This is a genomic window from Rhizobium sp. LEGMi-198b (assembly GCF_054114205.1).
Genome location: NZ_JBSYVH010000008.1, coordinates 56,115 through 168,644, shown reverse-complemented (window position 1 = coordinate 168,644; position 112,530 = coordinate 56,115). Strand labels below are relative to the sequence as shown.

The window sequence follows — 112,530 nt, the reverse complement described above, 5'->3', positions numbered from 1 at the left end:
CGGGCATCAGAAAGAGTGAACCATTCGGCACGATCGACTTCGGGAAACGACTGAAGGCGTCCGCTGCCAGGTGGCCATTCGATTTCGAACAGATTGCTGCGCAGGGTGGCCACGTCGAATTCGCCTTCGAGGGCGAAAGCGGTCACGCGTTTTCCGCCTTTCTGACGCAGGTCTCCCAGCGGCTGCAACTTGCCTTCGGGGAGATCGCCCATTTCCTCGGCGAATTCGCGTCGAGCGGCCGTTTCGGCTGCTTCGTCCTCCGGATATTCGCCTTTTGGAATGGACCAGGCGCCTTCGTCCTTTTTGCTCCAGAAGGGACCGCCGGGGTGAACGAGCAATACCAGCAGGTCGCTTTGCGTCCTTCTATACATCAGGATGCCGGCGCTTCTCTTCATTGACGATCGTTCCCGCAACTGGAGCCATAGCCGTCCTTTTACCGAACGCTACGACAGCTTCATCGCCATGTTGCCGAAGCAGCTTACCAGAGCTCTTGTTTGCCGGTCGGACCAGCCCGCCCGTGATTCAGGTCGCTGTCAGACGGCGGCTATAGGTTACCGCAGATAACTAGGTAGATCGATGAAAATGGCACACCAGATCGTCGACAGCTACGAGATGAAGACGATTGTCCTCGGACCGGATATGCGGACCATCTATGTCGTCAGCGGTGCCTTGCCGGAAGAAAGCGCAGTATTTCCGCACTGGGCGAATGAACGGGTCGTCATCGCGCAGGTGATGATAGCCTACATTCAAGGAGAGGCGCATCGTCTCGATATGGTCCAGGGTTATTTCGAGGATCTGGACGAGACCGGCAAGCTGAAAAACAATTCGCAACTCAACCTGTTCCACACGATCGCCAAACAATTTTTCTCTTCGATTTCGGCAAGAAGTCAGCGACCGGCAGCGATCGGCGACGTGCTGGAACAAGCGATGTGGCACTGCAATCCGCGAGAGAATGCAGAGATTTACGAGAGGCTGCTGGCCTATTTCGTTTATGGCCGAAAAGATCCCTTTATCAGGCAATTTCCTATCACAGGGTCCATCCAGCCAACACTTCACTGAGATGCAGGAAGAGAACCGCCAAGCAGGCGAATCGCGGCCGAAATCGGCGGTTGGTTCGCCAGGTGGTGCGGATGACGGCTCTTGAATTTTTGCGCGTCTTCCGCCACCTCTTCGGCGCGACTTTTAACATTCTCAGGAGACCAGACGCACCATGACGACGACCACCGCAGAACATCCCGCTGAGAGCCACGTCTTTGAGGCTGACGTCGCCCGCCTTCTGCACATGATGGTTCACTCCGTCTATTCGGATAAGGATGTTTTCTTACGGGAGCTGATTTCGAATGCGGCCGATGCCTGTGAAAAGCTTCGATATGAGGCCATCGCCACGCCGGCACTGGTGGCCAGCGATCCCGACAGCCGCATCGTATTGACGCTCGATGAGGAGGGCGGCAGGGCAGTCGTCGAGGATAACGGCATCGGCATGAGCCGCGACGAGATGATCGAAGCGCTCGGAACGATCGCTCGCTCCGGAACGCGGGCGTTCATGGAGCGCATCGAGGCAAACAGGCAGGGCGAGGGCGCGCAACTCATCGGACAGTTCGGCGTCGGCTTCTATTCCTGCTTCATGGTCGCCGATCGCGTCGATGTCGTATCGCGCCGTGCGGGCGCGGACAATGCCTGGCTCTGGTCTTCCGACGGCAAGGGCGGCTATAGCGTCAGCCCGATCGATGTTAGCGAGGCGCCGTCGCGCGGCACGCGCATTACCCTGCATCTGATGGACGACGCCAAGAGCTACACGTCCCGCTGGACCATCGAGCGGATTGTCAAGGAGCAGTCGGGCCATGTGCCGGTTCCGATCAGGATCGCGGAGAAGCCCGGTTCTGAAGCAACGCAGCTCACCGACGGCACCGCACTCTGGACCAAATCGAAGAACGAGATTACCAGCGAAGAGTACACGGACTTCTATCGCGGGATTTCCGGCCAATATGACGAACCGGCGCTCACGGTGCATTTCCGTGCCGAAGGGCGCCATGAATATTCCGCACTCGCCTTCGTGCCCAGCTCCCAGCCGTTCGATCTCTTCGACCCCGATCGGAAGGGCCGCATGAAGCTTTATGTGAAGCGGGTCTTCATTACCGACGAGGCGGAATTGCTGCCCCGTTATCTCCGCTTCGTGCGCGGCCTTGTCGATACCGCCGACCTGCCGCTGAATGTGTCGCGCGAAATGATCCAGGAAAGCGCAATCCTAGCCTCGATCCGCAAAGGCGTTGCCAACAGGATCATAACGGCCATAGAAAAGCTGTCCGAAAACGACAGCGACGCTTTCCTCAAGCTGTGGGAAGCGTTCGGAAGCCTGATCAAGGAAGGCATTTATGAAGACTTCGAGCGGCGCACCCAACTGATGGCGCTGTCCCGCTTTCGCACGACCGCGTCCGGCGAGGGGTATCGCTCGCTTGCCGATTACGTCAAAGACCTGAAAGATGGCCAGCAGGCGATTTATTATCTGGTCGGCGACAGCCTGGAGCAGTTGAAGGCATCGCCGCAGCTCGAGGGTTTTCGCGCCCGCGGCATCGAGGTTCTGCTGCTGACGGATTCCGTCGACAGCTTCTGGGTCACCAATGCTCCGGAATTCGAGGGTAAGACCTTCAAGTCGATCACGCAGGGGTCCGCCGATCTGGCGCAATTCAGCAAGGTCGAGCGGGGCGCGCCGGCAAGTGAGACGGCACCGGTTGAGGTTCAGGCATTCATCGATTTTGCGAAGGAGAAGCTCGCCGACCAGGTTTCGGACGTGCGTGCGTCGGACCGCTTGATCGAAAGTGCCGTCTGCCTGGTCGCTCCCGAACAGGGCTACGATCGCCAGCTCGAAAAAATTCTGCAGGGCGCCGGCCGTCTGCAGGCGGGCGCAAAGCCGATCCTGGAGATCAATGGGGATCATCCGGTCGTCAAGGCCATCGCCGCCAGAAGCGATCAACCATCCCTGCGCGACGACGCGGCATTCCTGCTGCTCGATCAAGCACGCGTTTTGGACGGCGACAAACCGGCCGATCCCCGTGCCTTCGCCGAACGGCTGGCGCGGCTCATGGAAAAAGCGCTGCAGTAGGCGGACGTTCAGCCTCTCTGCGGCATGTTGGCTGTTGGAGAGGATGGAGGATTTTTGCCTTCCAATGTTTCGCAGCGGATGGGTCGTTTCCCAGCCGCTGCGGATTGAATTCCGATTTCCTAAGCCGATTTCAGCCCGCCAAGAAGCGTCGGAATGAGTTCGGACACCGTGGGATGGATCGGCACGGCCCATTTGAGAACCGGATAGGGCGTGCGCGCATGCATCGCGTCGATGAAGCCGTGGATTGCCTCGTCGCCTTCCACGCCGAGGATTGCGGCGCCCAGGATCTGTCCGGTTTCCACGTCGGCGACGACCTTCATTAGGCCTTGTGTCTCCCCCTTTTCGATGGCGCGGCCCACTCGGCTCATCGGCATGGTCGACACCGTGATCGCCCGCCCGGTCGCTCGCGCTTCCCGCTCTGTCATGCCGACGCGTCCGAGTGGCGGGTCGATATAGAGCGCATGGGCCAGGATGCGTTCGCTCACCTTCCGGTCTTCACCGTCCAGGAGATTCGCCGCGACGATTTCGAAGTCATTGTACGAGGTGTGCGTGAAGGCGCCGCGGCCGTTGCAATCGCCAAGCGCCCATATGCCGTCGACGTTGGTGGAGAGATGATCGTCGACGACGATATAGCCCTTGCTGTCCAGCGCCACACCGGCCTCCGCGAGGCCAAGATCGTCGGTATTCGGCTGGCGTCCCGTGGCGATGAGGAGATGGCTTGCTTCGACATCCGGATTGCCGTTCGCCGTCGAGATGCGGATGTTTTGACCGCTCTTCGATAGTTTCATATCCTGCGCATTCGTATGAATCGATATGCCTTCGGCGCGAAGAACGTCACCGATCGCCTGGCAGATATCGTCATCCTCCCGCGGGGCCAATCGCGGGCCGCGTTCGACGATGCTGACGTCCGCGCCGAAGCGCCGGTACATCTGCGCGAATTCGAGGCCGATATAGCCGCCGCCGATGATGGCGAGATGGCGTGGCAGGGCCGTCAGATGGATGATGGAGGTACTGGTCAGGAACTCTACGTCTGAGAGGCCAGGCAGCGGAGGAATGGCCGGCCTTGCGCCGACGTTGAGAAAGATGCGCGGCGCGGTCAGCGTTTCATCCCCGACGCGGACGGTCTTTGCGCTCTCGAAGCGGGCGTGTCCCCATATCAAGGAAATTCCGTCCGTTGACGTGAGCCAGTTCGTGAGCGAATTTCTGGCGTTGTTTGTGACGGTAGCCGCGCGCTTCTCGACGGTCGCCATATCCGTCAGTAGCCCGCCATCCGTGCGGATGCCGTAGTCCGCGCTTCGCCGTATCACTTGGGCGGTCCGAGCGCTGGCAACCAGAGTTTTGGTCGGCATGCAGCCGGCATTGACGCAGGTCCCGCCAACGAATTTCCGCTCGATCAGAGCCACCGTCATGCCGGCAGCCGCAAGACGTCCGGCCAGGGATGGCCCTGCTTGCCCGGCACCGACGATAATCGCGTCGAAGGTCTTCATGCTTGTCCCTCCCGCAGTTGATGTCTGATTTTCATGCCCGGTCGAACTGAATGCCGACGCCCAGTCCATTCCAGTTTAACAGACTTGAGCAGACGGAGGTCGAAAACCTGAGGGAGCGACAGCAATGGATTTCGAAGAGGCTCCTGTCTGCGGCAAATCAACGCAATGTCCGCATCATGATCTCCGCTCAAGCGCTCTGCAGCCTTGACGACGAGCGCCGCTAGGCCATGTCTGACCGCATACCTGACGCAAGGGAACCATGTGTCGAAAGGAGACATAGTGCGAAACGCTAGGATGGGATTTACCGAGCTTGAAAGCGAGGCAAATTTGGACTTCGTAAAATGCGAAGGATGGTCGAAGCTTTGGTTTGAAGCAGTCGATTTCTAGACTGTAGGCTTAATCGCGACGGCGTAAGTGCCGTCGTTCTCATCGGAATGCTGCCCGGTTCGTCGCGCGCATTCCAAGCTTCGGACACCCGGCAAGAGAACAGCATTGAGAAGCTTCAGGGGCATCTCTGCCGCGTGCGACGATAAGTTAAGGATCTAAGCAACGTGCCTGCTGTCCCGAAAGAACCGCCGCAGAAATTCCTCTTGCTGATGCTGTCGTCCCTTCGAAAGGCGTTTTTCAGCATTGCCATTGCGAGCGCTGCGATCAACATGCTGGCGCTGACCGGCTCCTTTTTCATGTTGCAGGTTTACGATCGGGTCATTCCGGGCCGCAGCCTTCCAACGCTCGCCGGGCTTGCGATCATCGCCGCGACCCTCTTCATATTCCAGGGGGCGCTGGAATTGCTGCGCTCGATGCTGCTCGCACGCGTCGGCGTCTCTCTCGATCAACGGCTGAATCGGAAGGTCTTCGGTTCGCTCATTCTTCTGCCGACAAAAATGCAGGCGCCCGATGATGGGCTGCAGTCCGTCCGCGATTTGGAGCAGGTCCGATCGTTCTTGTCCGGCGGCGGGTCGACGGCATTGTTCGATCTGCCCTGGATGCCCTTTTATCTCATTCTGTGCTTTCTGTTTCATTTCTGGATCGGTTTTACCGCCCTATGCGGCGCCATCCTGCTCATTGTCCTGACAGCGCTGGCGGAGATCCTTTCACAAAAGCCAGCTCTCGAAGCCGCGAAATCTTCCGCGGCTCGTCTCAGCTTTGCGCAAGCCGCGCGACGAAACTGGGAGGCGGTGGTCGCAATGGGTTTCAGCGGCCGCCTGATCGAGAAATGGACGGCCATGAATGAGGATTATCTGGGAAATCAGCTCTCCGCCGGTAATATCGTCGGCACGCTGACCACGATCGCGAAGATCTGGCGGATGATGCTGCAATCCGCCGTGTTGGCCGTCGGCGCGATCCTTGTCATCAAGCAGGAGGCGACGGGCGGCATCATCATCGCCAGTTCGATCATGGTCACCCGCGCGCTTGCGCCGGTGGAGCTTGCAATCGGACAGTGGAAGGGTTTTGTCGCGGCCCGCCAAAGCTGGTCGCGCCTTGCCAAGCTGCTGGATCTGATCCCCACCGAGCATCGGGCCATGGCCCTGCCGGCACCGCAAAAGGACCTCAGCGTCGAAAACATAAGCCTTACCTCCCCCGGGAGCCGCGATTTCATCCTGCGCAATGTCTCGTTCCAGATATCGGCGGGCACTGTGCTAGGCGTGATCGGCCCCAGTGCCTCGGGAAAATCGTCGCTCGTCAGAGCGATCACCGGATTGTGGCCGGTCGTGATCGGCGCGATCAGGCTTGATCAGGCAGCCTTGTCGCAGTGGGAGCAAGGCGATCTGGGACGGCATATCGGATACCTGCCGCAGGATGTCGGTTTGTTCGACGGTTCGATAGCCGAGAATATTTCCCGCTTCGCGAATGACATGCAGCCAGGACCGATTATCGCGGCGGCAAAGGCGGCGGGTGTCTACGACATGATCGTCAAGCTGCCGGATGGCTTCGACACCGTCATCGGGGAGGGCGGCTCGCGACTTTCCGCCGGTCAGAGGCAGCGTATCGCCTTGGCGCGAGCCGTTTATGGTGACCCGTTCCTGGTGGTTCTTGATGAGCCGAACTCCAATCTGGATGCCGAAGGCGAGGCATCCTTGACCAAGGCCTTGCTGGGCATCCGGGCGCGGGGCGGCATAGTCATCGTCGTCGCTCATAGGCCGAGCGCTCTGGCCGCCGCGGATAAGGTCGCGATCATTGCCAACGGCCAGTTACAGGCATTCGGACCCAAGGATGAGATTCTTGGCACATCCGCGAGGCATTCGGGGCCGGGACCGGTGCGTTTGATGATAGCCGGCGAGGATGTGAGCGGATGAAAAACACAGGTCTGCCTTCCACCGAGCGCGCCATCCGCCGCCTTTCCATGTTTGTGCTCGCGACAATTCTGCTTCTTTTTGGCGTCCTGGGCGGTCTTGCGGCAGCAACGAAGATTTCGGGGGCGGTCATCGCCTCCGGCACCTTGGTCGTCGACAGCTATGTAAAGAGCGTTCAGCACCTCAAGGGCGGGATCGTTGGCGAAATCCGCGTGAAGAATGGCGATCATGTCGATGCCGACCAGATATTGGTCCGCCTGGACGACACGCAAGCCAGAGCCAATCTCGGCATCATCAGAAAGCGTTTGACTGAGCTTTCCGCCAGAACGGCGCGCCTGGCCGCGGAGCGCGACGATAAGAGTGCGATCAGCTTTCCGGCAAATCTGCTGTCCAGCGCCGGCGACGATGGCGTGGCAAGCATGCTTGCCGGCGAGCGGCAACTGTTCAGCGACCGGTTGGCATCGCGACAGGGCCAGAAGTCTCAGCTCCGCGAGCGAATCCAGCAGTTGAAACAGGAAGTGGATGGTCTCGTCGCGCAGGAGAAGGGGAAGCGGATCGAGATTGAGCTCGTCAACAAGGAGCTAAACAGCCTTCAGCGGCTGTTCGATCAAGGCATTGTTCCGGCGGCCAAGGTCTATTCGCTGCAAAGGGACAGCGCTCGCCTGACGGGAGAGCTTGGAAACCTTGTTTCCTCGATCGCCCAGACCAACGGCAAAATTACCGAAACCGAACTTCAGATCATTCAGATCGATGATGACCACAGCTCAGAGGTTTCCGACCAGCTACGGCAGGCCGAAAGCGATACCGGTCAGTTTTCGGAACGGCTGATCGCTGCCGAGGACGATCTCAAAAGAGTGGACATAAGGGCGCCACAGGCAGGCATTGTCGACCAGTTGAGTGTCCATACGGCCGGCGCCGTGATCGGGCCGAAAGAAACCATCATGCAGATCGTTCCCGACAAGGATGCGCTGGTCGCCGAACTTAAGCTTCCGCCGCAGGACATCGATCAGATCGCCGTCGGCCAGGTGGTCGCGTTGCGATTTTCCGCCTTCAACCAGCGCATCACACCCGAACTGAACGGGCATGTGGAAACCGTTTCGGCTGATCTGACGACCGACCAGCACTCGGGCCTCAGCTATTACATCGTTCGCGCAAAAGTGCCGAAGGAAGAATGGGATCGATTGGGAAAGCTGACGCCCCTTCCGGGCATGCCGGTGGAAGCATTCATGCAGACCGGCCAAAGAAGCGTTCTCGCCTATCTGACCAAGCCGATGACCGATCAGATAAAGCGCGCCTTCAGAGAGGACTAGGCGTTCTTCTGAGGCGTTGCATAAGCGAATGCGCCAAGTAGAAGCGCAGCCGTTATGAACGACTGCGCTGAGCTTAAAGTCCTATCAGATATGCCAGTCCGGAGTATGGGCAGCCGCCGCCGCGGCCGTCTGCGTGAGATGGTCGTTTAGCTGATAGGCCTTGATGTAATCGATTTTCATCTCCGAGTCGGTCAGGCTGGCCGTCGGAGTGCCGGCTGTGCCGCCAACGGCCTGGTCCACCAGCATATACATCGGGCTGTGCATATCGGCCGGTGTTGCGGTATGCGCGATGGCCACATCGTCGAAATACCAGACGATTTGATCCTGATCCCACAGCACACCGTAATTGTGGAAACCATCGGTGCTGGGAACTTGCACCGGAATGGATTGTATCGTGTGCTGGCCCGTTGCATTCGAGTGAACCGTGGCGTTGACCGTGTTCGGGTCCTGCCCGCGCATTTCCACGACATCGAGTTCCGGCGGCCAGGAACCGTCTTCCGGCAGAAGCCAGAAAGCCGGCCATGTGCCCTGATCATGCGGCATCTCGGCTCGCATCTCGAAATATCCATAGGTCTGGGCGAAGGTAGAATGGGTGGTCAGGATGCCGGACGTATAGTTATGCCCGTCCAGAAGTGATTTCAGCGCATCGGGCGTCGGTTGGGCTGAAATCGTCAATACACCGTTGGAAACGGAAAATGGGTTGACCGATGCGGTCGGGCCATAAGAGGGATTGATATACCACTGCAACTCGCCGGTCATGCTGCTGCCTTTGTCAGGCGCCCACCAGTATTTCGCATCCCAGGTGCCTTGCGTGCCCTGATGAAGCGAAAGCGTGTTGAAATCGTCCGAGAAGGTCTGCGTGAGCGCGGAGCGGTCGAGTCCGAGCTGGAACTGGTCCGCGCTCAGGTCGGCAGCAGTCTTGTTGGCAAAAACCAGGCTCTCGCCGTTGCCGAGATCGAGTTGCAGATTGGCGCCGTGCTGGCTGAGGTGACTGACGACCTGATCGAAGGACGTCAGCCCGTATTGGTTCAGGCGCACCTTGTCGTCACTGCTGAAGTCAGTGATGAGGTCGCTGCCATTGCCCTTGGTGAAGATGAAGGTATCGGCGCCGCCTCCGCCGGTCAGGACGTCATTGCCTGCACCGCCATCGATGGTCTGGCTGCCCGTACCGCCGGTGATGATGTTGTCGGCGCTATTGCCGAAGGCATGGCGGCCATTGCCGGTCACCGTGAGATTCTCGAAATTGTCAGGCAGAGTGTAGTCCATCCACGTATTGATGGTATCTACGCCCCCACCAGGCGCTTCGGACGCATGGTTGATGCTGGAATAGAGATAGTAGATATCATCTCCAGTGCCGCCCACCATCGTGACGTTGACGGAGGCGTCACCCCAGATCGAATCATTTCCAGCCGTGCCGTAAAGCGTCGGACCGGAGCCCGTGGCGGAAAACCAACTTGTCGAAGTTCCGCTGTAATAGAGCGGTTGGCCTAATGCATTGAGAACTGAATTGGGCATCGGAAACCTCTTCCGTTGTGCTCGGCTGTCTCCTCCAACAGAGCCAATATTCCTCCGTACTTACGTTAGAGGGATAACATTTTCCGCAGCGCAGCACAGCCCCTTGTGACGTTAATTTCAGCTTTTTATAAAGTTTGTCCGGCTAATGATCGCATTGCTCAATCACAAGCTGTTCGTTCCTGAGCATCATATGAACGGAGTTCGGTAGCAAATGCGATCATGACCGCTTTTAGGCGCGAAAGCTCTCCTTGGTGACTGGTCTACGGCCGCTATGGGCCGCAAGCAGACGAGAACATCGACATCTTTGCCATTTGCGGACGACGACCCCCGCCCATCCGGGTAATATCAATGTGATCAATCGCGGCGTAGTGTTCCTATTTGGCTTTGAGAGGAGGATGCTATGCCTGCCATATTGGCCTATCACGACGTCAAAGACGTCAAACACTGGCTCACTTCACCGCGCCGCAAAGAGGTTTTCGAACCCCTCGGCTGCACAAACATTCGTACGTTTGTTGATCCACAAGCGTCCAACCGAGTTGGCCTGGTCATGGACGTTCCCGACATGGGCCGCCTGGCGGAATTTATGAAGTCCAAGCAAGCGGCGGATGCGATGGAGTATGACGGAGTATTGCCGGAGACCTTGGTGATTCTAACTCAATCGTAGGCGGCCCAGCAGAGACGGGGCCTAACGATAGCGGTGACAGCCTTGACGCGGATAAAGGTTGGCGAATGAGGGGCTGCCCCGTGAAATCCGGCTGCGGCTTTCGTAAGAGCCGATAGCCGCGAACAAAAGCCCGCCGCAGACCGGGAGTCGGTAGTCGCGGCGGGCTCACGCTCCAGTGGCCGGCGTGGTGCACCGTGAGCTACGGGCAAGCAACCCGCAGGCATGAAACCAATATCAAGCGCTTAGGTTCCCGCGATTTCATGTCGTGCGACAATTCGTACAGCCGGACTGATGGCTGCATGCGACAGAGCAGGCCGCCCCACAAAATGAGGAGCGGCCCATGATCTCACTGCAATAGAGCTACCCCGGCTTCTTTCGCCGCCTTGATGAATGCTTCTCGCGCGGCTTCTACGCAAACCACACCCATCATCGCATCGAGGCATATTCGTACGGCGGTCACATACTCTTCGCCATCTTCAATCGGCCAGTGTTCCAGCAACGTCTCGGTCGCATCCTGTACCGAATTGACGCGCCGATAGCCCTCCGCGCCTCCCATCACGAGCGTCACGGCGGGGAAGGGCCGCAAGGTGTTTCGTTTCAAAACGCATTACCTCCGAAACATAAAGACTTCGGTAACCTTGCAAAAAACGTTCCGCGGAAGGCGGCCCGATCTAGTCGCCTCCCGATAGTGGCCAAAATAGCCGGAGCATGATGCCGGAGAATCGACTACGCCGACGCCCGATAACAGCGGCAGCGACATGGCGCGGCTCGGCCTAGTGCGGCCAAAGCTCACGCTATGAGGGAGAGATGTCGATGAGGCTTGAACAGGTTGCCGTGTCGTTGGCGGCGCGAGAGCGATCGGCAAATAGCCTCAGCGGCGAACCAGAAGTGCCTCGATCGAGGCCATTTCAAAGGCGTCACGCGCTTCGCTCGCCGTACATTCGTGCTCAAGCGCGGCGCTGCAGACCTTTTTGGCTTCCCTTAGAAACACGCCGTCGGCGATGGGCCATTCCCTTTCCAGGCACCCCACAGCTTCGGCCGGGCCTTTGACGGCCTTTTGTTTCCCACTGCTGACAATGACGGAGACGGGTGCCTCCCATGCGAGAGCGCTCATTCTGATCCTCCTTTGTCCTTCAGGTGAAGTTAGGCAAACGATGGTCGTGCCGCTCGGTTCCAAGAGTGAGACCAAAAAATTCCATCTCCGCACGAAAAAGCTAGGCAAGTCAGCAACGATTATAGATCGAGCTGCCTGCGACGACGCCACGTCAAAGAGCAACCATCGTCAGGCTGCGGGACTTACGGCTACTGGCGTTCACATTTTCTGCGCTGATGCTTGCGGGCACAATTCCGGTGCCGGCGGCGGGTCATATTACGCGCCGCCGGCCCATCTGTGAAGCTGTCAAAATTCCGCGACCTCGCCCCAGGACGAGCCATTCAGCCGATCCGGATGATATGGCTTTGGATCGACGATCGGTTTTGCGGCCGTGACAAGGTCCGCGACGAGATGGCCGGCGCCTGGGCCGATGCCGAAGCCGTGGCCGCTGAAGCCTGCTGCCAGGACCAGTCCGGGCAGTGCCCGGATTTCGCCGATCGCGGGAACTCCGTCGGGCGTACTGTCGATATAGCCGGCCCATGCGGCCGAGACGGGAATGTTGGCAAGCGCTGGAAGCAACGCTTGTGCTCGCTCAAGGGTCAATTCGATCTGCTTCCGATCCGGACGAGGATCGAGAATGCGGTTCCGCTCCATCGGGGTCGGTCGATCGAGCCGCCAGCGCGACAAAGTTTCGTGCCCACCCTTTACACCCTCAAAGCCGCCGGCAGCGAGGCTGCGCCAGCGTTTGGCGAACATTGGCACAAAATGGCGGGCGAAACGAAACTGTTGCAATGTCGGATCGACGCGGGCGCGGCCGCTGATCGCAAGCGTGTAACCGCCGTCGCCTCTGCGCGTGGCCGAAACCGCGGCCGTATGCAGCGCCGCCGGCAGTCCTCGGGCGCCGGGTGCGACCGAGAGGATCGAGGAACGGATCGAGGCTTGCGGAAAGCGGATGCCGAGCTGCCGGCAAAAGGACGATGCCCAGGCGCCGCCGGCCATCACCACCATCCGGGTTCGGATCGTGCCTTTCTCGGTGACGACGGCACTGACATGGCCGCTTTCGGTCTCAAGACCGCGGGCAGCGCACATCTGATGAACGCTGCTGCCGAGCGCCATGATGGCGCGGGCGACCACCGGGGCAGCGCGCGACGGATCGGCGGTGCCGTCGGTCGGGGAAAAGACGCCGCCCTTCCAGCGCCGGCCGGTCGCCGATCCGAATTCGCTTGCTTGCTTTTGATCAAGCATATGGGTGGTAACGCCGACGCCGCGGGCAAATTCACCCCAGCGCGCCCAGCCGGCAAGCTCCGTGTCGTCGTTGCTCAGATAGAGCAGGCCGCAGCGGCTGAAGCCGGTATCCTCGCCACTTTCCTTGCCGAAATCTTCCCAGAGAGCGAGGCTCTTCGTCGCCATCGGCAGTTCGCGGGCATCCCGGTTCTGCTGACGGCACCATCCCCAGTTTCGGCTGGATTGTTCGGCCCCGATCCGCCCCTTTTCGAGAAGCGCGACCTTCAAGCCCCGCCGCGCGAGATAGTAGGCGGCGAAGGTCCCGACGATCCCGCCGCCGATCACCACGACATCGGCCTTCTCGGGCAGCGCGGGGGTGGTTTCGATGTGCAGAAGCGGGGCGGGCATGGCACTCTCCAGGTTACAAGCGAGCATTCTAGTCGAGCTTTTCCCGCGCAAATGCTGCAGATCGCCAGCGGACAGCATTTCCTTCTGTCGCGTGCGGCTAAGGCGAATACTTGTGCTAAGCTCAGGATTTTTCGAGGTTATATTGATGCGGAGAAGCTCGATTTCCCTTGCTAAGTAAGGCTTTCCGCATAAGATGACAAAAGATTATTCCGCCAGGTGGTACCTGTCGCCGCGAAATTGGAGCGTGCCGATGAAACTCGACCGGATCGACATCAAGATCCTCTACGAATTGCAGAAAAACGGCCGCATCACCAATGTGGAACTTGCCGAACTCGTCAACCTCTCGCCGAGTCCCTGCCTGATGCGGGTCAAGAAACTGCAGGCGGAAGGCTACATTGTTGGCTATTCGGCGCAGATCAACATCGCCAAGCTCGGGCAGACGCTCACGGTGTTCACTGAGGTCACCCTCAAGAATCATCGCCAGATCGATTTCGCGCGCTTTCTTGCGGCGGTCGAGAAGGTGGATTCTGTGGTGGAATGCCATCTCGTTTCCGGAGGCTATGACTATCTGGTGAAGTTCGTGACCGCCGGGATTGCCGAATACCAGACGACCATGGAACGCCTGATCGACATGGAAATCGGCATCGACAAATATTTCAGCTTCGTCGTGCTGAAATCGCCGATTGTCAAAGCGCATATGCCGCTCACCAGCCTGTTTCCGGTTTGAGCCATCTCTCGGCGGTCGATGTGCCGAACCGCACCTCAGCGTTTTGCAAAGGCGTGCGCCAGCTCGGGATTTTCTTCCAGGCTATCCAGCCAGCCAGTGTCGAGCTTCGGCACGGAGGAGAAGAGCAGCTTGGAATAGGGGTGCTTGGCGCCGCCTGCTAGATCGGCGGATGCGAGTTGCTCGATCTTCTCGCCTGCATACATCACCGCAATCTCGTCGCAGATCGCTTGCACCGTCGACAGATCGTGACTGATGAAGATGTAGGAGAGCCCGAGTTCGCGTTGCAGTTCCTTCAGGAGGTCGAGGATTGCAGCGGCAACGACGGTATCGAGGGCTGATGTGATCTCGTCGCATAGGATGAGCTTCGGCTCGGCCGCAAGTGCCCGCGCAAGGTTGATGCGCTGCTTTTGGCCACCGGACAGTTCCGGCGGGCGCCGATGCTTGAGGGCTTTTGGCAGGTGGACCATGTCGAGGAGCTGGTCGATGCGGGCCTCGCGCTCGCTGCGGCCGAGATTGTGATAGAAGGTAAGCGGGCGCCCGAGTATTTCACCGATCGACTTGGCAGGATTGAGCGCCGTATCGGCAAATTGAAAGACGATCTGCAGCTTTTGCAGCTCTTCGCGCTTCCGGTGCCGGGCATCGGCGGCAAGCTGTTTTCCGTTGAAGGTGATATTTCCGGAAACCGGCGGCAGGATGCCGGCTATGGCGCGGGCAAGCGTCGATTTTCCGCAGCCGGATTCGCCGATGACGCCGAGATTGCGGCCGGCTTCGAGTCTGAGGCTCACGGATTTGAGAGCCGTCGCTGCCGGCAGACCGTTCGGTTGGATAGGACCATAACCCGCCACGACGTTGGTCACCTCCAGCAGGGCGGGTATCTTTTCCGGCTCTGTCGACACAGGGGAGGCATAGAGCTTGGGTTCGAAGGCCCCCAGCAACTGGCGCGTATAGGGATGTGCGGGTGCGGAGAGGATCTGCTCGGTCTCGCCGATTTCCTGAACTTCGCCACCCTTCAGAACGACGATCCGGTCGGCGACCTGCGCCACGACAGCGAGGTCGTGAGACACATAGACCCCGGCGATGCCGCCCTTTTTCATCACCGATTTGAACGCGCGGAGAACCTCGATCTGCGTCGTCACGTCGAGTGCCGTCGTCGGTTCGTCGAAAATCATGAGTTTCGGATTGCCGATCAGCGCCATCGCGGCTGAAAGGCGCTGCAACTGGCCTCCCGAAACCTGATGCGGGTAGCGCGCACCGATCGTCTCCGGGTTCGGCAGGCTCAGCGCCTTGAAGAGTTCGACGGCGCGCGTCCTTGCCTCTTCGGCCGGCATCAGATTGTGGATGCGGGTGATTTCGATCACCTGCTCCATGATCGTCTGCGCCGGATTGAAAGCTGCTGCGGCACTTTGCGGGATATAGGCGACTTCGGTTCCGCGGATGCGAGCCCTGGCTTTTTCGGGCAGGCTTGCCATGTCCTTGCCGGCGAGCAGGACCTGGCCGCCGCTGATCCGGCAGCCCTGCCGCGTGTAGCCCATCAGGGTCAGCGCGATCGTCGTCTTGCCGGAGCCGCTTTCGCCTATGAGGGCAACGATTTCCCCTTCTTGGATGTCGAAGCTGACGCCGCGGATGATATCGACCTGGCGGCCGGCATCCGTCTTGGCCTCGACCTTTAGGTCGCGAATGTCGACGAGCTTGGCCATTAATTGCTCCGGTCTCGGATCTTCTGGGGAAGGTTGTCAATCAGCAGGTTAACGCTGATCGTCAGGCTAGCGATCGCGATGCTCGGGAACATGACCGCGGGGGCGCCAAAGGGCAGGCCGCCGATGTTTTCGCGCACCAGCGCCCCCCAATCCGCGTTTGGCGGCTGCACGCCGAGGCCGAGGAAGGAGAGCCCCGACAGAAGCAACACAATGAAGACAAAGCGCAGCCCGAGATCGGCCATGACCGGCCCAAGGATGTTGGGCAGGATTTCGGAGCGGATGAGATAGAGCGCCCCTTCGCCGCGGGCGCGGGCGACCGTGATGAAATCCATGGTGTTGATATTGACCGAAAGCGCCCGCGAGAAGCGATAGGCGCCCGGCGTGTAGATGACGGCGAGCGTCATGATCAGGACCGGGATCGACGAGCCGACGCCGGCGACGACCACAAGGCCGAAGAGCTTGCTCGGGATGGAGTTCAGCGCATCGAGAAAGCGGCTGAGCACGCTATCGAACCAGCCGCCGATCACCGCTGCGATCATACCGAGCGCGACGCCGACGAAGCAGGCAATGCAGACGGCGGCAAGCGAGATGCCGACAGTGTAGCGCGCACCCATGAGAATACGCGAGAAAATATCACGGCCGAGATAATCGGTGCCGAGCCAGAACTTGGCAGACATGGGCCCGAAATAATCGAAATCAACGATGTCGCCGATCGGGTAGGGGATCAGCAGCGGCGCGAAGATAGCGACCAGCGCCCAGGCCAGGATGACGGCAAGGCCGAGCATGCCGACGATGTTAAATCGGAAGCCGAACCGGCGAGGGGTGAGTGCGGTAAGAGCCATGGTCAGCGCAGCCTCGGATTGGACATGATGGCGATGATGTCGGCGATGGTGATCAAAAGCAGATAGACGAGGCAGAAAATCATGGCGCAGGTCTGAATGAGCGGCAGATCCCGGGTGGCGACGGCATCCACCATCAGCTTGGCTATGCCGGGATAGTTGAAGATCGTTTCGACGATGATGACGCCGCCAAGCAGGTAGGACAGCGAAAGTGCCACCGCATTGACGATCGGGCCGAGCGCGTTCGGCAATGCGTGCTTCAGGACCATGCGCGGGCGCGAGGCGCCCTTCAGGAGCGCCATTTCCACATAGGGCGTATTCAGCGTCTCGATGACGGCTGCCCGGGTCATGCGGATCATCTGCGCCGATATCACGAAGCTCAGCGTGATGACCGGCATCGCGAAGACACGCAGCATTTGGGAAAAGGAGTGGATCTCATTGGCGAAGGCGAGCGCCGGCAGCCATTTGAGATAGACGGCAAAGATCAGCACAGCGGATGTCGCGACCATGAATTCGGGCACGGAAATCACGCCGATCGAGACCACCGTCACGATGCGGTCATAGAGGGAGCCGCGCAGCATGGCCGCGGTAATGCCAAGGGTCAGCGCGATCGGCACGGAAAACAGGGTGGTGGCTGCGGCAAGCTTCAGCGAGTTTCCGAGCCGGGCACCGATCAGATCGGCGATCGGCGTGTTGTTGGCGTAGGAAATGCCGAGATTGCCGGTGGCAAGGCCGGCAAGCCAGCGAATGAAACGCAGGATCGCCGGATCGTTGAGATGCATCGCGGCACGCAGGCCCGCGACCGCTTCCGGTGTTGCGGCTTGACCAAGGAGGATCTGCGCCACGTCGCCGGGCAGCATTTCCGTTGCCGCAAACACCGTGAACGACACGATGAGCAGCGTGATCACGGCTACGATCACACGGCCGAGCACGAGAGAAAGAACGTGGCGGTTCATGACAGATCCCCATCGCGAGAACGGATGTGCCGATTATACGGCACTGTACCCGACAAGCGGTGCCGTGGCACCACTGGTCGGGTACAAAGGCGAGGATCAGGCGTCGAGCCAGACATATTCCGCGAAGGCATAACCCATCATGCCACCGAGCGGATTGGCCTCCAGGCCATGCAGCTTCGAGGAGATCGCGTCGACGTTGGAGATATAGGCCGGGATGGCGGTGCCGGCCTCTTCCGCGATCATTGCCTGCATGTCACCGTAGATCGCCTTGCGCTTGGCCTGATCGAGCAGGCCGCGCGCTTCCACCAGCATGCTGTCGAATTTCTCCGACTTGTACTGGCTTTCGTTCCATGGAGCCTGGGAGGAATAGAGCAGCGAAAAGAGGATGTCCGGCGTCGGACGCGGGTTGATATTGCCGAAATGCATCGGCGCTTTCAGCCAGTAGTTCGACCAGTATCCGTCTGATGGCACGCGCTGGACGTCGAACTTCATGCCGATCTCGGCGCCGGCCTGCTGCAGCACCATCGCCATGTCGACGGAGGAGGTTGCAGCGTCGGAGGCGACGACGGGAATGGACTGGCCGAGCAGACCCGACTTCTGGAAGTGGAACTTGGCCTTCTCCGGATCGTAGGCCTTCGGCTTCAGATCGGCATTGTGGTAGATGTTGGAAGGCGGCACCGGCTGGTCGTTGCCGATCTCGGCAAGTCCGCGCAGCGCCGACTTCTGAATGACTTCCCGGTTCAGGAGATATTTGACGCCGGTCACGAAGTCCTTGCTGCTGCCTGGGTTCATATCCAGGCGCATGTTGAGGTCCGTATAGTTGCCGGATGTGGTTTTCGAGAGCGTCACGCCCTTCTGGCTGTCCAGAAGCCGCATGGAGCGCGGGTTGATGGATGCGGCGAGCTGGATATCGCCCGAAAGCAGCGCATTAACGCGCGCGGAATCGTCCTCGATGGCGAAGAACTCGAAGGAGTCCAGGTGCGCGCCACCTGACTTCCAATAGTTCTTGTTCTTGACGGCGACGGACCGTACGCCGGGTTCGAATCTTTCGCAGACGAATGCGCCGGTTCCGTTAGCTTTACTGAAATCCGTCGTGCCATCGGCAATGATCATGAAGTGATGCATGGCAAGGATGGTCGGAAGATCGGCGTTCGGATTGGCGAGGGTAATCTCAACGGTCTGCGGGTCGACAGCCTTGATGCCGGTCATCTGCTTGGCGATTGCATTGACCTTCGAGCCAACAGCCGGATCGAGATGGCGTTTCAGCGAATAGACGACGTCGGCGGACGAAAGGGTCTTGCCGTCGTGGAAGGTCACGCCCTTGCGAAGCTTGACGGTCCACACTTTGGCGTCGGAGCTTTCAATGCTTTCAGCGAGTTCCATCTGCGTGACGCCATCCTTATCGAGGAAGGATAGGCGGTTGTAGAAGGCGCAACAGCGGACATAGTCCGTCGAGAGCGACGCCTTGGCCGGATCGAGCGTGTCGGCCGTCGACGACGACCAGCCGGCTGCCTTGAGCGAGCCGCCCGAGACGGGGGTTGCGGCGAAAGCCGCCGAGGCGCGCCCAAAGATTGCGCCGCCGGCTGCGGCAGCGATGCCGCCTGCAAGCAGCATCTGCAGGAGATCGCGGCGGGTGGCGCCGCGGCGAATGGCATTTTCGACCATGGCATCGTCTGCGCTGGTCCAATTCGTGATCTTGTCGTTCATCTGCGTTCCCCTTGTTGTTAAGGTTTGATTGGCACGCCTCGTCTTTTTCCGCGAGGTCGATACCGGATAGTCGCTCAAGCGGCCCTGATTGCCTCCACTGCGTCGGCAAGTCCTGCCATGGAGGTGAAATGGAAATCGGGCCTGGTGAATTCCTTGGGTTCGATCGTGCCGCCGTAGCCCTTCTGGGCATGGCGTCGCTCGATCCAGCAATTGGTCATGCCGAGCCGCCGCGAAATGCCGATGTCATGATACTGGCTTTGCGCGACATGCAGAATGTCGTCTTTCGAGCAGCCGTCCTTGGCGACGAAGGCGAAGACCTGCTCGAAGAAGGCCGGATCGGGCTTTTCCGTGCCCGTATCGTCGGCGGTGAATGCGGCATAAAACGGATTGCCGAGTTCCCTGGAAAAGTGCTCGAACGCCCAGCGGCGGGCATTCGTCATGGCGATCAGCCTGTAGCGCTGCGAAAGGCGTTGGAGAGCAGCGGCGCTGTCCGGAAAGCCTTTCCAGCTCTTGGCGGAATCACGCAGGCGTTCGCCGTATGCCTGTTCGGCCGGCAATCCCAATGTCGGGGCAATGACGAGATAGACACGAACCAGATCATCGGGAAACAGCCCGGCATCTCCGGAATAGCGCGCGGCGCGATAGAGGGCGAGCGCTTCCTCGCCATCGATCGAGACGCCCGCTTCCTCGGCAATCCCGGCGAGGCAATCCTTGATACCGCCTTCGAAGTCGATCAGGGTTCCGACGACGTCAAAGGTGAAGTATTTGAAATCCGCTAGGCTCTTTGCCAAGTGTCTGCCCTCGCCAAATATCAGTTCTTGATCGAGCGCATCCAGTTCCGATCACCGGCTGAATGCAGAAGAAAATGCTGTCCTGTTCCTACCGAGGATTTTCTCGTATCTGCCGAAAATCCCCGTTTTTCGGGCATTGAGCGCCTTTAGTCAGTTCAGTTTCGCAGTAAAGGCTCGCCGGATTCTCTGAATGGGAGAGCTGTGGCGGCACAAAATTGCGAATATGAGGGCAAAGCGGTATTTCACCGATACCGCCAAGGCCCCGTTTTGCGCTCAGGCGAGCACCGCCCGTACGTCGGGATCTTCCAGTGTCTGGTCCAGAGTCCTGTGCGTACGCTCGATGATCGCATCGATCTCCCCATCGGTGCAGCAGAGCGGCGGCGCATAGCCGAGAACACCGTTGCCGAAGGCGCGGATGACAAGCCCATTATTCCAGGCGCGATCGAAGATCCGCCGCGCGGGCTCGGCAGTCGCAGGCAAGGGCGTCTTGCGCTCCTTGTCGACCACCAGTTCGACGGCAGCGAGCATGCCGCGCCCGCGCACGTCGCCGACCAGCGGATGGGAACGGAGATCGCGAAGGCCGGCCATCAGACGCGCGCCAGCCTTGACGCCGTTTTCCAACAGGCCGTTCTCGTAAAGGCGCAACACTTCGAGGCCAACGGCGGCGCTGACGGGGTGCGCGGAATAGGTATAACCATGGCCAATCGCGGAGGCGCCGGCGCCGTCGGCAATCGTGCCATAGACCTTCTCCGACATGAAGACGGCCCCCATCGGCACATAGCCGGACGTCAGCCCCTTCGCGGTCGTCATCAAATCAGGGACGATGCCGTCTTCAGAACAGGCAAACAGTGGGCCGGTACGGCCAAAGCCGGTGATCACCTCGTCGGCAACGAACAGAATGTCGAGTTCGCTGCATAGGTCGCGCATTGCCTTCATCCAGCCGGTCGGCGGAACCAGCACGCCGCCGGAACCCTGAATTGGCTCGGCGTAGAAGGCCGCCACACGCTCGGCGCCCAGCTCCTCGACCTTGGCGCGCAGTGCGGCGACCGAAGCGGCGATGATCGCCTGCGGATCGGTGCCGACGGGATTGCGATAGGCATAATGGGTGGGAATCTTGTGCTGCCAGTCGAGCGGCATGCCGAAGCCGGCATGGAAGACCGGAAGTGCCGTCAGGCCGGCGCCGACGGTGGACGAGCCGTGATAACCCTGTTCGAGCGAGATGAACTGATCCTTCGTGGGCTTGCCGAGTGCGTGATAGTAATAGCGGATGAAGCGGACCGTGCTGTCGACGGCATCGGAACCGCCGAGCGTAAAGTAGACATGGTTGAGGTCGCCGGGAGCGCGGTCGGCCAATTCGGCGGCGAGCCGAATGGCCGGTTCCGAGCCGAGGCTGAAATAGCCGGTGGCATAAGGCAGTTCCCGCATCTGCCGGGCGGCTGCCTCCACGATACTGTCATGGCCATAGCCGGCATTGACGCACCAGAGACCGGCAAAGCCGTCGATCATCTGATGGCCCGATGCATCGGTCACGGTAGCACCCTTGGCGGATTTCAACACCCGGACGCCGGCCTGTTCGTGACCGCGATAGGAGGCGACGGGGTGAACGAGGTGGGCGCGATCGAGTTCGATAAGGGAATTGCTCAGCATGATGTCTCTCTTCAGCCCAAGGCTTGGCTCGCCAGGGCAAATGTGTGAACGCTGGGAACGGATGACGGGGTAGACGAAGGTGCACGATGCATGGTGATGCCGCCGCCGACATGGGCGAGGCCATGTTCGAGGAGGAAGGGAGCAAGGCCAGTCTCGGCCCCGGTATCGACACGCATGAATGCGCCTGACCGGGCCGCGAACAGAAAGCTCAGAAGGTCCTGGGCCTCACCAGTGGTTCCTGCAGCGACCGGGCCGCAGAGTTCGCCACGGCCAAAGGACCGCAAGGCTGCGTAACCGCGAAGCGCGTCGGCTTCGCGTAGAACCGCCAGACGGCCGGCCTGGACCAGGGCTTGGATGAGCGGCCTCCGATCAGCCCCGAAAGCGATGCGATCGAGGGTGACGATCTGCTCGATATCGGCGGCTGTCGCCCAATCCACCGTCGGCGGCGTAATGCACGCGAGCAGCGGGCCTTGGTGCTGAACGATCTCGCCGGTCTTCTTGAACCCTAGACTTTCATAAAGAGGTAGGCCGTCGGCAGTCGCCACGAGCCGGCACTCACGATCACCAACGATATCGAGGGCCGCCTGCATGATCCGGCGGCCGATGCCACGCCCGCGCATCGATTCATCGACGATCACCATATTGATCGTTGCGACGTCATCGCCATAGGGAGTGACGAAGATCGTGGCGACGACCCGGTCGTTCTCGACGGCCACCAGGCCGCGGCTAAGCTCCAGCAGCATCTGCCACTCTTCCAGTCGGTGGGGCCAGCCTGCCTGACGGGACAGTGTCAGAGCCGATTGAAGGTGAGAGTGGTCGAGGGGGCGAAGATCGATCCCGGTTGCCTGCACAGGCTTTTTCTCCCGTCGTTGCTTTTCTTTTTGATAGACCCGTAGCGAAAGAAGATCGTCCCGACGAAAGGGCGGCAGCGGTATCTTCCACCGTCCGTCGGCATACCCGCCGCATCTTATGCCGGGGCGGTTGGCGTTGCGGGCTGCGATTGCGGATTTCGGTGGCAACGCGCTTGTGACGACGCGCAACTCTCTGCCAAAGCGGAGCGGCGATACAAAACTTTCTGCTTCGCGACGGCCTAAATGCGGTGAACCGATGGAAGAAGGCTGCCTATGATGTTCTCATTCATCAGCGCCTGCGCGGCATTCTGCAAGGATCCAAGACATGACGAAGTTCCGGCCGAAATACATCACCTTCGACTGCTACGGCACTCTGACGAATTTCCAGATGGCCGAGGCTGCTCAGAAGATCTATGGCGGCGAGCTCGACCAGCCGCGTATGGCGCAGTTCATCAAGAATTTCGCAGCCTACCGGCTGGACGAGATTCTGGGAGACTGGAAACCCTATAATGAAGTGCTCCACAATGCCGTCGAGCGGACCTGCCGCAAGAACGGCGTGACCTTCCGCGCGGAAGACGCTCGCTCCATCTACGAAACCGTGCCGAGTTGGGGGCCGCATCCGGACGTGCCGGTGGGGCTTGCCAAGGTCGCCAAGGAAATCCCGCTGGTCATCCTGTCGAACGCGATGAACGAGCAGATCATGTACAATGTCGAAAAGCTCGGAGCGCCGTTCCATGCCGTCTTCACGGCGCAGCAGGCCAATGCTTACAAGCCGCGCTTCAAGGCGTTCGAATATATGTTCGATATGCTCGGCTGCAATCCGGAAGACATCCTGCACTGCTCCTCATCGTTCCGCTACGACCTGATGTCGGCCTATGATCTCGGTATCAAGCACAAGGTTTGGGTTAATCGGGGTCACGAACCCGCCAATCCTTATTATGAATATACCGAGATCAAGGATATTTCCGGTCTGCCCGGCGTCGTCGGGCTCTGACGGGAGGCCGCCATGCAATTCAAGTCCTATTGGCACGACACAGCCCCGCGTTTCGCAAAGCAGAGCACGGCTCCGCTCGAAGGTCATTATGACGTCGCGGTCATCGGCGGCGGCTTTACCGGGCTGGGCGCGGCACGCCAACTTGCCAAGGCCGGCGCCAAAGTGGTCGTGCTGGAGGCGGGCACAGTCGGCTCCGGCGCATCGGGCCGCAATGGCGGTCATCTCAACAACGGCATCGCCCATAGTTTCATCGCGGCGAAGGAGGAACTCGGCGTCGAGCGGGCGAAGGCACTCTATCGCGCCTTCGATGATGCCGTCGACACAGTCGAGCGGATCGTCGCGGAGGAGGGGATCGACTGCAATTTCCGCCGTGCGGGCAAGCTGAAGCTTGCCTCCAAGCCAGCGCATTTCGACAGCATCGCCAAGAATTTCGAGGCGGTTCATCGCGAGATCGATCCGGATACGGCGCTGCTGACGGCAGATGACCTCAAGGCGGAGATCGGATCGACGTCGTTCCATGGCGCCATGCTCTCCAAGAAGAGCGCGATGATGCATATGGGGCGCTATGCGGTCGGTCTTGCCGAAGCCGCAGTCCGCAGCGGCGCGGTGATCTTCGAGAATGCCGCCGTGACCGACAGGAAGGTCAACGGTAGCCGGCATGAACTGATGACCACCCGCGGCAAACTCTCGGCAGATAATGTCTTCCTGGCAACCGGCGCTTATACGCCGGGCATCTTCAGCTATTTCCGCCGTCGCATCGTTGCTGTCGGCAGTTTCATCATTGCCACGCGTCCGCTGACCAAGGCGGAGGTCGCTGCGACCATGCCCGGCAACCGCACTTGCGTGACTTCACTCAACATCGGCAATTATTTCCGGCTCTCGCCGGACAATCGCCTCATATTCGGCGGCCGGGCGCGGTTTTCCGCGACGTCGGATCAGCAATCCGACGCCAAGAGCGGCGAGATCCTACGCGCCAGCCTCGCGGAAATCTTCCCGCACCTTGCCAAGATCGAGATCGACTATTGCTGGGGCGGTCTGGTCGACATGACCAAGGACCGTTTCCCGCGCGCGGGCTATGTGGACGGGCTTTGGTACGCGATGGGCTATTCCGGCCATGGCGCACAGATGGCGACGCATATGGGCATGATGATTGCCGATGCCATCCTGGGCAAAGCCGATCGCAATCCGGTCAAAGGCCTCGAGTGGCCGGCGGTGCCGGGGCATTTCGGCAAGCCCTGGTTCCTGCCGCTGGTCGGCATGTATTACAAGACGCTCGATCGGTTCCAATAGTCGGATCAAGTATCACGCCTTCGAAGGGATGCGGGCAATGACCTTGATCTCGAAGTCGAAGCTGGCAAGCCAGTTCACGCCGACGGCCGTCCAGTTCGGATAGGGCGGACCGCTGAAGATCTCCTGCTTGACGGCCATGATTGTTGCGAACTGGTTTTCCGGGTCTGTGTGGAACGTCGTTATGTCCACTATATCATCGAACGTGCACCCCGCGGCGTCCAGCGTTGCCTTGAGGTTTTCGAAAGCCAAACGGACCTGATGCCCGAAATCAGGTTCCGGCGTCCCGTCGGCACGGCTGCCGACTTGCCCGGACACGAACAGAAGGTCACCGGAGCGAATGGCGGCCGAATAGCCATGTTCCTCGTAAAGGGCATGTCTGTTGGCGGGAAAAATTGCCTCACGTTTGGTCATTCTCGATCCTTTCTTCATTATCGTTGGCGACAGCGGATGAGCAGGATGCATTCTGCTTCACACGCCGCCTCATCTCATATACGATGCGTATGTGAAATAACTGGCATACGCGCCGTATGTCAAGTCCACATACGCATCGTATATGAAATTTGAGGGCAGGATGGCGAAACGACGTATCGATACGATGGAGGAGAACCGTGCCAAACTGATCGCGGCGGCGCGAAAAGCCTTTGCTGAAAAAGGGTATTCGGCTGCATCAATGGACGAGCTGACGGCCGAGGTCGGCCTGACGCGTGGGGCGCTCTATCACAATTTCGGAGACAAGCGCGGGCTTCTCGCGGCAGTTGTCGATCAGATCGACTCGGAGATGGCATCGCAGGCCCAAGAGATCGGCGCGCGAGTGGGAGACGATTGGAAAGGCCTGCTTGCCGAAGGCGCCGCCTATATCGAGATGGCGCTGGTTCCGGAAGTTCAACGCATCGTTCTGCTCGACGGACCTGCCGTGTTGGGTGATCCATCAAAATGGCCCAGCCAGAGCAGTTGCTTTCAGGAAACCAAGCGGACGGTAGAGCGTCTTGTCGCCAAAGAGATTTTCAAGCCGCTCGACGCCGAGGCGGCCGCTCGGCTTCTTAGCGGCGCCGCGCTCAACGCTGCTCTTTGGGTCGCAGCCAGCGACGATCCGAAGCATGTACTGCCAAAGGCTATCGAGACCTTCCGTGCTTTGGCTGCTGGCCTTCTCGTGAAGCCCGAGTGAATTCCTGCCGGGCAGGAAAGCCGTCAGAATGTCTCTGCAGCATGTCGGTGGGGCGCCCCTTTTGGTGTCTTTGGCAGGCTCAGCCAAGCCCGCCGATGTGGAAGGTCTTCAGTTCGAGATATTCCTCGATGCCGACTTGCGAGCCTTCGCGGCCGAGGCCGGATTGCTTGACGCCGCCGAAGGGGGCGACTTCGGTTGAGATCGCGCCGGTGTTCAGCCCGACCATTCCGAATTCCAGTGCTTCGCCGACGGCCCAGGAGCGCTTGAGGCTTCCGGTATAGAAATAAGCCGCGAGCCCGAAAGGCGTGCCGTTGGCGATGGCGATCGCCTCCTCGTCGGTCTTGAAACGGAAGAGCGGGGCGACCGGCCCGAAAGTCTCCTCGCTGGCAAGCAGCATGTCGGTGGTAGCACCCGACAGGACGATGGGGGCTGCATATTGCCGGCCTTCCGGAAGGCTCGAAGCCCTTGCAACGATCGTCGCGCCTTTCTCGACGGCATCGGCAACGTGGCGCTCGATCTTCTCGATGGCGGCGGCATTGATCATCGGACCGATGTCGACGCCCGCTTGCGTGCCGGGGCCGACCTTCATGGCGGAAACGCGGGCGGCCAGTTTTTCGGCAAAGGCGTCGTAGACCTTATCCTGCACCAGAATGCGGTTGGAGCAGACGCAGGTCTGGCCGCCATTGCGGAATTTGGAGGCGATAGCGCCTTCGACGGCAAGGTCGAGGTCGGCATCGTCGAAGACAATGAAGGGCGCGTTGCCGCCGAGTTCGAGGCTGAGCCGCTTGATGCTGTCGGCGGCGCCGCGCATCAGCAGCGCGCCGACGCGGGTCGAGCCGGTGAACGAGATCTTGCGGACCGCTTCATTGCGCATCAGCTCGTTGCCAATCTCGGTCGGCAGGCCAGTGACGATGTTGATGACGCCCGAAGGGATGCCGGCGCGTTCGGCCAGAACACCAAGCGCCAGAGCTGAATAAGGCGTCAGGTCGGATGGCTTGATGACGACCGTACAGCCGGCCGCGAGCGCCGGGGCCACCTTGCGGGTGATCATTGCATTGGGGAAGTTCCAGGGCGTGATGATGCCGCAGACGCCGACCGGTTCCTTGAGGACCACGATGCGTCGGTCGCGGGTCGGCGAGGGTATGGTCGTGCCGCCGATCCGGCGTGCTTCCTCGGCGAACCATTTGACGAAGGAGGCGCCATAGCGGATTTCCCCACGCGCCTCGGCCAGCGGTTTTCCTTGCTCTGTCGTCAGGATCAAGCCGAGATCGTCGCAATGTTCGATCATCAGATCATGCCAAGCTTCCAGCAGTTGCGCCCGCTCGGCATGGGTCTTCGCCCGCCAGGCCGGGAAGGCGGCGCTGGCGGCTTCGATCGCGGCGCGCGTCTCCGTCCCATCCATGTCGGGAACCGTGCCCATTACTGTCTGCGTGGCCGGATCGATGACGTCGACGGTCTTGCCGGAGGCGGCATTGCGCCAGAGTCCATCGATTAGGCCCTGTTGGCGCAATAAGCTCCGGTCCTTGAGGTCGATCATTGTTGTTGTTTCCTTGTCGTTCAGGCGAGTGCGTTCAGCACGGCATGGGTGATGGCGTCAGTCTTGTCCTTACCAGGGAAGGTGCCGATGCCGGCTTCGGTTGTCGCGGCAATCGCACGCATGATTTCGGCTGCGGCTAGCTTTTCGCCGAGATGATCCAGCATCATGGCGGCCGACCAGATGGCGGCAATCGGATTGGCGATGCCGAGATGGGCGATATCGGGCGCGGAGCCGTGCACCGGTTCGAACATCGACGGTGCCGTGCGGTTCGGGTTGAGATTGGCAGAGGCGGCAAAGCCGAGCCCGCCCTGGATGGCGGCGCCGAGATCGGTCAGGATGTCGCCAAACAGATTGGAGGCGACGACGACATCGAGGCTTTCCGGCGCCATAACCATGCGGGCCGCCATGGCGTCTATGTGATAGTTCGTTACGGTGACATCCGGATAGTCGGCGGCGAGCCGCGCCGTGACCTCATCCCAGAACACCATGGAATATTTCTGCGCATTCGATTTGGTGACGGAGGCGAGCTTTCCGCGGCGTGCGCGGGCCTGTTCGAAGCCGAAGCGCAGGATGCGCTCCACGCCGGCTCTGGTGAAAATCGAAGTCTCGACGGCGACCTCGTTTGCCGTGCCCTGGTGCACGCGTCCGCCGGCCCCGGAATATTCGCCCTCAGTGTTCTCGCGAATGCAGAGAATATCGAAGTTGCGTGTCTTCAGCGGCCCTTCGACACCCGGCAGCAGCCGATGCGGCCGGATATTGGCATATTGCTCGAAGGCCTTGCGGATCGGCAGAAGCAGGCCGTGCAGCGAAACGGAATCGGGCACCTCGGCCGGCCAGCCGACCGCGCCGAGCAGGATGGCGTCGAATTTGCGCAGCGTCGCAATGCCATCGGCCGGCATCATCGTGCCCGTTTCCTTGTAGTAGGTGCAGGACCAGGGAAAGCTGGTCGGCTCCAGGCCGAAGCCCGCCTTCCCGGCCACTTTTTCCAATATCTGCCACGCTGCGGCGGTAACGTCCTTGCCGATGCCGTCGCCGGGGATGAGAGCGATCCTATAGGTCTTCATGTCAGCTCCTCAGATGTTGATCAGCACGGATTTGCTGCGACGATTGGCGAGATAGGCATCGCGGCCAAGGTCCTTGCCGATACCAGAGTTCTTGTATCCGCCAGTCGGCAGAATATGGTCGCGGGAACGCCCATAGCGATTGACCCAGACGGTTCCGGCCTGAAGGCGGCGCGTCACGCGGACGGCCCGAGAAAGATCGCGCGTGAATAAGCCCGCCGCAAGCCCATAGGTCGGATGATCGGCAAGCAAGAGCGCTTCCTCCTCCGTCTCGAAGGTTTGCAGCGTCAGCACCGGCCCGAAAATCTCTTCAGTGACCGCAGGCGAGGCCTGGTCGACCCCGGCGAGCAGCGTTGGGGCATAAAAATAGCCTGGTCGATCCAGCCGCGAGCCGCCGGTCAGGCATTCCGCGCCGGCGCCGATCGCGGCCTGAACGATGCTGTCTATGCGCCCGATCTGACGCTCCGAGATAACCGGCGAATAGAGGCTTTTCTCGTCCCAAGTGGGGCCTGGTTTGATTTGACGCATGTGCCCGAGGATCGCCTCGGTGAGAGGTTCGGCAATCGAGCGCTCGGCAATCAGCCGCGAACCCGCCACGCAGGCCTGGCCGGCATTGGCGAGGACGTTGCGGGCGATCGCCTCGGCGGCCAGATCGAGATCGGCATCGGCGAAGACGAGTTGCGGGCTTTTGCCGCCGAGTTCCAGCGTCATCGGCTTGACGCCGCTGCGAGCGATATTCTCCATGATCGCCGCACCGGCTGCCGTCGAACCGGTGAAACTGATCTTGCTGATACCGGGGTGGCTGGTGATCGCCGCGCCGGTGGTCGGGCCGTCGCCGAGAACGATGTTGATCAGACCGGCGGGAATGCCGGCGCGCACCGAGAGTTCCGCCATGTAGAGCGTCGAAAACGGTGTCATCTCGGAGGGTTTCAGCACCACGGCGTTGCCCGCTGCTAATGCGGGGCCGAGCTTCCAGCCGGCCATGGAAATCGGGAAGTTCCAGGGCGTGATCGCGCCGACGACCCCGTAGGGTTCGGTCATGATCATGCCGAGGCTGTGGTCGTCAGCCGGGACCAGATCGCCACCTTCCTTGTCAGCGAACTCCGCGAAGAAGCGGATCTGCTCGGCAGTAATGGCGATATCGCCGGCGACGAGCTGGCCGATCGGGCGGGTCGAGGATACGGCTTCTAGACGGGCGAGCGTCACGGCCTCTTCTTCCATCAGGTCAGCCCAACGAACCAGCGCCTTGGTTCGCTCGCGCGGCCGGAGGGAGGACCAGCCGCTGGTCTTCAGAGCCCGGTTCGCGGCCTCGACGGCGCGGTCGACCAGGTCCTTTCCGGCCACCGGACATTTCGCGAAAGCGACACCATCCGACGGTCGGTGCATGGTCATGCCGCCCATGGCTGCGACATAGCGGCCATCGATGAAATGTCCGCTTGGGAGGTCGAGCGAATTTGGATCGAAACTAAGGGTCATGGCCGTTCCTTACCGTCGGGTCGGGCAAGTCTATCGGCTGCACCCTGGCAGTTTCGATTGATGCTTCCGCCGTCGCGACGGAATATCCCGTTTGCCCTCAGTGTTTCAGCGCAAGATTCGGCGTTTCAGAGAACGTCACGCAATGTAGCCAGAAAGGGCCGTACAAATCGCGAGGCGGGCCGGGCGTCATTGGTGGCGGCCACCATCTGCATGGCAAGACGCGGTTCGAAGGGGCGGGTCACCAGACCCTCGAAGCCATGCCAGGCAACGAGCCCGTCGACCAGGGCGATGCCGAGCCCCTCGCGCACCAGCGGCACAGCGCCAACAGAGGAGGCAATCTGAATGGCAACCTCGCGCTGCAGGCCGCAGCTCGAAAAAGCTTCGTCCATCGCCGCGCCGATTTCCGCATGGGCGCCGTAGGAGATCAGCGGCAAACCGTCGAGATCGGCGGGGCCGATCCTTGCCTTGGATGCCAGGGGATCATCGGCCCGCATTACCGCGACGATCGGGACATCGCTGAGGATTTCGCTGCGAACGGTTGGGGCTTCGATCACAGACAAGGTGACGGCGAGGTCGATGTCGCCGAGAAGCAGCGCCTCGGCGATCTCGCGCTTCGGCAGGGCATGGAGATGAACCTTCACTTCCGGATGCTTCGCACGAAAGCGCAGGAGTGCCTTCGGCAGCACCGAATAGGTGACCGCCAGGCTGATCCCGAGCCTCAGCAAACCGATCTTCTGCGCACCGATATCCCGCGCCAGCGATTTCAGGGCTTCCATCTCACGAAACACCCTGTCGGCATCTGCAAACAGCAGGTTTGCCTCCATGGTCGGCACGAGCCGCCCGCCGATACGATCGAACAGCGTGTAGCCGAGCTGGCTTTCCAGGTGATGGAGAAACTTGCTGGCGGCGGGCTGCGATATCCCAAGCGAATTCGCGGCTGCGGTCAGCGTACCGTCGCGCATGATCGCCCGGAAGATTTCTAGCTGGCGTGCGTTCATGAGATCCGCCTTTAGGTTATGGATGTCATAACCAATCGCCGCAGACTGTCAAACGCCGTAGCGTTCGCGCATCTCGGCGAAGATGGCGCGCATCTCCTCGGCAACATCGCCCGACCTGTTCAAGCCGGAGGCGACCGCGTCGAAGATCCTGTGCTTCAAGAAGAATCGCCAGCCGACCGGCACACTGGCGAGAAAGCCGGTCAGCAGATCGTAGCGCTCTTCCGTCCATACCGATTCAAAGGCGATTCGCTCTGCGGCATAGGTGATGGGAGCGGTCTTTGGCGATCGGTCGGCGCGTAGGGCTGCGGTCGCCTCGCTGTCAACCGCGCCACGCGATATCGCCACGCCGTAGTCGCGTCGCGCACTTTCCATTGAGATAGCGCCGCGGCGCACATCCTGAATGACCTTTTCGACCGGCCGCTCGAACGGATCGCCGTAGCCACCGGCGCCGGGACCAATGACGCGGATCACGTCGCCGGGATTGCAGTGCACAATGTCCGTATTGCCGAGCGAAATCTCGTCGTCTCTGCCGGGGTTGCGGATAAAGCGTGAGATAGTGCCGGCATGGCCGCCTGCGAGACCCCACGAGGGCATGACCGAGCGATTGCGATTGCGTGCCGTCACAACGGTTTCCGGTGCAGAGACCTGAAATTCCATCACCGCCGACAGGCCGCCGCGATAGCGACCCGGCGCGCCCGTATCGGTCTCCAATCCGTAGCGCAGAAAGCGGATCGGCACTTCCGCCTCGCTGATCTCGATCGGCGTGTTGCGCAGGAAACCGGTGGCGCCGCCGGCGCCGTCGCTTCCGTCGCCGATCGGTGTTCCGCCACCACCGCCGCCGACTGGGCCGATCGAGGCCATGACCGGCCGGCCATTTCTGGCGCTGGTCTTGATGTTCATGATGGCATTGCCACCGGGAGAGGCGGCCGGCATCAACTCCGGAAGCGCCTTAGCGAAGGCACCGACCGTGACAATCTGGGTCATGGCGCAGGTCAGGGAGCGCATGCCGACGGCGGCGGGGCGCTGGCAGTTGACGATGCTCCCCTCGGGAAGGATCGCCCGTGCCGGCCTCAGCGTTCCGGCGTTGAGCAGCAGGGAATTGTCGAGGGTGTATAAGACATAGGTTAGGCCCACCATCACCAGCGGATGGCGTTCGCGCCCGCCGGTGGGCATATTGAGCGACGACCCCAATTGTGGATCGCTGCCGGTATAGTCGAGTTCGATCTCGTCACCGCGGATGCGCAGCGTCAGCGCCACACGGCAAGGTTTGCCGCCGACCGAATCCTCGTCGGCATAATCCGCGAAGAAATAGTCGCCATCCGGTATGCGCTTGAGAATGGCGCGCGTCTGTTCCTCGGCATAGTCGAGAATCTGGCCGACGCCGTCGATGAAATCGTCAAAGCCGAAGCGGGCAATGATCTCCTTCAGCTTGCGCTCGCCGATATTGACGGAAGCAATCTGGGCATTGAGGTCGCCGATGTTCTGATCTGGCAGGCGAACATTGGCTCTGACAGTGTGCAGCACGAAATCGTTCAGCACACCGTTCTCGACGAGCTTGACCGGCGGAATGCGCAAGCCTTCCTGCTCGATTTCGGTGAGCGAGCGCGACAGCGAGGCAGGGACTGCGCCGCCGACATCGGTATTGTGGATATGGCCGACGACGAAGCAGGCGATCTCGCTGCCGTGAAACACCGGTTTCCAGATATGGATATCGGGAGAATGGGTCGCGACGAAGCCGCTATAGGGATCGTTGGTGATGCAGATGTCACCCTCGGCATAGCTATCGAACATGTCGAGGAGCGGGCGGTAGTCGATGCCGCTATACCAAGGCGCTCCGAACTGACGCGGGCTTGCGAAGGCAAGCCCCTCGCGCGTCACCACCTGGCAGGAGAAGTCCTCCGTTTCCTTGACGAAAGCGGAGTGCGCCGTGCGCATCAGGGTGAAGGCCATGGCATCGGCGGCGGCGGCACAGAAGTTGGCGAGCACTTTCAGATTTCTGCGATCGATCGCCATCTCAGGCCTCCATGCGGGTGATGACAAGGTTGCCGAACCGGTCGACATCGACGACGAAATTCGGCGGCACCACCGTGGTGGTATCGTCCTGCGCGATGATTGCCGGCCCGGTCAGGCGATGTCCCGCCTTCAGATCGCTGCGGTGATAGACTGCAGTCATGGCAAGGCGGCCGTCGAACCAGGCTTCGGCCGAGAAGCGGGGCCGGACAGGCTCGTATGCGGGGCCGAGTTCGGCCAAATATGGTTTCGGCGTCGTGCCCGATATGGTCAGGCGGAGATTGATCATATGTACTGGCGAAGCCGATGCCGCATGGCCGAAAAGCCGTTCATGTTCGGCGTGGAAGGCGGTGCCAATAGCATCGGCATCGATCTCTTCGAGCCAATCGCCCTGAAGCGCGACTTCGATCTCGTAGGATTGGCCGAGATAGCGCATATCGGCAAAGGCCTGGATGAATGCAGGCCCGGCGAAGCCTTGCTTTTGCCGCAGCCAATGTTCGGCCTCAGCCTTCAGTTTCCGGTAGGGTGCGACGACAGTGGCCATCGCCTCCTTCGTGACGTCGCAATAGACAGTACGGATGAAGTCGTTCTTCAGGTCGGCGATCAGGCCGCCGAGGGCAGAGACGACGCCGGGAGTGGGCGGAACCACGACGCCCTTCATGTCGAGCTCGCGCGCCAGGAAGCAGGCCAGCATGGCGCCGGCGCCGCCGAACGCAAAGAGATGGAACTCCCGCGGGTCGATCCCGAAGCGGGAGATCAGGCCGCTGACCTCGGCATACATGCCCGAAACCGAGATGTTGAGGATGTCGCTTGCCGTCGCTTCGATCGTACCGCCGAGCGTCGTTGCAAGGGGAGCAATCGCCGCGCGGGCGGCAGCGCGGTCGACCTCAACCGCACCGTAGCCGAGCGGCATGTGGCCGATCAGATTGCAGGCCGCGACCGCATCGGTGACCGTCGGCCTCGTGCCGCCGCGTCCATAGCAGGCGGGACCTGGCGTCGAGCCGGCGCTGTCCGGGCCGACCTGAAGCATCCCGAAGGCATCCACCCAGGCAATGGACCCGCCACCCTGTCCGACGGAGCTGACCGATACGGAGGGGATGTGAATCTGGAAATCCCCGATCAGCTCGCCGACACCATATTGCGGCAGGCCGTCGAGGATGACAGCGACATCGGCACTGGTGCCGCCGATATCGAGGCTCAGAATGCGCTCGAAACCGCTGGCCTTGGCGAGATAACCTGCCCCGATCACCCCGGAAGCGGTGCCGGAGAGGATCATCTGCACGCAGTCGTTTCGCGCTTGGTCGATGCCCATCACGCCGCCGTTGCTCTTCGTGATCAGCAGCGGGCAAGCAAGCCCCTCCTGCCTCAGCACGCTTTCGAAACGGTCAAGGTAGCGGGAGACGCGCGGCTGCACATAGCCGCTGATGACAGCCGTAATGGTGCGCTCATATTCGCGGATGATCGGCCAGGTTTGCGCGGAGGAAAAGACCGGCAGGCTCGGCACAAACCTTTCGATCATTGCCTTGACGGCAAGTTCGTTGGCCGGATTGCGATAGGCGTTGAGGAAGGCGATGACGATACCTTTGCAGCCGGCCCGTTCGGCTGCACGCACGGCCCTCTCCACGTCGGCCTCATGCGGAGCCTCGAGTATATCGCCGGTAGCGGCGGTTCGCTCGTGGATGCCGAATACGCGATCGCGCCCAATCAGCGGCTCCGGCCGCACCGAATAGAGATTGTGGATCTGCGGGATCTTCAGGCGCGCGATCTGCAGCACGTCCTCGAAATTCCGTGTGGTGAACAAAGCCAGGTCGTGGCCGTTGCGCTGAATGACTGTGTTGACGCCGACCGTCGTGCCATGGGTGAAGTAATCGACCTCGGCAGGATCGAGGCCGTCGCGGGCCTTGAGCGTCGAAAGACCTGCGGTGATTTCCGCTCCCGGCTCATCCGGCCGCGAGAAGACCTTGAGGGTGGAGATGCGTCCGCTCGCCTCATCAAACACCGCAAAATCGGTGAAGGATCCCCCGACGTCGACCCCGATACGATAGCCCATGTGCTGTTTCCTTGTTCTGGCCGGAGCAGAATGGCGGGTGAGCCTCACGGTCGCCAGTAACAAGAGCAGCGCAATCCATAACCCTTGGTTATGGGCTCTCAGTGGGTTTTCGGATGCTCATGTAATATTCCGGGTGTGGGACTGGTGCGAAGCCGGCCTTTGCGTAGACCGCATGCGCATCACGCGTCGCCAGCATCCAGTTGCTCACCGTTTTCAGCTCTGGATGGCTTTGGATCACCGCCGTAAGAAACGTCGCCAAGCCCCGGCCGCGATGGTCCGGCAGGGTGAAGACATCGCGCAGATAGGCAAAGATAGCGAGATCCGTGACGACGCGTGCAAAAGCGGCAAAATCGCCGTTCGGCGCATAGATAGCGACCGGCAGCGAACCGGCGAGCGCCCGTTCGAGCAGAGCGCGATCGAGGCCACGCGCCCAGTAGGATTCTTCCGAGAGATAGCGATGGATCCGATCGACATCGAGGCGAGCGCGATCCGTGCTCAGCGTATAGCCCTCATGTTCGGCCTCAAAGACCGGCAAGTCCGCAAGGCTTATCATCAGCCAACCGTCACGTAGATCTTGCGGACCGTCTCTATCGTCCGCCATACGCCCTTGAATCCTGGCTTCATGACGAAGCTGTCGCCGGCGCGATAGGTTACGGATGTGCCGCCCTCATCGGTCAATTCGATGACGCCCTGAAGAATGTGGCAGAATTCGAAAGTCTCGCCCTTGATCGAGCGCGTTTCGCCCGGGGTTGCTTCCCATACGCCGGTGTTGATCATGCCGTCGCGCGCACTGTCTTGAGCCCAGGTCTTGAAGGACGGATCTCCGGAAATCAGCCGGTCCGGCATGGCCTTGGAGTGTTTCGGCTCGAAGGCCGGCTGCGGGTCGATGGTTTTCAAGAGAGACATGGGGTTCCTTTCCTATTGATGATCAGTAGCCGCGGCTGCGGTCGACAAGACCGATCGGGTCGAGCCCGGCCTCGTGGCGGCGAATATTGGCGATGACGGTGTTTGCGGCCGTCTCCGGCTGCGTGACGCTGGCAATGTGTGGCGTCAGAACGATCCTGGGATGGCGCCAGAGCGCATGTCCGTCCGGCAGCGGCTCCGGTTCGGTGACGTCGAGGACAGCGCTGCTGATATGGCCGCTGTCGAGCGCTTCGATGAGAGCCTCCGCGTCGAGCTGTTGACCGCGGCCGGCGTGCACGAGGCCGGCGCCTTTAGGCAGCGCGTTGAAGAGATCGGCGTTCAGGATGCCGCGCGTCTCGGGCGTCAGCGGCAAGAGGCAGACGAGAATATCGACGCCCGCCAGAAATTCCGGCAATTGATCCGTTCCGTCATAGCAGGCGACGCCCTCAATGCTGCGCGGCGAGCGGCTCCACCCGCGAAGCGGAAAACCGAAAGGCCGCAGCCGCTCGATGACGGCTAGGCCGAGATTGCCGAGGCCGAGTATGCCGACACAGCGGTCGGCTGCCTGCCGAACCGGGCGGGAGGCCCATTTGCCCGCCCGCTGCTGCTCGATATAGCCAGGCAGATCGCGATGCAGCGCTAGGACGCCGAGCGTCACATATTCCTGCATCATCCTGACAATGCCGTCCTCGATCATGCGGACCAGCTTGACCTTGTCGGGAAGTGCGGCCAGCGAGAACTGGTCGACGCCCGCGCCAATCGAAAACAGGATTTCGAGATTGCGATAGCGGTCGAGATCGGCGGGCGCTGTCCAGGTCAGCAGATACTTGATCGTTGCCGGATCGACGCTAGCCGAATCCGTGACGAAGGGGAGGGTCGGCAGTTCGCGCGCGAAAGCCGCGGCAAAGATCCTCGCCCGTTCGGCATCCGAATTGAAAAAAAAGGCCATGGGCTTCCTCTGGCTTGCTCCGGTATTCTGCTGATGGCGTCTCAACAGGATGCATTGAAGTAGGGTCGATCGACCGCATATCGATCCGTTTTTCGTGCCAACGACGTATGCCGCCAGGACATCAACGGACGAGACGATCTCCCAATGCTTCGATCATGCTGACACAGGCAGACAATTCGCTCTCCTCGATGAATTCGTTGGCTTTGTGCGCCCGGCCGATATCGCCCGGACCGCAGATGACCGCCTCCATTCCGGCCGCCTGATAAAGGCCTGCTTCCGTGCCGTAGCTGACGGCGGCGAGCGGTGGCCGCCCTGTCAGCTCCTCCATCAGCAGGGCAAGCGGCGCGTCGGCGGTAAGGGACAGGGCCGGATAGCTGCTTATGACCTCCCAGCGCGCCGTAAAGCCGCGCTGTTTCAAGGCGCCCAGGCGTCCTTCGATCCCCGCGAGCAGACTGGTTGGATCGACGCCGGCGATCGCGCGGGCTTCCAGCTCGATGGTACATTCTTCGGGAATGACGTTGACGGCCTGCCCGCCATGCATAGTGCCGACCTGCAGCGAGGAATAGGGCGGCTCGAAATTGTTGTCGAATGGCCCTTGGGTCAGACGCTCGGCGGTCGTGACTGCTTCGCCGAGAACGTCGGCCATGGCATGGATGGCATTGAGGCCGAGATCCGGCCGCGAGGAATGACCGGCGCGACCACTGATGACGACCCTTGCTGCTGCTTTTCCTTTATGGGCGCGGATGGCGCGCATGCCGCTGGGCTCGCCGATGATGCAGCCCTTCGGCTTGGCACAGAGATCGGGAAGCCGTGCGATCAGATGCGGAACGCCGCGGCAACCGGCCTCCTCGTCATAGGAGAAGGCAAGATGCAGCGGCCGGGCGAGCGAGCGTCCGGCAATGGGCGGCAGCGCAGCAAGCGCACAGGCGAGAAAGCCCTTCATGTCGCTCGTCCCGCGGCCTGCGAGCCGCGCGCCGTGACGCTGCAAGCGAAAGGGATCGCTTGTCCAACCTGGTTCTGCTGCCGCGACAACGTCCATGTGCCCAGAGAGCAGGTATCCAGGTCGGTCGGCCGGACCGACGGTCGCAAACAGGTTGGACCGGTCTCCTTCAGGCCCGGTAAGGACGACGACCTTTGCGCCGGCTCTCTCCAGATAATCGGCGATCCAGCCGACGATCTCATGGTTTGGCGTACCGACCACGGAGGGAAATTCGACCAGGTTTTCGAGGATCTGTGCTGCCGTCATCGCGATCATCACAGCATCCCCGGCTTTCCGAGATCAGTGCCGTCGATCATTCGCTCATACCGGTAGGGCTTGGGATCGACGCAGGGCCTTTCACCGCGAATGAGATCGGCGGCCAGCATGCCGGCGGCGGGTCCGATCCCGAAACCGTGACCACTGAAGCCTGAGGAGACAAAGAGGCCAGGCCGTGAAACGATCGGCGAGATCACCGGTATGGCATCCGGGGTGGAATCCACCATGCCGCCCCAGCACTCGGCCGGACGGATGCCGGCGAGTTCAGGATAGGTCGCTACCAGTCGGGCAATGCCGCGCTCGACAAGATGGGCATCCGGCTGCGGATCGAGCGTGCGGATGCGCTCGAAGGGAGAAACGCCGTCCGCTTTCCAGCGGGCAATTGCTTCCGGCCCTTCCATAAATTGGCGGCCAAGGGCAAAGGTCAGACCTTTCCGCCTCGTTTGAAACGTACGCCAGAAATCGCGGGCCTGCAGCAGGCCATAGGGCGTGATTTGCAACTGGCCGAGGCCGCTCAACCCCACCGTATAGCCGCCGTCCAGCCGGCGGCGGATGGTCACGTCCTCCATCGCGATCCCGCCATCGGTCACGGCCGGTGCAGCGACGGTATAGAAGGATGTGGATTTAACGCATGCCTGCAGGAAGCGGATCCCATGATGCCTCAGGAACATACCGCTCCAGGCGCCGCCGGCAACCAGAACGGCCGCGGCGCGGATTGCACCCTTTTCCGTGACGACGCCGCTGATCCGCCCCGCTTCCGTTTCGAGCTCGCGGGCGGCACAGTTCTGGACTATGACGGCGCCAAGCCGCTGGGCACCGCGCGCCAATGCCGGCACCGCAAGCTCAGGTTCCGCGCGTCCATCGGTCGGGGAATGGACGCCACCGTTCCAATGACGGCTATTGCCGGGAAGCATCGTGGCACATTCGGCTCCCGTCAGCATTCGTGTATCGACGCCGAACTCCTTGCCGATGTGGCTCCAACGCTCCCAAGCGTTCAGGTCTGCCTTGCGTGTCGTGGCATAGACAAGGCCGCTGCGGCGAAAGCCGGTTTCATCGCCGAGTTCCGTATTGAGATTGTCCCATCTGCGCAGGGCAAGCCGTGCGAGCGGTAGTTCTCTCGGATCACGGTTCTGCTGGCGACACCAACCCCAGTTGCGGCTCGATTGTTCGCCGGCGATCACGCCTTTTTCGATGAGGACGACGGAGGTTCCGCGCCGGGCGAGTTCGTAAGCGGTTGCGACACCGGCCATGCCGCCGCCGAGAATAACGACATCGGCGGATTTCGGGACATCCTGATTGCTGGCGACGCGACCGACGGGAGGGGACATCGATGGACCTCTGTTGTGTGTGGAGGGAGGTATCCGGAAACGGAAGGTTTCATTCAGAATAAGCCGCGGCCTATCCCCTGCCTGCCGAAAGCCCCGTGGCTTTGGTGGAATCTTTCGAATTCGCGGGGATCTCAAGCGTATTCTGTTGCGTGATCGCCGCTACAACCAAAGCGGGGTGGTCGACTGGTGGAAGCGTGAAAGTCCATCCTGCACGATAGGCCAAGCGTTCCGGCTGGTTCGGGAACGCGCATGTTGGGAGGGGAGATAGTCATGGCAAAATCCAGTTCGATCCAACTGGATTCCTTCGAGCTGACCCTCAGCGAGATGGAGAATGCCGATCTCGATGCCCTGCATGCGCTTTCGCTGTCGGTCGGCTGGCCGCATCGCGCCGAGGACTGGCAGATCGTTCGCGAGATGGGTCGCGGCGTCGTGGCACGCGACGCGATAGGCCGGGTGCTCGGCTCCGCCATGTGGTTCGATTTTGCTCCCGACTTCACGACCATCGGCATGGTTATCACGTCTCCGAGATTGCAGATGCTGGGAACCGGCCGCTGGATGATGGAGCATGTCCTTGCGCAAACCGGTTCCCGCGCGCTCGGCCTCAACGCCACCCGCGCGGCCAAGCGGCTTTATCAATCACTCGGCTTCCGTGCGGAAAAGCTCGACTATCAATGCAATGGCGAAGCGGTCTCTCCACCCGTCGTGCCGCTGCCGCCACACACACGGCTGCGGGCGCTCGATCTGGCCGATCTTGCAGAGATCGCGGCGCTGGATCTGGCCGCTTTTGGTGCGGATCGCATGCCTGTGCTTGCGCGCCTCCTAAATGTCTCGAAGGGTCTGGCCCTTATACGAGACGGCCGCATCGCCGCCTTCTCGCTTTGCCGCCGCTTCGGACGCGGTCATGTCATAGGTCCGGTCGTCGCAGCAAGCGACGAAGAGGCAATCGCTGTTATCAGACCGCATGTCGCTGACCATGCGGGCAGCTTCCTGCGAATCGATACCCGCCAGCAGACCGGCGCCTTTCCGCAATTCCTCGCGCAATCGGGGTTGCCGGTTTACGACACGGTGACGAGCATGTCGCTGAGGCGCGCCTGGCTCCCGGAGGACGGCAGCGAAGGACCGCGCGTTTACGGTTTGGCCAGCCAAGCCTTAGGGTAGCAGCCCTAAGACCTATGCGAGCAACAGCATTCGGCCGTCTTTGCATAGGATGATGCGGAACGTGATTCGAGCATGACGTTTCCGAGTTGAGCGACGTGGAAAACACCGCCAGGCAAATTCCAAGCAGTTTTCGATCGCAGGCAGAAGCCTTTGACTATTTCGACAGTCTCAGTGTGACGTCGGTCACCGAACTTGCCGGTCTTTGGCGAGGTCATGGCGTGGCGTGCGGCCACCCGCTGGATGGCATCTTGGAAAATCTCGGATGGTACGGCAAGCGCTTCACCACCGATCATAGAGCCGATGCTCTGTTGTTTGCGGTGGGACCTCATCGGCTCGTGGCCATCGACCCGGAAATGATCCCTCTGAAATTGGTCCTGCGCTTTCATCGCTTCGGGCGGACCAGGATAGCCCGTAGCTGGTTCTCGTATCTGCAGAAAATGTGGCGGGCAAACGGGCCGGTCGCCTCTCTCAGGCCCATGTTCTTCAGGGGCAAGACCAGCGCGGCAATGGTGTACGACAGGCAGCCGATTATCGACCATTTCCGAAGAATTGACGATAATCGACTCCTCGGCGTTATGGTCGTCGAGGGAGATAGCCGCCATTATTTTTTCGTTCTCACGCGTACGATCGCCGATGGCATCAGGTAAGGGTTTTACGACTCTCCTATCCGCTGGCGCGCTGCCTGCCACGATGCGCGATCGCAGTGACGGGCGTCATTATGACTGTTCTCCGCAAACGCCTGCGCTATTTAACCTACAAACAGGGTATAGAACGCCGCGTCCTGCGGACCCGGCTTGGCAGTAGATACAGGATACAAGGAGGCCCTTGATTCAGAGTAGCTATATGAATAGCTCGTTCGGGTGGCATTCAGGTTAGAGCTGTATGATCCCCCCATATCGCCGACATAGGAGGAAGCGAAAGATGTTTGGACGTTTGACAAGATTCTCTTGCATTGCGTTGGTCGGACTGGCCACGGTGCAATTGTTACCGTCGGCCGCCATGGCGCAATATTACGACGACGATCAGGATTACAGGCCGCCCCCGCGTTGGGATAATCGCCAAGATCAGGACTGGGGTCGCTCGCGAGGTGATTGGGACGGTGGCTGCGGCCGGCGCGAACTCATGCGAGCCGCTCGCGAAGAGGGTTTCCGGCGCATCGATTCCATCCAGTCGAACGGTCGGCGCATCATCGTCCGTGGCTGGAATGATGGCGGTCCCGACCGCATGGCCTTCGCCAACAGACGTGGTTGCCCGGCTCTCAACTAGCAGCGATGATACTTCATCGCCAGCCAATGTAACCGGCAGGCAGAGCATGCTTTCGCATGCTCTGCCGCGGTGGTCGAGTTCGGCGAAGAGCAGCCCCTCAGCCGATCATTTCCTGAGGCCTTGAGTTAGGGAGATGAAAAGGGTTTGGCGGGGGCATTTCGGTAATAGCAGGCTGGAACGGTTTCCCGACAGCCAGTTCAGTGCAAGCGACGCAGTCAAACTTTGGGGAGAAAGCCCCCGCATCGACGTGTTCATCCTGAGGCGATTTACTATGCGAAATCAATGAGGCCCGGCATGGGATGTCGGGCCTTAATTGTGGGTTAGTCGCAACGACGAATCGTCCTTGTTATCCGATCGCCATCTTCATTCACGCGGGTAACTGTCTTGGTGAAGCAGCGGTCGCTGTCGTAATAACGGTCGCGGTCCCGGACCCTGCCGATCGAAATGCCGTGATTGCTTATGATCACGCCAGCGCGATCACGATGGTGCCGCGGATAGTAGCCGTCATCATAAGAAGGACCGCCGATGATGACATCGTCCGCAAATGCAGGGACGGCAACGAAACCCATAGCGAGAGCTGCCATTGCGCAGCCAATGATTGTATTTCGCATGTGCTTATCCTCCTTGCTTGCATGTTTAAGCAACGAATAAGGAGGGACATGGTTCCAACATTTGACTGCCGTCGAACATCGCGCCGATACGCTTGGCAAGCCGTCCAACCATCAATTGGCGCCTTTTCCGCGCGGTTCAGCGCCAGCCGAGGGCAGGGGCAACGTGAGTCAGAATAGCTTCGATGACATGCGCGTTATAGTCCACGCCGAGCTGGTTCGGAACGGTTAGAAGCAACGTGTCGGCCTCGGCAATAGCCTCATCCTCGGCCAATTGCTTGATGAGTGCATCCGGCTCTGCGGCATAGCTGCGGCCGAAGATCGCCCGGGTTTTCTCGTCGATGAAGCCGATCTTGTCCTCATTCTGATTGCCGTATCCGAAGTAGGCGCGGTCGCGGTCGTCCACGAGTGCAAAGATGCTGCGGCTGACCGACACCCGCGGCTCGCGCTTATGGCCGGCCGCCTTCCATGCCTCGCGAAACACTCTGATCTGGTCCGCTTGCTGGATGTGGAAGGGAAGCCCGCTCTCGTCGTCCTTGAGCGTGGAGCTCTGTAGGTTCATCCCCAGCTTTGCCGCCCAGGCAGCAGTGGCGTTCGAGCTGGCGCCCCACCAGATCCGGTCGCGCAGGCCTTCGGAGTGCGGCTCGATGCGCAGGAGGCCCGGCGGGTTTGGAAACATCGGCCGCGGGTTGGGCTGCGCGAAGCCTTCGCCGCGCAACACATCGAACAGGACCTCGGCATGGCGCCGGGCCATCTGAGACTCACTTTCGCCTTCGGCCGGCGCATAGCCGAAATGGCGCCATCCATCGATAACCTGCTCCGGGGAGCCGCGGCTGATGCCGAGCTGCAGGCGCCCGCCGGCGATGATATCGGCAGCGCCGGCATCCTCGGCCATATAGAGCGGATTCTCGTAACGCATGTCGATGACCGCCGTGCCAATCTCGATGCGGCTGGTCTTCGCGCCAACGGCCGCCAGCAGCGGGAATGGCGAGCCAAGCTGGCGGGCGAAATGGTGCACTCGAAAATACGCTCCATCTGCGCCCAGTTCCTCGGCCGCGACGGCAAGGTCTATAGACTGCAGAAGCGCATCGGACGCCGAGCGCGTCTGCGATTGGGACGAGGGCGTCCAGTGCCCGAACGATAGGAAGCCGATTTTCTTCATCGTCATGTAGCCTCAAAATTGTGGCGCAGCGTACCTCTTGGCACAATTCCTGCTGGACATACAGTGTAATGACGCACCGAGCACAACTTCGCCGAACTCTGATATACTTGAGAGGCGTGTTCAGAATGTCAGGAGGCACTTATGTTGTTTCGACTTCTTCTCGCTGGCGCGCTAATTGCAGCGACAGTTGCGATTCAAGCCGTGTTTATGTCGGCCGGACTGAGCGTTTTTCGCCGGATGGAAGTAAGTCACCGGAATTTCCTGCTCCGCCAGCCTACCTTCGTAACCGTGGTATGGATTGTTTACTTGATCATTCCAATTATACTCGACGTTTGTATTTGGGCGTTGTTCTATTACATGTCGTCAGCCCTTCCGAATTTTGAAGATGCTGCCTACTTCTCCACTGTTACGTTCACAACCGTGGGGTACGGCGACATAGTTCTCGGAAAGGAATGGCGGCAGATCGCCACTTTCGAGGCAATCAACGGCTGGATCATATTTGGATGGGCAACGGCTCTCATGATGGCCGTCATTCAACGGCTATATTTTCGTCCCGATGGCCAGTCGCAGCAATGAGCCGTTTGTGCCGTACTATTTCCTTTTCCTTATGACGGCGCGCCGGGCGGCAGAAGAAACAATGTGAGTCCGAAAATGGCATAGACAGCCAGTGCCATGACACCCGCGTACCATGCGCCGCGCCCGCCATTTGACAGTAGAGTGGCGGCGAGCGTCGCGACCAGCATCATCGTGACCGCGCCCCTCCAAAATTCAAGAGACATCGGCGCCGGGCCGAGGAAATAGCTGACGAGCACCAGGACCGGAGCGACGAAGAGAGCAATCTGGGCCGCGCTTCCTAACGCGATGCTGACGCTGAGGTCCAATCTATTTGCGCGCGCCGCGGAAAATGCGGTCGTCATTTCTGCCGCTGCCCCCACGAGAGCGACGACGATAAAGCCTACGAACGCAGGTGTCATGCCGAGATGAGTGGCGGCGATCTGGACGGAACCGACGAAGATTTCACTGATCACCGCGACGAATAGAGTAACGATAACCAGAATGATGATGCTTACCGAAAGTGGCCATAGCTTTTCGCTTTCATGGCTCTCGCTCGCGCTCGCGAAAAGCTCGCGGTGCGTCCTCAGAGAGAAAAACATACCTAGTGCGTAGACGGCAATGAGGAGGAGAGCCAGCCCCAGGCTCAGGTTTTGGACAGTGGCGGTGTCCGGTGCGCGATCCGCTTCACTCACCAGGGAGGGGACCAGAATGGCGATCGTAGCGAGGAACAGAAGGCAGGCCTGAAAGCGCGCATTGACCCTGTTGAATTCCTGGACATGATGGCGGAGGCCGCCAAACAGAAAAGCGCCACCCAACATAAAGAGCGTATTGGTGACGATCGCACCGGCAAGTGAAGCCTTGACCAGCAGATATTGACCCGATTGCAACGCGGCAAGCGAGATCACCAGTTCCGTCAAATTTCCGAGAGTGGCGTTGAGCAGGCCACCAACCGCATCGCCAGTCTTGGCCGCGACAGCTTCCGTGGCGCGGCTCAACAGCGCCGCCAATGGCACGATCGCCACGATCGACATGAGAAACAGCAGCGTATGTGCTTCCGGCGTAACCTGCTCCAGAATGATGGCGACCGGCACGAAAACGACAAGCGCAAGAAGTGGCTGTTGGCTGACTTCGGTTTTAATGATTCCGCCGATAGTGAAGCCTGACGAAGCAATGGGGCTTCTTCCCTCAGAATCGCCCATGACCAACCCCCCAGGTTTTCGAAGCGCTCTGCAGCTAAATCTGCGATGGCTGATTTGATGTTTTCCATCGAGAGCGCGACTAGGTCTGCTATAACTTACCATAGGATCGCGGCTTGAGAAACAGGAGCCAGCTATGCGGCGCATCATCCTTCTTGCAGTCGTCGGCCTGATCACCTCTTCATGCGATCAGACGGGCACCAGCTCGTTGCAGCCAATACCGGGAAGCATCACCTATGGCGGCCAGCCGAGGATGAAGCTGACGAAATCCCCCATTGGCAGCCAGGTTCCGCACCGTTTCACCGACCAGTGGGGAGATGATGTCTTCGAAACCTATATCATCCAGCCGGATCGCAGCCTCAGACTGGTTGACCGGAAAATCATCGAGCGACCGTTTTAGGGTCGTACGCTTTATACTTCAGTGTAAGCTAATATTTTAGATGATTTTGCGACACTGGTAGTATTTGTCTTTCTACTGCAAGTCGAGTTCAAAACAAAATCAGCAAATGACAAATAATTAAGCATGTTTGTGTAGCCTCGTATTCGATCTTTACGGGGAGGCACCCATGGCGTCAATTCAGAATAAAATCATCATTGCAAGCGTCGCGATTTTCGCGTTGGCAGGGGGCGCGACGGGTGTTGGCGTATGGTCGACATCCATCCTATCCGGAAACAACGCCGAAGTTGCCCGATCGGCACAAGTGCTGCGAAACCACATGCAGGCCGACATGATGCATGACGCGCTTCGCGCTGACGTGCTTGCCGCTCTGCTGGCAACCAATCCGGCTGCCGGTTTGGCGGCGGACGCGGTGAAGGCTGATCTGGCGGAGCACGAGGCGTCGTTCCGGGAAATGATCGCGGCCAACAAGGCACTCGCGACCGATGCGGCCACGCAACATGTGCTTGGCGGTCTTGAGCCGCCGCTCCTTGCCTATATCGACAGCGCCAAGAAGATGGTCGACCTTGCAGGCAAAGATCAGTCCGCGGCCATGAAATCGCTACCAGAATTCATGAACCAGTTTTCCGCCTTGGAAACTGTGATGGAACAGACTGGAGATCAGATCAACGCGGTCTCCGAAGAGATCACAAAGCGCAGCGCTGATATGCAAGCTCTTGTCGACACGCTTTTGAAAGTGATTCTCGGGCTGACCGCGCTGTTCTCGGTCGGTCTCTATTGGCTGACCCGGAAGACGGTCACCAAGCCGATGCTCGCTCTTTCCGGCGACATGAAGAAACTTGCGAGCGGCGACACCAACATCACCTCCGCAAGTGCCGGTCGTTCGGATGAAATCGGCGCCATGGCATCGGCTGTCGAAGTCTTCCGACGGGCAGCAATTGCCAACAAGCAGCTCGAACACGACGCCGAGGCAGCTCGCGAGGAAGCCGAAGCGGACCGGATCGCGTCGCGAAAGCAGGCCGATGAAGATGCTAGTGCGCGCCTTCGTGCCGCCACATCGGGCCTCGGTGCTGGGTTGAAGAGGCTCGCTGCCGGCGATCTTGCATTTCAACTCGATGAGCCCTTCTCGCCGGACTTCGAGAGCCTTCGCCATGATTTCAACAGCTCGGTGAAGCAACTTGGAGATACGTTGAGCGCCATCTCAATGGCGATCACGGCGATCGACGACGGCACCAGGGAGATCGCATCGGGCGCCAACGATCTTTCCAGGCGAACCGAACAACAGGCAGCATCGCTTGAAGAGACGGCCGCGGCACTCGATCAGATTACGGTGAACGTGTCGAATTCGAGCAAGCGCACGGACGAAGCTCGCGCAGAGGCGACGAAAGCAAACCATAGCGCCGCAAAATCCGCCGAAGTCGTGTCGCATGCCGAAGAAGCAATGCGCCGTATCGAGGCCTCCGCAGAACAGATCTCCAGCATTATCGGCGTCATCGATGAAATCGCCTTCCAGACAAATCTTCTGGCGCTGAACGCGGGCGTCGAAGCTGCTCGCGCCGGCGAGGCCGGCAAGGGTTTTGCCGTCGTCGCGCAAGAGGTGCGTGAACTCGCACAAAGATCGGCTCAAGCCGCCAAGGAAATCAAAGGACATATCCAGAAGTCCTCGGACGAGGTCGAAAGCGGCGTGAAGCTGGTGCTCGATACCGGTCAGGCTCTGAAGACCATCAGCGGACAAATTGCCGGCATCAATCAGCATATGGACGCGATCGCCACCTCCGCCAAGGAGCAATCGACCGGGCTTGCCGAAGTCAACGTCGCCGTCAATTCCATGGATCAGACAACGCAGCAGAACGCGGCGATGGTCGAACAGTCCACGGCCGCATCGGCGAGTCTTGCTCAGGAAGCGGCCAAGCTTCGCGATCTCGTCTCGCAGTTCAAGCTGCAGGCGGCTGCGATGCAATCCGTTGCGCCGCGCCGCGTAAGGGGCGAGATGGCCGCGTAACGGCTCCATTGACTGAGCGCACTGTCACGGGTGCGCTCAGTCGCGTGCTTTTCGATTGCCAAGGCCGGCACTCCACGCCCGCACCGTCTCGGCCACCGTCCTCAGGTGGTCGGCGGCGGTGAAGCCCGAAACTGCCTTACGCGGCTTCAGATCATGATCGCCATCTTCGAGCCAGACTAATTCAATGGCGTCCGACAACACATAACGGGCCACTTCCTCACGAGTGCCGAATTCATCGCGTGTGCCCTGGCAGATCAAGGTCGGAGTCTTCAATTCGGCAAGGTGCGCCGTGCGCAGATTTTCGGGTTTTCCCGGCGGATGAAAGGGGTAGCCCAGGCAGAGCAGACCGGCGATCTTGCCGGCCGCGTAGAGTTCATCGGCGATCATGCTTGCTACGCGGCCGCCCATTGATTTGCCTCCGATAATGAGCGGACCGGTGGCGCCGAACTCCGTGATCGCTGCCAGATATTCGTCCTTCAGCGTTTCCGCCCGGGGCGGCGGTTTTCGTAAGCCGGAACTGCGCCGGCTGGCCATGTAGGCGAATTCGAAACGAGCAACACGAATATTGCGTTCGGCGAGGGCGCCAGCGGCAGCGTTCATCGAAGCGGAATCCATCGGCGCACCCGCGCCATGCGCGAGGAGAATGGTGATTCCAGCATCTTGCGGGCCTTGAAGAAGAAACTTGCCGTTTGCGATCGTCATGCGGCTAGTTTTCGCCCATGCCTTCCGGTTTGACAATCAGGCGCATGAAAAACCTGGATCAAACAATCGCAGGCCGAATGGCAGTTAAAGCCGTTGCTTTGTTCCGGCGCTTTTGCCATCGGAGCTTTTCGAACGTTCCTCGAAGCGCTCGGGACCTTTTGCAAGGCCCGAACCTTTTTTGGCTTCCACTTTCTTCTCTTCCTTCGCTGCGCTCTTCCTCAATCCACGCGCGGCTTGCCTACCTTTTTCTGTAGGTGCTTGCTCGATACCCATTGCCTTTTCCTCCGCGGCTGCTGATGAAACCCAACGGTTAAGTTCTAACTTCGTTCCGCCGAGGTTTTGAGCTGTGGGTATCGACTATACGGCAGCTTAGACGATGTCCTTGAGCCCATCCAATGGTCCGGTCAGGGCCGTTCGCGGCGGCACCAGATCCGGGCGGATAAGATGGATTTTCGGTGGTGTCCGCGTTTCCTCGATCAGTTCGAACGCCTTGGTAATCATGCCCTCCACATCCTGGCGCATCATGATAACCGGGAAGGGGAGGAAGGATCCGAACGGATCATAATCGTAGCAGCCGACGACCAGATCCGCGAAGGTTTCGTGCGGATGGGCCGACATGAAGCGCAGCAGCCCTTCGAAGTTGATCGACGAGTTGATGAAGAGTGCGCGCGGCAGACGGCCAGCCTTCTCGAAAAACGTCTCGAAGGCAATTCGGGCCGTGTTGGGGGAATAGCCGGTCGGTTGAATCGACACTTCGGGATCGGCTCCAAGAAGCGCGCGTTTGACTTCCCGGAAGCCGCGGATGCGTTCGCGGCTGGCGTGATCGTTTCGCCCGCCGAACAGGAAGAGTTCATCGGGGCTTAAGGGATCGTCGGGGGCAAAGTGATGGATGATCGCTTCCGTCAGGATGCGGCCGCCTTGGTAATTGTCGCTAATGACCGAATGGACCTTCGTGCCCGGAAGGTCGATGTTGATATGCTTCAGCCCTGCGGCTTCGCAGACTTCGTGCACGCCGTCCGGGTCCGTCGCGCCGCATATGAACAATTCGTCGATGGAATAGGAGATCAGGTTTTCGGCGGTCTCGCGCTCTTCCTGAGGGTCGCGGCTGGAACTGACCACGATCGGACATTGGCCGCGTTGCCGCACATGGGCTTCGAAAGTCTGAGCCATCGAGGAGAAGTAGCGATTGTCATAAACGGGCAGCATCAGCCCCACCAATCCCGAGCGGGATCTGCGCAACCCCTGCGCCTGCCGGTTTGTCGTATATTGATGCTTTTCCGCGAGATCGCGAATGAGGTCGGCGGTACTTTCCTTGATGCGGCGCTTGCGCCAGGTGCCGTTCAGGACCGCGCTGACGGTCGAGGGAGAAATTCCGGAGAGCACAGATAGGTCATAGATCGTGGCCTTCTTTCGACTGTCTTTCTTCATCAGCGTCTCCTCGGTTTCTCTTAGCGTCCGAGTCCTCTTGACGAAAGGATAGATCTCATCGATATTCATTGCACCATCGATTGTGCAAAAAAGAAAGATCGATTGTGCACAACAATGGTGCCGTTTGAGGAAGCGGCTGCCAAAGGGAGGCGGGGCACTTATTCGCCACCCACGCCGGGAGGAAGGCCGTCGGTCTAGGCGCGCCTGTTTGTTCCCCGAGGGGAACTGTGGAGGAGAAGATCATGAAGAGATTTATCGTGGCTGCGCTCGCAGCGTCGCTGTCGCTTGCGACCGCCACAATGGCCTTGGCGCAGGACACCGGCAAGGTCGGCATCGTCGTGAAGATCGGCGGCATCCCATGGTTCAATGCCATGGAAGCCGGCATCAAGGAGCAGGGAAAGAAACTCGGTGTCGATGCCTCGATGATCGGTCCGACAAGCGCCGATCCGGCGCTTCAAGTACGCGCCATCGAGGATCTGATCGCTCAGGGCGTTAAGGTCATCGGCGTCGTCCCCAACGATGCTAAGGTTCTCGAGCCCGTTCTCAGCAAGGCGAAGGAAAAGGGTATCATCGTCATTACGCATGAATCGCCGGGCCAGAAGGGTGCGGACTGGGACTTCGAGCTTGCCTCCTCGACCGGCTTCGGTGAAGCGCATGCCAAGCTTCTCGCCGAGAAAATGGGTGGCAAGGGCGAATATGCAGTCTTCGTCGGTTCGCTGACGGTGCCGCTGCACAATGCCTGGGCCGATGCGGCGATTGCCTATCTCAAGAAGAATTATCCGGATATGAAGCTCGTCGGCGATCGTTACGGCGTGGCAGAAGACGTCGACAAGAGCCGCAGCACGGCGCTCGATCTCATCTCCGCCCATCCGGATCTCAAGGGCTTCCTCGCCTTCGGCAGTCAGGGTCCGATCGGCGCAGGCCGCGCGATCGAAGAGCGTCGCAAGGTCGGCAAGATCTTCGTGCTTGGCCCGTTCTCCCCCGGACAAGGACAGAAACTCCTGAAATCGGACGCGATTTCCGGCGGCTTCATGTGGAACCCCAAGCAGGCGGGAGAGGTGTTCGTGACACTTTCGCAGAAGCTGATGAAGGGTGAGCAGATCAAGGACGGCGAGCAGATCGAAGGCTTGGGCACGATCCATCCGGATTTCGAAAAGCACAATATCATCGTGGACCAGCTCGTTCCTATCAACAAGAAGACGGTTGCCGATCTCGCGGCAATGGGCCTCTGAAACAAGACCGGTTCTCCCGGCAGGCTGGGCCGGCTTCGGCTGGCCCGGCATGTCCTCACCCATCCAAGGTATGACGGGCGGATCCGCATGTCTGAGATCGAAAGCGCGAATGCGAGCGGCGGAGCGCTGCTATCTCTTCGCGACATCAACATAACGTTCGGTGGCGTCAAAGCCTTGAAGAACGTGGCCTTCGAGGTCCATCCGGGCGAGGTTCACTGCCTTGCCGGCGAGAACGGCTCGGGCAAAAGCACGCTGATCAAGATCATCACCGGTGTCTATCGTCCGGCGCCCGGCGCCATCATCGAATATGACGGCCAGACCTATTCCCATATGTCGCCCGTGACCGCGCAGGCGAAGGGAATCCAGGTCATCTGGCAGGATCTCGCGCTGTTTCCAGAGATGAGCGTAGCCGAAAACATCGCGTTTCAGACGGTGCTCGGCCGCTGGCCCCGCCTCGTCAATTACGCGCAGATGCGGCAGCTTGCGATGAACGCGCTGAAACGGCTGGGCGTTGCGCTCGATGTCGATCTGCCGCTCAAGGAATTCGCAATCGCCCAACGGCAGATCGTGGCCATTGCCCGCGCCTTGGTCGGCGAAGCGAAGATCGTCTTCATGGACGAGCCGACCGCCTCGCTCACCCAGTCCGAAACCAACCACCTTCTCGAGATCGTCCGCAATCTCTCTGCCTCCGGCGTCGCTGTCGTCTTCGTCAGCCACCGGCTTGCGGAAGTGCTCGACATATCGAGCAGGTTGACGGTGCTTCGGGACGGTGCGCTTGTCGGCGTTTATCCGACCGAGGGCATGACACAATCCCGCATCACCGAACTGATGACGGGAAAGACCTTCGACACACATGTTCGGGCGACGCCGAAGGATCAGCAGCCCGTTGTCCTCGATGTCAGGTCGCTCAGCCGGCGCGGTCAGTTCGAGGATATTTCGCTGACGGTGCGGCGTGGCGAAACGCTTGGCATTACGGGCCTCCTTGGTGCCGGAAGGACGGAACTTGCCCTTGCTCTCTTCGGCATGACGAGACCGGATTCCGGTACGATCGCGCTTGATGGCAGGGCAGTGCGCTTCTCTTCCAATCGCGACGCGATCCAGGCGGGCATCGCCTATCTTTCCGAGGACCGCCTGTCGCTCGGCCTCATCCAACCGCAATCGATCGCCGACAATCTCGTGATCTCGTCGCTGCGCAAAATACTCTCCGGCGGCTTCCTCTCGGAGGATAGGAAGGAAAGCCTTGTCACCCGCTGGATCCGCCAACTCGGCATCAAGATCGGGTTGCCGGAGGATGCGATTTCGACCTTGTCAGGCGGCAATCAACAGCGCGTCGCCATTGCCAAATGGCTGGCGACCGACCCCAAGCTTTTGATCCTCGATGCGCCAACCGTCGGCGTTGACGTCGGCGCGCGGGCCGGCATCTTCGACATCGTCGCCAAGCTCGCAGAAACCGGGCTGGCGATCATCCTGATTTCCGACGAGGTGCCCGAGGTCTATTTCAATGCGGACCGCGTGCTGCACATGGCGCAGGGCAGGATCATCGGAGCGTTCGATCCACGGCAATGTTCCCTTCACGATATTGAGGCTGCCGTCTATGCGTAATTTCATCAGCACCCATGCGACGGAAATTTCCCTGCTGGCAGTGATGATCGTCATCTGCGCCTTCCTGTCTTTCGCCACGGATAATTTCTTCTCCCTCGGCAATGCCTTCGATCTCCTGAATATCAGCGCCGTCAACATCATCTTCGCCGTCGGCCTGCTGGTTGTTCTGATCGCCGGCGGCATCGATATCTCCTTCGCCGTCGGTGCGTCCGTCGTGCAATATGTGACGGCGATCGCGCTTGGTTGGATCGGCGGGGGAGGCTGGGTTTCGGGCCTCATCATCGCCGGATCGATCGGCATCCTGCTCGGAGCGATCAACGCTTTCCTGATCCATCGCTTCCGGATCATTTCGATCGTCGCGACCATCTCCACCTTCAACATCTATTTCGGGCTTCTCATGTTCTTCACTAAGGGCGTGTCGATCTACGACTTGCCCGACTGGCTCACGGACAAGGTCGTCCTGTTCGAGCATGAGATGCCCGACGGCACCTGGATCGAGATCACGCTTCCTGTCCTGGTCATGGTGATCTGTGTCGTCGCCACCTGGGCGCTGATCACCCGCACCACCATCGGCCGTCAGCTCTATGCCTTTGGCGACAATCCCGAAGGGGCGCGCCGTTTCGGCATCAATATCGGCGCGATGCAATTCATCGCTTTCGGCTGGCTGGGATTGATGGCCGGCATCGGCGGGCTGGTGCAGGCGCATTATGCGCAGGAAGTGGTCCCGAATGCGCTCTACGGTCGTGAGCTCGACGTGCTCGCCGCAGTAGTTCTCGGCGGCGCGCGTCTTGGCGGCGGCAAGGGATCGGTCCTCGGCTGCGTTCTCGGCGTGCTACTGATCTCCATCACGCAGAACGGCCTCAATTTGATGGGCGTCTCGCCCTTTGCGTTCAAGATGATCATCGGCGCCATCATTCTGGTCGCCATCACGCTATCGAATACGCGGATCGACAAGCTTGTGCCGCTCCTGCGCAGGGAGGGGCAGACACGATGACCATTCTCGTCGAAAGTTTCCAGAAACGCCTGGGCCCGGAGATGGCTGGTCCCTTCTTCGCCTTCATTGCGGTGATGATCTTTTTCGGGCTCGCTTCGCCGCAATTTCTGAGCCAGGCGACCTTCGGTTCGGTTGCTTTCCAACTGCCCGAGCTTGGCCTCCTGACGCTGGCGATGCTGCTGCCTATTCTAACGGGTGGGCTCAACCTGGCCATAACGTTCACGGCGAATATCGCCGGATTGACGGTTGCCTGGGTGCTGCAGGCAAATGGCGGGGTGGATGCCGGACCTTTGGCATTCGCCCTCGGATGTGTGCTGGCGCTCGCAGCCGGCGCGGCGAGCGGCGTGATAATGGGTTGCGTCATCGCCTATACGCGCGCCCATCCCATTCTCGTATCGCTTTCGATGATGATCTTCCTGCGCGGCCTTGGCGAATTTCTCACCCGGGGCGGTGACGTATCCGGTTTTCCGGATTTCATCCGGCCGTTGGGGCATGGGTCGCTGCTCGGCATCCCCGTGCCCCTGATCATCTTCATCGTCTGCGTTCTCGTCTGGCATCTGCTGCTGACGCGCATGAAGCTTGGCTTCAATACCTATATGATCGGCTCCAATATCGAGGCTGCGCGCTATTCCGGCGTCAACACGCGCAAGGTCGTCGTACTCGTTTACACGCTCTCCGGCGCCATGTGCGCGGTGGCCGGCATCATCATGCTGGCGCGTTTCAATTCCGTCCGCGTCGGCCACGGCGAATCCTATCTGCTGATCACGGTGCTCGCCTGCTTCCTGGGCGGCGTCAATCCGTTTGGCGGCTTCGGCCGCGTGATCCCCGTCTTCGTGGCGCTGGTCGTTCTGCAGCTTCTGTCTTCGGGGCTGAACCTGATGGGAGCCAACCAGCATCTGGCGACTGCTGTCTGGGGCCTGCTCCTCGTCGGCGTAATGTTCCTGCGCTGGGTCGCCTCCCACTACAAATTTCTCAACAATAGAAAAGGATGAGAGCTATGGAAGGCTTCGGTGTTCATACCAGCATGTGGACGATGAACTGGGACCGGGCAGGGGCCGAGCGGGCCGTCGCCGCCGCCGTCAAATACAAGGTGGATTTCATCGAAATCCCCATGCTCAATCCGCCCGCAGTCGATACGGCCCATACCAAGGCGTTGCTGGAAAAACATAAGCTTCGGGCCGTTTGTTCGCTCGGACTTCCCGAACGCGCCTGGGCGTCCGTTCGCCCCGAAGCGGCAATCGACCATCTTGCCATCGCGATCGACAAGACGGCTGATCTTGGCGGTGAGGCCCTGTCCGGCGTGATCTACGGCGGCATCGGTGAGCGCACGGGCGTACCCCCGACGCAAAGGGAGTATGACAACATCGCCCGGGTTTTGACAGCCGCAGCCAAGCATGCCAAGGGCCGCGGCATCGAGCTCGGTGTCGAGGCGGTCAATCGCTACGAGAACCATCTCATCAATACCGGCCGCCAGGCGGTCGAGATGATCGAGCGGGTAGGCGCCGACAACGTGTTCGTCCATCTCGATACCTACCACATGAACATCGAGGAAAAGGGCGTCGGCAACGGCATCCTGGCGGCGCGCGATCACCTGAAATACATCCATCTGTCGGAAAGCGACCGGGGCACGCCCGGCTATGGCACCTGCGATTGGGATGAGATCTACGCGACGCTCGCCGCTATCGGTTTCAAGGGCGGGCTTGCGATGGAAAGCTTCATCAACATGCCGCCGGAGTTGGCCTACGGACTGTCGGTCTGGCGCCCCGTCGCCAAGGATGAGGAGGAAGTCATGGGCAACGGCCTGCCGTTCCTGCGCAATAAGGCCAAGCAGTATGGCTTGATCTGACGACGATGGCGGGATGTCTTCCGTCTGGTTTGTGGCGAAAGATCACGCATTGGGAATGAATCTTGCGAACGAACTTCCGTCCGGTGCGTTGAGGGAGGTGCGAATGATCTAGGAGGAAACCTTATGAAAAAGCTTGCTCTTATTGTCACCGCAGTCTCGCTCGGGCTCGCCGTTCCTGCCGCCGACGCAGCGACGGTGCATCGGTCGCAAAAACACACCCACAAGGAACAGGTCGAGGCAGGGCCTAAGGAGCGCCTCGGCACACTTTCCTGCCAAGTTGCGGGAGGCGTCGGTATGATTATCGGCTCCAATAAATCCGTCGATTGCAGGTTCAAGCGAAGTTCAGGTCCGTCAGAACACTATGTTGGCTCCATCGGCAAGCTCGGTGTCGACATCGGCGTGACAGGCAAGTCCTATCTGAGCTGGGTCGTCTACAGCATCCATCCGACTCGCGCCGGCGAAGGCGCTTTGGCCGGCAGCTATGTCGGCGCATCCGCCGGCGCCGCAGTGGGCGTCGGTTTGGGAGCAAACGCGCTCGTTGGCGGCTCTTCGAAGAATTTCGGTCTGCAGCCGCTGAGTGGCGAAGCTGGTACGGGACTTAACGTTGCTGCTGGTGTGTCGAGGCTGCAATTGCGTCCTGCCAGATAAACGCTTCAAGGAACGTGTTCGCCGCGTGCCCACGGGATGGGCCAGCGGGTGAATGTAGGCTTGTAAGAGAGACATCCTAACCGCCGGGTTTCGCGCCCGGCGGTTCGCGACATCTATGCCATTGCAGGCAATGCGGCCCAATGTCGTCCTCTGCTCCGCCATGGCGCGCGGTCGCCAATATATTGCGCGGCAATCTTCCCGAACAGCATCCCTCAATCGCCCGCCGTGCCATCCGATTGGCCGACGTGCCGGCGATCACGCCTTCGTGACAATCTCGGCTGTAACGAATCTCCTCCTGCGAACGAGTACCTGACGTGCCCCCAAGACAGGGGCGTTAACGAACCCAAATGGAGATAGTTCATGCTGAAAGCTACTGTGAGTTCTGTCCTGCTCGCCGGCGCGGTTACGACGGCGCTTGCGTCCATGGCCGCCGCCGCACCGCTGACGAAGGCTGAAGCCAGTGCTGCCATCGCGGCTCACAAGGAGAAGTGCTACGGTGTTGCGCTGAAGGGCCAAAACGATTGCGCCGCCGGCCCGGGAACCACTTGCCAGGGCACGTCGACCGTCGATTTCCAGGGCAATTCCTGGAAGTTTGTTCAGGGTGGCACCTGCGCCTCGCTCGACATTCCCGGCGGTCGCCACGGCTCGCTAATGCCCCTCAAGCGCGACCTCTGATCGACCCGGCTATCGGAAAGCGGAGAAGACATGATGAACGCCCACAATCGAACCGTCGCTCCTGTCGTCGAAGCGGGTGCCGAGCTCCGCTTTCCCTCCTATTCTGTTCATGACTTGGCAGGCACGAGCTTCAAGCCGGAACATCTGCCTGCCATACTCGCGGAAACAGGACGGCAAGGATTTTTCGAAATTCATGCAGAGAACTATATGGGCGCCGGCGGCCCGCCCCATCACGCCCTTGAGCTTGTGCGTCGAGACCACCCGATCTCGCTCCATGGCGTCTGCATGTCCCTCGGTGGGCCACAACCCCTGAACAAGGACCATTTCCGGCGTTTTCGCGAGCTGGTGATCAGATATGAGCCAGCCCTCGTGTCCGAGCACCTGGCATGGTCGACCCACGAGAATACCTATCTGAATGATCTGCTGCCCCTGCCATATACGAGCGCCACGCTCATGCATGTCTGCGATCACATCGACGAAATGCAGACGGCGATCGGACGTCCCATTCTGCTGGAAAATCCATCGACTTACGTGCTTTTCGCCGAATCCTCCATGAGCGAAACGGATTTTCTCGGTGAGATTGCAAAGCGGACCGGCTGCGGTCTTTTGCTCGACGTCAACAACGTCTTTGTTTCGGCCACGAACCACGGCTATTCGGCGCTGGACTATCTTGCCGATTTCCCCCTGTCGAAAGTCGGTGAGATCCATCTCGCAGGTCATGCGGAGCAGACGGATGATGAAGGCGAGCTGCTGTTGATCGATAGTCACGACGGGCCTGTCGCGGATGCCGTCTGGCGTCTCTATGAGATCGTCATCGAGCGATGCGGTGCGATTCCCTCGCTGGTCGAATGGGACAGCAAAATTCCCGATTGGCCGGTCTTGAGGGCCGAGGCTGTCGCAGCGCAAGCGATCCTCGATCGGCAATCTCAAACCTTGGGCAAATCCCATGCGTTCCGCTGAAGTCCTGTCCATCGGGCGCGGCGACCCGTCATTCGCTTCGACGTTTTCCAAGTCGCTGTTGAACCCCGAACAACAAACGCCGGCTTCCCTTGTCGGCGCGCATGGGAAAGCTGCCGACAAGCGCTACAACGTCTACCGCAACAACGTCACCGTGAGCCTAATCGAGGCACTGGCCGCGATTTTCCCGGCGACCCAGCGCATAACGGGATCGGATTTCTTTCGTGCGATGGCGCGCTTCCACATTCGCGAGACGCCGCCGACCTCACCGCTTTTGTTCGAATATGGTCACCACTTTCCCGCTTTCATCGATGCCTACGAATACGCACAGCCGATGCCGTGGCTGGGCGATGTCGCGCGGCTGGAGCGGGCCTGGCTGGACGCCTATCACGCCGCCGATTGCCCGGTGATCTCGGCAGATGATTTGTCGGCCGTCGCGCCGCACGAGTTATCCGAGCTTCGATTTCGCGCCCATCCGGCGACAAGAATTCTGTCTTCCAAATTTCCGGCCGTGACGATCTTCGTCGCCAACCGAGGCTCCGAGCCGGTGGAGCGCATCGAGTGCGTCGTTCCCGAGGACGCGCTGATCACGCGGCCGGAACTCGACGTCGTGGTTCGGCTGCTGCAGCCGGGTGGGGCCTCGTTCCTCATATGCCTCGCCGACGGTGGTAGCCTGGGATCGGCTGCGGCAGCAGCTCTGAACGTCAATCCTGCGTTCGATCTCGCCGGCATGATCGCCGAGATGATCGAAGCCGGCGCTTTTACTGAGATTTACGTGGAGAATTCCGATGTCGAAAACACTTGACACTTCGGTTGCCGGCAAGCCGTTCGCACCGATCGTCGGATTGGTCGAAAAAGCAAGCCGGTTGATACATACGATCGCGCAGCCATCCCTGGTGCAACTCGTCCTGCGTGTCGGATTGGCCGTGCCATTTTGGCGTTCCGGTATCCTCAAATGGGACGGATTCCTGCAGTTGAGCGATACGGCCGTGGAGCTCTTTTCGGATGAGTTCATGCTCCATCTTCCGGGTGGACCATATCCCTATCCCGCACCGGCGGTGATGGCATTCCTATCGGGTTCGGGGGAGGTCGTATTTTCAACCCTCCTCGTGCTCGGCCTTGCCACACGTTTTGCCGCGACCGGTCTTCTCGCCATGACCGCCATCGTGGAGCTGACCGTTCCTGATGGATGGCCCGTTCATATCACTTGGGCGGCGATGGCGCTCGGCGTAATGGCCTGGGGGCCGGGACGTTTGTCCTTGGATTATCTCATCGGAAAGGTTTTTGGGTTTGACGCGCCGTTCCGGACGACGTTGCCTGCAACGCCGGGAGAAAGTCAGCCGTAAGGCTGGAGGTGTCAGGTCTTGCCGAAATGAAGCGCCGCTGCAGCTTTCACTTGACGCGAAAGGTGGCGCGACGTTCACTCCACTTCGGAGATAATGCTGATGACCGAACTTGCCTCATACAGTTTCAGGAACGACCCGGACGTGCCGCCTCACGATCATGAAAAGGGTCTTATCGTTTTCGACCATGAGTGCATTTTCTGTTCGTCGTTCATCCGTTTTGTCTTCGCTCACGACCCTTCCGGTCGTTTCCTGTTCACGGCCGCGCAGTCTCCGCTTGGACAGGCGCTTTATCGGCACTACGGCCTCGATCCGACGGATTTATCGACCAACTTGGTGATCGTTGACGGCATCCTGCACACGAAGATGGACGCCTTCGCCACCGCCATGCGGTGTCTCGGTTTTCCTTGGAGCCTGCTTGCGGTGGTGAACCTGATGCCTCGGCGGCTGGCCAACGCGGCCTACGATCTGATCGCCAGACATAGGTATCGCCTTTCCGGCAAATACGAGACCTGCCTCGTGCCATCCAGGGAATTGAGGGCGCGCGTCATCGAATAACGGTTTTGCTGCTGTCGGCGATAAGCCAAAGCATGCAAATTCCGCTGGCGGAGCGACCAGCCTTGCCGGCATGGAAGACTGCGAGAGATATTGCCGACGCACTCCCGGGACGGAGGCTACAAGGATGCGTGTCCGAATGGATTTCTGTCGATCGTTGTCGGCTGAGACGTTGCGGCTGGATAGCTCGGGTTCAAGGGGACGTCGGCACGGTGCGATGCTGAAGGGCAATGTTTCATTTCGATGGCGAGAAGCGTTACGGCTTCTGCCAATGCCTTCTCCGCATCGGTAAATGAGGGCGCCGAACCTGCCTGTCTCGCCTGGCCATATATTTCCGCAGATGCCATAACGCGCTCCGCGAGGTAATGACATTCAGGAGTCGCTTCGACAAAGTTCAGGGCGAATCGGAGATTGATCGCGACCTGGAGGACGAAAGCAGCGGCTGAGAAATCAACAATGGCGCCGGGCGGTTTCGTCTGATCCAGGTACGTCTTCCACTGTGTTGTCATTTTGATGCCTTTCGCACCCGGTCCCTTCGATATAAACCGGAAAAGCCGTCGGGAATTTCTGTGCTGGCGCCCGTCCGGGCGCCATGCGTGCTCCGCGCCGCATCTGCGACTGCGATCAAAACAAATGAGTTGTCGAGCGTGCCCCAGACAGATGGCCCCTTTCCCATCTGCCGCAGAGCGTGACGAAAGACATTCATCCCCACCCCTTCGTCAGTGTGGTCACTATCTTTCCAAGCAGTAGTAAGCGCAGGGCGGGCACCCTTTCAATCGCGCTGTTCCCCATTCAGGCTTCAGTCCAGCCTTCCTTCCGACCTTTGTCCGATAGCAAGCTGGGACCAAGGTCTTAGTCGAAATTGCAGAAGTCCGAGATTGGCGTTTTTGCCGAGACAAAGGTTGACGGCTCCGTCCGCAAAAACGATGTGATGTCGTGGCGGAAGGCTGTTTTCAATTTGGTGACTGCACGATCTTTTTCGCGCAGTGTGCGTTCATAAACGTGTGGGAGGCCAGCTATGTCTTTACGCGGAAAGTCGATCGCCGTTCTTCTCGGTGCATCCTTTACGCTTGTGCTTGTGGCAACGCCTTATACCGTCGAGATTCGTGGATCCTCCATCGGGCTTGTCGCGCAAACCGCGGATGCAAAAAGCGGAGGCAATGGTAACGGCGGCGGCAATGGTAATGGCGGCGGCAACGGCGGGGGTAATGGCAACGGCGGCGGCAATGGTAACGGCGGCGGTAATAGCGGAAACGGCGGCAGCAATGGAAATGCCGGTGGAAACGGCAATGGCAAAGCCAACGGAAAAAGCGCTACCTCGACCCAAACCGACGCGGACGACTCAAGCGATGATGACGCATCGATGACGGTGCGCCACGATGACGGCATGAGCGAAGAAATAGAAAATGGACGTTATGTCATGAAGGATTCGAAGGGTCGCACCATCATCAATCGTAACGCGACCGCAGCCGATCAGCGGAGACTGAAGTCCTTCCTTCACTAGAGCGGTTCAGCGTTTCACGGAAGCGCTTTTCCGCTCTATCTCTTTGTTTTTACGCATTCCGGACGGAAAATCGCTTCGCACTTTTCCTGGAATTGCTCTAACCCCGGTTTTCAAGCGCATCGCGAAAGGCCATCGCAGCCTCCGTTCGGTTTGCAACACCCAATTTGGCGAAAATCTGGGTCATATGATGCTTCACCGTCTTTTCGTGGAGGTCTAGCTTCAGCCCGATATGCTTATTGCTCAATCCTTCCGCAACGAGCTGAAGGACCTCGCTTTCCCGGCCTGTCAAGTCGCGCAGGAGATCCGCTTTTTTCGAGGAGGCGTTGCCGTCGCCGGAGATCAGGCGAGCGGAAAGAGTGGGGGCGACATAGCTTTCTCCCGAAGCCACGGTGCGGAGGATGTCAGCCAGCGCTCTCGATCCTACCCCCTTCAGCACATATCCCTTCGCCCCGCTCTTGAGAGCCGTCGTCACATCGTCGTTTGCTTCAGAAACCGTCAGCATCACGATCTTCTGACCCGGCACCCGCTCGAGGATCAGCGGAAGTGCGTTCAGGCCCCCGCCAGGCATGGAGATATCCAACAACAAAACGTCTGGACGTTCGTTCTCGGATATTCGGATCGCATCTTCCTTCGTGCTGCCTTCGCCAACGATCGCAAAGCCGTCGATCTCGCCAAGGCTGCGAATGACCCCTTCCCGGAACAGCGGATGATCATCGATCACCGCCAGACTGATTGCCGTCGTCATATCTGCTCCATTTCCATTGCGTTCAGCGACATTTGAACCACGGTGCCACTTTCGGAAGACTTTAATTCGAAAGTGCCTCCGAGGCTTTCTACCCGCTCTCTCAGACCTGCCAAACCGATACTGCTTGGCGGTATATAGGCCGGATCGAAGCCGGGTCCCTCATCCGATACTGCTATTGTGATCTGCCCGCCGTCGATTGTTTGTTTTACTTGCTGTGCTGCGCCCTTACCATGGCGATAGCCATTATTCAGCGCTTCTTGAACGAAGCGGTATATACATATCTTGGTGGATGTCGAAAGCTCTTGCGTCGTGCCGGAAATGGATAAGCCGACCGCAATGCCGGTTCGTTGCTCATGGGAGCGCACGGCACGCTGCAATAGTTCGGGCAGGTTTGCCGATTCGATATGCGGCAGCACCAGCCCGCTGCAGATGCTTCTAATATCTGCCATCGCATCGTCCAGGCTCGACTTAATTGCGGCAAGCGATCGCTCTCGCTCGCGCGCCGGAGTGCGTGAATTGATCAGGGCCTCGCTGTCCAATCTCAGCGATGCATAGGCAACGAGTTGGGCGGGGCCATCATGCAAATCGGCACCGATGCGCCTGAGGTAGCTTTCATTGAGGGAAGCAGCGCGTTGTGAGGCTCTTTGAACGCGGGCGTGCAAAATCTCGTTCTGCTGCAGAAGCGTCGATAGCTCGCCGATGCGTGCTTTCAAGGCGCTGCGCTGGCTTTCGATCGTTCGGCTTCCGCGAAGGACGATAACGGAAAGAATGAGAAAGAACGTCAGCGTGAACAGGGCGACAGCCACCCAGCTTCTGAAACGCGCCTGGTTCAGGCTGCGCTCGAAATCGTACGCCACCTCATAAAATTCGGAAACGGCCACGACTTTGCCCGACCAGGGCTGGAGGACCGGATTGTAGATCTCCAGAAGTGGCTTGCCACTGTTGCGCTCGGCAACGCTTTCGACGTCATCAAGCTGGTTGAACTGCGCCACCATCGTGCCGGCAAATGCCGTTTTCAGGTCATTGCTGAGCGGGAACTGTTTGCCCATGAGGTTTTTGTCGTTGGAATAAAGGATGGTGCCGTCGTTACGCCACAGGCGAAAGGACATGAGGCGACTGCCAAGCGCACCCTCGCCGAGTGTTTCGTCGAGAGCGTGAGTCACCGTATCGTCCAGAACCTCCGTCGTCTGCATATCGGGGAGCAAAGGCGCAATGACGCTGTCGACATAGAGAGCGGTGCTGGCGGCGGAGTTGCGCGTGACAGCCTCCTCGATAAGGTTGGTGACGAAAGCGCCGACGAGAAGCAGCGCGCAGGCGGAAACGAAACCGCCGATCAGCAGAAATTGTTTTGCCAGCGATTGAGAATTCCAGCTCGCGAGTAAACGAACCGGCGACAGCATTGATTTAAGGCTCGTCTGCATGTCTGGCTACTTTCAGCGATAACCACCCAATACGGCATACCTATCGTAGCCGGGCAGCGCGTCAAATGGCGAAAATTCATCTCACCGGCAAGTTTCGGAATTGACGTCCCCCGAGCCCCGTTGAATCGATGAGACTTTCGGCCATATCGGCGATCAGGCTAAGGTCCGATCACCGATGGCATTGGTCTGACCCATGTAGAAACTTTCTTTTCTAGCAATATTGTGGCGATCAACGCGGTTGCTCGTTGCTCGTCCCGCGTCGCGGTTGCGTGGGGCGAGCGGCGTGGTTGCTCGTCCCTCGTCCCTCATCACCGTTGCATAGCACCGGAAGGGCGCACGTTTGGAATGAAAGGAAGAAGCATATGAAATTCGGATCAGTCTTCGGAACGACCATTGTCGCCGTGACGCTCGCCGTTGTTCCGGCCGGTGGCGCCGTTGTGGGTCTCACAAGCCTCGCGTATGCCAAGGGCGGAAACGGAAACGGCAACGGCGGCGGCCATGGAAACGGCGGCGGTAATGGCAATAGCGGGAGCCACGGCAGCGCCAATTCGAGTCATGCTAAGTCCGATGACGCGGATTCAAGCGACACGGATGGGGATGTGGATACCAATGTGGGCCACGTCAAGCATGCGCCTCACGTCTCGAAGTCGGCTGTTGCCAATCAGAAGCTTGAGAAACATAACGTGACCAAGGTCAAAACGCAGGCGGCGGAGCTTGGTAGCCTCAATTCCCTCAAGCGGAATTATCATGCCTACATGAATTCCAAGGATCCGAAATTCGCAGCAATCGCGGCCTATGTCAGGGACTATGCCGAATTCGAAATGCAGTACGGAACCAATGCTATACCGACAGACCCAGCCCTCAGTGACGACGCGCTTCGTTCGGCGCTTGCTCAGGCTTCGAAAAATGGCGTCGTGACAGATAGAACGCTGGCGGAGGCCAAGGATGTCCTGGGTGTCGGCCCCGCCGTCGGAAAGATAGATCAGGTTCGCGATGCGTTGGAAGCATCGACACCGGCGCCATCGGACGACGTAACAGATCCGGATGATTGAACAACCGCTGCGGCGGGTGCGAAAAGGCCCCCCAACCGGAAGCACCCGTCGCTACGCAGAGCGACCAACACGCCGCCCAATCGTGTTGGTCGCTCTTTCGTTATATGATGTCGCCTATATCGCCAGACCTCGGCGGTGCGTCACTTGCCTGTCATTTTTTTAAGACACATCTTGTTCGGCATGCTTCTATGCTGCTTCGCGGTAAGCGGGTTTCAGCGCCCGGCTTCTTGCGAGGAGTGGAATGCGGTTTAGCCATGGGCTGGCCGCTCTGTCTCGGCCTTGAAGCGGCCTGCACATGAGGGCGAATCCCGCTCATATGCAGATATTAAAGTGCTTTCGCTTCTTTGCGCGTTCTCAATCAAACGGCGACAGAGGCACGTGAATCGTTTCTGCCTGTAGAGAATGAAGAAGAATCTTATGACGAATCTTCGCAGTCAATGCAGCGAGCAAGCCACATGAGGCGCTCTCTCTCGCGAAAACCAAATGCGATCGCTTATTATACGGATTTTGTCGTCTACCCGATCATCACTGCCGGACTGATCGCTGCCTATTTTGCTTGGGGCTATGATGGCCGGCCTTTGATCTGGCTCGCCGCGATCGTGATCGGCTCAGCCGCATGGACGCTGGTCGAGTATCTTATCCACCGCTTCGTGCTGCATCACGTCGTTTATGTGCGCGATATGCACATCCAACATCACCACGCGCCGACCGAGCTGATCGACACGCCGATCTGGCTAAGCCTGTCTTTCATGGCCGCGGGCGTGTTGTTGCCATCGTGGTGGGCTTTCGGCTTCGGCGTGGCGTCAGGCTTCACCGTCGGCATGACGCTTGGCTATCTCACGTATGGCACGATGCATCACGCCATGCATCACTGGCGGATTCCGCACGGCACCTATCTCTACCGCGCCAAGCGCTGGCACGCGCAGCATCATGCCTCTACCGACGAGGGGAATTATGGTGTCTCGTCGCTTTTCTGGGATCACGTGTTCGGCACGGTGCTGCCGGATCCGGCCGTGAAGAGCAGGGAGAGGCGGGGCGGTGGCTGAGTGCGTTCTCGAACCCACTCATCGCATAAGCGCATGATCTTCCATATACAAGTTGATCGGCATTTTTATTCCTCGAACATCTTGCCGCTGCGTGCTTCGAGCCGGTACCGGTGTCCGGGATAGACGAGGCGGGCGATGGAGACCACTTGTCGCGCTGACCAAGTGCGCCGGCGGATCGCCAGGCACGGCTCGGTTTTCAGGACGGTCAGGAGCTTGCATTCCCAGGGTTGCGGCATCGCGGCCTCGACGATGTGTTCTGAACCGCTGAGCGGGGCGGCAGCCGTCAGATAGGCATTCGGCGTCAGCGTCGTGAAATCCTGATCGAGATATTCGGGCGCTGCTTCCGGGTGGACGAAACGGTCCTCAATCTGCACCGGAACGCCATTTTCGCTGTGGACGATCAGCGAGTGAAAAACCGCCGCCCCGATCTCCAGCTCCAGCGCGTCCGCAACCTCGGGAGAGGCGGTTTCCCGGGCCAAAACGACGACGGAGGCCTCGTGGACATGGCCGCGCTCGGCGATCTCATCGGCTATGTTGCGCACCTCGAATAATGCCGAATACCCTTTGCGCTCGGCGACGAAGGAGCCCACGCCCTGGATGCGAACGAGTTCGCCTTCATTGGCAAGCTCCCGCAGCGCCCGGTTGGCAGTCATCTTGCTGACGCCTAGTTCGACGACCAGCTCGTTTTCAGAGGGTACGCGATGCTTCGGCGGCCATTCGCCGCTGTGGATTCGATCCAGGATCATCTGCTTGACGCCGGCGTAAAGCGGACCGGAGTCGTTTTCGGCCAGCTCACGTTTCCGATCGGTAGCGCGTTTCATTGCCTAATCCTTGTGCAGTCGCGAAATTCGCATTGTAAATCGACTTGGCACTTGCATAACACAAAATATCACATATGGTACCCTATACAACCATCCGATCGATGTGACCAGCAAATGAGGTCCGCGACCGGCAAGCCGGCGAAGACTGGCGTAAAAAGAAATTGGCTATTTCGATCTCAAGAGGAGAACATCGATGAAGATTAGACATGCCCTTCTTTCCAGCGCTCTGGCGCTCACCGTTCTCTCCGGCCCTGCGGCCCAGGCAAAGGACTGGAAGACCGTTACCATCACGCTCGAAGGCGCTTATGCGCCGTGGAACCTGACCAACTCCGACGGCACGCTCGGCGGCTTCGAACCGGAGCTGGCCAAGGTGCTGTGCGAGCGGGCGAAGGTTGAATGCAAGCTCGTGGCCTCCGATTGGGACGGCATGATACCGGCTTTGAACGCCGGCAAGTTCGATGTGATCATGGATGCGCTATCGATCACCGACGAGCGCAAGCAGGTCATCGACTTCACCGTTCCCTATGCCGCGACACCGGCCGCTTTCGCGACCGCAAAGGACAGCCCGCTGGCCAATGCTGCCGGCACCGGCGCAACCGTCAAGATGACGCCCGGCCAGACCGGCGTTAAGGAGATCGACGCGCTGAAGGCGGCCTTTAAGGGCAAGACCATCGGCATTCAAGCCGCTACCGTTTACGCCAAGTTCATCTACGACAATTTCGGCGACGTCGCGACGATCCGCGAATACAAGACCGGCGCCGACCGTGACCTCGATCTGCAGAACGGCCGAATCGATCTCGGCTTCGACGATGCCGTCTATTTCCAGACCGCTTTCGATGCCGCCAACGGCGCACTCGCCTTCACCGGCCCGCAAGTCGCCGGCCCGATCTGGGGCGTCGGCGAAGGCCTCGGCGTCCGCAAGTCCGACACGGACCTGCGCGACATGTTCAGCGCGGCAATCAAGTCGGCACTTGCCGACGGCACTGTGAAGAACCTCTCCATGAAGTGGTTCAAGACGGACGTCTCTCCGCAGGAATGATCGTTCGCCGGCGCTTCCGGATGACGGAGGCGCCGGCTCTCGGCTTCAATGCCGCTTCCCGCATGTTATGTTTGGCTAATCAAGAAAACAGACCGCTCGGTACGGGGAACGAACGAGATGGCGATATTGCAATTGATCGGTTTCGGCTCGACCGGATGGGGCGCTCTGCTTCTGCTCGGGGCGCTGATGACGCTATGCGTTACCGCGGTCGCATTGGCGATCGGCGCTGTCTTCGGCGCCATCATCGCGGCGGCGAAGCTTTCCGGCAATCTCATCCTGAAGACGCTTGGAAACGTCTATACAACCGTTTTCCGCGGCGTGCCGGAACTGCTCATCATCTATCTTATCTATTTCGGCGGCTCGAGCGCCATAACCAGCATCGGCAAATCCCTCGGCTATGAAGGGTTTCTGGGGATGCCGTCCTTTGCTGCCGGTGCGCTCGCCGTCGGCATCATCTCCGGCGCCTATCAGGCGGAAGTGTTCCGCGGCGCCTATCTCGCTATTTCCAAGGGCGAGCTTGAAGCCGCCTCGGCGATCGGGATGCATAAAGGCTTGAGATTTCGGCGCATCATCATGCCGCAAGTGCTGCGCTACGCTATTCCCGGCATGGGCAATGTCTGGCAGTTGAGCCTCAAGGATTCGGCGCTGATTTCCGTCACAGGCCTTGCCGAGCTGATGCGCACCAGCCAGGTCGCCGCCGGTTCGACGCGGCAATATTTCCTGTTCTTCATCGTGGGCGGCGCGCTCTATCTCATTTTGACGAGCCTGTCGGATCGCATCTTCAACGGCGCCGAACGGCGCGCCAATCGCAGCATGCCCTCCGCAATGGGCCAGGCCTGAGGATCGATCATGGATTTCGCTTTTCTCGGACAGACCATGCTCACGCTGCTCGAAGCTCTGCCGACGACGCTGGCGTTGTTTTTCCTGTCGATCGCCATCGGCGGCGTCCTCGCAATCCTGATCGTCTGGATGCGGGTCGGCGGCAATCCGATCTTCACCGCGATCGCTAAGGGCTACATCTTCATCTTCCGCGGCTCGCCGCTGCTCATCCAGATGTTCCTCATCTTTTACGGGCTCGCCCAGTTCGGCTTCATCCGTTACGGGCCCCTCTGGCCGCTGCTGCGCGAGCCTTTCGTCTGTGCCGTGCTGTCGCTGGCGCTCTGCACCGCCGGTTACACGGCGGAGATCTTCCGGGGCGGCATTCGCGCCGTCTCGCCGCGTGAAATCGAGGCGGCGCGTTCGATCGGCATGTCCGGCTTCCTGCTGGTGCGGCGTGTCCTGGCGCCGATCGCCTTCCGCCACGCGTTGCCTGCCTATTCGACCGAAATCGTACTGATGATGAAGTCGACGGCGCTCGCAAGTCTCGTCACAGTCTGGGAAGTGACCGGCGTTGCCCAGCGACTGATCTCGCATACCTACCGCACGATGGAGGTCTTCCTCTGCGCGGCGGCCATCTATCTCATCTTGAATTTCATCATTCTGCAGGCGCTCGGCCTGCTGGAATATCGTCTGTCCCGCCATCGTCGCGCCGTTCCGGCGGCGCTGAAGGCGTGAGGCAACTGGCCTAGATCTGGATTGGAGAGATCATGCCCGGCGTCACCCGACTTTCGGTCCGTAATATCCGCAAGAGCTTCGGCACGCACGAGGTTTTGCGCGGCATTTCCCTCGATGCGCAGGACGGCGACGTCATCTCGCTGCTAGGCGCCTCCGGCTCGGGCAAATCCACCTTCCTGCGCTGCATCAATCTTTTGGAGACCGCCACCGACGGCGAAATCTGGGTCGATGGTGAGCAGATCCGCATGGTGCACAAGGGCGGCAAAACCAAGCCGGCGAGCCAGAAACAAGTGGATCATATCCGCTCCGAGCTAGGCATGGTGTTCCAGTCCTTCAATCTCTGGTCCCACATGACGATCCTGCAGAACGTCATTGAGGGGCCGGTGCATGTGCTGAAGCGGCCGCGGGCCGAGTGCATCGCCGAAGCTGAAGCGTTGTTGGAAAAGGTCGGCATCGCCGACAAGCGTCATGCCTATCCGGCGCTCCTCTCCGGCGGCCAGCAGCAGCGCGCGGCGATCGCCCGCTCGCTCGCCATGAAGCCGAAGGTCATGCTCTTCGACGAGCCGACCTCGGCGCTCGATCCCGAGCTGGTTGGCGAAGTGCTGCGCGTCATGCGTTCCCTGGCGGAAGAGGGCATGACCATGCTCGTCGTCACGCACGAGATGAGCTTTGCCCGCAATGTCTCCAACCGCGTCGTCTTCATGCGCGAGGGCCTGATCGAAAGCAGCGGCCCGCCGCAGGAAATGTTCGGCAGCGGCGCCTCGCCGGCCTTCCGCCAGTTCATCGGTCATTTCGGAACCCCGACATGACGATCACGCTTCGCACGGTGCTCGGTTGGCGGGATATTGCCAGCGTGGCGGAGGGCGCGCCTCTGTCGCTTGCGCCCGCCGTCCGGGAGCGCATCACCTATGCGAGCCGGATTGTCGAACGCATCGTCGAGACCGGCGTGCGCGCCTATGGCGTCAATACCGGCGTCGGCGCGCTGTCGGATACGGTGGTCGACCGTGAATCGCAAAGCCGCCTGTCGCGTAATATCATCCTCAGCCACGCCTGCGGCGTCGGAGAGCTGCTGGCGCCGCGTGAAGTGCGCGCCATTATCGCCGCTCAGATCGCCAATTTTTCCCATGGCCATTCCGGCGTGCGGCTGGAGATCGTCAGTCATCTCGCGGCCTTTCTCGAAAAGGATTGCATTCCCGACGTGCCCTCGAAAGGTTCGGCCGGGTATCTGACGCACAATGCCCATACAGCGCTGGTGCTGATCGGGGAGGGCAGTGCCAAGGTCGCCGGTAAAGCCATGTCCGGTCGTGAGGCATTGGCGGTGATCGGTCTTGAACCGCTCGTGCTCGGCGCCAAGGAAGGACTGAGCCTCGTCAACGGCACGGCCTGCGCCACTGGTCTTTCCAGCGTGGCATTGGCGCGCGCCGAGCGCCTGCTCGCCTGGGCCGATGCCGTCGCGGCGCTGACGCTGGAGGCCGCAGGGTGTCAGGTGGCGGCATTCGACGAAGCCGTATTGGCGCTGCGCCCCTCCAAGGGCATTGCCACGGTCGGCGCATCGCTGCGCGCCCGGCTGCAGGGCAGCGGCCTGATTGCCGCGGCTTTGGGACGGCGTACGCAGGATGCTCTCAGCCTGCGCGCCATCCCGCATGCCCATGGCGCGGCGCGCGACGTCTTCGACAATTCCGCAGATGTTGTCGACCAAGAGCTTGCTTCCGTCACCGATAATCCGGCGGTTTCCGGCACGCCGGAGAATCCGATAGTCTCGTCGGAGGCGCATGCGGTTGCTCCGGCGCTCGGACAGGCCTCCGACAGCCTCGCGATCGCGCTTGCCCAGCTTGCGGCAATGAGCGAGCGGCGCACGGATCGGCTGGTCAATCCGCTCGTCAGCGGTCTGCCGCCCTTCCTCGCCAGCGACGCCGGCAGTAATTCCGGTTTCATGATCGCGCAATATACGGCTGCAGCGCTAGCCAACGAGAACCGTCGGCTGGCGGCACCCGCCAGCACCGACGGCGGCCTGACCTCCGGCCTTCAGGAAGATTTCCTGGCGCATCCGACAGCGGCGGCAAACAAGCTGCTCGCGGTGATCGACAATGCCGAATATATCCTGGCGATAGAATTGATGGCGGCGGCGCAGGCGCATGACTTCCTCAGTGCCGCGGGAGGCCGTGCCGCTGGCACTGACGTGATCTACAAGATGGTGCGCGACCGTATTCCGCATTATGGCGACGACCGGCCTTTGAGCGGCGATATGGAAGCCTTGCGAAACCTCGTTCGTGAGACGCTGCCGCCCGATTTTGCCAAATAGGATGGCTTTATGACCGCTCAGTTCGACGTCGCCGTCATCGGCCTCGGCGCCATGGGAAGCGCGGCAATTTCCTTTCTCTCGGCGCGTGGCGTCAAGGCGATCGGCATCGACGCTCACTTTCCCGCCCATGCCTTGGGTTCGTCGCATGGCGACAGCCGGCTGATCCGCCTCGGCTATTTCGAGGACCCGTCCTATGTGCCGTTGCTGCGGCGCGCCTATGAGAACTGGCGGGCGCTGGAAGCGCGGCTGCGCACCGACATCCTGACGATCACCGGTGTCCTGCAGATCGGCAAGCCGGATAGCAAGATCGTCAGCGGCACCCTGGCTTCCTGCGAGCTGCATCAGCTACCCCACGAGGAACTGGATCGGAAGGCGATGGCGACGCGTTTTCCGGCCTTTGCGTTGGACGAAGACGAAGTTGCGGTGCTCGATCCGCAAGGTGGCTATCTCCGTCCGGAAGCGGCTGTCATGGGCTATCTGAAGCTCGCGGCCGAGGATGGCGCGGTCCTGCATTTCGGCGAGAAGGTGACGGCAATCGAGCCCGATGATGCCGGCGTGACGATTTCATCTGATGTAGGCCGCTATCGCGCCAGACGGGTGATCGTCTCGACCGGTTCATGGATCGCCGAACTGGTGCCGCAGTTGAGGGAGCATGCCAATCCGATCCGCCAGGTCGTTGCCTGGTATCAACCGCGCGACGGCTTCGTGACACAGCCGCATCGCATGCCCGCCTTCCTCCGCGACGAGGGGGAGGACGGTTCCTATTTCGGCTTCCCGGCCATCGGCGTCGACGGCGTCAAGATTGGCCGCCATGCGCATTTCATGGAGCCGATCGATCCGAACCAGCCGAACCCGCCCGTCAATGACAGGGACAAGGCGCTCCTGGATAACTTCATCGCAAAGCGCCTGCCAGCCGCCGCGGGCATTCGCGTCAATGCCATCACCTGCCGCTACACGATGCTGCCGAGCGAGGATTTCCTGATCGATCTCATGCCCGGCGAGCCGAATATCGTCGTCGCCTCACCCTGTTCCGGCCATGGCTTCAAATTCACCAGCGTCGTCGGAGAAATTCTTGCCGATCTTGCGATGGAAGGCGGGACGAAGCTGCCGATCTCGGCCTTCTCCTTCGAGGCGATGGAGAACTTCCTTGCGCCGCGGAAGATGCTGGCCCGCAGCTAGCGATAGCGGGCGCCGGATCGCGGCGTGTTATTGCTGTGGCTTGTTCGTCTTGGGCGGCAGCAGATTGGCTAATTCCATCGGAAAGGGAAACAGGATCGTCGACGTCTTTTCACCGGCGATGACATTCAGCGTGCTCAAGTAGCGAAGCTGCATGGCTTCCGGTTGCTTGGCCAAAACCTCGGCTGCTTCGAGCAGCTTCGCCGCCGCCTGCTGCTCGCCTTCGGCATTGATGATCTTGGCACGCCGCTCGCGTTCCGCCTCCGCCTGGCGGGCGATTGCGCGGATCATGGTTTCGTTGATATCGACATGTTTGATCTCGACATTGGCGACCTTGATGCCCCAGGCATCCGTCTGGGCATCGAGGATCTCCTGAATGTCGCTGTTGAGCTTGTCGCGCTCCGCTAGCATCTCATCGAGGTCGTGCTTGCCGAGCACCGAGCGTAGCGTCGTCTGGGCGAGCTGGCTTGTCGCCATCATGAAGTCCTCGACCTGGATCGTCGATCTCTCGGGATCGATGACGCGGAAATAGATCACGGCGCTGACGCGGACCGAGACGTTGTCATGCGAAATGACATCCTGGCCGGGCACGTCGAGCACCCTTGTGCGCAGGTCGACCCGCATCATCTGCTGGACATAGGGGACGAGCAGGAACAGGCCGGGTCCCTTGACGCCGGTGAAGCGGCCAAGCGTGAAAACCACCCCGCGCTCGTATTCCCGCAATATTTTGATCGCGGACGCAAGGACGAGCAGCAAGATCAGGATGACCACAAGATAGAAGGCGAGATCTGCAAACATGCCCATGATTATTCCTCCTGCTTTCCGGAGCTGCCGCTTTTCTAAGTGCTGCGGATCACCTCGAGCGTCAGGCCGTCGCGGCCGGTCACTGTAACGGCGTCACCGGTGGCAAGCGGCTCCGAGGACACTGCCTTCCAGCGCTCGCCATGGGCGATGACGTAGCCTGCGGTGCCCGTCCAACTGTCGACTTTGCCCGGGATGCCGATCATCTGTTCCGTGCCGGTGCCGACTTTGCGCCAGCGGGAAAGGATCGCGAGGCGGGCGACGACGAGGCTGAATGCAAAGGCTGCGACAGCGATACCGCCTAGTACGCCCCAGGACACTTCAAAGCCTGGAATATCCGTATCGAACAGAATGGCTGCCCCGAGCACAAGTGCAATCCCACCGCCCATGCCGAGGGCGCCAAAGGAGGGCGAATGCGCTTCGGCCACGGTGAGGCCCACGCCCATGATGATCAATCCGACGCCGGCATAGCTCACCGGCAGCAATGCCAGGGCGTAGAGACCGAGCAGCAGGCATATGCCGCCGATCGTGCCGGGGACAAATGTTCCCGGGGTGAGAAATTCGAAGATGATGCCGTAGATGCCGACCATCATCAGGATGAGCGCGATGTTCGGATCGGTAATCACGGATAGGAGACGCGTACGCCAGTCCGGCTCGAATTCCCGAAGGGCAAGGCCGGCGGTATCGAGACGGACATCCGTCTGGCCCACCCGAACCGTGCGTCCCTGCGACTGGGTCAGAAGGTCTTCTACGGTGTTCGCCGTGAAATCGACGACGTGCTCGTGAACGGCGGCGGTTGAAGAAAGGCTCGCGGCCTCTCGCACGGCCCGTTCCGCCCAATCGGCGTTGCGATTGCGCAGTTCAGCCAGCCCGCGAATATAGGCGACGGCATCGTTGATCGCTTTCGCTTCGCTGGCGCTGCGGGGGACTTGTCCCTGTGTGCTATCCGGCTTTTTCGGAGTGTCCTTATCGGGCTCCGTACCGCCAAAAGGGCTGCCGCCGATGGCGATCGGAGTGGCCGCGCCGATATTGGTGCCCGGCGCCATCGCCGCGATATGGCTTGCATAGAGAATATAGGTACCGGCGCTGGCGGCCCGGGCGCCACTTGGCGCCACGAATCCCGCCACAGGCACAGGCGAGGCAAGGATCGCCCTGATAATGTCTCGCATCGATGTATCGAGACCGCCGGGCGTATCGATCTGCAGGACGACCAGGTTCGCGCCATCTGCGCTGGCACGTTGAAGGCCGCGCCGTATGTAATCTGATGTCGCCGGGCCGATGGCGCCGTTCACCTTCAGGACAATAGCAATGCGCTCTGCTCCGAATGTCGGCGAGGCGGTTAGGCCGAACGCTGATGCCAGAGCCAGCATCAAGGCGAGGATTGGCGGCATTCGTCGCCAAAGCTTCAAACACTGCGCTATCGTTCGCCGAGCATTCATTTTCATGAATATATGGCAGCGTCGTCAAACGGTAAGTGGAAACCGTCCCTGTCGATTTCCATTATTTTTAAAGGAGCTAAGGAGCTCAACAGATCCAGATGTCTCAGGCCACGAAGCCCGAATCCTGAGGCGGAACGAGCGACTTCCATAGGCGGCGCTCCGATGTTTGCCGCATGCCAACGTCCCTACGGTGCAAATGAGGCAAGCGAATGCTGTGGTTTCTTCCCAGCTTTGGGATTGCTGGAGCTTCGGGCCCGGCGCAGTGCGTGGAGCACATTAAGAGAGTGAAGGCCCTCGAGCATTTCACTTTCCTCGCCCAGTTGCAGCACATGTATCTTATGAAACCCGTTTCGGGCGGGCTGGAGGCGGTAAGGCCTATTGGCCAATTGACGATCGGAGCTCCAGAACGTTTAGACACTCCATGTCCGAGTCATGCGCCTAATACCTAGATAGCTGTTGCGAACGTTGACGGCAGCGACCAACATCTCGGCGAGGACGCCATTTTGGCGTGAAGCCGGATTTGATCCGTGAGTTCGAGCGTGTGGGCACCGGTGGCGCGCCGTCCTGGCGGCTCGAATTCACCTTTGTCATGGCGCGCGCAAAACAGGGAGCCGAAGCATGAGCGGCAATTTCGTCTATAGCGGCAGCCCCGCCCATATCGTCTTCGGCGAAGGCAAAAGCGCGCTTGCCGGAGAATGGGTGGGGAAGCTCGGATGCAGGCGCGCGCTCGTCCTCTCCACGCCCCCGCGGAAGCCGGATGCCGAGGCTTTGGCGGCGCGTCTCGGGCCACTTGCGGCGGGCGTTTTTGCCGGCGCTGTCATGCATACGCCTGTCGATGTCACCGAAAAGGCGATGGAGGTCGTCCGGCAGACCGGTTGCGATTGCGTCGTTTCACTTGGCGGCGGCTCCACGACTGGCCTCGGCAAGGCGATCGCCTTTCGCACCGATCTGCCACAGATCGTCATTCCGACCACCTATGCCGGCTCTGAAGTAACCCCGATCCTCGGTCAGACCGAAGGCGGACGGAAGACGACGGTGCGCCATGCCAGCATCCTGCCGGAAGTCGTGATCTATGATCCGGCGTTGACGCTCGGTCTGCCCGTCGGCATGAGCGTTAACAGCGGGCTGAATGCCATGGCGCACGCCATCGAGGCCCTGTATGCGCAGGACCGAAACCCGATTTCGACGCTGATGGCCGTCGAGGGCCTCCGGGCCTTCAAGACCAGCCTGCCGGCGATCATCGCATCGCCTGGGGATATCGATAGACGGGCGGATGCGCTCTACGGTGCCTGGCTCTGCGGCGCTGTGCTCGGCACGGTCGGAATGGCGCTGCATCACAAGATCTGCCACACGCTCGGCGGCACGTTCGACATGCCGCATGCGGAAACCCATGCGATCATGCTGCCGCATACTGCGGCGTACAACGCAGTCGCGGTGCCAGAGCTGCTGGCCTCGGCCGCGGCGATTTTCGGCGGCTCGGTCGGCGGCGGGCTTTGGGATTTCGCCGGGGCCATCGGCGCGCCCATGGCGCTGAGGGATCTGGGGCTCAGCGAACCGGATCTCGATCGCGCCGCTGAGATCGCGACCGAGAACCCCTATTGGAACCCGCGGCCGATCGACCGGCAATCCATTCGCTGCCTGTTGCAGGATGCCTGGGAGGGCAGGCGACCGCAGTAACATCATGCTGACGATCCGGTCGCCGAGCTGCGCCGCGTCTTCGCATCGATTTTGGACCAATGGGGATGATGGACATGGATGCGCACGAAAAGGGATTCTTCACCGAGGAGAGTTCGATCGAGGTCGTCACCGGCCGCAACCGCAATGCCAAGGACGAACGGCTGAAACAGGTGATGGAAGTCATCACCCGCAAAGTGCATGAGGCGGTGAAGGAGATCGAGCCGACACAGGAAGAATGGCTGCAAGCCATTCTGTTCCTCACCCGCACCGGCCAGATCTGCAATGAGTGGCGACAGGAGTTCATCCTGCTCTCCGACGTGCTCGGCGTCTCGATGCTGGTGGACGCGATCAACAATCGCAAGCCATCGGGCGCTTCGGAAAGCACTGTGCTGGGGCCATTCCATGTCGATGGCGCGCCAGAGCTGGAGATGGGCGCCAACATCTGCCTCGATCAGAAGGGCGAGGACATGTTCATTTCCGGCCGTATCCTCGACACGGACGGCCGGCCGATCGAAAGCGCCGTTATCGATGTCTGGCAGGCCAATGATGAAGGTTTCTACGATGTCCAGCAGCAGGGCGTACAACCGGATTTCAATCTGCGCGGCGTTTTTCGCACTGGTGCCGACGGCCGTTACTGGTTCCGGGCGGTGAAGCCGAAATATTATCCGATCCCCGACGACGGTCCGGTCGGCCAGCTTCTCGGCCAGCTCGGCCGCCATCCCTACCGTCCGGCGCATCTGCACTACATCATCAAGGCCAGGGGTTTCGAACCCCTGGTAACCCACATCTTCGATCCGGACGATCCTTACATCAATTCCGATGCTGTCTTTGGCGTGAAGGAGAGCCTGCTTGCCCGGTTCAAGCGGACAAATGATCCTTCACGCGCAAAAGAATACGGCTTCCAAGGAGCTTTCTGGGATGTCGAGCACGATTTCGTGCTCGCGGCCAAATCGCAGGTGATGGGTTGATCAGATCTTCGGGGATGTTGCGGCCCCGATCTCTCTTTCTCTGGCGACCCGCTCTTTTTGCGATATCTGCTGTTCCACGACGAAGACGAGCAGGCCGCCGATGGCCAGGCATCCGGCCAGGAAGAACATCGGGGCAATCGTGCTTCCCGTTGCGTCTTTGATCCATGGCACGACGTTCTGGGCAATGAAGCCGCCGAGATTGCCAACGGAGTTGATGGCCGCAAGGCCCGCCGCGGCGCCGGCGCCCCTTAGGAACCGCGAGGGCAGGCTCCAGAAGACCGGCTGACCGGAAAAGATACCGGCAGCAGCGATACACAGGAACGCGAACTGCAGCGTATGGTCCGGGATTAGTGCGGAAAGCAGGAGCGACAGCGCTCCGACGAAGGCCGGGATGACGATATAGGGCGTCTTCGATTTCGCCTTTGCCGCCATGGCGGGAACGACATAGAGGCTGATTGCGACTAGGATCCATGGAATGATGTTCAGGAAACCGTTCTCGGTGTTGCCGACGCCGAAGCTTTTCACGATCGTCGGCAGCCAGTAGCTGAGGCCATAGGCTGCAAGCGGAAAGGCGATATAGCAGAGCGCCATCAGCAGCACGCGCGGATCGACGAGGGCTTTGAAGCCGTTATCAGCGTTCTTGTCCATGTCGGCATTTTCCGAGGTAAGCTTATCCTGCAGCCAGCGCTTCTCCTGGTCGGTGAGAAAGTGCGCCTGCGCCGGCCGGTCCGACAGGTAGAATATCGTCACCACGCCTAAGATGATGGCCGGAATGCCCGTCGCGATGAACACCCACTGCCAGCCGGCGATATTGTAGAGCCCGTCGAGATCGAGCAGCATACCGCCGAGCGGCGCGCCGACGGCGTTGGCGAATGCGCTGAAGATCATGAACAGCCCGACCATCGTGCCGCGATAGGCCGACGGGAACCAAAGCGTGAGAAGATAGAGAACGCCGGGGAAGAAGCCTGCCTCGCAAGCGCCGAGAAGGAAGCGCAGGATGTAGAACATCGTCGCATTCTGCGTATAGGCGAGCAGCGTCGTCACGATGCCCCAGGAGATCAGAATTCTGGCGAACCATCTGCTGGCGCCAAATCGTTCCAGCATCAGATTGCTCGGCACTTCGAAGATGAAGTAACCGATGAAAAACAGAGATGCGCCAAGGCCATAGGCATACTCGCTCATCCCAAGCGCATCGACCATCTGCAGCTTGGCGAAACTGACATTCTGCCGGTCGATATAGGCGACCAGATACAGGAGCCCCAAAAAGGGCATCAGACGCCAAGTGATTTTAGAGACGAGCTGTTTTTCGTCGACCATGGCTGTTTCTCCTAAAATTTCATGGGATTTCTTGAGCGCTCGAGGATGAGCGGACTGATTATTTCGCCTTTTAGATGTAGCGGCAGGAGGGTGTGGCAATACGCGGTCGACAAGTTCGTTGCGGATGGCAGCATCCGATTGTCGGTCGAACCACGTCTGTGGCGCCGATTTTCCGAAAAAATCTTTTACGCGGCGATCCGTTTCGGTCCCTGGAGTCGTCTTTGCTGTGTCCGAAACAGAAGGAGACAGGGCATGTCCAACGAGTCCGTTACTTTGATCAATCTGCTGAAGGTCAAACCTGGACAGCAGGAGGCGCTGATCGCGCTCTTGAAGCAGAACATCGACACAGTGATCCGCACGCTCCATGGCTGGAAGACGACCCGGCTGATCGCGGCAAAGGACGGCGCCAGTGTCGTCATCTATTCCGAGTGGGAGACCTCCGCCGCCATTGAGGCGATGCGCGGCGATCCGCGCATGCAAGCCTATTTTCCGAAGATTGCCGAGTTGGCGAGCTTGGACTCGATGGTGGGCTCGGCGGTTTTGAACGAAACCCGATAAGGATGAATGCACAGGTAAATTTGCGTCAAACAAATAACTAAGGAGAACTGCAATGGCTCGGATGGTCGTTATTTACCCGACACCGAAGAACATCGAGGAATTTGACCGGCATTACTTTGAAGTCCACGTGCCCCTCGCCAAGAAAATTCCGGGTCTCAGGAAATACGAGGTCAGCGACGGACCCATCGCAACGGTGGTTGGAGGCTCCCCGATTCATCGGATCGGAACGCTGTATTTCGACGACCTCGCGGCGATCGAAAGGGCATTTGCCAGCCCGGAGGGACAGGCGACCAGGGCGGACCGCCAGCTTTTTGCGCCTGATGACTCGGGCGTTCAAATGTTCCTTTTCGACAACCGGGAAGTTTGAGCCCATCCCCCTCGTCCCGCGGGCGAGGGGAAACGATGGTGGCCGCTTATACAGGTCGCAAAGATCGCAAATCAGGCAAAAAGGCTGAGTGATGCCAGCAACCAAAGTAATTTTGGTCCTCATCCGCAATGGTTGGCACAACCGTTCGGCGTGGGATAGAGTTGCGCGCGGAAGCGCCGTAGGTTTCGACACATGAGCACCGACGAATTCGAAGATCGTTTGAGAGCGCTGCGGCCACGCCTTCATCGCTACTGCGCGCGCATGACAGGGTCGGCGGTCAACGGCGAGGATGTATTGCAGGATGCCCTCGTCAAGGCTCTTCACGCGCGGGCCCAGGGCGCCGAGGTGGATAATCTCGAGGGCTGGCTGTTTCGCATCGCCCACAATGCGAGCCTCGATTTCCTGCGCGACAGGTCCCGCAAGACGGTCGTTGCGCTCACCGAAGACATGGAAGCGGCGCCCATACCCGAGGCCGACATCGTAGCGATCAGCTTCCAGACGTTTCTACGGCTGCCTGAGCTTCAGCGCTGCGCGGTGATCCTCAAGGATGTCCTCGGTCATTCGGTCGAGGAGATAGGTGGCATTGCCGAGTGTTCTCCGGCCGCCGCCAAATCGGCGCTCCAACGCGGGCGAGCGGCGTTACGGCAACTCGCACAAGAGCCCGAAGACCTCCGATTGCCGCTGATATCCGACCCGGATCGGCGGAAGATCACCGCTTACGTCGATCTGTTTCGCAGTGGCGATTTCGACGCGATCCGCGCCATGCTCGCCGACGACGTGAAGCTGGATCTGGTGAACCGGCTCCGGCTGGAAGGCCGCGACAAGATTGGCATCTATTTCACGCGCTATGCGGAAGAGACGAGATGGCGCTTCGCCCTCGGCGCCATTGAAGGACAGCCGGCCATGCTGGTCTTTGACAGCACTGGCCCGATGGACAGACCCGCGCATTTTGTCCTGGTCGGCTGGTCGGAAAACCGGATCATCGAGATCCGCGATTTCCTGTTCGCTTCCTATGTGCTCGAGGCCGTAGATTGGGTGCGACTAGGCTGAAAGCTTATGGTCGAGTCCTGATCCGCCCTCGGCTCAATTCGACCGCGATGCCAACCAGCTATGCCATTCTTCCTCGCTGCCGTGGAAAGCATTGAGGTCAATCCGCCCTTCGACCCCATGCGTCAGGCCGGAACCGGAATATTGCCAGAAGAGCCATTTGCGTCCCGGATAGACCTGGGAGGGATGTGCGGCCACCGAGCGCAGCCAGAAGGGATAGTCGGTGAATTCGCCCCTCAAGTTGTCGCGGTAGAAATCCGGCGCGGTATAGATGATCGGGCGTTGGCCGTAATACCGCTCCAGCTTATCCATAAAAACCTGCATTTTTTCCAGAACGTGCTCGCGTGAGGGTTTTCTCCTGCAGCTCGACTCGCCATTCCACTCGACGTCTATGACCGGCGGCAGAGCGCCGGCCTCCCTCGGTACGTTGCGGATGAACCAATCGGCTTGCTCGCCGGCAGTCCGGCACCAGTAGAAGAAGTGATAGGCACCCCGTTTCAGCCCTGCTTCCTTGGCTCTGCGCCAGTTCTTCTTGAACATGGGATCGAGATGATCGCCGCCGTCGGTCGCCTTCAAATAGACGAAGTTCGCACCCTGCGCCTGCAACTTCTCCCAATCGATATCACCCTGCCAGCGTGAAACGTCGACGCCGTGCACGGCGAGTTTTCTGGGTGAGGAACTGCCGAAGTTGATGGGCTTGGCGTCCCGGAAGCGACGGCTGTAGATTTGCATTCGCGTTTGCGGCGCGGCGCTGATCGCTGGGTTCACCGGCATGAGCAGAGCGACCGGTTTTTCCGCGGGAACGGGCACGCCGTCGGTCTTGGCTGTTGGCACGAACGCCTGCGGCTCCGGAGGCGTTTCCGTCCATGTCAGCGCTTGCTGTTGCTGCTGCTGTTTGACCACTTGCGGAGCGGTGCCGCCGACCTCAGCGGTCGGCACGGGTCCGCTCGAGCGGGTGATGGAATTGGTCGTCTCCTGCGACGGTGGCGCGACCGGGACGTCTTCCGGACCGGAGCTGGCGGCGCATGCCGACAAGATCAAGGAGGTGAGAAAGATTGCTGACACAGCCGCTAGACGCATATGAACCCGCACGCAAAACAACAGTCGACGGCAGAATCCATGTAGTCGGACACCCGCCGACATGAATTGCTAATGGAGAATTACCAAAAAAGATTGAATCCAATCTTTACGGGTCAATAATCGGGTTTCGTGGTGTTTGGTCTGGTGCACGCCGGATCAGGGCCGGCGTGCACCGTTTTGTTGGCGGGACAGAAGCCTCAGCCAAGGCGTCAAATGGAAGACGCTCATGAGCAAATACATCGGGACCATTCCGCCAAGTGGTAAAGCCCCCGACATGGCCGAGCAGATCATATCCTGATCGCCGACAGCGGCGGTCAGCAGCGCCATGATCGCGAATGTCGGCGCCGCGGCGAGGGACAGCCAGTGAGAGATGCCAACGGCGACAGCGTCACCGGCAGACCCGCCGCCGGCGAGAAAGCCGTCTTTCGAAGGGGTGGGTTCACTAAACATCGACACGTCAGCTCCGACCGTACTGGTCATGATGGCGCCACCAGATCCCATTCTCGTTGCGTCCCTTGGGGGCACGATCGAGCCACTGGTACATGCCCCAGAGGCCATCCAGCCCGCGCGCGTAGCTGGAATAGGTGTGGTAAACGACGCCGTCATCGAGCGCGAAGGCGCTGAGGCCCGGCCTTTCGCGCGTAAATGTGGCAGCGTCGGTTCCGGTCATGGCCGCCATTTGCGAGACCGGTTTCTCGCTGCCGCGCTCCTGCCGAGGTTGAGGTGAAGGCGCCTCGCGTCTGAAATTATATTCAATGCCGCCCTCGCGCTGCTGGTCCTCGGTGAAGCAGACGCTGAAATCGCCATTGAAATCGCTGCCGAACGAGGACGCCCAGGGGAAGGTCCACCCCATTCGCTGCTTGAATGCCTGCAGCTTTGCAAGCGGTGCGCGCGATATCGCCGAGAAGGCGACATCGTGGTTTTCGAGATGGACGACGAAGCCGTTGAATCCATCCGCGATCGAAGAGCAGGATGGGCAGCCGGCCGTATAGTCGGGACCGAACATGAAGTGGTAGACGAGGAGCTGCGAGCGTCCCTTAAAGAGATCAATGAGCGAGGCGCTGCCATTCTCCGTCTCGAAACGATAGTCCTTGTCGATCCGTACCCAGGGGAGGGCTTGCCGACGCACCGCCAATTCGTCGCTTCGCCGCGTCAGCTCCTTCTCCTCCGCGAGCAGGTCCAACCTTGCAGCCAGCCATTCTTTGCGTGTCGCTGTCATATGTGCGGTCATCATTTTTCTCCCTTGGCTATCTGCCGCCGTATCATTCAAGATGCGACGTGCTGTTTGGTGGTCGTGAGTAAACTACGCCCGGCTATCGAAGTGATGGGAGTTACAAGTTTGACGGGATTTCGATGGACTCGATGATCACCGCTGCGGCCTATGCGCTTGCGGCGGGCGATCCTCTCGGCGCGTTGAAGCGAGTTGCCCTGCGCGATGATGCGCCGGCGCTCGCGCTGAGGGGCATCGCAATGGCGCAACTCGGTGATCTCGGCCGCGCAAAGGTGCTCCTCAAGAATGCGGCGCGCGCCTTCGGGCCAAAGGAGGGCATGGCCCGCGCCCGGTGTGTCGTCGCCGAAGCGGAGATCGCACTCGTCTCGCGCGACCTTACCTGGCCCGCCAGGGCGCTTGCCGCGGCGCGGGCGACCCTTGAGGCACATGGCGACTGCGTGAATGCCGCCCATGCCCGCAATCTCGAAGTCCGGCGCCTGCTATTGATCGGCCATCTCGATGAGGCCGAGCGCGTGCTCGCCGAGCTTGACCCGACACCGCTTCCTCCCGCCTCGAGGGCGGCTTACGAGCTGGTCGTTGCCGGCATCGCCATTCGCCGCCTGCAGACGAAGGCAGCGCGTGCAGCACTTACGCGGGCAGGGCAGGCCGCAAGTGCAGCGGATATTCCTGCGCTGACGGCGGAGGTCGAAAGCGCCTCGCTCGTGCTGAACACGGCTGCGGCGCGCCTGATCCTGCGTGGCGAGGAGCGCCCGCTCCTGCTTGAAGAGGTGGAAACGCTTCTGGAGTCGGGGACGCTGGTGGTGGACGCATGTCGTAACGTCGTCCGGAATGCAGGGGCGGTGGTTTCGCTTGCGACGCGCCCGATCTTGTTCGCGCTTGCACGCGCGTTGGGCGAAGCCTGGCCCGCAGATGTGCCGAGGAGCACACTTCTCACCCGCGCCTTTCGGGCCAAACATGCCGATGAATCGCATCGCGCTCGGCTGCGTGTCGAAATAGGGCGGCTTCGCGCCGAGCTTCGGACGCTGGCGGATGTTCGGGCTACGAAACGTGGCTTTACATTGGCGCCGCGCCGCGCAAGCGAAGTCGCCGTGCTGGCGCCGCCCGTCGAAGAGCAGCATGCGGCGCTGCTCGCCTTTCTTGCCGACGGCGAGTCCTGGTCGAGCTCCGCGCTGGCGATTGCGCTTGGAGCGAGCCCGCGCACGGTGCAGCGGGCGCTCGAACAGCTTGCGGAAGCAGGTAAGGTACAGTCGCTAGGTCTTGGGAGGGCACGCCGCTGGATGACCCCGCCCGTGCTCGGATTCCCGACAATCTTGTTACTCCCCGGTCCTCTGCCGAACGAATAGGATGACAGCATGAAACGATCTCAAGCCGAAATTCTTCGTGAATATGGACCTTTTCCCGGTGCCGACCGCGTGAACGGCGTTACCTTCGACGGCCAGCACGTCTGGTTTGCCTCCGGAGACAGGTTGAACGCCTTCGACCCGGCAAAGGGGGAGGAGGTGCTGCATTCGATCGAGGTCGCCTCTCATGCGGGAACGGCCTTCGACGGTCAGCATCTGTTTCAGATCGCGGAGAATATCATCCAGAAAATCGATCCGAAGACCGGTCGCGTGCTCGCCACGATCCCGGCGCCCGGCAATGGCGGCGACTCCGGGCTCGCATGGGCCGAGGGGACGCTCTGGGTTGGGCAGCATCGCGGCCGGAAGATCCATCAAATCGATCCGCAAACGGGGGCAATCCTCCGCACCATCGAGTCCAACCGCGTCGTTACCGGGGTCACCTGGGTCGACGGCGAACTCTGGCACGGCACCTGGGAAGGTGACGAGAGCGATGTGAGGCGGATCGATCCCGAAACGGGAAAGGTCCTGGAAAGGCTCGACATGCCGGCTGGAGTGGGCGTGTCGGGACTGGAGTCCGATGGCGGCGATCAGTTCTTCTGCGGCGGTGGCGGCAGCGGGAAGGTGAGAGCTGTCCGCCGGCCAAGCCGCGCGCCCAAGGCCAAAGGCTAGCTGCCCTCAAGACTGTTTAGCGAATGCCGAGCAGATGTTTCACGTCAGCGAATCGAGGGTGGATGTTGTTCGAAAAGGCAAGCCATCCGGGCGGCTTTGCGCATCAATTCGTTTTCCCGTCCCTCCATATTCACAGATTTTCCGGGAACGATAAGCCGGCGCCGGCCTCTCCATTGCCGTTACTGCGCGCTCCATGAGCGGTGAAAAATCCGTTAACTATCCGTTGCTTGGTCATCGTTCGTCAGATGTCATCCGTGGACGCATGACCAGCGTCTGCGCGCGGCCATAGGCCTGACCGGCGCTGCGCGACGATTTTTGCTTGTTCATATTACATTGCTGAAATAAAAGGTTATCGGCGCGTTAACAGACGCCTGTCCCAAGACTCAAAAAAGACTTCGCAAGAATCTATGTAGAGAAGGAGACGATAATGTCCATTTCACTCAATAATTTCAATGAGGTTCCACCACAAGCCGTGCATGCGGACGATGTCGCGGCGCGTGTGAAGGCAGCCCGTGAAACCGTGGGCTACAGCATTGAAGATCTGGCGGTGACCTGTGGTCTCGCCAATGAGGAAATCATAGGCATCGAAGATGGCGCAGATATTGATCCGGCTAAACTGAAGCGGATCGCCACTGCACTTCAGCTTCCGCCGTCAGCGTTCCTGGCGGTTTAATTTTGAAAGAATCTGGTCGGCCTTGCCCCCAGCAAGAGCCGACCAGCGGGGGGCATTAATCTTCCCATTGGCGAGCACTCCGGTGGTGACGTGTTCCCCCATAGCGTATTGCTCTTCTTTATCCCTTACGATTGATGGCTTTCGCCTCCGCCGCATGGCCGAGGTTCGTAGCGCCTGCGCGCCTTGGGTTTTCCAACAAAGATGATGCTATCGAGATCTCGGTGATGAGCAGCACCGATCGATGTCGGCGTCACTCGCTCCCGGCCACGGCTTCAATCACGCATTCCAATGTTCCGGGCTATATTGACATCACCTGTCCCACCGCTATCATTCCATTATAAAATTTAATGTTCCGTAATAACGGAATAAACAAGGGGATGATATCGTGCGAAGCAAATTTGCCTTTCTGCTGGGAGCAGCTCTTCTCATCATGCCATCGGCGCTTCTGGCGCAAGAAAAGGGCGGCGTGATCAATGTCGCGACAATTGGTGAGCCGCCGACATTGGATCCGATGGTTTCGACGGCCGATCTGGTCGGCATCGTTTCGCAGCATATTTTCGAAACGCTTTTTACCTTCGACAAGAATTGGAAGGTAACGCCGCTTCTGGCCGAGAGCATGCCCGACATCAGCGCTGACGGCAAAACCTATACGATCAAGCTTCGCACCGGCATCAAGTTCCACGACAACAGCGAGATGACATCAGAAGATGTCGTTGCCTCGCTCAATCGCTGGACCAAGATTGCCTCACGCGGCAAGCAGACCGCGGCTATGATCGACAGCATCTCGGCGGTCGATCCCTCGACGGTCAAGATCGTGCTGAAGCAACCCTATGCGCCGCTTCTCTCCCTGCTCGCCTTCAACAATTCGGCCGCGATCATCATTCCGGCCAAGCATCAAGAAGACCCGATGACCACCTTCATCGGCACCGGTCCCTATATGCTGAAAGAGCGCAAGGCTGACCAATATATTCAGTTGGTGCGCTTCGATGGTTATAAGTCCCGCAGCGGCGAGGCCGATGGTTATGGCGGCGCCCGGCATCAATATCTTGATGAAATCCGTTTCGTCCCCGTTCCCGACGCCAATACCCGCGTCGAGGCGGCGGTTGCCGGTCAATATGATTATGTCGACTCGCTGCCGGTCGAGTCCTTCGACCGCCTGAAAGGCTCGTCAGCATCCGCGCCGGTCATGCTGAAGCCCTTCGGCTATCCGGTCTTCGTCTTCAACACGGCGAACGGCATCACCAAGAATATCGATATCCGCAAAGCGGTACGCACAGCGCTCAGCATGGAGGACATGCTGGCCGCTGCCTTCGGCAGCACTGATTTCTATGCGCTCGATGCCGCATTTTATCCAAAGTCCTACGCCTGGAACACGGATGCCGGCACGGATGGCGCCTATAATGTCGCCGATCCCGAGGCCGCCGGTGCCCTCTTGAAGAAGGCGGGCTATAACGGCGAGCCGCTGCGTATCCTCACTAGCCGTCAATACGAATTCCATTACAAGATGGCGCAGGTTGCCGCCGAATATCTGAAGCAGGCCGGCTTCAAGGTCGATTTGCAGGTTGTCGATTGGGCAACGCTAACGCAGCGCCGTGCCGATCCGAAATTGTGGGATATCTATATCTCCCACAGCCCCTTTCTGCCCGAGCCGGCTTTGATGGGGCAGATGTCGACGAGTGCGCCCGGCTGGTGGGACACGCCGGCCCGAAAGGTCGCGGTCGATGCGTTCAATTCCGCCGTTGATCCTGACAAGCGCGTGGCGCTGTGGGCTGATGTCCAAAAGGTAATGTACGACGAAGTACCGCTGATCAAGATTGGCGACTTTAATGCGCTGGCTGCCAAATCGCAGAAGCTCGAAGGGGTCGAGGCTGCGCCCTGGCCGTATTTCTGGAACGCGTCGGTCAAGAAGTAGCAGCCCATAGGCTCGTCATTCCGGCCGCGATGGAAGCGGCCGGAGGATCGGACAAGACATGATACGCTATATCCTCCAGCGCCTTTTCGGCATGATCGTCGTGATGTTCCTCGTGGTCACGATCGTCTTCGTGATCGTGCGCGTCACTCCCGGCGATCCGGCCGCGGTCATGCTCGGCCCGGATGCGACGGCGCAGGACATTGCGAGCCTCAGAACGAGGCTCGGCCTCGATCAGCCGCTAGCCCTGCAATACCTCTATTACTTCGGTCAGCTTCTGCGGGGCGATCTCGGTCAGTCGATCTTTTTGAACGAGCCGGTGACCTCGGCGCTGGTCGAGCGCGCCGAGCCCACCTTCTTTCTGACGGTATTTTCGCTGGTCATCGCCAGCATCATCGCCCTGCCGATCGGCATCTATTCCGCCTATCGCCGCGGCTCGCTGTTTGATCAGGCGGCGACGGCGCTTGCCATGCTGGCGGCCAGTATTCCGAGTTTCTGGCTCGGCCTGATCCTCATTCAGTCCTTCGCCGTTCGCCACGGTATCTTTCCCGTCTCCGGATATGGCGGACCGGGTTCGTCATTCGTGGACCGGATGTATCACCTGGCACTGCCCTCGATCGTGCTCGGCGTCGTCTCCTCGGCGCTGATCCTGCGCTTCACCCGCGCCTCGATGCTGGACGTGCTCGGTGACGACTATATCCGCACCGCCCGCGCCAAGGGGCTTATCGAGCGCAAGGTCATCCTGAAGCATGCGCTGAAAAACGCGCTGATCCCGATCCTCACCGTCATCGGGTTGACCGCGGCGGTGCTCATTTCCGGCGCGGTGGTGACCGAGACCATCTTCAGCCTGCCGGGCATTGGTAATCTCGTGGTGTCGGCCGTGCTCCGACGCGACTATCCGGTGATCCAGGGCGCACTGCTCGTCATTGCCGGGCTTTACGTCCTGATCAATTTTGCGATCGATATGCTCTATCTGCTGGTTGATCCGAGGGTGCGCTACTGATGGCCGCGATTTCAGACACAAGCGCCGGCGCCGAGCGCCGCAAATTCGCCAGACGTCTCTTCAAGCGCAAAACCGTCGTCTTCGGTGTCGCCGTGCTGACGATATTCGTGCTGCTCGCCGTCTTCGCGCCGTTGATTGCGCCCTATGCGCCAGGCAAGCTGTCCATCGTTAACCGGCTGAAGCCGCCAAGCTTCATCCACCTCTTCGGAACCGATGAGTTCGGCCGCGATGTCTTCACCCGCACCATCTATGCCGGCCGTCTGTCATTGCTGGTCGGTGGCGCGGTCGTCGCGCTGGCTGCGGTGATCGGCGTTACGCTCGGCCTGCTCGCCGGCTTTTTCAAGCAATTGGATACGCCGATCGCCCGGCTGGTCGATGCGATGATGGCATTTCCCGATATCCTGCTGGCGATCGCGCTGGTCGCGGCCCTCGGGCCGTCGCTGACGACGGTCATCATCGCGCTCAGCATCGTCTACGCGCCGCGGCTGGCGCGTATCGTCCGCGCCTCGACGCTGGTTATCCGCGAACTGCCCTATGTGGAGGCGGCGCGCGCGCTCGGCGTCTCGACCCTGCATATCATGACACGACATGTGCTCAGAAACCTGCTGTCGCCGATCCTGGTGCAGGGCACCTTCCTGTTTGCCAACGCCATGCTCGCCGAAGCCGGCCTTTCCTTCCTCGGCCTTGGCGTGAGCCCGGATATTCCGACCTGGGGAACGATGATCGCCGCCGGCCGGCAATATCTCGATCAGGCCGATTGGATGACGCTCTTCCCGGGTTTTGCCATCATTCTCTCCGTCCTGTCGTTGCAGATGGTCGGCGACGGATTGCGCGACATTCTCGATCCCAGACTTCGAAAGGACTTGTAGCCCATGTCTTCCGGATATGAACCGAAGCGGCCATTGCTGATCGCCAACGTCAAGCCGATGGCTTTCGGGCAGGCGACGTCAGGCGGCGTCACTGACGTGCTGGTCGGCGCGGATGGGCGTATCGCCGAGGTTGGACCATCGCTTGCCGTCTCGGCCGATGTCGAAAGGATCGATGGCAAGGGTGCCTGGATGTCGCCGGGCTGGATCGACCTGCACGTCCATATATGGCATGGCGGGACCGACATTTCCCTCCGCCCCTCGGAATGCGGCGTCGAACGCGGCGTGACGACCTTGGTTGACGCCGGCTCGGCGGGTGAAGCGAATTTCCATGGCTTCCGTGAATATATCATCGAGCCGGCGCGCGAACGCATCAAGGCGTTTCTCAATCTCGGTTCGATCGGTCTCGTCGCCTGCAATCGCGTCAGCGAATTGATAGACATCCGCTCGATCGATTTCGACCGCATGCTGCAGGTCTATGCCGACAACAGCGAGCATATTGTCGGCATCAAGGTGCGCGCGAGCCATGTGATTACTGGCTCCTGGGGCATCACGCCCGTCAAGCTCGGTAAGAAGATCGCCAAGATACTGAAGATCCCGATGATGGTGCATGTCGGCGAGCCGCCGGCGCTCTATGACGAGGTGCTGGAGATCCTCGGACCCGGCGATATCATTACGCATTGCTTCAACGGCAAGGCCGGCGGCAGCCTCATAGAGGACGAGGATCTCTTCAATCTCGCCGAACGTTGCGCCAGCGAAGGTGTCCGCCTCGATATCGGCCATGGCGGCGCGTCTTTCTCCTTCCGCGTCGCCGAGGCCGCCATCCAGCGCGGGCTTCTGCCGTTCTCGATCTCCACCGATCTGCATAACCGGTCGTTGAATTCCCCGGTCTGGGATCTCGCGACGACGATGTCGAAGCTGCTGTCGGTCGGCATGCCCTTCGAGAAGGTGATCGAAGCGGTCACGCATGCACCGGCCTCGGCCATCAAGCTGCCGCTTATCGATCGGATCGCGGTCGGGGAGCGGGCCGAATTCACGATCTTCGACCTTGTGGAGTCCGATATCGAGGCGGTGGATTCGATGGGGGATGCCGCCGTGCTGAAACGGCTTTTCGAACCGCGCTACGCAGTCATCGGCGCTGACGCCTTTGCCGCGAGCCGCTACATCCCGCGGGCGCGAAAAATGACGCCCCATGGCCACTGCCATTAATAGCTGAGTTCCGAATTTAATGATTGTACGACAGGAGTTTGCGTGAACCAGTCTTCCGCCACCGCCGAGAGCGCACAGGGTTCGCCCTATGAACGTCTCTCCACCCTCGGCATCGTGCTGCCGCCGCCGCCGCCGCCGATCGCCAACTTCGTGACGCATGTTTGCGAGGGCAACATGCTCTATCTGTCTGGCCAGGGGCCGCGCGAGGCCGACGGCACTCTGCATTTCGGCAAGGTCGGCGCTGAGGTCGGCATCGAACAGGCCTACGCCGATGCGCGGCTGACCGGCATCAATCTTCTGGCCGTTATGCAGGATGCGCTTGGCGATCTCAAGCGCGTCAAGCGCGTGGTGAAGCTTTTGGGCATGGTCAACGCCACGCCCGATTTCGCCGATCATCCCAGCGTCATCAACGGCTGTTCCGACCTCTTCATCGAGGTTTTCGGAGCGGCCGGCCAACATGCACGCTCGGCTGTCGGCTTCGGCTCGTTGCCGGGCAATATCACTGTCGAGATCGAAGCGATCGTGGCTTTGCACGGCTGAGGAAGGGACAGAACGTCAATGGCCACGCCAACCCATCAATCTCTCGATCTTTTCCGCCGAGCTTCGAACCTGTGCGACGTAGTGACCTTCGTCGGAAAAGGCTTTCTGCTCCGGCAGAACGATGGAGATGGTGGCGACGCACTGGCCATCGCGGTCGCATACGGGCGAAGCAATGCAGGCCACGGCATAGTCGGATTCTCCGGCCTGGATCGACAGACGGGCTTCCAGCGCTTTCGCCGCAGCCGTCGACAGCGTCACCGGGTCGACATCGGCGCGGCCGGTCGGAGAGGTGCGTGCACAGTGCCGGAAAAGCGCGATGCGCTCTTCCTCCGGCAGATGACCGACGAGCAGGCGGCCGGACGCCGTCCAATTGAGCGGCACCCGTGTGCCGACGCGCGAGGCGACTTGGAAGTGGCTTGGACCATCGGCCATGGCGAGAACGAGCATATGGTCGCCGTCGCGGCCGCAGACCTGAACGGTTTCGCCGGCCTGCCGGCAGAGATCGTGCATTTCATGGGTGGCAACGCTCATGAAATCGAGCGATCGGGCATAGGCGAGGCCGTAGTGGTAAAGACGGGAGCCGAGCCAGATCGTGCCATCGGCATTGCGGCTAAGCAGGTTCTTCTCAACGAGGTCGTCGACGATGACGTAGACGGTCGAGAGCGGTGCGCCGATCGCCTTGGCGACCGCGTAGACACCGCAAGACGTGCCGGTTTCGTAGAGGTGATCGATGACCTGCAGCGCCCGGTCGATGCCGCTGACGCGCGAGCGCCGCGCTCCCTTGACGGCGGCAGCGTCGTTTTCATTGGCCGTCTCGCTTTCGGAGTAGCCGATGGGTGATGTCTTTGCGTCCAAAAACCGAACTCCCGTTCAAATCGGTGGTTTGTTACATAATTATGGCATAGCTGTCGATGGTCCGGTACTGCAAGCGCCGCCCCGCCAGCAAAAAAATCTGGAGGTTCTCATGCCGAATGAAGACATTCGTCCGTCCGTCGGACTTCGCCCCGTCATCAATGTCTCGGGCACGATGACGAGCCTCGGGGCATCGATCGTTGTTCCCCAGGGGATTGCGGCAATGGGCTCCATTCTGCCGCAGTTCGTGGAGATCAACGACCTGCAGCGCAAGGCGAGTGCGGTCATCGGGCGGCTGACCGGCGGCGAAGCGGGATTCGTTACGGCCTCCTGCTCAGCAGGCATCAGCCTGGCAGTCGCCGCCGCCATCACCGGCAACGACCTCGCCGCGATCGAGCGTCTTCCCGACGTTCGCGGCGACAAGAACGAAATCATCGTTCAGATGGGGCATGTGGTGAGCTATGGCGCCCCGATCGATCAGGCGGTGCGGCTTTCGGGTGGCAAGGTCGTGCTGATCGGCCAGGCGACCTCGACCTACCGGCATCATCTGGAAGGTGCGATCACGGAGAAGACGGCGGCCGCCCTTTATGTCGTTTCGCATCATGTCGTTGACTACGGGATGTTGAGCCTCAAGGAATTCTGCGAGATCGCCCATGCCAAGGGCGTGCCAGTCATCGTCGATGCGGCTTCCGAATATGATCTGCGCATCTTCCTGGAGCAGGGCGCGGATCTTGTTCTTTATTCCGGCCACAAATTCCTGGGCGGCCCGACCTCGGGCATCGTCGCGGGACGCAAGGACATGGTGCGCAACACCTTCCTGCAGAACCTTGGCATCGGCCGTGGTATGAAGGTTGGCAAGGAAAGCATCTTCGGCGTCATGGCGGCGCTCGAAGCCTGGGAGACGCGCGACCATGCCGGCATACGCGAGCGCGAGACCGGCTATCTCCATCTCTGGCACGACCGCTTCGACGGCCGTCCCGGCGTTAAGGCGGTGATCGAGCCCGACCCGACCAACAATCCGCTCGACCGCCTGCGTCTCACCATCGATGCGCGCGAGGCCCACATCACCGCCTGGGACCTCGCCGACGCCTTGGCCCGGGGAACCCCGCCGATTATCGTTCGCGACCACGAAGTCGAGCACAATTATTTCTACCTCGATCCCTGCAATCTGCATCCCGGCGAGGAGACAATCGTGGCCGCCCGTATCGGCGAAGAACTCGACAGGGCGCAAGCCTCAAACGAGATCATCGCAACCTCACTCGAAGATCGCAGCCGCCGCCGTTTCGACGGCCTGTTGCGCTGGCCGGATTGAGACGGTGAATAAGGGGACGATGATGGCCGGCAGCGACGCCCAGACTTCACAGCTCACCGAGCCAGTGCTCTCGGTGGAGGGAATGACGACCTCCTTCCTGGTGGAGGGGACTTGGAAGCCGGTGGTGCGTGACGTGTCTTTCACCGTGGCGCCAGGCGAAACCGTGGCGATCGTCGGGGAATCCGGCTCCGGCAAAAGCGTCACGTCGCTGTCGATCATGCGGCTGCTGCAGCAGGATATGAGCCGGATCACCGGCCGCATCACGCTCGGCGGCAGGGACATTCTGGCGCTGTCGGAAGCGGAGATGCGCAAAGTCCGCGGCAAGGATGTCGCGATGATCTTCCAGGAGCCGATGACCAGCCTCAATCCGCTCTTCACCATCGGCGACCAGATTTCCGAGGCGCTGCTCTGCCACGGCGAGATGTCCAGTGCTGAAGCGAAGGCCGAGACGATCCGCCTTCTGGAGCGCGTGCGCATTCCATCGGCCGCCTCGCGCTTCGACGAATATCCGCACCGCTTCTCCGGCGGCATGCGCCAGCGCGTGATGATCGCCATGGCGCTCGCCTCGCGCCCGAAGCTGCTGATTGCCGACGAGCCGACCACGGCGCTCGATGTCACCATTCAGGGCCAGATTCTCGACCTCATCAAGATGCTGCAGGAAGAGCAGGGAACATCCGTTCTGTTCATCACCCACGACATGGGCGTGGTCGCTGAGATCGCCGACCGAACTATCGTCATGTATCGCGGCGAGCAGGTCGAGACGGGCGCGACCAGCGAGGTCTTCTTCCACGCCAAGCATCCCTACACGCGGGCGCTGCTTTCGGCTGTCCCCGTGCTCGGATCCATGAAGGGGCGCGAGCGACCCCTGCGGTTTCCGGTACTCAACAGCGAGACCGGTCAGGCTGAGCCATTGACGGAGGTGGCCGATACCGTCTCGGCGGCGCAGCGGCCGGTGCTGGAGGTGAAAAACCTCTGCAAACGGTTCGACATTCATTCCGGTCTTTTCGGGCGGCTACAGGGCAGGGTGCATGCCGTCGAAAACGTCTCCTTCGATCTGCAAGCCGGCGAGACGCTGTCGCTGGTCGGTGAATCCGGTTGTGGCAAGTCGACAACGGGCCGCGCCATCATGCGCTTGATCGAGCCGCAGAGCGGCTCGGTGCTTGTCGACGGCGAGGAGATGCTGGCTCTTGATCGCAAGGGTCTGCGCGATATGCGCCGCAAGGTGCAGATGATCTTCCAGGACCCCTTTGCCAGCCTCAATCCGCGCATGACGATCGGCGCCGCCGTCGCCGAACCCTATCTCGAACACAAGATGGGAACGGCGAAAGAGGCACGCGACAAGGTCGCCGACCTTCTGGTGAAGGTCGGGCTCTCGCCGGACATGGCGACGCGCTATCCGCACGAGTTTTCCGGCGGGCAGCGTCAGCGCATCTGCATCGCCCGCGCGCTCACCCTCGATCCCAAAGTGATCATCGCGGACGAGAGCGTTTCCGCCCTCGACGTTTCGATCAAGGCACAGGTCATCAACCTGCTGCTCGACCTGCAGCAAAGCCTGAACCTCGCCTTCCTGTTTATTTCGCATGACATGGCCGTTGTGGAGCGCGTCAGCCACCGCGTCGCGGTAATGTATCTCGGCGAAATCGTCGAGATCGGGCCGCGCCAGGCGGTGTTCGAGAACCCGCAGCACCCCTATACAAAGAAGCTGATGTCGGCGGTGCCCGTTCCCGATCCGGCTCGGCGGAGACTGAAGCATGGCATTGCCGCCGACGAGTTGAAAAGCCCGATCCGGCCTCCGGACCACAAGATGCAGCCGCTAAGATATGTGGAAATCTCGCCCGGCCATCAGGTTGCCCTCTGACGGCCGGAGCTTTTGTGCCCGTGTCGCCGTCGCAGCGTTGCAGGCCGTGCCTGGACATACCATTTAGCCGCCGGTGATGTTATCGTTGCACGACGAGCCTTATCTTGAGGATATTCCATGGATTCTTCCCTGCAACCCCGACCGACAGAGGCGGGCATTCTGCAATTCATGGAGATCTGCGATTCCTTCTATCCGCCTGATGCGGTGACGGCGTCCATCGAGCAGCAGCGGCAGTGGTATGACGCACTTTGCAGCCGCTTCGATCGCCCGCTGCCTGACGGCATGCGCACGCAGGATGAGGCAGTGATGGGGAGAATCCCGGTCAGGCGTTATCAGCCGCAGACGATCCGAACCCCGGCATGCCTGCTCTACCTTCATGGCGGCGGCTTCGTGGTCGGTTCCCTGCAAAGCCACCATGCGATTTGCGCTGAGATCGCCGACCATGTCGGGGCCGAGCTGGTGTCGGTCGATTATCGCCTTGCGCCCGAGCATCGCTGGCCGGCGCAGACGGATGATTGTTTTCTTGTTCTCAAGCAGTTGCTTGCCGAAGGAAAGACCGTCCTGCTGATCGGCGATAGCGCCGGCGGTAATCTGGCGGCGGGGCTCGCCGTTCGAGCTAAGGGTGAGCGGCTCTCCGGCATTGTCGGGCAGATATTGATCTATCCGGCGCTCGGCGGGGATCTTGTTTCCGGTTCCTATGAGGAGATGGCGAATGCGCCGGGGCTGACGACCGCCGATGTCGGCTATTATCGCGGCGTGTTGCAGGCACCCGCCGGCGATCCGGTCGCCGAGCCTCTTGCCTCATCGTCATTCGCCGGCCTTCCACCAGCCTTCATAACGGTCGCGTATTTCGATCCGTTGCGGGACGATGGCCGCAATTATGCGGCAAGGCTTGCCGCGGCGGGTGTCGAGGTCTGGTTTCGCGAGGAGCCGCAGATGGTGCATACCTGGCTGCGTGCCCGGCATATGAGCGATGGCGCGAGCGCCGGTTTTCGCGCCATATGCGAGGCAGTGAGCCGTTTTGCGGGATCGAACTGATCACATCAGATCGCGCGGAATTCGCTTTTCCTCGAAAATTTTTTCGAAAATTTGCGTATTGCCTTCAAAGGCGATGACGGACGCACGGATGATCCATTCGGCTGCCGTGCAAGAAATCGTCGCCGTCGCCACCGTGCGGACATACCATCCCGGCCGCCGCATGTCGCATGTCCAGATCGAGGTTCCACTCATCGACAGCGGATCGTCCGGCGCGATAGACCAGACCTCTTCGCGGAGCTGGCGCGTCGAAAGACCTGTGCCCGGATGTTCGAAGAGGCCGGTATCCTCCCGGATTTCATAGAGGGTCTTGTTGGCGGAGAGATCGCGCACGACCTGACGCTTCGTCGAGGCCGGGGCATGTTCGATATATTTCGGCAGCGGATCGGGATTGTCCGGCTGCTTGATGTCGATGGCTTCATGTTCGCCGAGCTTTGGCAGGCCGAAACCAATGGAGGCGATGTCGATCGTCAGACCCGGATTTTCCGGCGGCGGCAGGATCATTGGCCAGTATGCGGTGGAGAGCGAAAGAGCGATGCGGTGGCCTTTGCGGAAGCGATAACCGCAGGCATCCAGCGTTAGCCTGATGGTGGTGCGTTCGCCCTTCTTCAGGGGCTGCGGTTCGGCATTGCCCTCTCGATGAGCAAGATTGAGCACGCCGAAAGAGACGCGTGTCGCTGTGCCGTCCGGGTGGAGATCGATGAGCCTGGCGCAAAGATTGGCCGTTTCGGCATCGCAGCGTAGCGACAGAGTGACGACCGGACGGCCGAGATAGTCATGATCGACGGCCAGCGGCGTGGTCTGGAAGGTCAGCGAACCGGCGTCATCGAGGCGCTGGTCGATCGCCATTTCGGCATCCGGTTTCAGCGTGAAATATTCGCCCGAAGTCGTCCCTGTATCGAGGGGCGAGCGCAGATAGACGGCATGTTCCGGCGCATGCGGGATCGGCATGCCTTCCATCAGCGTGCCGAACTGTTCGACATAGAAGCATTGCATCTCCGGCTTTTGCCAATCCTGCTTGGCGATCCAGAAGCCGGGGTCGAAATCACGGCGCGGCGCAGGCCTTACAGCATCAAGAATATAGGCGCGCACCTGCGGCACGCCCTCTACACCATTTTTGTCGCCGCGCAGCCAGCGGTTCCACCAGGCGATCGCCTCGCCGTGGAAATCGGCGCGGGGCTTCGGCCAGGCAAAATGGGGATATTTATGAACCCACGGACCGATCAGCGCTTTCGCCCTATCGCCGAGACCTTCGACGGCCATCAGCGGCGTGTTGCGATAGCCATCCGCCCAACCGGCAATGACAAGGGCGGGGATTTCGACATCGGCGAAATTCTCGCAGATCGAGCCGTGCCGCCAGAAATCGTCGCGGCGCTGATGCTGGAGCCATCCCTCCATGAAGAAAGGCTCATTCTCCAGGCGTTGCAGCCACATATCCCGCCAGCGGTCGCCAACGATCTCCGGGTCGGGAGAGCGGGACTGATAACCGAGCATGGTGGTAGCCCAGGAGAGCTGCGCCGAGAGATGGCAGCCATTCTTGTAGTGGATATCGTCGTTATAGCGGTCGACCGTGGAGGCGATCGATATCACCGCCTTGAGCGCGGGCGGGCGCCGCGCCGCGACCTGCAAGCTGTTAAACCCGCCCCAGGAAATGCCCATCATGCCGACGGAGCCATTCGACCAGGGCTGCGCTGCGATCCAGGCGATCAGTTCGCAGGCATTGGCGAGTTCGAGCTCCGTATATTCGCCGTCGATAACGCCATCGGATTCGCCGGAGCCGCGAATATCGACGCGAACACCGGCGATGCCGGCTGCGGCAAACATCGGGTAGGTCGATTCATCGCGGGGGCTCGTTCCATCGCGCTTGCGGTAAGGCAGGAATTCGAACACGGTCGGCACCGGATCGCTTTCCGCACCGTCCGGCATCCAGATACGCGCCGCAAGACGCGTTCCGTCCTTCAGCGTGATCCAATGGTTTTCGATCGTGGTAAAGCTGCGGTCGGTCATGGCAGGCTCATTCCGATATTGCTGGAGCGATGATTTTAAAGCCGCGGGGAGCGAACGTCATGCTATCAATTTCCCGCGCTTTCCATCTTTCTCGTCGTCAGGACACGCTCCAGCCAACCGATCTCCATTTCGGGCACCGATTTCAACAGCAGATCCGTATAGTCGTCGAAAGGCGGCGAAAGCACCTTCGATTTCGGCCCGAAGCGCACGAGCTTGCCGCGATGCATGACCGCGACACTATCGGCGATGGCACGCACGATGGCGATATCGTGGGTGATGAAGATGTAGGAAAGCTGAGATTCCTCTTGCAGCCGCATCAGCAGTTTCAGGATGCCTTCGGCAACAAGCGGATCGAGCGCCGAGGTGGGCTCGTCGCAGAGGATGAGTTCCGGCTTGGCCGCCAGGGCACGCGCAATCGCGACACGCTGTTTCTGGCCTCCGGAAAGCTCGGCCGGATAACGGTCGATGAAACCATTGCCCATCTCGATCTCTTCGAGCAGCTCTTTCACCCGCGCCGTCTTTGCCGCGCCCCGCAGGCCATAATAGAAGGTGAGGGGACGGCCGATGATGTCGCGCACCGTCTGGCGGGGATTCATGGCCGTATCGGCCATCTGGTAGATCAGTTGAATGCGCCGCAGCTCGTTGCGTGAGCGGTTTCTGAGGGCTGGAGTCAGCGGCTTCTTATCGAAAGAAATCCCGCCATCGCTTGGCGGCAGCAGTCCGGTGATGACACGGGCAAGCGTCGATTTACCGGAGCCGGATTCACCGACAATGGCAAGCGTCTGACCTTTTGGTACATGTAGAGAAACATCGTGCAGCACCTTGAAACCGTTCGAATATTGCGCGCTGACGTGTTCGACTTTCAAAAGCGTGTCGGATTGATCGACCGCCTCCTCGCGTGCGGTCTGGCGAACGTTGACGAGCGCGCGGGTATAGTCTTCCCGCGGCGCCTCGATGATCTGCTGCACGGGCCCGTATTCCACCTTTTTGCCGTGCCGCAATACCATGATGTCGTCGGAGATCTGCGCGACGACGGCAAGGTCATGGGTGATGTAAAGGGCTGCCGTATGGGTCTCCTCGATGGCGTGCTTGATCGCCGCCAGAACGTCGATCTGCGTCGTCACGTCGAGTGCGGTCGTCGGCTCGTCGAAGACGATCAGCTCGGGATTGGAGCAGAGCGCCATCGCCGTCATCGCGCGTTGAAGCTGGCCGCCCGAGACCTGGTGCGGAAAACGATCGCCGAAGGTCTCCGGGTTGGGCAGGCCGAGGACCCGGAAGAGGTAAAGCGCGCGCTTCCTCGCCTCGTCTTTCGTCATCAAGCCATGCTTGACGGAGGCTTCGATCACCTGTTCGCCAAGCTTGTGGGCCGGATTGAAGGCAGCCGCAGCCGATTGCGCGACGTAGCAGACGCGTGCCCCGCGAATCCTGCGAATGCCCGATTTTCCGAGCGGAAGAATATCGACGCCGTCGAGCAGCACTGCGCCGCCGGTGATCTCCGCGCCGCCGCGGCCATAGGCGAGCGCCGAGAGGCCGATGGTGGATTTGCCGGCGCCGGACTCGCCGATGAGGCCGAGCACCTTGCCCTTCTGTAGGTCAAAGGAGACGCCGTCGACGATTGTGACCCGCTTCGGCGGCTCGCCGGGCGGATAACTGGTCGCTTGGATCTTGAGATCGCGAACGGAAAGAAGCTCAGGCATCGCCACGTCCTCCCTTGAGGCTGGAGGTGCGCTTCAAGAGCCAGTCGACCACCAGATTGACACAGACTGCGAGCGCCGCAATCGCGGAGCCCGGCACGAGAGCGGCGGAAATGCCGAAGATGATGCCGTCCTTATTGTCCTTGACCATGCCGCCCCAATCGGCCGACGGCGGCTGTATGCCGAGCCCGAGGAATGACAGCGTCGACAGGAACAGGATCGAAAAGGCAAAACGCAGGCCGAACTCCGCCAGCAATGGCGAGAGCGTGTTCGGCAGGATTTCACGGAAGATGATCCAGACCTTGCCTTCGCCGCGCAGTTTGGCGGCTTCCACGAACTCCATGACCGCGACGTCCAGCGCGACGGCGCGGCCGAGGCGATAGACGCGCGTGGAATCGAGGATCGCCATGACGAGGATGAGCACGGCGAGATTCTGCGGCAGCACGGCCAGCACCACCAGCGCGAAGATCAAGGTCGGGATGGACATCATCAAATCGTTGAAACGCGAAAATACGGTGTCGATCAATCCGCGCGAGACAGCGGCGGTGAAGCTGAGGATGATGCCGAGCGAAAACGAGATGATCGTCGCGGCGAGTGCCACGAACAGCGTGGTGCGGGCGCCGTAGATCAGCCGCGAAAGGATATCGCGGCCGAGATTGTCGAGACCGAAGAAATACTGCGCGTCGGCTGGCTGCCAGACGTTGCCGACGACTTCGGTTTCGCCATAGGGTGCGATCAGGGGTGCAAAGATCGCGCAGATGAAAGCCAGCAGAATGCCGATGATGCCGACCCAGGCGGTGATGGGGATGTCTCTCAATCTCATCGTGGATGCCTCAGGCGCGGGTTGGCGACGATCGCCAGGATATCGGCAACCATGTTGAGCAGGATGTAGACGGCGGCGAAGATCAGGCCGCAGGCCTGGACCACCGGCATGTCGCGCACGGTGACGGCATCGACCATGTACTGGCCCATGCCGGGATAGACGAAGACGACTTCCACCACCACGACACCGACGATGAGATAGGCAAGGTTCAGCGCCACGACGTTGATGATCGGCGCCAGCGCATTGGGGGCGGCATGTTTGACGATCGCGCGGAAGGCGCTGAGGCCCTTCAATTCCGCCGTTTCCATGTAGGCGGAGGACATCACCGAGAGGATCGCGGCCCGCGTCATGCGCATCATATGGGCGAGGACGACGAGCACCAGCGTCGCCGTCGGCAAGGCGATAGCCTTCAATCGGTCGATAAAGCTCATGCCGTCATAGACGGTCGCCGGAAAGGTCGCGATCCCGAATTTCACGGTGAAAAACAGAATGAGCAGATAACCGATGAAAAATTCCGGCAATGAAATCGCCGCCAGTGAGATCACGTTGATGATCTTGTCGGGCAGACGGTTTCGGAAATGCACGGCCAGCATGCCGAGCCCGACGGCGAGTGGCACCGAGATGAGCGCAGCGCAGGCCGCAAGGAAAAGCGAATTGCCGAGACGTTTGCCGATTTGTTCGCTGACGGAGTTCTTGCTAGCCCAGGATGTACCGAAATCGCCCTGCACAGCGTTGCCGAGCCATTCGACGTAGCGGGTGGTCACAGGCCGATTGAGGCCGAGTTCGGTGCGGATATTGGCGACGGCCTGCGGCGTTGCCGACTGGCCGAGATAGGTGGTCGCGAAATCGCCCGGCAAGGCTTCGAGGCCGCCGAAGATCAGGACCGAGACCGCGAAAAGCAGCACGAGGCTGAGCAGGAAACGCTCGATGATGAGGGAAAGCAGCGGGAAGCGCTGCTTGAACCGCAATCCGGGCAGCACTGTGCTGGGTTGTAGATTGGACATGACTGATGCCTCGCGCTGAAACGTCTGGAGGACCGCGAAGGTTTTCCGCGATCCCGGTTCCGTTAGAGATAAGGGCGTTTCCGCCCTGCTTCGGGCATCAGGTCTCCAACCAGACGCGGGTCGCGACGTAGCCGTTCGACATATCGTTGCCGATGTCGTGGACATAGCCCTTCACCTGCTTGGTGGAGGCGTTCACGAAGTCGTTGAACATCGGCAGAATGACGCCGCCCTCGTCGCGGACCATCATCGCCATGCTGCGATAAAGCTCCTTGCGCTTGGCTTCGTCGAGTTCGGAGCGGGCTTCCAGGAGAAGCTTGTCGAAGTCCGGACGCTTGAAGCGGGTGTCGTTCCAGTCCGCCGTCGAGAGATAGGCAGTGGAATACATCTGATCCTGCGTCGGGCGGCCGCCCCAATAGGAGGTGGAGAAGGGCTGGACGTTCCAGACGTTGGTCCAGTAGCCGTCGCCCGGCTCGCGCTTGACCTCGATGTTGATGCCGGCCTTCTTGCAGCTTTCCTGATAGAGGACCGCGGCGTCGACGGCGCCCGGGAAGGCGACTTCCGAGGTGCGCAGCAGCACGGAGCCGCTGTGGCCGGACTTCTTGTAGTGGAAGGCGGCCTTGTCGGGATCGTAGGTGCGCTGCTCGATGCCTTCGGGGAAGAGAGCGTAGGTGCTATTGATCGGGAAGTCGTTGCCGACCTTGCCGTAGCCGCCGAGGATCTTCTTCACCATGGTTTCGCGGTCCATGGCATATTTCAGCGCCAGGCGAAGGTCGTTATTGTCGAACGGCGCGGTGCTGCAATGCATGATGAACACGTAATGCCCGCGGCCGGCGGTCGACAGGATTTCGACATTGGGCGCGCGCTTCAACAGGTCCACGGTCTTTGGATCGACGCGATTGATGTAGTGCACCTGACCGGACGACAGCGCGGCGATACGTGCCGTCGCATCGTTCATGCCGATGATTTCGATCGAGTCGACATAACCGCGATCAGTACGCCAATCGTCCTTGTTCTTCTCGAACGTTGCGCGCACGCCCGGCTCGAAACTGACGAGCTTGTAAGGACCCGTGCCGATCGAGGCGAGGGGATCGTCATTGCCGCCATTCGGCTGGATGACGAGATGGTAGTCAGAGAGCAGCAACGGCATGTCGGCGTTGCCTTCGGTCAGCGTCAGGACGAGATTGTCGCCGTCGGCCTTGATCTCCTTGATCGATTTCATGACGCCGAGCGCGCCTGATTCCGACTTGCTGTCGGTGTGGCGCTTGAGGGTGGCGACGACGTCGTCGATGGTTAGCTCCTTGCCATTGTGGAACTTGACGCCCTTGCGGATCTTGAAGGTCCAGGTGGCAGCGTCCTTCGACGGCTCCCAGGATTCGGCAAGTGCCGGCACGGCGGCACCGGTCAGGGGATGAGATTCCACTAGCATGTCGCCCCAGCAACGGCCGACACAGAACATGAACTGTGACAGGAATTTTGCCGGGTCCTTGGAATCGGTTGCGGCACCGCCTTCGAGGCCGAGTTTCAGATGGCCACCGCGTTTTGGTTCGGCTGCCATCGCGCTTTCGGTGAAAAGCTGATCGGCAAGTGCCAATGTCATGCCGGCCGCCATGGCGCGCCCCATGAATTCGCGACGGCTGAGACCGCCGGAGGTCACACGGCTTGCCAAGTGTTTTGTGTAATCTTTCATTCCCCTGTTCCTTCTTCTTGATGCGTTGATAGAACTTTCGGGCAAAGCTTCGGATGCGGTTTCCTCTCCGCCGGAAGCTCGATTGCCCGCGATCATGCGGGAAAATAATGCGGTTGTCGCCGCCTTCTCACTTTCCTTTCCAGATTGGGCTTCGCTTCTCCGCGAATGCCCTTGCGCCTTCCAACTGATCCTCGCTCGAATAGAGGGCATCGACGGTCGCAAACTGCCGTTTGGTGATCTTGTTCATGGCAGTCTGAAACGTCGTTCCCTCCGCTTCGCGGACAATTTCCTTGATGGCTGCGTAGACGAGCGGCGGGCCGCTTTCGAGAAGCCGGGCAAGTTCCCAGGCTCGGTTCATCAATTGATCCGCAGCGACGATCTCATTGACGAAGCCCCAACGATGAGCCTCGACAACGTCAAGCCAGCGACCGGTCAGGAGCATGTCCATCGCGATATGATAGGGGATGCGCTTCGGCAATTTGATCGATGCAGCGTCTGCGACGGTCCCCGAGCGGATTTCCGGAAGGGCGAAGATCGCGTGTTCGGCGGCGATGATCAGATCGGTGGAAAGGGCAATCTCCAGGCCGCCGCCGCAACAGATGCCATTGACGGCGCAAATCACCGGCTTGTTGAGATCGCGAAGCTCCTGCAGACCCCCGAAACCGCCGACGCCATAGTCGCCGTCGACCGCATCGCCGGCGGCAGCCGCCTTCAAATCCCAGCCGGCCGAAAAGAACTTCTCGCCGGCACCGGAAATGATCGCCACGCGCAGATCGGGGTCGTCACGGAAATCGCGGAAGATCAGCCCCATCTCGCGGCTTGTCGCAAGGTCGATGGCGTTCGCCTTCGGTCGGTCGATGATGACCTCCAAGATACCGTTGTCGCGCCTTGTGCCAATGGGGCTGTGCAACTTCCGCTAGCTCCTTCGCCGGATGAGGGCATCCGCGGCAATGACGCCACGATTTTCAGGCAGAACCATCAATGGATTAATGTCCAGTTCTTCCAGTCGTGCGGCGTTTTTTACGACATATTCTGCCGCTGATAAGACGGCGTCGGCAACTGCATCGAGACTGCTCTTCGCCCCGCCACGATAGCCTTCGATCAACTTCCTGACCTTCAGCCGCGATATGGCGTCCAACACGTCTGTCTTCGTCACGGGAAGGGCTAAAATAACGGAGTCTTCAAGCAATTCCACTAGGATTCCACCCGCGCCGATCGTCAATGCCAATCCGACGACGGGATCGCGCACGGCGCCGACGATCAACTCGGCGACGGGGCGCTCGACCATCCGTTCGACGAGGTATCCGGAGGCGATCGGAACCATCCGCTGCGCCGCTCTTTGCACCGCCTCCACATCCCAGAGGTTGAGTGCGACGGCTCCGACCTCGGACTTGTGTTCGACGCCCAACGCCTTCAGGGCAACAGGAAAGCCGATACGGCGCGCCTGTTCTGCGGCCTCGCTCGGATTGGATGCCGTTTCGCCTAAGGGAATGGCGAGACCGGCGGCGGACAACTCCGCTTTGGCCGCCGCCTCGCTCAAGGTTTCGATCTCGCCTGCGATCACGGGAATATCGAGCAGCGGTAGCGGGGATTGAGCACGCCAGGCCATTCCGATCCGGCTTGCCACTTCCGCCGCCGTGATGGCTTCGCTAATGCCGCAGAGAGGCACTATGCCATCCCGCATTAGCTGCAAGGCAATCGTTTCCGGCATGTTTTCCGGCAGCGTCGCCAGGATGCCAGCGCGGGCGCCAGTGCGTTTTGCCGCGGCGGCAACAGCGGCAACCGTCGTCATCCAGTCCGCTGCATCGCAACGATCGTCGCGCGGAAAATCGAGGACGATCAGATTGAGCGCGTAGTCGCCTTCGAACATGGCGGTGAAGGCCTCCGATTGGCGTGAAAGATCGCCCCAAACGAAGGTGTGGTAGTCGAGCGGATTGGAGAGCGTCACCATCTCGCCGAGGCTGTGCCGCAAGGCCGGCAATTGCTCCGGTTTCAGAGCGCGAAAATCCACCGCCCGGCCAGTCGCTGCATCGGCCATTAGCGAGGCCTCCCCGCCGGAACAGCTCATCGAAGAGATCGCATTGCTTTGCAGTGGGCCAGTCACGTGCAGCAGTTTCAGCGTTTCGACGAGTTCCGGCAGGGTCGCGACCCGGCCGATGCCGAGGCGACCGAGAACCGCATCGGCAACGGCATCGCTGCCGGCCAGGGATGCCGTATGCGAAACGGCGGCGCGCTGCGCCTGTTCGGATTTGCCGACCTTCAGAGCGATGACGGGTTTGCGCAATTCCCTCGCACGCACGGCAAGTTTTTGAAGGGTCTGGACGTTGCCGAACCCCTCGATATGCAGGCCGATCGCCGTAACGCGAGGATCTTCCAGGACGGCGAGGGCGAGATCGCACAATCCGATCTGCGCCTGGTTGCCTGCCGTCATCAGATAGCTGATGGGGAGGCCACGCCTTTGCATGGAGAGATTGATGGCGATGTTCGAGGATTGGGTGAGAATGGCAACACCGCGTTCGACACGCACCATTCCGTGCTGATCGGGCCAGAGCAGGGCGCCATCGAGACCGTTGATCACGCCATAACAATTCGGCCCGACGATCGGCATGTCGCCGGCCGCATCGACCAAGGCCTCCTGCAAAGTGGCACCATCGGCCAGTTCGGCGACGGCTTCGCTGAAGCCGGAGGCGTAGCAGACGGCGCCGCCGGCGCCTCTGGCTGAAAGCGCGCGCACGATATCGATAGTCAGCATCCGGTTAACACCGACGAAGGCGGCATCCGGTGCGGCGGGCAGGTCTTCCACCGATCGATAACAGCGGCGCCCAAGTACGTTATCGAGCGTCGGATGCACCGGCCAGATGTCCCCGGCAAAACCCATGCGATCGCATTGTTCGATGACCCGGCGCGCCTCACGGCCGCCGAAGACGGCGATCGTTTGCGGTCTGATCAGGCGATCGAGCGGGCGTTGCGTCATCCGATCACGCTCCGAATGGCCGCAGCAGATCGCGGCTGATGATGTGACGCTGAATTTCCGAGGTTCCGTCCCAGATGCGTTCGACGCGCGCATCGCGCCAGAAACGGGCAAGCGGCAGGTCGTCCATCAAGCCCATGCCGCCGAAAATCTGGATCGCCTCGTCGGTGACGCGGGCAAGCATTTCGGAGGCGTAGAGCTTGGCGGACGCAATCTCGCGATTGGCCGGGATGCCGGCATCCAGTTTCCACGCGGCGGATAGTGTCAGCAGGTCGGCGGCGTCGATCTCCGTGATCATGTCGGCAAGCTTGAACGACACGCCCTGATTGGCGCCTATCGGTTTGCCGAATTGTTTCCGCTCCGCCGCATAGGGCAGCGCCAGATCGAAAACGCGCCTGGCCCGCCCGACACAGCTCGCGGCGACCGTCAGACGCGTCCCGTGAAGCCACTCATTGGCAATATCGAAGCCGCGATGTACCCCACCCAGCACTTGGGATTTAGGCAGACGGCAATCCGTGAAGCTCAGTATGACGTTGTGATAGCCGCGATGGGAAACTGAATCGTAGCCCTTGAGGATCTCGAACCCCGGCGTGCCGCGATCGACCAGGAAAGCGGTGATCTTCTTCTTCACGCCCCTCGGCGTTTCCTCTTCGCCGGTTGCGGCAAAGACGATGACGAAATCGGCGATGTCTGCGTGCGAGATGAAATGTTTGGTGCCGTTCAGAACGAAATCGTCGCCATCCTGCCGGGCTGCGCATTTCATGCCGCGCATGTCGGAGCCGGCGTCGGGTTCGGTGATGGCGAGCGCGTCAATCTTCTCGCCACGCACGGCCGGCAGAAGATAGCGTTCGCGCTGCTCGCCCTCGCAGGCCATCAGAATTCCGGAAGGGCGGCCGAAGAAGACGGTGAGTCCCATCGAGCCCCGACCCAGCTCGCGCTCGACAAGGGTGAAGGTGACGTGATCAAGCCCGGCGCCACCGATTTCCTCGGGGAAATTGCAGGCATAGAAGCCGAGCTCGATGCATTTGCGCCGGATCTCGTCGCCAAGCTCAGGCGGCACGAGGCCGGTGCGCTCGACCTCGTTCTCATGCGGATAAATCTCCGTCTCCACGAAGTCGCGGACCGTCTGGACGATCATCTCCTGCTCTTCGTTGAGCCCGAAATTCATGATCGCTTCCTCCTAGCCCTTTTGTCCGACATGACGCCCGACGCCTTCGGGCACAGGCAGTCTTGCATGGGCCTCGACAATCGGCCTTATTTTGCTCAGCACCTCCTCCGGTGCGGGAGCGGCTTTTCCGGCCTTGGCGTCGACATGCAGCAGCATCTGTTCGGCGGTGGCGATGGCTTCGCCGTTTGCCGTGTCGTAGATCGTATGGAACACATGCAGCCGCTTCTCGTCGGCTGACAGAAGCTGGCAGGTCGAATGGATGGCTTGTCCGAGCTTGGCTTCGCCAAGATGGCGAATATGAGTCTCCACGGTATAGTAGCTGTGACCGCGCTCGACATAATCGAGATCGACACCGATCAGGCGCAGCAGCGCGTCAGACGTGTCACCGAACACCTGCAGATAGCGATGCTCGGTCATGTGGCCGTTATAGTCCACCCAAGCAGGGCTGACTTTGGTTTCGATCAGACGGAGAGGCTGCGCGACATCCGCCAGCTTTTTGTCGCCGCCGGCGGAGGCCCAGAGGCCGTGCTCGAATTCCTTGAGGAGCTTGCCGGCGCCCCAACCCTTGCCGCCATGGCTGCCCTTCAGCGTCTGCAGGATGCCGACGAGATTTTCGTCGCGAATGCGCTCCAGCTCGCGGATCGACAGGCCTGCCGCCTGTTCGTCCGACTGCTGGCCGATCTTTTCGACAAGGGCGTCGTCGAGATCGACGACATCCATAAGCTTCGTCCAGTTCCATTGCAGGGCCGGGCCGAACTGCGCCAGGAAGTGCCGCATACCCGCTTCGCCGCCGGCAATGCGGTAGGTCTGGAACAGACCCATCTGCGCCCAGCGCAGGCCAAAGGAATAGCGGATGACGTCATCCAGCGTCTCTACCGTGCAGATATCGTCCTTAATCAGCCAAAGCGCCTCGCGCCACAGGGCTTCCAGCAGACGGTCGCCGACAAAAGCTTCGATCTCTTTGGCGATATGCACGCCCTTCATGCCGATGGGCGGCAGCCGTTCCATCGCCGCCTGGATCGTGGCAGCGCTGGTCCTTTCGCCGCCTACGATTTCGACCAGCGGCAGCAGATAGACAGGGTTATAGGGGTGGGCGACGAAGAGGCGCTCGGGGTGGCGCATGTCGCGCTGCAGGTCCGTCGGCAGCAGCCCGGAAGTCGATGAGCCGATCAGAGCATCGGGCTTTGCGGCCGCATCGATTTGTGTCAGCACGCTGCGCTTGAGGTCCAGCCGCTCGGGCACGCTTTCCTGGATCCAATCGGCATCGCTGACGGCCGCTTCCAGCGTATCCTTGAAGATGAGCTTGCCGCGCGGTGGAAGCGGCGCACCGGTCAGCATCGCATAGGCTTTTTCCGCGTTCGCCAGAACTTCGCCGACGATGCGGGTCGCTTCCGGATGCGGGTCGAAGACATCGACATCGATACCCGCCAGCAGAAAGCGGGCGATCCATCCGCCGCCGATGACGCCGCCGCCAATGCAGGCTGCCTTGTTGATCCTGGTCATCGTGGCCTCAGCGCTTCGTCAGTTTCAGCTTCTTGCGGACATCCTCGGGGCCGATGATGCGCGCGCCCATGCCTTCGACCACCTGCACCGCCTTTTCGACGAGCTGTGCATTGGTCGCGAGCATGCCCTTTCCGGCATAGAGATTGTCCTCGAGCCCGACGCGAACGTTGCCGCCGGCAAGGATCGCCGCCGCCGGATAGGCCATGGCGTTACAGCCGATCGAAAAGGCCGAGAAGGTCCAGCTTTCGGGAACGTTATTGACCATCGCCATAAAGGTGTTGAGGTCATCGGGCGCCCCCCAGGGGATGCCCATGCAAAGCTGGATGAGGACCGGGTCCTCAATAAGACCCTCCTCGGCAAGCTGCTTGGCAAACCAGAGATGACCGGTATCGAAAGCTTCGATCTCGGGACGCACGCCGAGATCCGTCATCTTCTTTGCCATCGCCCGCAGCATGGAGGGCGTGTTGGTCATGACATAGTCGCCGAGACTGAAGTTCATCGTGCCGCAATCGAGCGTGCAGATTTCCGGCAGGCATTCGGCGACGTGGCTGACGCGCTCGGAGGCGCCTGCCATGTCAGTACCGCGGGCGTTAAGGGGCAGGGGGCTTTCAACATCGCCGAAGATCAGGTCGCCGCCCATGCCGGCGGTCAGGTTGAGCACCACATCGACATCCGCAGAGCGGATGCGATCCGTCACTTCCCTGTAGAGATCGTTGCGGCGGCTCGCGGCGCCGGTCTCGGGGTCGCGGACATGGCAGTGGACGACGGCGGCACCAGCCTTGGCGGCATCGATCGCGGATTCCGCGATCTGCTTGGGAGTGATCGGAACATGGCTGGATTTGGAAACCGTGTCGCCGGCGCCGGTGACGGCGCAGGTGATGAAGACATCGCGGTTCATCGCAAGAGGCATTTTTGTTCTCCCTCGTATTGAGCCCATTACGAGGCATGCGACGTTCCCATGCTTTGCATTTTCGGAAGAGAACGATACATTACCGGAAATATCAGGGAATGCCCGTGCTGACTTCGTCCAACACACCACTCGACATCGATCTGCTGGTGCTTCCGGAAACGAACCTGATCCTGATTGCTTCGGTGATCGAACCGTTGCGTGGGGCCAATCGTATCTCCGGAGCCGAGATCTATCGCTGGCGCTTGTTTACACTTGATGGCGCGCCCGTCGAAACGACGAGCCATATCCCGGTTCCTGCGTCGGGCGGCTTCCGCCCCACAAGCGACACCACTCCGCTCTTCGTGCTGGCGAGCTACAATTGGCGGCGCAGCGCGACGCAGGCGCTGAAGATGCAGTTGTCGCAGACGGCGCGCTACCGTTCGATGATGGCGGGCATCGAATCCGGCAGTTGGCTGCTCGCCGAGGCAAGCCTTCTCGACGATGTTTCGGCGGCTGTTCATTGGGAGGATTTCGACGATTTCGCGCTAGCCTATCCGCAGGTCCGTGCCGTCAAGGATCGTTTCGTGATCGACGGCAAGCGCATCACCACCGCCGGCTCGCTGCCGACCGTCGACCTGATGCTGGAGATCATCCGGCGGCGGCAGGGCTATTCGCTTGCGCTCGAAGTCAGCAGGCTTTTTATCTACGAGCCGGCCAATACGCGGAGCGCGGCTGAGCTTTCGCCCTCGACCGCCGGCTTGCGGATGCGCGACCCGCGCGTTGCACAGGCCATTCGTCTGATGGAGGAAAACATCGAGCAACCGCTGGTCCTGACGCGCCTGGCGCGGCGCATCGGCCTCAGCGCTCGCCATCTCCAGGCGCTCTTTCAGGAAAGCATCGGCGCGCCTCCGCATGTGCATTATCTCGCCCTTCGGCTCAATGCTGCGCGCCGCAAGGTGATCGAGACCAAGGATTCTTTCGCTGAGATTGCCGCGGCAACCGGCTTCAACTCGGCTTCGGCATTTTCCCGAAGCTATCGCGCCAGTTTTTCGGAAAGTCCCTCCGGCACGCGGCGGCGCCTGCGCGGGCGCTCTACGGCTGCAGCAGAGCCGACATAGGCTGGAAGGCTTCACGCACCATTTCCGCGAGCTCCTGGATCGCCTCGCTGGAATGATAGGGATTGCGGCGAAGCACGACGCGCGAGGAATCGACCGGCGGAAAGCCGTCGTCGCTCGTCAGCTCCCGGCAGCCATGCGGAATGTTACTGCGGGATAGCGTCGTGACGGCGAGGCCTGCGGAGACGGCGTTTTTCAGGCCGGAACTGGTATCGGCAACGAAGGCGATGCGATAGGGCCGCGCCTGCTGCTCCAGGGAACGCAGGGCAAAGTCGCGCGCCCAGGTCGAGTTCCGGTATGTCGCAACAGGCAGCGGCGTCGCGTCATGCAAGCGGTGCACCAACGATGTTACCCAGACTGTCGGATCGATGCAGAGCACCTCGCCGGTGGTCTGATTGCTCCAGTCGAAGACCACAGCGATATCGAGTTCGTCCTTCTCCAGCGCGCTGAGATTTCGAGCGGTGTAGTCGCAGGAAACGGTCACTTCGACGGCTGGATGCCGGACAGCGAAGGCGGCAAGCGCCGCGGGCAGGACGGTTTGGCTATATTCTTCTGGAATTCCGATCCGCACAGGTCCATTCAACGGCTTGGTGCGGATCGTCGCAGCGGCCTCGTTCAACAGGTCGACGATCCGTCGGGCGTAGGGCAGCAACTGATTTCCCGGCCGGGTCAGCACGACCCCACGTGCGCTTCTTTCGAATAGCGCCTCGCCGACAATTTCTTCGAGACGCTTGATTTGGGCGCTGACGGCCGATTGCGTGCGGCCAATGCGCTGTGCGGCAACGGAAAAATTCGACGTCTCGGTGATGATGAGAAACGTCCGGAGCAAATCGCTTTCGATGGGTTCGCGCATGGGCAAGCCACAAAAATTTCCGATGGCATATATCTCTACTATTCGTTTGTCTGATGTCAAATATCGGCGCACACAGGGGCGATCCGTTCAGGTGCTTCGCTTCCGAGATACCGCACATGACCATTCAGGCCCCCGCCAGATCATTCTCTGCCAATGAGTACGAAAAGGGCGTCGCCCTCGTCGTTGCGGCAACGCTCGCTTGGAGCGCCAGCGGCGTCTATGCGCGGCTGCTGACGACGGATCTCTGGACGGCGATCGCCTGGCGGTCCCTGTTCGGCGGATTGTTCCTGCTGATCCCGAGCTTCTTTCTTGAAGGCGGATTCTCGCGCCGCCAATGGAGCTCGGTCTTTCACCCGTCGGGGCTTGCGATGATCGCCTGCCAAACCTTCAGCCAGGCCTGCTTCATCGGCGCGCTTTATATGACCACCGTCGCGAATGTGACCATGATCTATGCCACGGCGCCCTTCATCGCCGCCTTCCTCGGCTGGGCGATCTTGAAGGAGCGGGTGCCGCGGAGAACGCTGATTGCAGGCGGCGTCTGCCTGCTCGGCGTGGCGATCATCGTTGCCTCCTCGATCGGCGGCGGCACCGGTCTCGGCGATCTCCTAGCGCTCGGGATGACGGCCTCATTCGCCCTGGTCATCATCATTCCGCGCATCGACCGCAGTGTACCGAGCCTGCCGCCGACTATCATCGGTGCCTTCCTGACACTCGTCATCTTTGCGCCGTTCAGCTCGGTCGGTTCGCTCGATC

The 112,530-nt window shown here is 60.4% G+C and carries 107 protein-coding genes (2 of these 107 running past the window's edge); 54 read left to right on the top strand and 53 right to left on the bottom strand.

Annotation, left to right across the window (positions count from 1 at the left end; genetic code table 11):
* Positions 1-395: the 5' portion of an NUDIX hydrolase gene (locus ACXHXG_RS26445; protein WP_457901264.1), read on the bottom strand. It extends 85 nt beyond the left edge of the window; the window shows 395 of its 480 coding nt (coding positions 1-395); its start codon is at positions 393-395; its stop codon lies beyond the left edge, outside the window.
* A gap of 217 nt (positions 396-612) precedes the next feature.
* Here ACXHXG_RS26445 and ACXHXG_RS26440 point away from each other — a divergent pair, with 217 nt between their 5' ends.
* Both ACXHXG_RS26440 and htpG read left to right on the top strand, forming a co-directional pair.
* Positions 613-1,059 carry a hypothetical protein gene (locus ACXHXG_RS26440; RefSeq protein ID WP_457901263.1) on the top strand — a complete coding sequence of 149 codons (447 nt, stop codon included), beginning with the start codon at positions 613-615 and terminating at the stop codon, positions 1,057-1,059.
* A 151-nt stretch (positions 1,060-1,210) separates the two neighbouring features.
* A complete protein-coding gene (htpG, locus tag ACXHXG_RS26435; RefSeq protein ID WP_457901262.1) occupies positions 1,211-3,100 on the top strand; it encodes a molecular chaperone HtpG in 1,890 nt (629 codons plus the stop codon).
* A gap of 119 nt (positions 3,101-3,219) precedes the next feature.
* Here the strand turns inward: htpG and ACXHXG_RS26430 are convergent, their stop codons facing one another.
* Positions 3,220-4,587, bottom strand: coding sequence for an FAD-containing oxidoreductase (locus ACXHXG_RS26430; protein ID WP_283051666.1), 1,368 nt, complete (start codon positions 4,585-4,587; stop codon positions 3,220-3,222).
* A gap of 551 nt (positions 4,588-5,138) precedes the next feature.
* Between ACXHXG_RS26430 and ACXHXG_RS26425 the strand changes: the two genes are divergently transcribed.
* Both ACXHXG_RS26425 and ACXHXG_RS26420 read left to right on the top strand, forming a co-directional pair.
* Entirely contained in the window at positions 5,139-6,884 is a 1,746-nt protein-coding gene (locus ACXHXG_RS26425; protein WP_457901261.1) for a type I secretion system permease/ATPase, read from the top strand.
* Positions 6,881-8,191, top strand: a complete 1,311-nt coding sequence (locus tag ACXHXG_RS26420; RefSeq protein ID WP_457901260.1) for an HlyD family type I secretion periplasmic adaptor subunit — start codon at positions 6,881-6,883, stop codon at positions 8,189-8,191. Before ACXHXG_RS26425 ends, ACXHXG_RS26420 begins: the two co-directional genes overlap by 4 nt.
* Positions 8,192-8,275: 84 nt before the next feature.
* Here the strand turns inward: ACXHXG_RS26420 and eglC are convergent, their stop codons facing one another.
* Entirely contained in the window at positions 8,276-9,706 is a 1,431-nt protein-coding gene (eglC, locus tag ACXHXG_RS26415; protein WP_260304147.1) for an endo-1,3-1,4-beta-glycanase EglC, read from the bottom strand.
* A 400-nt stretch (positions 9,707-10,106) separates the two neighbouring features.
* Here eglC and ACXHXG_RS26410 point away from each other — a divergent pair, with 400 nt between their 5' ends.
* Positions 10,107-10,370 carry a hypothetical protein gene (locus ACXHXG_RS26410; RefSeq protein ID WP_457901259.1) on the top strand — a complete coding sequence of 88 codons (264 nt, stop codon included), beginning with the start codon at positions 10,107-10,109 and terminating at the stop codon, positions 10,368-10,370.
* Positions 10,371-10,716: 346 nt separating this feature from the next.
* Here ACXHXG_RS26410 and ACXHXG_RS26405 read toward each other — a convergent pair whose 3' ends face one another.
* From ACXHXG_RS26405 to ACXHXG_RS26395, 3 genes are all read right to left on the bottom strand, one after another.
* Entirely contained in the window at positions 10,717-10,971 is a 255-nt protein-coding gene (locus ACXHXG_RS26405; RefSeq protein ID WP_104827177.1) for a DUF982 domain-containing protein, read from the bottom strand.
* 270 nt (positions 10,972-11,241) lie between these two features.
* Positions 11,242-11,484, bottom strand: coding sequence for a DUF982 domain-containing protein (locus ACXHXG_RS26400; RefSeq protein WP_104827176.1), 243 nt, complete (start codon positions 11,482-11,484; stop codon positions 11,242-11,244).
* Positions 11,485-11,769: 285 nt separating this feature from the next.
* Entirely contained in the window at positions 11,770-13,095 is a 1,326-nt protein-coding gene (locus tag ACXHXG_RS26395; RefSeq protein ID WP_457901258.1) for an NAD(P)/FAD-dependent oxidoreductase, read from the bottom strand.
* A gap of 250 nt (positions 13,096-13,345) precedes the next feature.
* Between ACXHXG_RS26395 and ACXHXG_RS26390 the strand changes: the two genes are divergently transcribed.
* Positions 13,346-13,822 (top strand): Lrp/AsnC family transcriptional regulator, encoded by a 477-nt coding sequence (locus tag ACXHXG_RS26390; RefSeq protein WP_028752029.1) that lies wholly within the window; start codon positions 13,346-13,348, stop codon positions 13,820-13,822.
* Between the two features lie 35 nt (positions 13,823-13,857).
* On the opposite strand, the gene ACXHXG_RS26385 is transcribed toward ACXHXG_RS26390, so the two are convergent.
* The 7 genes from ACXHXG_RS26385 to ACXHXG_RS26355 all read right to left on the bottom strand — a co-directional run bounded on the left by ACXHXG_RS26385 (position 13,858) and on the right by ACXHXG_RS26355 (position 22,310).
* On the bottom strand, positions 13,858-15,519 hold the full coding sequence (locus ACXHXG_RS26385) for an ABC transporter ATP-binding protein (RefSeq protein WP_260304145.1): 1,662 nt from the start codon (positions 15,517-15,519) through the stop codon (positions 13,858-13,860).
* Positions 15,519-16,361, bottom strand: coding sequence for an ABC transporter permease (locus ACXHXG_RS26380; RefSeq protein ID WP_260304144.1), 843 nt, complete (start codon positions 16,359-16,361; stop codon positions 15,519-15,521). The genes ACXHXG_RS26385 and ACXHXG_RS26380 overlap by 1 nt, the downstream gene beginning before the upstream one ends.
* A 2-nt stretch (positions 16,362-16,363) precedes the next feature.
* The gene (locus tag ACXHXG_RS26375) at positions 16,364-17,314 is read right to left on the bottom strand and encodes an ABC transporter permease (RefSeq protein WP_457901257.1); all 951 of its coding nucleotides are present in this window, start codon (positions 17,312-17,314) and stop codon (positions 16,364-16,366) included.
* A 96-nt stretch (positions 17,315-17,410) separates the two neighbouring features.
* A complete protein-coding gene (locus tag ACXHXG_RS26370) occupies positions 17,411-19,021 on the bottom strand; it encodes an ABC transporter substrate-binding protein (protein ID WP_104827171.1) in 1,611 nt (536 codons plus the stop codon).
* Positions 19,022-19,095: 74 nt separating this feature from the next.
* Positions 19,096-19,812 carry an HAD-IA family hydrolase gene (locus ACXHXG_RS26365; protein WP_285169260.1) on the bottom strand — a complete coding sequence of 239 codons (717 nt, stop codon included), beginning with the start codon at positions 19,810-19,812 and terminating at the stop codon, positions 19,096-19,098.
* Between the two features lie 273 nt (positions 19,813-20,085).
* Positions 20,086-21,459, bottom strand: a complete 1,374-nt coding sequence (locus ACXHXG_RS26360; protein ID WP_457901256.1) for an aspartate aminotransferase family protein — start codon at positions 21,457-21,459, stop codon at positions 20,086-20,088.
* 11 nt (positions 21,460-21,470) lie between these two features.
* Positions 21,471-22,310, bottom strand: a complete 840-nt coding sequence (locus tag ACXHXG_RS26355) for a GNAT family N-acetyltransferase (protein ID WP_457901255.1) — start codon at positions 22,308-22,310, stop codon at positions 21,471-21,473.
* A gap of 325 nt (positions 22,311-22,635) precedes the next feature.
* Here ACXHXG_RS26355 and ACXHXG_RS26350 point away from each other — a divergent pair, with 325 nt between their 5' ends.
* Both ACXHXG_RS26350 and ACXHXG_RS26345 read left to right on the top strand, forming a co-directional pair.
* Positions 22,636-23,304 (top strand): haloacid dehalogenase type II, encoded by a 669-nt coding sequence (locus tag ACXHXG_RS26350; RefSeq protein ID WP_457901254.1) that lies wholly within the window; start codon positions 22,636-22,638, stop codon positions 23,302-23,304.
* A 12-nt stretch (positions 23,305-23,316) separates the two neighbouring features.
* Positions 23,317-24,594, top strand: a complete 1,278-nt coding sequence (locus ACXHXG_RS26345) for an NAD(P)/FAD-dependent oxidoreductase (RefSeq protein WP_457901253.1) — start codon at positions 23,317-23,319, stop codon at positions 24,592-24,594.
* Positions 24,595-24,606: 12 nt separating this feature from the next.
* Here the strand turns inward: ACXHXG_RS26345 and ACXHXG_RS26340 are convergent, their stop codons facing one another.
* On the bottom strand, positions 24,607-25,005 hold the full coding sequence (locus ACXHXG_RS26340; RefSeq protein WP_457901252.1) for a RidA family protein: 399 nt from the start codon (positions 25,003-25,005) through the stop codon (positions 24,607-24,609).
* A gap of 160 nt (positions 25,006-25,165) precedes the next feature.
* Between ACXHXG_RS26340 and ACXHXG_RS26335 the strand changes: the two genes are divergently transcribed.
* Positions 25,166-25,759: a TetR/AcrR family transcriptional regulator gene (locus ACXHXG_RS26335; RefSeq protein ID WP_457901251.1), complete on the top strand. Its 594-nt coding sequence runs from the start codon at positions 25,166-25,168 to the stop codon at positions 25,757-25,759.
* A 79-nt stretch (positions 25,760-25,838) separates the two neighbouring features.
* Here the strand turns inward: ACXHXG_RS26335 and ACXHXG_RS26330 are convergent, their stop codons facing one another.
* The 11 genes from ACXHXG_RS26330 to ACXHXG_RS26280 form a co-directional block, all read right to left on the bottom strand.
* Positions 25,839-27,296 (bottom strand): NAD-dependent succinate-semialdehyde dehydrogenase, encoded by a 1,458-nt coding sequence (locus tag ACXHXG_RS26330; protein WP_457901250.1) that lies wholly within the window; start codon positions 27,294-27,296, stop codon positions 25,839-25,841.
* 20 nt (positions 27,297-27,316) lie between these two features.
* The gene (locus tag ACXHXG_RS26325) at positions 27,317-28,360 is read right to left on the bottom strand and encodes a tartrate dehydrogenase (RefSeq protein WP_457901249.1); all 1,044 of its coding nucleotides are present in this window, start codon (positions 28,358-28,360) and stop codon (positions 27,317-27,319) included.
* A 9-nt stretch (positions 28,361-28,369) separates the two neighbouring features.
* On the bottom strand, positions 28,370-29,833 hold the full coding sequence (locus ACXHXG_RS26320; protein ID WP_283051633.1) for an aldehyde dehydrogenase family protein: 1,464 nt from the start codon (positions 29,831-29,833) through the stop codon (positions 28,370-28,372).
* A gap of 125 nt (positions 29,834-29,958) precedes the next feature.
* On the bottom strand, positions 29,959-30,831 hold the full coding sequence (locus tag ACXHXG_RS26315) for a LysR substrate-binding domain-containing protein (RefSeq protein WP_283051631.1): 873 nt from the start codon (positions 30,829-30,831) through the stop codon (positions 29,959-29,961).
* A gap of 48 nt (positions 30,832-30,879) precedes the next feature.
* A complete protein-coding gene (locus ACXHXG_RS26310; protein WP_457901248.1) occupies positions 30,880-32,844 on the bottom strand; it encodes a hydantoinase B/oxoprolinase family protein in 1,965 nt (654 codons plus the stop codon).
* Between the two features lies 1 nt (position 32,845).
* Entirely contained in the window at positions 32,846-34,891 is a 2,046-nt protein-coding gene (locus tag ACXHXG_RS26305; RefSeq protein ID WP_457901247.1) for a hydantoinase/oxoprolinase family protein, read from the bottom strand.
* An 88-nt stretch (positions 34,892-34,979) separates the two neighbouring features.
* Positions 34,980-35,492, bottom strand: coding sequence for a GNAT family N-acetyltransferase (locus ACXHXG_RS26300; RefSeq protein WP_457901246.1), 513 nt, complete (start codon positions 35,490-35,492; stop codon positions 34,980-34,982).
* Positions 35,444-35,797: a cupin domain-containing protein gene (locus tag ACXHXG_RS26295; protein WP_285169249.1), complete on the bottom strand. Its 354-nt coding sequence runs from the start codon at positions 35,795-35,797 to the stop codon at positions 35,444-35,446. The genes ACXHXG_RS26300 and ACXHXG_RS26295 overlap by 49 nt, the downstream gene beginning before the upstream one ends.
* Before the next feature lie 22 nt (positions 35,798-35,819).
* Complete coding sequence (locus tag ACXHXG_RS26290) at positions 35,820-36,743, bottom strand: 2-hydroxyacid dehydrogenase (RefSeq protein WP_457901245.1); 924 nt, start codon at positions 36,741-36,743, stop codon at positions 35,820-35,822.
* A 121-nt stretch (positions 36,744-36,864) separates the two neighbouring features.
* Positions 36,865-37,998: an acetylornithine deacetylase gene (gene argE, locus ACXHXG_RS26285; RefSeq protein ID WP_457901244.1), complete on the bottom strand. Its 1,134-nt coding sequence runs from the start codon at positions 37,996-37,998 to the stop codon at positions 36,865-36,867.
* Positions 37,998-39,326, bottom strand: a complete 1,329-nt coding sequence (locus tag ACXHXG_RS26280; RefSeq protein WP_457901243.1) for an NAD(P)/FAD-dependent oxidoreductase — start codon at positions 39,324-39,326, stop codon at positions 37,998-38,000. Before ACXHXG_RS26280 ends, argE begins: the two co-directional genes overlap by 1 nt.
* 270 nt (positions 39,327-39,596) lie before the next feature.
* Here ACXHXG_RS26280 and ACXHXG_RS26275 point away from each other — a divergent pair, with 270 nt between their 5' ends.
* The 3 genes from ACXHXG_RS26275 (at position 39,597) to ACXHXG_RS26265 (ending at position 41,750) form a co-directional block, all read left to right on the top strand.
* On the top strand, positions 39,597-40,484 hold the full coding sequence (locus ACXHXG_RS26275; RefSeq protein ID WP_457901242.1) for a GNAT family N-acetyltransferase: 888 nt from the start codon (positions 39,597-39,599) through the stop codon (positions 40,482-40,484).
* A 116-nt stretch (positions 40,485-40,600) separates the two neighbouring features.
* Positions 40,601-41,131 carry a DUF4334 domain-containing protein gene (locus ACXHXG_RS26270; protein WP_457901399.1) on the top strand — a complete coding sequence of 177 codons (531 nt, stop codon included), beginning with the start codon at positions 40,601-40,603 and terminating at the stop codon, positions 41,129-41,131.
* Between the two features lie 274 nt (positions 41,132-41,405).
* Positions 41,406-41,750, top strand: a complete 345-nt coding sequence (locus ACXHXG_RS26265; protein WP_260304124.1) for a hypothetical protein — start codon at positions 41,406-41,408, stop codon at positions 41,748-41,750.
* Between the two features lie 320 nt (positions 41,751-42,070).
* Here the strand turns inward: ACXHXG_RS26265 and ACXHXG_RS26260 are convergent, their stop codons facing one another.
* Both ACXHXG_RS26260 and ACXHXG_RS26255 read right to left on the bottom strand, forming a co-directional pair.
* The gene (locus ACXHXG_RS26260; protein WP_260304123.1) at positions 42,071-42,361 is read right to left on the bottom strand and encodes a hypothetical protein; all 291 of its coding nucleotides are present in this window, start codon (positions 42,359-42,361) and stop codon (positions 42,071-42,073) included.
* A 136-nt stretch (positions 42,362-42,497) separates the two neighbouring features.
* Positions 42,498-43,520: an LLM class flavin-dependent oxidoreductase gene (locus ACXHXG_RS26255; protein ID WP_457901398.1), complete on the bottom strand. Its 1,023-nt coding sequence runs from the start codon at positions 43,518-43,520 to the stop codon at positions 42,498-42,500.
* 141 nt (positions 43,521-43,661) lie between these two features.
* Between ACXHXG_RS26255 and ACXHXG_RS26250 the strand changes: the two genes are divergently transcribed.
* On the top strand, positions 43,662-44,096 hold the full coding sequence (locus ACXHXG_RS26250) for a potassium channel family protein (RefSeq protein WP_457901241.1): 435 nt from the start codon (positions 43,662-43,664) through the stop codon (positions 44,094-44,096).
* A 29-nt stretch (positions 44,097-44,125) separates the two neighbouring features.
* Here ACXHXG_RS26250 and cax read toward each other — a convergent pair whose 3' ends face one another.
* Entirely contained in the window at positions 44,126-45,274 is a 1,149-nt protein-coding gene (gene cax / locus ACXHXG_RS26245) for a calcium/proton exchanger (RefSeq protein ID WP_457901397.1), read from the bottom strand.
* Positions 45,275-45,407: 133 nt separating this feature from the next.
* On the opposite strand from cax, the gene ACXHXG_RS26240 reads away from it, so the two are divergent.
* Positions 45,408-45,671 (top strand): hypothetical protein, encoded by a 264-nt coding sequence (locus ACXHXG_RS26240; RefSeq protein ID WP_457901240.1) that lies wholly within the window; start codon positions 45,408-45,410, stop codon positions 45,669-45,671.
* 166 nt (positions 45,672-45,837) lie between these two features.
* A complete protein-coding gene (locus tag ACXHXG_RS26235) occupies positions 45,838-47,670 on the top strand; it encodes a methyl-accepting chemotaxis protein (protein WP_457901239.1) in 1,833 nt (610 codons plus the stop codon).
* Positions 47,671-47,706: 36 nt separating this feature from the next.
* Here the strand turns inward: ACXHXG_RS26235 and ACXHXG_RS26230 are convergent, their stop codons facing one another.
* The 3 genes from ACXHXG_RS26230 to ACXHXG_RS26220 all read right to left on the bottom strand — a co-directional run bounded on the left by ACXHXG_RS26230 (position 47,707) and on the right by ACXHXG_RS26220 (position 49,800).
* The gene (locus ACXHXG_RS26230) at positions 47,707-48,372 is read right to left on the bottom strand and encodes an alpha/beta hydrolase family protein (RefSeq protein ID WP_457901238.1); all 666 of its coding nucleotides are present in this window, start codon (positions 48,370-48,372) and stop codon (positions 47,707-47,709) included.
* 84 nt (positions 48,373-48,456) lie between these two features.
* A complete protein-coding gene (locus ACXHXG_RS26225; protein WP_457901237.1) occupies positions 48,457-48,645 on the bottom strand; it encodes a hypothetical protein in 189 nt (62 codons plus the stop codon).
* A 96-nt stretch (positions 48,646-48,741) separates the two neighbouring features.
* Positions 48,742-49,800 (bottom strand): LacI family DNA-binding transcriptional regulator, encoded by a 1,059-nt coding sequence (locus ACXHXG_RS26220; protein ID WP_260304877.1) that lies wholly within the window; start codon positions 49,798-49,800, stop codon positions 48,742-48,744.
* A 242-nt stretch (positions 49,801-50,042) separates the two neighbouring features.
* Between ACXHXG_RS26220 and ACXHXG_RS26215 the strand changes: the two genes are divergently transcribed.
* The 12 genes from ACXHXG_RS26215 to ACXHXG_RS26160 all read left to right on the top strand — a co-directional run bounded on the left by ACXHXG_RS26215 (position 50,043) and on the right by ACXHXG_RS26160 (position 59,655).
* Positions 50,043-51,032 carry an autoinducer 2 ABC transporter substrate-binding protein gene (locus tag ACXHXG_RS26215; protein ID WP_457901236.1) on the top strand — a complete coding sequence of 330 codons (990 nt, stop codon included), beginning with the start codon at positions 50,043-50,045 and terminating at the stop codon, positions 51,030-51,032.
* 87 nt (positions 51,033-51,119) lie between these two features.
* On the top strand, positions 51,120-52,634 hold the full coding sequence (locus tag ACXHXG_RS26210; protein ID WP_457901235.1) for a sugar ABC transporter ATP-binding protein: 1,515 nt from the start codon (positions 51,120-51,122) through the stop codon (positions 52,632-52,634).
* Entirely contained in the window at positions 52,627-53,628 is a 1,002-nt protein-coding gene (locus ACXHXG_RS26205) for an ABC transporter permease (RefSeq protein WP_457901234.1), read from the top strand. The genes ACXHXG_RS26210 and ACXHXG_RS26205 overlap by 8 nt, the downstream gene beginning before the upstream one ends.
* On the top strand, positions 53,625-54,620 hold the full coding sequence (locus ACXHXG_RS26200; RefSeq protein ID WP_260304880.1) for an ABC transporter permease: 996 nt from the start codon (positions 53,625-53,627) through the stop codon (positions 54,618-54,620). Before ACXHXG_RS26205 ends, ACXHXG_RS26200 begins: the two co-directional genes overlap by 4 nt.
* 5 nt (positions 54,621-54,625) lie before the next feature.
* Positions 54,626-55,474 carry a sugar phosphate isomerase/epimerase family protein gene (locus tag ACXHXG_RS26195; protein ID WP_260304881.1) on the top strand — a complete coding sequence of 283 codons (849 nt, stop codon included), beginning with the start codon at positions 54,626-54,628 and terminating at the stop codon, positions 55,472-55,474.
* A gap of 123 nt (positions 55,475-55,597) precedes the next feature.
* Complete coding sequence (locus ACXHXG_RS26190; protein WP_104826441.1) at positions 55,598-56,122, top strand: DUF992 domain-containing protein; 525 nt, start codon at positions 55,598-55,600, stop codon at positions 56,120-56,122.
* A gap of 140 nt (positions 56,123-56,262) precedes the next feature.
* Entirely contained in the window at positions 56,263-56,391 is a 129-nt protein-coding gene (locus ACXHXG_RS26185) for a hypothetical protein (protein WP_260304882.1), read from the top strand.
* A gap of 91 nt (positions 56,392-56,482) precedes the next feature.
* Positions 56,483-56,797: a BufA1 family periplasmic bufferin-type metallophore gene (locus ACXHXG_RS26180; RefSeq protein WP_104826442.1), complete on the top strand. Its 315-nt coding sequence runs from the start codon at positions 56,483-56,485 to the stop codon at positions 56,795-56,797.
* Between the two features lie 33 nt (positions 56,798-56,830).
* Complete coding sequence (gene bufB / locus ACXHXG_RS26175) at positions 56,831-57,757, top strand: MNIO family bufferin maturase (protein ID WP_457901396.1); 927 nt, start codon at positions 56,831-56,833, stop codon at positions 57,755-57,757.
* Positions 57,744-58,559, top strand: coding sequence for an HvfC/BufC N-terminal domain-containing protein (locus ACXHXG_RS26170; protein ID WP_260304883.1), 816 nt, complete (start codon positions 57,744-57,746; stop codon positions 58,557-58,559). The genes bufB and ACXHXG_RS26170 overlap by 14 nt, the downstream gene beginning before the upstream one ends.
* Positions 58,543-59,100 (top strand): DoxX family protein, encoded by a 558-nt coding sequence (locus ACXHXG_RS26165; protein ID WP_260304884.1) that lies wholly within the window; start codon positions 58,543-58,545, stop codon positions 59,098-59,100. Before ACXHXG_RS26170 ends, ACXHXG_RS26165 begins: the two co-directional genes overlap by 17 nt.
* A gap of 99 nt (positions 59,101-59,199) precedes the next feature.
* A complete protein-coding gene (locus ACXHXG_RS26160; RefSeq protein ID WP_260304885.1) occupies positions 59,200-59,655 on the top strand; it encodes a thiol-disulfide oxidoreductase DCC family protein in 456 nt (151 codons plus the stop codon).
* 116 nt (positions 59,656-59,771) lie between these two features.
* Here the strand turns inward: ACXHXG_RS26160 and ACXHXG_RS26155 are convergent, their stop codons facing one another.
* On the bottom strand, positions 59,772-60,161 hold the full coding sequence (locus ACXHXG_RS26155; protein WP_457901233.1) for a hypothetical protein: 390 nt from the start codon (positions 60,159-60,161) through the stop codon (positions 59,772-59,774).
* 509 nt (positions 60,162-60,670) lie between these two features.
* Between ACXHXG_RS26155 and ACXHXG_RS26150 the strand changes: the two genes are divergently transcribed.
* On the top strand, positions 60,671-61,156 hold the full coding sequence (locus ACXHXG_RS26150; RefSeq protein WP_260304886.1) for a hypothetical protein: 486 nt from the start codon (positions 60,671-60,673) through the stop codon (positions 61,154-61,156).
* A gap of 97 nt (positions 61,157-61,253) precedes the next feature.
* On the opposite strand, the gene ACXHXG_RS26145 is transcribed toward ACXHXG_RS26150, so the two are convergent.
* Both ACXHXG_RS26145 and ACXHXG_RS26140 read right to left on the bottom strand, forming a co-directional pair.
* Complete coding sequence (locus tag ACXHXG_RS26145) at positions 61,254-61,901, bottom strand: response regulator (protein WP_260304887.1); 648 nt, start codon at positions 61,899-61,901, stop codon at positions 61,254-61,256.
* Entirely contained in the window at positions 61,898-63,322 is a 1,425-nt protein-coding gene (locus tag ACXHXG_RS26140) for a sensor histidine kinase (RefSeq protein ID WP_260304888.1), read from the bottom strand. Before ACXHXG_RS26140 ends, ACXHXG_RS26145 begins: the two co-directional genes overlap by 4 nt.
* A 362-nt stretch (positions 63,323-63,684) precedes the next feature.
* On the opposite strand from ACXHXG_RS26140, the gene ACXHXG_RS26135 reads away from it, so the two are divergent.
* Both ACXHXG_RS26135 and ACXHXG_RS26130 read left to right on the top strand, forming a co-directional pair.
* Positions 63,685-64,374, top strand: coding sequence for a hypothetical protein (locus tag ACXHXG_RS26135; protein WP_283051587.1), 690 nt, complete (start codon positions 63,685-63,687; stop codon positions 64,372-64,374).
* A gap of 455 nt (positions 64,375-64,829) precedes the next feature.
* Complete coding sequence (locus ACXHXG_RS26130) at positions 64,830-65,420, top strand: sterol desaturase family protein (RefSeq protein WP_283051585.1); 591 nt, start codon at positions 64,830-64,832, stop codon at positions 65,418-65,420.
* A gap of 65 nt (positions 65,421-65,485) precedes the next feature.
* Here ACXHXG_RS26130 and hutC read toward each other — a convergent pair whose 3' ends face one another.
* A complete protein-coding gene (gene hutC / locus ACXHXG_RS26125) occupies positions 65,486-66,241 on the bottom strand; it encodes a histidine utilization transcriptional repressor HutC (RefSeq protein WP_283051583.1) in 756 nt (251 codons plus the stop codon).
* A 193-nt stretch (positions 66,242-66,434) separates the two neighbouring features.
* Between hutC and ACXHXG_RS26120 the strand changes: the two genes are divergently transcribed.
* The 6 genes from ACXHXG_RS26120 to solA all read left to right on the top strand — a co-directional run bounded on the left by ACXHXG_RS26120 (position 66,435) and on the right by solA (position 72,315).
* On the top strand, positions 66,435-67,280 hold the full coding sequence (locus tag ACXHXG_RS26120; protein WP_283051581.1) for a transporter substrate-binding domain-containing protein: 846 nt from the start codon (positions 66,435-66,437) through the stop codon (positions 67,278-67,280).
* 117 nt (positions 67,281-67,397) lie between these two features.
* Positions 67,398-68,120 carry an ABC transporter permease gene (locus tag ACXHXG_RS26115; protein ID WP_260304892.1) on the top strand — a complete coding sequence of 241 codons (723 nt, stop codon included), beginning with the start codon at positions 67,398-67,400 and terminating at the stop codon, positions 68,118-68,120.
* A 9-nt stretch (positions 68,121-68,129) separates the two neighbouring features.
* Positions 68,130-68,834: an ABC transporter permease gene (locus tag ACXHXG_RS26110; RefSeq protein WP_104826453.1), complete on the top strand. Its 705-nt coding sequence runs from the start codon at positions 68,130-68,132 to the stop codon at positions 68,832-68,834.
* 32 nt (positions 68,835-68,866) lie between these two features.
* Complete coding sequence (locus tag ACXHXG_RS26105; protein WP_120707645.1) at positions 68,867-69,643, top strand: ABC transporter ATP-binding protein; 777 nt, start codon at positions 68,867-68,869, stop codon at positions 69,641-69,643.
* Positions 69,640-71,136 (top strand): HAL/PAL/TAL family ammonia-lyase, encoded by a 1,497-nt coding sequence (locus ACXHXG_RS26100; protein ID WP_457901232.1) that lies wholly within the window; start codon positions 69,640-69,642, stop codon positions 71,134-71,136. Before ACXHXG_RS26105 ends, ACXHXG_RS26100 begins: the two co-directional genes overlap by 4 nt.
* 9 nt (positions 71,137-71,145) lie before the next feature.
* Entirely contained in the window at positions 71,146-72,315 is a 1,170-nt protein-coding gene (gene solA / locus ACXHXG_RS26095; RefSeq protein WP_457901231.1) for an N-methyl-L-tryptophan oxidase, read from the top strand.
* A gap of 27 nt (positions 72,316-72,342) precedes the next feature.
* On the opposite strand, the gene ACXHXG_RS26090 is transcribed toward solA, so the two are convergent.
* Both ACXHXG_RS26090 and ACXHXG_RS26085 read right to left on the bottom strand, forming a co-directional pair.
* A complete protein-coding gene (locus tag ACXHXG_RS26090) occupies positions 72,343-73,116 on the bottom strand; it encodes a slipin family protein (protein WP_104826457.1) in 774 nt (257 codons plus the stop codon).
* Between the two features lie 35 nt (positions 73,117-73,151).
* A complete protein-coding gene (locus ACXHXG_RS26085) occupies positions 73,152-74,504 on the bottom strand; it encodes an NfeD family protein (protein ID WP_457901230.1) in 1,353 nt (450 codons plus the stop codon).
* A 666-nt stretch (positions 74,505-75,170) separates the two neighbouring features.
* Between ACXHXG_RS26085 and ACXHXG_RS26080 the strand changes: the two genes are divergently transcribed.
* Both ACXHXG_RS26080 and ACXHXG_RS26075 read left to right on the top strand, forming a co-directional pair.
* Positions 75,171-76,229, top strand: coding sequence for a maleylacetate reductase (locus tag ACXHXG_RS26080; RefSeq protein ID WP_457901229.1), 1,059 nt, complete (start codon positions 75,171-75,173; stop codon positions 76,227-76,229).
* A gap of 74 nt (positions 76,230-76,303) precedes the next feature.
* Positions 76,304-77,197 (top strand): intradiol ring-cleavage dioxygenase, encoded by an 894-nt coding sequence (locus tag ACXHXG_RS26075; RefSeq protein WP_457901228.1) that lies wholly within the window; start codon positions 76,304-76,306, stop codon positions 77,195-77,197.
* Here the strand turns inward: ACXHXG_RS26075 and ACXHXG_RS26070 are convergent, their stop codons facing one another.
* A complete protein-coding gene (locus ACXHXG_RS26070) occupies positions 77,198-78,514 on the bottom strand; it encodes an MFS transporter (RefSeq protein WP_457901227.1) in 1,317 nt (438 codons plus the stop codon). It abuts the gene before it with no gap.
* A gap of 252 nt (positions 78,515-78,766) precedes the next feature.
* Here ACXHXG_RS26070 and ACXHXG_RS26065 point away from each other — a divergent pair, with 252 nt between their 5' ends.
* The 3 genes from ACXHXG_RS26065 to ACXHXG_RS26055 all read left to right on the top strand — a co-directional run bounded on the left by ACXHXG_RS26065 (position 78,767) and on the right by ACXHXG_RS26055 (position 80,489).
* Positions 78,767-79,072, top strand: coding sequence for a putative quinol monooxygenase (locus ACXHXG_RS26065; protein ID WP_457901226.1), 306 nt, complete (start codon positions 78,767-78,769; stop codon positions 79,070-79,072).
* Between the two features lie 52 nt (positions 79,073-79,124).
* Positions 79,125-79,439: an EthD family reductase gene (locus tag ACXHXG_RS26060; protein WP_457901225.1), complete on the top strand. Its 315-nt coding sequence runs from the start codon at positions 79,125-79,127 to the stop codon at positions 79,437-79,439.
* Between the two features lie 192 nt (positions 79,440-79,631).
* Positions 79,632-80,489, top strand: coding sequence for a sigma-70 family RNA polymerase sigma factor (locus ACXHXG_RS26055; protein WP_457901224.1), 858 nt, complete (start codon positions 79,632-79,634; stop codon positions 80,487-80,489).
* 33 nt (positions 80,490-80,522) lie between these two features.
* On the opposite strand, the gene ACXHXG_RS26050 is transcribed toward ACXHXG_RS26055, so the two are convergent.
* From ACXHXG_RS26050 to ACXHXG_RS26040, 3 genes are all read right to left on the bottom strand, one after another.
* Positions 80,523-81,566: a glycoside hydrolase family 25 protein gene (locus ACXHXG_RS26050; RefSeq protein ID WP_457901223.1), complete on the bottom strand. Its 1,044-nt coding sequence runs from the start codon at positions 81,564-81,566 to the stop codon at positions 80,523-80,525.
* Between the two features lie 156 nt (positions 81,567-81,722).
* Positions 81,723-82,016: a hypothetical protein gene (locus ACXHXG_RS26045; RefSeq protein WP_104827855.1), complete on the bottom strand. Its 294-nt coding sequence runs from the start codon at positions 82,014-82,016 to the stop codon at positions 81,723-81,725.
* A 7-nt stretch (positions 82,017-82,023) separates the two neighbouring features.
* Positions 82,024-82,797 carry a DUF899 domain-containing protein gene (locus ACXHXG_RS26040; protein WP_457901222.1) on the bottom strand — a complete coding sequence of 258 codons (774 nt, stop codon included), beginning with the start codon at positions 82,795-82,797 and terminating at the stop codon, positions 82,024-82,026.
* 122 nt (positions 82,798-82,919) lie between these two features.
* Here ACXHXG_RS26040 and ACXHXG_RS26035 point away from each other — a divergent pair, with 122 nt between their 5' ends.
* From ACXHXG_RS26035 to ACXHXG_RS26000, 8 genes are all read left to right on the top strand, one after another.
* Complete coding sequence (locus tag ACXHXG_RS26035; RefSeq protein WP_457901221.1) at positions 82,920-84,140, top strand: helix-turn-helix domain-containing protein; 1,221 nt, start codon at positions 82,920-82,922, stop codon at positions 84,138-84,140.
* A gap of 9 nt (positions 84,141-84,149) precedes the next feature.
* A complete protein-coding gene (locus ACXHXG_RS26030) occupies positions 84,150-84,806 on the top strand; it encodes a Vgb family protein (protein ID WP_457901220.1) in 657 nt (218 codons plus the stop codon).
* 427 nt (positions 84,807-85,233) lie between these two features.
* Positions 85,234-85,479 (top strand): helix-turn-helix domain-containing protein, encoded by a 246-nt coding sequence (locus ACXHXG_RS26025; protein WP_285169197.1) that lies wholly within the window; start codon positions 85,234-85,236, stop codon positions 85,477-85,479.
* 430 nt (positions 85,480-85,909) lie between these two features.
* Positions 85,910-87,391: an ABC transporter substrate-binding protein gene (locus tag ACXHXG_RS26020; RefSeq protein WP_457901395.1), complete on the top strand. Its 1,482-nt coding sequence runs from the start codon at positions 85,910-85,912 to the stop codon at positions 87,389-87,391.
* 58 nt (positions 87,392-87,449) lie between these two features.
* Entirely contained in the window at positions 87,450-88,391 is a 942-nt protein-coding gene (locus ACXHXG_RS26015; RefSeq protein WP_283051552.1) for an ABC transporter permease, read from the top strand.
* On the top strand, positions 88,391-89,260 hold the full coding sequence (locus tag ACXHXG_RS26010; RefSeq protein ID WP_260304926.1) for an ABC transporter permease: 870 nt from the start codon (positions 88,391-88,393) through the stop codon (positions 89,258-89,260). The genes ACXHXG_RS26015 and ACXHXG_RS26010 overlap by 1 nt, the downstream gene beginning before the upstream one ends.
* A 3-nt stretch (positions 89,261-89,263) precedes the next feature.
* Entirely contained in the window at positions 89,264-90,466 is a 1,203-nt protein-coding gene (locus ACXHXG_RS26005) for an amidohydrolase/deacetylase family metallohydrolase (RefSeq protein WP_457901219.1), read from the top strand.
* Between the two features lie 42 nt (positions 90,467-90,508).
* Positions 90,509-91,006 (top strand): RidA family protein, encoded by a 498-nt coding sequence (locus ACXHXG_RS26000; RefSeq protein WP_260304928.1) that lies wholly within the window; start codon positions 90,509-90,511, stop codon positions 91,004-91,006.
* Between the two features lie 15 nt (positions 91,007-91,021).
* On the opposite strand, the gene ACXHXG_RS25995 is transcribed toward ACXHXG_RS26000, so the two are convergent.
* Complete coding sequence (locus ACXHXG_RS25995) at positions 91,022-91,861, bottom strand: IclR family transcriptional regulator (protein WP_104826476.1); 840 nt, start codon at positions 91,859-91,861, stop codon at positions 91,022-91,024.
* 109 nt (positions 91,862-91,970) lie between these two features.
* Between ACXHXG_RS25995 and ACXHXG_RS25990 the strand changes: the two genes are divergently transcribed.
* The 3 genes from ACXHXG_RS25990 to ACXHXG_RS25980 all read left to right on the top strand — a co-directional run bounded on the left by ACXHXG_RS25990 (position 91,971) and on the right by ACXHXG_RS25980 (position 96,066).
* Positions 91,971-93,170: an aminotransferase class V-fold PLP-dependent enzyme gene (locus ACXHXG_RS25990; RefSeq protein WP_457901218.1), complete on the top strand. Its 1,200-nt coding sequence runs from the start codon at positions 91,971-91,973 to the stop codon at positions 93,168-93,170.
* A gap of 22 nt (positions 93,171-93,192) precedes the next feature.
* The gene (locus tag ACXHXG_RS25985; RefSeq protein ID WP_457901394.1) at positions 93,193-95,028 is read left to right on the top strand and encodes an ABC transporter ATP-binding protein; all 1,836 of its coding nucleotides are present in this window, start codon (positions 93,193-93,195) and stop codon (positions 95,026-95,028) included.
* A 117-nt stretch (positions 95,029-95,145) separates the two neighbouring features.
* On the top strand, positions 95,146-96,066 hold the full coding sequence (locus tag ACXHXG_RS25980) for an alpha/beta hydrolase (RefSeq protein ID WP_457901217.1): 921 nt from the start codon (positions 95,146-95,148) through the stop codon (positions 96,064-96,066).
* Here ACXHXG_RS25980 and ACXHXG_RS25975 read toward each other — a convergent pair whose 3' ends face one another.
* The 10 genes from ACXHXG_RS25975 to bcoG all read right to left on the bottom strand — a co-directional run bounded on the left by ACXHXG_RS25975 (position 96,067) and on the right by bcoG (position 109,830).
* On the bottom strand, positions 96,067-98,070 hold the full coding sequence (locus ACXHXG_RS25975; protein WP_457901216.1) for a CocE/NonD family hydrolase: 2,004 nt from the start codon (positions 98,068-98,070) through the stop codon (positions 96,067-96,069).
* 65 nt (positions 98,071-98,135) lie between these two features.
* Positions 98,136-99,767 (bottom strand): ABC transporter ATP-binding protein, encoded by a 1,632-nt coding sequence (locus ACXHXG_RS25970; RefSeq protein ID WP_457901215.1) that lies wholly within the window; start codon positions 99,765-99,767, stop codon positions 98,136-98,138.
* Entirely contained in the window at positions 99,760-100,587 is an 828-nt protein-coding gene (locus ACXHXG_RS25965) for an ABC transporter permease (protein ID WP_260304934.1), read from the bottom strand. Before ACXHXG_RS25965 ends, ACXHXG_RS25970 begins: the two co-directional genes overlap by 8 nt.
* Positions 100,584-101,591, bottom strand: a complete 1,008-nt coding sequence (locus tag ACXHXG_RS25960; protein ID WP_457901214.1) for an ABC transporter permease — start codon at positions 101,589-101,591, stop codon at positions 100,584-100,586. The genes ACXHXG_RS25965 and ACXHXG_RS25960 overlap by 4 nt, the downstream gene beginning before the upstream one ends.
* A gap of 97 nt (positions 101,592-101,688) precedes the next feature.
* Positions 101,689-103,278 carry an ABC transporter substrate-binding protein gene (locus tag ACXHXG_RS25955; protein WP_457901213.1) on the bottom strand — a complete coding sequence of 530 codons (1,590 nt, stop codon included), beginning with the start codon at positions 103,276-103,278 and terminating at the stop codon, positions 101,689-101,691.
* A gap of 127 nt (positions 103,279-103,405) precedes the next feature.
* Positions 103,406-104,188 (bottom strand): carnitinyl-CoA dehydratase, encoded by a 783-nt coding sequence (locus ACXHXG_RS25950; RefSeq protein WP_457901212.1) that lies wholly within the window; start codon positions 104,186-104,188, stop codon positions 103,406-103,408.
* A 6-nt stretch (positions 104,189-104,194) separates the two neighbouring features.
* Positions 104,195-106,252 carry an acetate--CoA ligase family protein gene (locus tag ACXHXG_RS25945; RefSeq protein ID WP_457901211.1) on the bottom strand — a complete coding sequence of 686 codons (2,058 nt, stop codon included), beginning with the start codon at positions 106,250-106,252 and terminating at the stop codon, positions 104,195-104,197.
* Positions 106,253-106,256: 4 nt separating this feature from the next.
* Positions 106,257-107,417: an acyl-CoA dehydrogenase family protein gene (locus ACXHXG_RS25940; protein WP_457901210.1), complete on the bottom strand. Its 1,161-nt coding sequence runs from the start codon at positions 107,415-107,417 to the stop codon at positions 106,257-106,259.
* Between the two features lie 12 nt (positions 107,418-107,429).
* Positions 107,430-108,920 (bottom strand): carnitine 3-dehydrogenase, encoded by a 1,491-nt coding sequence (locus tag ACXHXG_RS25935; protein ID WP_457901209.1) that lies wholly within the window; start codon positions 108,918-108,920, stop codon positions 107,430-107,432.
* Between the two features lie 7 nt (positions 108,921-108,927).
* The gene (gene bcoG / locus ACXHXG_RS25930; protein ID WP_457901208.1) at positions 108,928-109,830 is read right to left on the bottom strand and encodes a 3-dehydrocarnitine:acetyl-CoA trimethylamine transferase BcoG; all 903 of its coding nucleotides are present in this window, start codon (positions 109,828-109,830) and stop codon (positions 108,928-108,930) included.
* A 98-nt stretch (positions 109,831-109,928) separates the two neighbouring features.
* On the opposite strand from bcoG, the gene ACXHXG_RS25925 reads away from it, so the two are divergent.
* A complete protein-coding gene (locus ACXHXG_RS25925; protein ID WP_260304939.1) occupies positions 109,929-110,927 on the top strand; it encodes a GlxA family transcriptional regulator in 999 nt (332 codons plus the stop codon).
* Here the strand turns inward: ACXHXG_RS25925 and ACXHXG_RS25920 are convergent.
* Positions 110,902-111,777 (bottom strand): LysR substrate-binding domain-containing protein, encoded by an 876-nt coding sequence (locus tag ACXHXG_RS25920; RefSeq protein WP_104826492.1) that lies wholly within the window; start codon positions 111,775-111,777, stop codon positions 110,902-110,904. The genes ACXHXG_RS25925 and ACXHXG_RS25920 overlap by 26 nt on opposite strands.
* Positions 111,778-111,893: 116 nt before the next feature.
* Here ACXHXG_RS25920 and ACXHXG_RS25915 point away from each other — a divergent pair, with 116 nt between their 5' ends.
* On the top strand, positions 111,894-112,530 hold the 5' portion of the coding sequence (locus ACXHXG_RS25915; RefSeq protein WP_104826493.1) for a DMT family transporter. It continues 284 nt past the right edge of the window; 637 of the gene's 921 nt are visible here — the first part of the coding sequence; it begins with the start codon at positions 111,894-111,896; its stop codon lies beyond the right edge, outside the window.

What these genes read in the sequence shown, in the direction of transcription:
- ACXHXG_RS26440 (WP_457901263.1), top strand. Translation starts at nt 613, where the DNA reads ATGAAGACGATTGTCCTCGGACCGGATATGCGGACCATCTATGTCGTC.
- htpG (WP_457901262.1), top strand. Translation starts at nt 1,211, where the DNA reads ATGACGACGACCACCGCAGAACATCCCGCTGAGAGCCACGTCTTTGAG.
- ACXHXG_RS26430 (WP_283051666.1), bottom strand. Translation starts at nt 4,587, where the DNA reads ATGAAGACCTTCGACGCGATTATCGTCGGTGCCGGGCAAGCAGGGCCA.
- ACXHXG_RS26420 (WP_457901260.1), top strand. Translation starts at nt 6,881, where the DNA reads ATGAAAAACACAGGTCTGCCTTCCACCGAGCGCGCCATCCGCCGCCTT.
- eglC (WP_260304147.1), bottom strand. Translation starts at nt 9,706, where the DNA reads ATGCCCAATTCAGTTCTCAATGCATTAGGCCAACCGCTCTATTACAGC.
- ACXHXG_RS26410 (WP_457901259.1), top strand. Translation starts at nt 10,107, where the DNA reads ATGCCTGCCATATTGGCCTATCACGACGTCAAAGACGTCAAACACTGG.
- ACXHXG_RS26400 (WP_104827176.1), bottom strand. Translation starts at nt 11,484, where the DNA reads ATGAGCGCTCTCGCATGGGAGGCACCCGTCTCCGTCATTGTCAGCAGT.
- ACXHXG_RS26395 (WP_457901258.1), bottom strand. Translation starts at nt 13,095, where the DNA reads ATGCCCGCCCCGCTTCTGCACATCGAAACCACCCCCGCGCTGCCCGAG.
- ACXHXG_RS26390 (WP_028752029.1), top strand. Translation starts at nt 13,346, where the DNA reads ATGAAACTCGACCGGATCGACATCAAGATCCTCTACGAATTGCAGAAA.
- ACXHXG_RS26385 (WP_260304145.1), bottom strand. Translation starts at nt 15,519, where the DNA reads ATGGCCAAGCTCGTCGACATTCGCGACCTAAAGGTCGAGGCCAAGACG.
- ACXHXG_RS26380 (WP_260304144.1), bottom strand. Translation starts at nt 16,361, where the DNA reads ATGGCTCTTACCGCACTCACCCCTCGCCGGTTCGGCTTCCGATTTAAC.
- ACXHXG_RS26375 (WP_457901257.1), bottom strand. Translation starts at nt 17,314, where the DNA reads ATGAACCGCCACGTTCTTTCTCTCGTGCTCGGCCGTGTGATCGTAGCC.
- ACXHXG_RS26370 (WP_104827171.1), bottom strand. Translation starts at nt 19,021, where the DNA reads ATGAACGACAAGATCACGAATTGGACCAGCGCAGACGATGCCATGGTC.
- ACXHXG_RS26360 (WP_457901256.1), bottom strand. Translation starts at nt 21,459, where the DNA reads ATGCTGAGCAATTCCCTTATCGAACTCGATCGCGCCCACCTCGTTCAC.
- ACXHXG_RS26350 (WP_457901254.1), top strand. Translation starts at nt 22,636, where the DNA reads ATGACGAAGTTCCGGCCGAAATACATCACCTTCGACTGCTACGGCACT.
- ACXHXG_RS26345 (WP_457901253.1), top strand. Translation starts at nt 23,317, where the DNA reads ATGCAATTCAAGTCCTATTGGCACGACACAGCCCCGCGTTTCGCAAAG.
- ACXHXG_RS26340 (WP_457901252.1), bottom strand. Translation starts at nt 25,005, where the DNA reads ATGACCAAACGTGAGGCAATTTTTCCCGCCAACAGACATGCCCTTTAC.
- ACXHXG_RS26335 (WP_457901251.1), top strand. Translation starts at nt 25,166, where the DNA reads ATGGCGAAACGACGTATCGATACGATGGAGGAGAACCGTGCCAAACTG.
- ACXHXG_RS26330 (WP_457901250.1), bottom strand. Translation starts at nt 27,296, where the DNA reads ATGATCGACCTCAAGGACCGGAGCTTATTGCGCCAACAGGGCCTAATC.
- ACXHXG_RS26325 (WP_457901249.1), bottom strand. Translation starts at nt 28,360, where the DNA reads ATGAAGACCTATAGGATCGCTCTCATCCCCGGCGACGGCATCGGCAAG.
- ACXHXG_RS26320 (WP_283051633.1), bottom strand. Translation starts at nt 29,833, where the DNA reads ATGACCCTTAGTTTCGATCCAAATTCGCTCGACCTCCCAAGCGGACAT.
- ACXHXG_RS26315 (WP_283051631.1), bottom strand. Translation starts at nt 30,831, where the DNA reads ATGAACGCACGCCAGCTAGAAATCTTCCGGGCGATCATGCGCGACGGT.
- ACXHXG_RS26310 (WP_457901248.1), bottom strand. Translation starts at nt 32,844, where the DNA reads ATGGCGATCGATCGCAGAAATCTGAAAGTGCTCGCCAACTTCTGTGCC.
- ACXHXG_RS26305 (WP_457901247.1), bottom strand. Translation starts at nt 34,891, where the DNA reads ATGGGCTATCGTATCGGGGTCGACGTCGGGGGATCCTTCACCGATTTT.
- ACXHXG_RS26300 (WP_457901246.1), bottom strand. Translation starts at nt 35,492, where the DNA reads ATGGCGGACGATAGAGACGGTCCGCAAGATCTACGTGACGGTTGGCTG.
- ACXHXG_RS26295 (WP_285169249.1), bottom strand. Translation starts at nt 35,797, where the DNA reads ATGTCTCTCTTGAAAACCATCGACCCGCAGCCGGCCTTCGAGCCGAAA.
- ACXHXG_RS26290 (WP_457901245.1), bottom strand. Translation starts at nt 36,743, where the DNA reads ATGGCCTTTTTTTTCAATTCGGATGCCGAACGGGCGAGGATCTTTGCC.
- argE (WP_457901244.1), bottom strand. Translation starts at nt 37,998, where the DNA reads ATGATCGCGATGACGGCAGCACAGATCCTCGAAAACCTGGTCGAATTT.
- ACXHXG_RS26280 (WP_457901243.1), bottom strand. Translation starts at nt 39,326, where the DNA reads ATGTCCCCTCCCGTCGGTCGCGTCGCCAGCAATCAGGATGTCCCGAAA.
- ACXHXG_RS26275 (WP_457901242.1), top strand. Translation starts at nt 39,597, where the DNA reads ATGGCAAAATCCAGTTCGATCCAACTGGATTCCTTCGAGCTGACCCTC.
- ACXHXG_RS26265 (WP_260304124.1), top strand. Translation starts at nt 41,406, where the DNA reads ATGTTTGGACGTTTGACAAGATTCTCTTGCATTGCGTTGGTCGGACTG.
- ACXHXG_RS26260 (WP_260304123.1), bottom strand. Translation starts at nt 42,361, where the DNA reads ATGCGAAATACAATCATTGGCTGCGCAATGGCAGCTCTCGCTATGGGT.
- ACXHXG_RS26255 (WP_457901398.1), bottom strand. Translation starts at nt 43,520, where the DNA reads ATGAAGAAAATCGGCTTCCTATCGTTCGGGCACTGGACGCCCTCGTCC.
- ACXHXG_RS26250 (WP_457901241.1), top strand. Translation starts at nt 43,662, where the DNA reads ATGTTGTTTCGACTTCTTCTCGCTGGCGCGCTAATTGCAGCGACAGTT.
- cax (WP_457901397.1), bottom strand. Translation starts at nt 45,274, where the DNA reads ATGGGCGATTCTGAGGGAAGAAGCCCCATTGCTTCGTCAGGCTTCACT.
- ACXHXG_RS26240 (WP_457901240.1), top strand. Translation starts at nt 45,408, where the DNA reads ATGCGGCGCATCATCCTTCTTGCAGTCGTCGGCCTGATCACCTCTTCA.
- ACXHXG_RS26235 (WP_457901239.1), top strand. Translation starts at nt 45,838, where the DNA reads ATGGCGTCAATTCAGAATAAAATCATCATTGCAAGCGTCGCGATTTTC.
- ACXHXG_RS26230 (WP_457901238.1), bottom strand. Translation starts at nt 48,372, where the DNA reads ATGACGATCGCAAACGGCAAGTTTCTTCTTCAAGGCCCGCAAGATGCT.
- ACXHXG_RS26225 (WP_457901237.1), bottom strand. Translation starts at nt 48,645, where the DNA reads ATGGGTATCGAGCAAGCACCTACAGAAAAAGGTAGGCAAGCCGCGCGT.
- ACXHXG_RS26220 (WP_260304877.1), bottom strand. Translation starts at nt 49,800, where the DNA reads ATGAAGAAAGACAGTCGAAAGAAGGCCACGATCTATGACCTATCTGTG.
- ACXHXG_RS26215 (WP_457901236.1), top strand. Translation starts at nt 50,043, where the DNA reads ATGAAGAGATTTATCGTGGCTGCGCTCGCAGCGTCGCTGTCGCTTGCG.
- ACXHXG_RS26210 (WP_457901235.1), top strand. Translation starts at nt 51,120, where the DNA reads ATGTCTGAGATCGAAAGCGCGAATGCGAGCGGCGGAGCGCTGCTATCT.
- ACXHXG_RS26205 (WP_457901234.1), top strand. Translation starts at nt 52,627, where the DNA reads ATGCGTAATTTCATCAGCACCCATGCGACGGAAATTTCCCTGCTGGCA.
- ACXHXG_RS26200 (WP_260304880.1), top strand. Translation starts at nt 53,625, where the DNA reads ATGACCATTCTCGTCGAAAGTTTCCAGAAACGCCTGGGCCCGGAGATG.
- ACXHXG_RS26195 (WP_260304881.1), top strand. Translation starts at nt 54,626, where the DNA reads ATGGAAGGCTTCGGTGTTCATACCAGCATGTGGACGATGAACTGGGAC.
- ACXHXG_RS26190 (WP_104826441.1), top strand. Translation starts at nt 55,598, where the DNA reads ATGAAAAAGCTTGCTCTTATTGTCACCGCAGTCTCGCTCGGGCTCGCC.
- ACXHXG_RS26185 (WP_260304882.1), top strand. Translation starts at nt 56,263, where the DNA reads ATGTCGTCCTCTGCTCCGCCATGGCGCGCGGTCGCCAATATATTGCGC.
- ACXHXG_RS26180 (WP_104826442.1), top strand. Translation starts at nt 56,483, where the DNA reads ATGCTGAAAGCTACTGTGAGTTCTGTCCTGCTCGCCGGCGCGGTTACG.
- bufB (WP_457901396.1), top strand. Translation starts at nt 56,831, where the DNA reads ATGAACGCCCACAATCGAACCGTCGCTCCTGTCGTCGAAGCGGGTGCC.
- ACXHXG_RS26170 (WP_260304883.1), top strand. Translation starts at nt 57,744, where the DNA reads ATGCGTTCCGCTGAAGTCCTGTCCATCGGGCGCGGCGACCCGTCATTC.
- ACXHXG_RS26165 (WP_260304884.1), top strand. Translation starts at nt 58,543, where the DNA reads ATGTCGAAAACACTTGACACTTCGGTTGCCGGCAAGCCGTTCGCACCG.
- ACXHXG_RS26160 (WP_260304885.1), top strand. Translation starts at nt 59,200, where the DNA reads ATGACCGAACTTGCCTCATACAGTTTCAGGAACGACCCGGACGTGCCG.
- ACXHXG_RS26155 (WP_457901233.1), bottom strand. Translation starts at nt 60,161, where the DNA reads ATGACAACACAGTGGAAGACGTACCTGGATCAGACGAAACCGCCCGGC.
- ACXHXG_RS26150 (WP_260304886.1), top strand. Translation starts at nt 60,671, where the DNA reads ATGTCTTTACGCGGAAAGTCGATCGCCGTTCTTCTCGGTGCATCCTTT.
- ACXHXG_RS26145 (WP_260304887.1), bottom strand. Translation starts at nt 61,901, where the DNA reads ATGACGACGGCAATCAGTCTGGCGGTGATCGATGATCATCCGCTGTTC.
- ACXHXG_RS26140 (WP_260304888.1), bottom strand. Translation starts at nt 63,322, where the DNA reads ATGCAGACGAGCCTTAAATCAATGCTGTCGCCGGTTCGTTTACTCGCG.
- ACXHXG_RS26135 (WP_283051587.1), top strand. Translation starts at nt 63,685, where the DNA reads ATGAAATTCGGATCAGTCTTCGGAACGACCATTGTCGCCGTGACGCTC.
- ACXHXG_RS26130 (WP_283051585.1), top strand. Translation starts at nt 64,830, where the DNA reads ATGAGGCGCTCTCTCTCGCGAAAACCAAATGCGATCGCTTATTATACG.
- hutC (WP_283051583.1), bottom strand. Translation starts at nt 66,241, where the DNA reads ATGAAACGCGCTACCGATCGGAAACGTGAGCTGGCCGAAAACGACTCC.
- ACXHXG_RS26120 (WP_283051581.1), top strand. Translation starts at nt 66,435, where the DNA reads ATGAAGATTAGACATGCCCTTCTTTCCAGCGCTCTGGCGCTCACCGTT.
- ACXHXG_RS26115 (WP_260304892.1), top strand. Translation starts at nt 67,398, where the DNA reads ATGGCGATATTGCAATTGATCGGTTTCGGCTCGACCGGATGGGGCGCT.
- ACXHXG_RS26110 (WP_104826453.1), top strand. Translation starts at nt 68,130, where the DNA reads ATGGATTTCGCTTTTCTCGGACAGACCATGCTCACGCTGCTCGAAGCT.
- ACXHXG_RS26105 (WP_120707645.1), top strand. Translation starts at nt 68,867, where the DNA reads ATGCCCGGCGTCACCCGACTTTCGGTCCGTAATATCCGCAAGAGCTTC.
- ACXHXG_RS26100 (WP_457901232.1), top strand. Translation starts at nt 69,640, where the DNA reads ATGACGATCACGCTTCGCACGGTGCTCGGTTGGCGGGATATTGCCAGC.
- solA (WP_457901231.1), top strand. Translation starts at nt 71,146, where the DNA reads ATGACCGCTCAGTTCGACGTCGCCGTCATCGGCCTCGGCGCCATGGGA.
- ACXHXG_RS26090 (WP_104826457.1), bottom strand. Translation starts at nt 73,116, where the DNA reads ATGGGCATGTTTGCAGATCTCGCCTTCTATCTTGTGGTCATCCTGATC.
- ACXHXG_RS26085 (WP_457901230.1), bottom strand. Translation starts at nt 74,504, where the DNA reads ATGCCGCCAATCCTCGCCTTGATGCTGGCTCTGGCATCAGCGTTCGGC.
- ACXHXG_RS26080 (WP_457901229.1), top strand. Translation starts at nt 75,171, where the DNA reads ATGAGCGGCAATTTCGTCTATAGCGGCAGCCCCGCCCATATCGTCTTC.
- ACXHXG_RS26075 (WP_457901228.1), top strand. Translation starts at nt 76,304, where the DNA reads ATGGATGCGCACGAAAAGGGATTCTTCACCGAGGAGAGTTCGATCGAG.
- ACXHXG_RS26070 (WP_457901227.1), bottom strand. Translation starts at nt 78,514, where the DNA reads ATGGTCGACGAAAAACAGCTCGTCTCTAAAATCACTTGGCGTCTGATG.
- ACXHXG_RS26065 (WP_457901226.1), top strand. Translation starts at nt 78,767, where the DNA reads ATGTCCAACGAGTCCGTTACTTTGATCAATCTGCTGAAGGTCAAACCT.
- ACXHXG_RS26060 (WP_457901225.1), top strand. Translation starts at nt 79,125, where the DNA reads ATGGCTCGGATGGTCGTTATTTACCCGACACCGAAGAACATCGAGGAA.
- ACXHXG_RS26055 (WP_457901224.1), top strand. Translation starts at nt 79,632, where the DNA reads ATGAGCACCGACGAATTCGAAGATCGTTTGAGAGCGCTGCGGCCACGC.
- ACXHXG_RS26050 (WP_457901223.1), bottom strand. Translation starts at nt 81,566, where the DNA reads ATGCGTCTAGCGGCTGTGTCAGCAATCTTTCTCACCTCCTTGATCTTG.
- ACXHXG_RS26045 (WP_104827855.1), bottom strand. Translation starts at nt 82,016, where the DNA reads ATGTTTAGTGAACCCACCCCTTCGAAAGACGGCTTTCTCGCCGGCGGC.
- ACXHXG_RS26040 (WP_457901222.1), bottom strand. Translation starts at nt 82,797, where the DNA reads ATGACCGCACATATGACAGCGACACGCAAAGAATGGCTGGCTGCAAGG.
- ACXHXG_RS26035 (WP_457901221.1), top strand. Translation starts at nt 82,920, where the DNA reads ATGGACTCGATGATCACCGCTGCGGCCTATGCGCTTGCGGCGGGCGAT.
- ACXHXG_RS26030 (WP_457901220.1), top strand. Translation starts at nt 84,150, where the DNA reads ATGAAACGATCTCAAGCCGAAATTCTTCGTGAATATGGACCTTTTCCC.
- ACXHXG_RS26025 (WP_285169197.1), top strand. Translation starts at nt 85,234, where the DNA reads ATGTCCATTTCACTCAATAATTTCAATGAGGTTCCACCACAAGCCGTG.
- ACXHXG_RS26020 (WP_457901395.1), top strand. Translation starts at nt 85,910, where the DNA reads ATGCCATCGGCGCTTCTGGCGCAAGAAAAGGGCGGCGTGATCAATGTC.
- ACXHXG_RS26015 (WP_283051552.1), top strand. Translation starts at nt 87,450, where the DNA reads ATGATACGCTATATCCTCCAGCGCCTTTTCGGCATGATCGTCGTGATG.
- ACXHXG_RS26010 (WP_260304926.1), top strand. Translation starts at nt 88,391, where the DNA reads ATGGCCGCGATTTCAGACACAAGCGCCGGCGCCGAGCGCCGCAAATTC.
- ACXHXG_RS26005 (WP_457901219.1), top strand. Translation starts at nt 89,264, where the DNA reads ATGTCTTCCGGATATGAACCGAAGCGGCCATTGCTGATCGCCAACGTC.
- ACXHXG_RS25990 (WP_457901218.1), top strand. Translation starts at nt 91,971, where the DNA reads ATGCCGAATGAAGACATTCGTCCGTCCGTCGGACTTCGCCCCGTCATC.
- ACXHXG_RS25985 (WP_457901394.1), top strand. Translation starts at nt 93,193, where the DNA reads ATGGCCGGCAGCGACGCCCAGACTTCACAGCTCACCGAGCCAGTGCTC.
- ACXHXG_RS25980 (WP_457901217.1), top strand. Translation starts at nt 95,146, where the DNA reads ATGGATTCTTCCCTGCAACCCCGACCGACAGAGGCGGGCATTCTGCAA.
- ACXHXG_RS25975 (WP_457901216.1), bottom strand. Translation starts at nt 98,070, where the DNA reads ATGACCGACCGCAGCTTTACCACGATCGAAAACCATTGGATCACGCTG.
- ACXHXG_RS25970 (WP_457901215.1), bottom strand. Translation starts at nt 99,767, where the DNA reads ATGCCTGAGCTTCTTTCCGTTCGCGATCTCAAGATCCAAGCGACCAGT.
- ACXHXG_RS25965 (WP_260304934.1), bottom strand. Translation starts at nt 100,587, where the DNA reads ATGAGATTGAGAGACATCCCCATCACCGCCTGGGTCGGCATCATCGGC.
- ACXHXG_RS25960 (WP_457901214.1), bottom strand. Translation starts at nt 101,591, where the DNA reads ATGTCCAATCTACAACCCAGCACAGTGCTGCCCGGATTGCGGTTCAAG.
- ACXHXG_RS25955 (WP_457901213.1), bottom strand. Translation starts at nt 103,278, where the DNA reads ATGAAAGATTACACAAAACACTTGGCAAGCCGTGTGACCTCCGGCGGT.
- ACXHXG_RS25945 (WP_457901211.1), bottom strand. Translation starts at nt 106,252, where the DNA reads ATGACGCAACGCCCGCTCGATCGCCTGATCAGACCGCAAACGATCGCC.
- ACXHXG_RS25940 (WP_457901210.1), bottom strand. Translation starts at nt 107,417, where the DNA reads ATGAATTTCGGGCTCAACGAAGAGCAGGAGATGATCGTCCAGACGGTC.
- ACXHXG_RS25935 (WP_457901209.1), bottom strand. Translation starts at nt 108,920, where the DNA reads ATGACCAGGATCAACAAGGCAGCCTGCATTGGCGGCGGCGTCATCGGC.
- bcoG (WP_457901208.1), bottom strand. Translation starts at nt 109,830, where the DNA reads ATGCCTCTTGCGATGAACCGCGATGTCTTCATCACCTGCGCCGTCACC.
- ACXHXG_RS25925 (WP_260304939.1), top strand. Translation starts at nt 109,929, where the DNA reads ATGCCCGTGCTGACTTCGTCCAACACACCACTCGACATCGATCTGCTG.
- ACXHXG_RS25920 (WP_104826492.1), bottom strand. Translation starts at nt 111,777, where the DNA reads ATGCGCGAACCCATCGAAAGCGATTTGCTCCGGACGTTTCTCATCATC.